The sequence below is a fragment of the Kocuria sp. MNB10 genome (assembly GCF_054073685.1).
On sequence record NZ_CM133411.1, the window covers coordinates 2,350,801 to 2,466,143 of the forward strand.

Here is a 115,343-nt window from a genome sequence, read left to right on the forward strand (position 1 = left end):
CGTGCTGCGCGGAACCGCGCTGCGAACCGCCGGTGATGTCCGCACCCGAATCGGCGACCACGTTGATGAGCTCCACCGTGGGACCCACGTGCACGTCGTCGAGCAGCACGGAGTTGCGCACCACGGCCCCGGCCTCGATCACGCAGTTCTGGCCGATGATCGAGTGTTCCACGGTGCCGGCCACCCGCGCCCCGGGGGCCACGTACGAGCGGGAGACCGCGGCGTCGTCGGTGATGAACGCGGGCGGGGGAGCAACCTGGCCGCTCCAGATGGGCCATGCGGGATCGTCGAGGGTCGCGCCGTCGCCGTCGATCAGCTGCATCTGCGCGGTCCAGTAGGACTGGACGGTCCCGAGATCCATCCAGTACCCCAGGTGCCGGTGCTCGACCACCCGGTGGTGTTCCAGGACGTAGGGGATGAGGTCCTCGCCGTAGTCGCCCAGCCCGCCCAGTTCGGACTGCAGGGTGTCCAGCGCCGACAGCAGCACGTCCGTGGAGAAGAGGAACATCTCACCGGCCACAAGGTTGCCCTTGGGCTCCTCGGGCTTGTACGCGAACTCGGTAACCTGGCCGGCTTCATTGGTGCGTACCACGCTGTAGCGGGAGGGATCCTCGGGGACCTCGGTGGTGACCATGGTCAGATCAGCGCGCTTGGTCAGGTGGGTGTCCACCACGGACCGGAAATCGATCGTATAGAGGTGGTCCGCGGAGAGCACGAGGACCAGATCCGGGTCCGCCTCACGGATGATCGTGCTCTGGCGGTAGATGGAGTCCGAGTTTCCGCTCGCGAAACCCTCGCCGTGGGACCCCTCGTAAGGCGGCAGGATCTGCAGCCCGCCGTGGGAGCGGTCCAGGTCCCACGGGCGACCGCCGGCCATGTAGGCGTTGAGGTCGTGGGGCAGGTACTGCTGCACCATCCACACGTCCGGGATGTGCGAGTGCGCCAGGTTGGACAGGGACACGTCGATCAAGCGGTACGTGCCGCCCACGGGCAACGCGGGCTTGACCACGTAATCGGTCAGGGCGCCCAGTCGAGACCCCTTGCCTCCCGCCAGGATGAGTGCGAGTACGGTGGGGCGTTCCATCGGCGGGCTCCTCAGCAGCGGTGTCGCAGGGAATCCTACCGACTCACGGACCCGGGGGCCATGACGTAAAGTGATGTGTCATGGCCTCCATTGACTACGCTGCAGAAATCCGTGCCCTCCGAGCCACCTACGACTCCGTGGCGGCGGTCAGCGACGTCGAGTCCATGAAGAAGCAGATCGCCGTCCTGTCCGAGCAGGCCGCGGCCCCGGACCTGTGGGACAACCCGGACGAGGCCCAGAAGGTCACCTCGCAGCTCTCGCACCAGCAGAGCAAGCTGGACCGGCTCAGGAAGATCTCCGGGCGCATCGACGACCTCGAGGTCATGGTGGAACTCGCGGAGGAAGAGGACGATCAGGACACCCGGGACGCCGCCGCGGAGGAACTCGAGTCCATCCGCAAGGCGCTGTCCGAACTGGAGATCCAGACCCTGCTGGCCGGCGAGTACGACGAACGCGAGGCCGTGGTCACCATCCGCTCGGGCGCCGGTGGTGTGGACGCCGCGGACTTCGCGGAGATCCTCATGCGCATGTACCTGCGCTGGGCGGAGCGCCACGGGTACCCCACCAAGGTCCTGGACACCTCCTACGCGGAAGAGGCGGGTCTGAAGTCGGCCACGTTCGAGGTCAAGGCGCCCTACGCGTTCGGGACCCTGTCCGTGGAGGCGGGTACGCACCGGCTCGTGCGGATCTCTCCGTTCGACAACCAGGGGCGGCGCCAGACGTCCTTCGCCGCGGTGGAGGTCATCCCGCTCATCGAGTCCGACGACACGATCGAGATCCCGGAGTCCGAGCTGAAGGTGGACGTGTTCCGCTCCTCGGGTCCCGGTGGTCAGTCCGTGAACACGACCGACTCCGCGGTGCGCATGACCCACATCCCCACGGGCATCGTGGTGTCCATGCAGAACGAGAAGTCGCAGATCCAGAACCGCGCGGCCGCGCTGCGCGTGCTGCAGTCCCGCTTGCTGCTGTTGCGCCAGCAGGAAGCGGACGCCAAGAAGAAGGAGATGGCGGGGGACGTGAAGGCATCCTGGGGTGACCAGATGCGCTCGTACGTGCTCAACCCCTACCAAATGGTCAAGGATCTCCGCACCAACTACGAAGAGGGCAATCCCAGTTCCGTGTTCGACGGCGGGATCGACTCGTTCATCGACGAAGGCATTCGCTGGCGCGCGGACGCCCGCCAGCACGACGAGGACTAAGGGTTCCCCACCGCACGACGACGCCGCCCCGCCCGGCAGGTGCCCCGCGCACCCCGGGCCGGGACAGCGGCGTCGTCCCCGGCGGGACCCGGTGAAGGAAGAACAGGCCGATGGCCAAGAAGAACGCTGATGACGGCCGCCAGATCGTGGCCAACAACAAGAAGGCGCGCCACGACTACAACATCTACGACACCTACGAGGCCGGACTGGCGCTCATGGGGACCGAGGTGAAGTCGCTGCGCATGGGGCGGGCGTCCCTGGTGGACGCGTTCTGCCAGTTCGACAACCGCGGCGAGCTGTGGCTCGAACACGCCCACATCCCGGAGTATCTGCAGGGCTCGTGGACCAACCACTCCGCGCGGCGGCGGCGCAAGCTGCTGTTGCACCGCTCCGAGCTGGATAAGATCGCGGGCAAGACGCGCGAGGCCGGTTACACCATCATTCCGCTGTCCCTGTACTTCGTGCACGGCAAGCGCGTGAAGGTGGAGATCGCGGTGGCCCGCGGCAAGCGCGAGTACGACAAGCGTCAGACCCTGCGCGAGAAGCAGGACAACCGCGAGGCCCAGCGCGCCATGCGCTACCGCAACATGCGCGGTTGAGCCCTTCGACTCACGGCGTCCCGGCCGGTACCTCCAGTGCGAGGTGCCGGCCGGTCCAGTTCCTGCGCAACCAGCGATCGTGGGAGGCCACGAGCACGGTCCCCGGGTAGTCGGGCACCGCCGCCTCGAGCTGCGTGGCGAGCACGAGTGAGAAGTGGTTGGTGGGCTCGTCCAGCAACAACACGTGCGGCGGGTCCGCGAGCAGCACCGCCAGGGCGAGCCGACGCCGCTGCCCCACGCTGAGCTCACCGACCCGCCGGTTCTCGTCCCGCCCGGCCAGCAGGCCGAACGTCCCGAGGGGAACGGTCTCCGCGCGACTCTCTCCCACGAGCTCATGGTAGATGTGGGCCGCCGTGCGCTCCGGGTCGGCGCCGGGCAGTGTGGCGTCCTGGTCCAATAACCCCACGCGTACGCCGGGTGCGACGTGCACGGAACCGCGCGTGGGTTCCAGTCTCCGGGCGAACAGGCTCAGCAGGGTGGATTTGCCCACGCCATTGGAACCCGTGATGAGCCACGACTCACCCGCGCTCACGGCCAGGGATACGGGTGCCATCCGTCCCGCGACCTCGGCCGCGGAGGCGGTCAGTACCGGACCCGTGCGGTGCAGTGCGGCCTCCGATCCAGTCAAACCCGCGGTGAGTCCCTGGAAGTACAGCTCGCGGGGTGGCTTGCGGATCTGCTCGTTTTCGACGGTGGCCAGGCGGGTCCGCGCGTCGTTGACCCGTCGGGAGACCACCGTGGCGTTGCGGTCCGCGTAGAACTTCTTCGCCGCACGACCCTCCGTCTTGGGGGACCGGTCGCTGTGGCCCACGGTCTGCTGTTCCCGCACGGCCGCGCGGAGCTTCTTCAGTTGCGCCTGTTCGTCCCGATACGTGCGTTCCCAGCGCTCGCGGGTATCCATGCGGGCGAGCACGTACTGGGAATAGGTGCCGCCGAAGCGGGTCACGCCGATGCCCGTCCCGGTGCCGTCACCCACGAGATCGGAGGTGACGGCATGCGGTCGGGGTGCGGGGTCCAGGTCCACGAGCGAGGTCACGGCGGTGTCCAGGAATGCGCGGTCATGGCTCGCCAGCAGCACCGGTCCGTGCCACGACCGCAGGGTCGCGCGCAGGAAGTCCGTGGCGGCGTCGTCCAGGTGGTTCGTGGGTTCGTCGAGCAGCAACACGTCCGGGGTGGAGAGCAGCAGCCAGGCCAAGGACAGTCGTGAGCGCTGTCCGCCGGACAGGGCACCCGTGGGCCGGTCACGACCCACGCCTCCCAGGCCGAGCCCGCCCAGAGTGACGTCGATGCGGGTGTCCACGTCCCACGCGCCGATCCGTTCGGCAGTGTCCAGGGCGGCGGCGTACGCGGTGGCTGCGCCCTCGTCCTCCGGGGCGCGGGCGAGGGCGTCAGCTGCGCGGTCGACGACGGATGCTGCGTCCCGCACGGTCCGCACCGCCGCCTCCACCGCCTGGGCCACGGTGTCGTGCGGCGCGAAGGGGGGTTCTTGGTGCAGCAGGCCCACGCGCAGCGAATCGCCGGGGCCGACGGCGCGGACCTCACCGGTGTCGGGCGCGCGCAGGCCCGCCATGATGCGCAGCAGGGTGCTCTTGCCGGAACCGTTCTCTCCGATCAGACCCGTGGGATCACCCGCGGTCACGGAGAAGCTGATGTCCGTGAGCACCCGGTGGGAGCCGTAGGAGGCGGAGATGCCGGACACGCGGATGTGCGCGGCCGTATTAGGGGTGGCGGGAGAATGCGGGGGATGAGCCATGGGTGTCCTCGGATAGCCGGGGTCCCCGCCGGGCAGCGGCCACGGGCGCGGGGAGGTCGAATGGCTCATCGGAACATGCGTTACACCCTAGGGCATCCCGCGGGGGAGGGCCAGGGTAGGGCAGCACGGGTGGAGCCGGCCGCGGTCCGAGGAGCCCGGTCCGCGGCCCCTGCCGATTTGACGGTGTGGCTAGGGCGGGCGTAATCTGATGTGTCCATGAGCGGGCGAGTCACTGAGATCCGCTGGCACGTGGAAGCTCATTGAAAAATGAATACGGGGATGATCGGTTTCGACGATGTGAGTTGAGACAGGGGAAGCGGGTCGAGGACGCAGAGTTATCTCGTAAACGCTCTCTGTAAAACAATAAGTGCCAAATCCAAGCGCACTGACTTCGCTCTCGCTGCGTAAGTAGCGACAGCAGTCTGGCAGCCCAGGTTCACCTTCGACCTGGATCCTGCCATCAGCTAGAAGGTCACTGCTGCGGACGCAGGTTACGGGCGTTCGTGGGACTCTTACGTAACTGAGTTCGGCGGTCACTCGTGTGCGAGATGACCGGAACTGAGAAACCTGTAAGCACACTGCACCCGGAGAAGCCCTGACAATGCTGCATCGGACGGGGGTTCAATTCCCCCCATCTCCACTGTCGTCCTGTCCCAGGACGTGAGAAGACCCTGAACCAATGGTTCAGGGTCTTTTTGTTTGCCTGAGCCCGGGAACATCTGAGTCCCGAAAAAGCACGCGGCCGATGGCTCCGAGTGCGTTATCGGGACATATTTGTGTCCAGGGGTCCGCGTTCGGAGGGGCAAGCACGGGAGCCCGGCGGACCCGAGGCCCATGTCCGCATGCGTGCCCGACCGGCGGGAGTCCTCGGGCCTAGGGTGGAGGCAGGACGGACCCCACAGTCCCCAGTCCTTCGGCACGCGTTCACCGTGCGGGTGGAAATGGCCGCACCCCTGACCGTGGGCCGGACCGCCGCCGGGACACGCGGGGTCGCACCGATCACCGGCGGCGCAGTGACCGGTCCTCGCGGCTCCGGGCGTGTGCTGCCCGTGGGAGCCGATTACCAGGTGGTTGGTACCGAGATCCCCTGGCTCGAGGCCAAGTACGTCCTGGAACTCGCCCACGGTCACCTGGTCTACGTGGACAACCGCGCCGTGCGGGTGACCAGCGCGGAGGACTCCCGGGCCATCGCCCAGGGGATCCCGGTGGACCCGCAGCGGGTGTACTTCCGATGCGCCCCGTGCTCACCGCGGACGAGGACGGGCCGTGTACGTGGCTCAACCACACCGTGTTCGTGGGATCGGGGGAGCGGGACCCGGACTGTGTTCGCCTGGAGATCTTTGCGGTGCAGTGAGGTGTGGAGAAGTGCGGTGAGGTGGGCCGACCTTACCTGGGGGCGGAGGTCCCTGGCAGGGACCTTCCGCACCTTGCAGCGGTGGGCCCGGGCCTGGGCAGTCCGCACATGGAACGAGGACCAGGACCCACGCCCGCGCCCCGGGAACCTCTGTGCTGCGATAAAACCGTGTACCGGCCGGTACATGTGCGTGGTGCAGCACAGTGGTTCAAGGCGGCCGGAAGGGGCGTGCCCGAGCGGGGTGGGCTGGGGCGTCCCCCGGTGTTCCCCGCGCGATGTGGAAGACTTGAGCCGGAAACCCATCATCGAAACCGAGAGGTAGGCGCTTCCATGAGTGAGCGGTCCAACGATCAGTCGGGTTCGTCCTCGGCCTCCCACCGGGACCAGCCGCAGTACGGTCAGTACTCCGACGGCCGGGTTCAGAGTGCGGGCGGGACGCAGCAGCCCGAGTACGGCCAGTACAGCGATCCGTCCGCTCAACAGGGCGGCCAGGGCTACGGGAACAACGCCTCCCAGGCCGGCGGCTACGGCACCACCGGCCAGTACGGCACGTCCGATCAGTACGGCTCGTCCAACCAGTACGGCGGTGACGACCAGTACGGCGGTGACGACCAGTACGGCCAGTCCGGTCAGCAGTCCTATGGCGGCCAGGCTTACGGTAATCATGGCTACGGCAACCATGGCTACGGCGCCGGCGGCTACCCCCAGCAGGGTTACGGCGTCCAGGGCCAGGACACCCAGGGTGGCTACCCCACGCACTACCAGAACGAGTACAACCAGGGTGGTTACGACAACCAGGACGGCTACGGCAACCCCTACGCTCCGGTGCCGGGCCGCGGGCTGGGCATCGCCTCACTGGTGCTCGGTATCCTGGGCATCCTCACGTTCTGGCTCGCCGGTCTGGGCGGTGTACTGGGCCTCGTGGGCCTGATCCTCGGCATCATCGGCGTGGTCAAGATCCGTAAGTCGCGCCGTGGTTCCCCGGCACTCGCGGTCGTGGGCATCGTACTCTCCGCACTCGCGCTGCTGGGAGGCATCCTGATGGCCGTGCTGTTCGCCTGGGTCTTCGGTCAGGCCGCCGACTGCATGGACCTCGCGGTGGCCGGAAACGACGCCGCGTACCAGGAGTGCGTGGAGAACGCCCTCAACGATTCCTTGAACTCCTGAGGTCCCCGCGGGTGATCCCGCCCCTCGGATGAGACGAACGAGCCCGGTGTCACGCACGTGACACCGGGCTCGTTCAGTCCTGGGGGGCGCCGGTACCGAGGACGTCCAGAGCGGCGTCGTGCAGGAGACCGTTGCTGGCCAGGGCGTTGTCCCCGAAGGGACCGTCCTGCCCGGCCAGGGACGTGAAACGCCCGCCGGCCTCGGTGACGATGGGCACGAGCGCGGCCATGTCGTAGAGGTTGAGTTCGGGTTCGCACGCGAGGTCCACCGCGCCCTCGGCGACCATGCAGTAGGACCAGAAGTCCCCGTAGGCCCGCGTGCGCCACACGGAATCGGTGAGCTCGATGAACTGCTGGCGTACACCCAGATCCCGCCATCCGCTCAGGGACGAGTAGGACAGCGATGCGTCCGAGAGCTGGGTGACTGAGGAGACCGACAAGCGCGTGGCCTGCGAGAGTGAGCGCCCCGTGAAGGCCCCCGACCCGGCGGCGGCCCACCAACGGCGGTTGAGCGCCGGCGCGGACACCACGCCCAACACCACCTCACCGTCCTCGATCAAACCGATCAGCGTGGCCCACACGGGTACGCCGCGCACGTAGTTCTTGGTGCCGTCGATCGGGTCGATCACCCACTGGCGGCCGCCCGAACCCGTGGTCCCGAACTCCTCACCGATTACGGCGTCCCGATTGCGTACGCGCCCCAGTTGCGCGCGGATCACTTGTTCGGCCTCGCGGTCCGCGTCCGTCACGGGTGTGAGATCGGGTTTGGTCTCCACGGTGAGGTCCTGGGACTTGAACCGTTTCATGGTCAGTCCGTCCACGGAATCCGCGAGGATGTGGGCCAGGCGGAGGTCGTCCGTGTAACTGCTGGGTGCACGCATGCGTCTACGTTATCGCTTGTCCGAGCTGCTTCTCGCTGTCCCCCCGCTGTGTCTGCCCGCGCGACGCCGCGAGCAATCTGCGTAGCGATTCGAGCCGCTGCGGGGCCGCCGGGGAGGCCCCCGGGCGGTGCACCCACGCGTCCAGCGCGCACCCGGGGGAATCCTCCGTGTGCAGGCACCCGCGAGGACAGTCCGCGGTGGCGGGGACCAGGTCGGTGAACGCGTTGAGCAGTTCCTCCTCGGGCACGTGGGCCAGACCCAGGGAACGGATCCCGGGGGTGTCCACGACCCAGGTCCCGGGGCGGGTTCCGGGCACCGTGAGGGCACGCGCGGAGGACGACGTGTGCCGGCCACGGCCCGTGACGTCGTTGACGCCGCCGGTGGCCCGCTGCGCTCCCGTGAGGGCGTTGACCAGCGTGGACTTGCCCACGCCGGAGGGCCCCAGGAACACGCTCACATGACCGTCCAGCAACGACCGCAACCGCTCGAGGGAATCGGGGGACACGGCCAGGGACTCCTCGTGGATGCCGGCCTCGGGCCGTTCACCGCGGTCGGTCGCGCGCTGCGTGCTGAGGGTGATCACGTCCAGGTCGTGGAGGTAGTCCAGGAACTCCGTGGGATCGGCCAGATCAGACTTAGTCATGCACACCACGGGGGTGATTCCCGCGTCCCATGCCGCCACCAACCCGCGGTCCACGAATCCCGTGCGGGGGGTGGGAGAGGCCGCCGCGAGCACGAGCACGAGCCGGTCCGCGTTCGCCACGATCACGCGTTCCACGGGATCGGTGTCATCGGCACTGCGACGCAGCACGGTGGTGCGCGGTTCGATCCGCACGATGCGTGCCAGGGTGTCCGGGGCACCGGTGACGTCACCCACGACGCCCACGAGATCCCCGGGCACGATGGGCCGGCGCCGCAGCTCCTTGGCGCGCACGCACGTCACCGTGCGAGGTTGTTCCTCGTCCTCTCCCACCACGCACGTGTACCGGCCGCGGTCCACGGCCACCACACGTACGATCACGGCGTCCTCGTGCGTGGGTCGTTGCTTGGTGCGAGGGCGGGAGCCGCGCTTGTTCGCGCGGATCCGGACGTCGGACTCGTCCCAGGTCCTGCGGGCCACTGCGTCAGGAACCCCGCCGCACGAGGCGGTCCCACATGCCCGGGAAATCGGGAAGCGTCTTGGCGGTGGTGGCGACGTTCTCCACCCGGATCCCGGGCACGCGCAGGCCCAGGATGGCTCCCGCGGTGGCCATGCGGTGGTCGTGATAGCTGTGGAAGACTCCGGCGTGCAGCTCAGCGGGGGCGATCAGAAGTCCGTCCGCGGTCTCCTCCACGTTCCCACCCAGCGCGTTGAGCTCGGTGCGCAACGCGGCGAGCCGATCGGTCTCGTGCCCGCGCAGGTGGGCGATACCGCGCAGCACGGAGGGGCCGGTGGCTAGCGCGCAGATCGCGGCCACGGTGGGCGCGAGCTCGCCGGCTTCCGAGAGGTCCAGGTCCACCCCGGCGATCTCGTCCGGACCGGTCACGGTGAACGTGCCGCCCTGCACACGGACGTCCGCGCCGAACAGGGGCAGGATCCGCCGCCACTGGTCCCCGCCCTGCGTGGTGTGGGCGGGCCAGTCGGGGATGCTCACGGTCCCGCCCGTGACCACGGCCGCCGCCAGGAACGGTCCGGCGTTGGACAGGTCCGGTTCCACGGTCACGTCCAGGCCGGCGACGTCGCTCGGGCTGACCCGCCACGCGGCGTCACCGATGCGCTCGGCGGCCACACCGGCGTCGCGCAGCACGGACACGGTCATGTCCACGTGCGGTAGTGAGGGCACACCGGAGCCGCCCTTGTGGTGCAGTACGAGCGGGGAGTTGAAGCGCACCGCGGAGAGCAGTAGCGCGGAGACGAACTGGGACGAGCCGCTCGCGTCGATCGTCACGGTGCCCCCGGTCACCGATCCGGTGCCGACGACGCGCAACGGCAGCGTGCCACGGCCGTCGTCCTCGACGGACACGCCGAGCTCGCGCAACCCCGCGATCACGGGACCCATGGGTCGGACGCGCGCTCCGGCGTCGCCGTCGAAATCCACGACCCCGGAACATAGCGCCGCCAGGGGCGGGACGAAGCGCATCACGGTACCCGCAAGACCGCAGTCCACGACCACGGGCCCGGTGAGAGTGTGCGTGCGGGGCAGGGGGGTGATCCGCAGATCCGGACCGAACGGCCCCGGGTCCGGCAGCGCTTCGATCACCGCGCCCAACTGCTCGAGCGCGGTGATCATGAGCCTGCTGTCACGCGAGTGCAACGGCTTGCGCAGCACGGACGGTTCGTCGGCGAGGGCCGCGAGGACCAGATACCTGTTGGTCAGGGACTTGGAACCGGGGACGGCCACCGTGCCTCTCACGGCGGCCCCCTCCGAGAAGGGGGCCCGCCAGTGAGCGGCATCCAGGGCTTGCGGTTCGCCGTTGCTCGGCATCACGTGGCGCGGTGCTCCTAGTTGGAAACGGCGTCCTGGACGGCCTTCTCGGCCTGCTCCAGCTTCTTTTTGGTGTCCTTGCCGACCTTGACCGCGTTCTTGCGGACGTCGTCGGCGAGGTGGCTCGCGCGCCACACGAGGGACGGGTTGCCCGAAGTGTCCACGGCTGCGATCATCACGGCACCCAGCAGGGACACGTTCTTGAGCAGGTCCGACCGGCGGGCGGCCTTGCCCTCGGCGGTGCTCGCGTCCGCGGAGCGGTATTGGGTGTAGCCGTTGAGCGCGGTGGTGCCGAGCAGCACGGTGGACGACAGACGCGGGAGCTTGCTCGCGGCGAGCAGCGACGCCGCGACGACCTGGGCGGCGGCGATGCCCTGCGCGACCTGAGCGCGGTTGGCAGTCACGGGGCGCACCTGCGGGGCGGCGCTCTCGAGGGCCTTGAGGACCGGGTCCAACTGCTTCGCGGCAGCGGACGAGTTGCGGAACGCGTTGACGCCCCCGGCGATGTAACCGGTGGCGAGCAGCGGGCGGGCGAGACGACGAACAATGCTCATGGTTCTCCTCCTTACGGCCCCGGCATCTCCGGGTACGCATTGTAGCCATCCTATCGGCCCGAGTTCGCGCCGCCGCCGGGAATACTCGCACGGCGCGTGCGTGTTATCCACGGTGTACAGAAGCGCCACATATGTGACGTAACACTCGGCAACGACCAGGGAAGTGGGTGACGGCGGAGGATGACGGCCCCCACCTTAGACTGGGACGTGATGAACGATCAGCGAACTCACGATTCCCATCCGGTGGAACACCCCGAAGAGGTGCCCGTCGGAGCGGAAACCACTCAGCAGCGCCGTGAGCGTTTCGAACGCGACGCCATGCAGTACGTGGACCAGCTCTACGCCGCGGCATTGCGCATGACCCGCAACCCGTCCGATGCCGAGGACCTAGTGCAGGAGGCCTATACCAAGGCGTTCTCCGCGTTCCACCAGTACAAGCCGGGGACCAATCTCAAGGCCTGGTTGTACCGAATCCTGACCAACACGTACATCAACCTGTACCGCAAGCGGCAACGCGAACCGCGCCAGGCCAACACGGACACCGTGGAGGATTGGCAGCTGCACCGCGCGGAGTCGCACACCTCCACGGGACTGCGTTCTGCGGAGGCGGAGGCGTTGGACCACCTGCCGGACTCGGACGTCAAGCGAGCCCTGCAGGAGTTGCCCGAGGAGTTCCGCCTGGCGGTGTACTTCTCGGACGTGGAGGGATTCGCGTACAAGGAGATCTCCGAGATCATGGACACGCCCATCGGAACCGTGATGTCCAGGTTGCACCGTGGCCGCAAGCTTCTGCGCGAGAAACTGGGCGACTACGCCCAAGAACGAGGATTCGACACGTCCAAGGTCCAGAAGAAGACCAAGGACGGCGCACGAGCGAAGGATCGAGGCTAGAGCATGACCGCGAAACCGTGTCACAACGGCTGCACCGACGAACGCATCCAGCGGATCTACGAGTACCTGGACGGGGCACTGACCACCGAGGACCTCGCGGAGATCCACGAGCACCTCACGGACTGCGCCGACTGCGAGCGCGAGTACAACCTGGAGTGCGTGATCCGCTCCGTGGTGAAGCGTTCGTGCTGCGAGACCGCGCCGGACGAGCTCAAGCGCTCGATCCTCGCGCGCATCGACGCCCAGTGCAACGAGCACCCCGCTGCCTGAGGACCGGGCGGCGCCGGTACCGGGCGGGATGAGTCGCCGGCGGCGCCCAGCGGCGTGAGTGCTCAGCCGCGCAGGGACCCGGGGAACGAAGTACCCGATGACGCGGATCCCTCGGACAGAGCGAAGCCCCCGTGACCGATGACGGTCACGGGGGCTTCGTGATGCGTTCGCCGAACCTCAGGAATTGGGCCGCTTGCCGCGGTTTGCCGAGTTCTTGCGACGATCCTTGCGCTTACGTCCACGCTTGCTCATGATGTACCTCCTGCGATGATTGGCTGGGACATCGTCTGTCAGTATCTCACATTCCGGGCGGTGCTCATGCCACCGCTCCGGTGCCGCCCATGCCATAGGGGTGCCCCCGGACCCTGCGGCCAGCGCCACGGGTGGTGTCACCCGGAACCGCCGCCCCGCATTGCGGCGGTCGCCACGGCGAGAGGCGAGAGCCTCAGCGCGGCTCGGGCAGCTGCAGCCAGTCGTACCACCCGCGGTGCAGCACAAGCCACGCGATGAGCCCGTAGCCGGCCTGACCGGGGTTGCCGTGGTTGGCGGCGAGGTCCTTGCGCCACTGCTCGTGGTGCTGCAGGGGGTTGAACGTGTCCACGTACACGTGGTTGCGCCGCGTGGTCACGTCCCCGTAGGCCGCGGAGAGGTCCGCGATCTGGCGGTTGCGCTGCGGGTCCAGGGTGGGCGGGGGACCCACGACGAGCACCTTGGTGTTGTTCTGGGTGGCCTGGTCCACGATGTTGGCCATGTTCAGCCGGGACCGGGCGGAGGTGATCCCCAGGTCGATGTCCAGGGCGGACGGTGCGATCACCAGACGGTTGTCGCACGCGGAATCGAAGCGGCGGGAAGCCTCCGCGAACCAGTGGTCGTTGAGGGTCTCACTGCCCTGACCAGGCGCGGCGAGATTGTAGGCGTCTACGGGAACCACGTCTCGGGGGGTGCGCGCCATGACTCGTCCGAACCAGCCGAGCGCGCGGGGGTCGTCCACGCCGGCCAACAATTCGTCTCCCACGGCCACAATGCGGATCCTGCGTTGGTCCACTCTTCTTACATCCTTCGCTAGCTGGGACCCGGGGGGCCGTCTCGCGACGGCCCCCCGGGCGGATCATGCCCGGTGATCGGGCGGGGGCGTACGACGCCGCGCAGCTCGCGGTCCCGTGCGCCGGGCGGCACTCACTCGCCGCGGGCGAACGCCTGCTGCACCAGGGTCTCCAGCTCCGCCGTGTGGCGCTTGGCCGAGCCGTTGGCGGGGGAGGCCGAGGCGGGGCGGGACGCGAGCGTGACCGGGCGGTCCAGCTGCGGCACGAGGTTCACGGCCATGAACGGCCACGCACCCTGGTTGGCGGGTTCGTCCTGAGCCCACAGGATCCGGGCCTCCGGGTAGCGCGCCAGCTGTTCCTTGATCTCGTCCACGGGCAGCGGGTAGAGCTGCTCCACGCGCACGATCGCGGTGGAGTGGTCGTCCGACTTCTTCCGCTGGGTCACGAGGTCGTAGTACAACCGACCGGAGACCAGGATGACGTCGGTGACCTTGGCGTCGTCGAGCCCGGCGGTGTCCGCGATGACCGTCTGGAAGCCGCCCTGCGTGAACTCTTCCACCGGGGACGCCGCGGCCTTCAGGCGCAGCAGCTGTTTGGGCGTGGCCACCATCAGCGGCCGACGCGGGCGCGAGTACGCCTGGCGGCGCAGCAGGTGGAAGTGGTTGGCCGGGGTGGAGGGTTGGGCCACGATCATGTTCTTCTCCGCGCACAGCACCAGGAAGCGCTCGATGCGCGCGGAGGAGTGGTCGGGTCCCTGGCCCTCGAAGCCGTGCGGCAACAGCATCACCAGGTTGGAGCGCTGACCCCACTTCTGTTCCGCGGAGGAGATGAACTCGTCCACGATGGTCTGCGCACCGTTGGTGAAGTCACCGAACTGCGCCTCCCACACCGTGAGCGCCTCGGGGCGTTCCACGGAGTAGCCGTACTCGAAGCCCAGCACGCCGTACTCGGAGAGCAAGGAGTTGTAGATCGAGAACCGTGCCTGGTCCGCGGAGAGGTGGTTCAGCGGGGTCCATTCGGCACCGTTCTCGGCGTCGAAGAACACCGCGTGGCGCTGCGTGAACGTACCGCGGCGCACGTCCTGACCGGACATCCGCACCGGGACACCGTCCATGAGCAGCGAACCGAAGGCCATGAGCTCGCCCATGCCCCAGTCGATCCCGCCCTCGCGCGTCATCTCGCGGCGCTTCTCTGCGAGCTTGTGCAGCTTGCGGTGCATCGTGAAGCCCTCGGGCAGGTCCACGTAGGCGTCACCGATGCGGTGGGCCGCTTCTTCGGAGATGGCCGTGGTCTTGGGCACGGACACCCCGGAATCGGCCTGCTGCGCGGACGGCCGCTCGATGTTGGCGATCGCGGCGGCATCCCCGGTCACGAGCGGGACCGTGGAGGTCTGGGCCTCATGGGTCTCGGCGAAGACCCGCTCCAGGCGCTCCTGGTAGTCCTTCAGAGCGCGGTCCGCTTCTTCCTGCGTGATGTCCCCGCGGCCCACGAGGTTCTCGGTGTAGACCTTGCGCGTGGAGCGCTTGCCGTCGATCAGGGAGTACATCAACGGCTGGGTCATCGAGGGGTCGTCGCCCTCGTTGTGCCCGCGGCGGCGGTAGCACACCAGGTCAATCACGACGTCGCGCTGGAACCGCTGGCGGTACTCGAACGCGAGCTGCGCCACACGGGCCACGGCCTCGGGATCGTCCGCGTTGACGTGGAAGATCGGGGCCTGCACGGTGCGCGCGACGTCCGTGGAGTACGTGGACGTGCGGCCCGCAGAGGGTGCGGTGGTGAAGCCCACCTGGTTGTTGACCACCACGTGGATGGTGCCACCCACGTTGTAGGCCTCGAGTCCGGACATCTGCATGACCTCGTAGACGATGCCCTGTCCGGCCATCGCGGCGTCACCGTGGACCTGGATGGGCAGCACGGGGTACTCACCGTTACCCTCCGGCCCGGCGCCCAGCACGTCCGTCTTGGCGCGGGCGATGCCCTCGATCACCGGGTCCGCGGCCTCCAGGTGGGAGGGGTTCGCGGCCAGGTACACCTGGGTCTCGTTGCCGTTGTCGGAGGTGAACACGCCCTCGGTGCCCAGGTGGTACTTCACGTCACCCGAGCCCTCGGCGGCGCGCGGGTCCTGGCTGCCCTCGAACTCGCGGAACACCTGGGCGTAGGACTTCCCGGCAATGTTGGTCAGCACGTTGAGGCGGCCGCGGTGGGCCATCGCGATGCCCACACCCGCGAGGGAAGCATCCGCGGCCTCGGAGATGATCGCGTCCAGCAGCGGGATCAGCGACTCGCCGCCCTCCAGCGAGAAGCGCTTCTGACCCACGTACTTGGTCTGCAGGAAGGTCTCGAAGGCCTCGGCGGCGTTGAGCCGCTCGAGGATGTGGAACTGCTCCTCGCGCGCGGGCTTCTGGTAGTCACGCTCGAGCTTGGACTGGAACCATTCGCGCTGCTCGGGCTCCTGGATGTGCATGTACTCCACGCCCACGGTGCGGCAGTAGGCATCCCGCAGCCGACCCAGGATCACGCGCAGCGTGAGCAGGCTCTGGCCGCCGAAACCGCCGGTGGGCCACTCGCGCTCCAGGTCCCACAGGGTGAGCCCGTAGGTGCGGATGTCCAGGTCCGGGTGCTTGCGCATCACGTACTCGAGCGGGTTGGTGTCCGCCATGAGGTGACCGCGCACGCGGTAGGAGTGGATCAGCTGCTGGATCCGGGCGACCTTATTGATCTGGATCTCGGGGTTGACCTGGTTGTCCACGGCCCAGCGGACGGGCTCGTAGGGGATGCGCAGGGCCTCGAAGATGTGGTCGTAGAAGTCCTCGCCGCCCAGCAGGTAGTGCTCCACGAGCTTGAGGAACTCACCCGAACCGGCGCCCTGGATCACGCGGTGGTCGTACGTGGACGTCAGGGTGATGACCTTGGAGACCGCGTTGCGCGCGATCGTGCGGGGGGAGGCACCCTTGTACTCGGCGGGGTAGTCCAGCGCACCCACGCCGATGATGCACGCCTGGCCCTTGGACAGTCGCGGCACCGAGTGCACGGTGCCGATGCCACCGGGGTTCGTCAGGGACACCGTGGTGCCCGCGTAGTCCTCCATGGTCAGCGCGCCATTGCGCCCGCGCTTGACGATGTCCTCGTACGAGGTCCAGAACTGCTGGAAGGACATCTCTTCCGCACCCTTGATGTTGGGCACCACCAGGTTGCGGGAACCGTCCTTGTTGGGGATGTCGATCGCGATCCCGAAGTTCACGTGCGCGGGATGCACCGCGGCGGGCTTGCCGTCCACCTCATCGTAGATCACGTTCTGGGACGGGAAGTTGGCGAGCGCGCGAATCACGGCGTAGCCCACGAGGTGGGTGAAGGACACCTTGCCACCGCGGTTACGGGCCAAATGCGAGTTGATCACCAGGCGGTTGTCGATCAGCAGCTTGGCGGGCACCGCGCGCACCGTGGTGGCGGTGGGCACGGTCAGGGAGGCGTCCATGTTGGCGGCCACGGCCTTGGCGGGACCGCGCAGCTTGACCACGGTGTCCTCGGCGGGTTTGTCCTGGCTCTTGTCCTTCGCACGGTCCTCCGGCTGCGCCCGGATGGGGCGCTTGGTTCCGGAGCCCTCGCTGGTCTCGGTCTCGGTGTCCACGCCTTCGGGTCGTCCCTTCGCCTTGGATCCGGTGGTCGACGGCGCCGGGGACTTGGCCCGCTGCGCCTTCCTGGGCGCCTCCGCGCCGGCACCGGAGGTGTTCTGCTCGGTCTTGGACGAGGTTGACGCCGTCCCGGAGGCGGGCTTGTTCTCGCCGAACGTCCCGGAGGCGGCCTTGTCCGCGGACGTCCTGGCGGCGGCGTCGTCGCGCCGTACAGCGGGACGATCACCCCCGGACGTCCGCGCAGCCGCCCCCTGGGACGGGGCGGCTGCTGAGGTCTTGGTGTCGGACGTCTGGGTATCGGACTGGTCGTCACCGGCCATCTGTTCGAAGATGGGCCACCACTTCTTGTCCACTGAGTTCTTGTCCGCCTGGTACTTGTCGAACAACTCGTCCACGAGCCATTCGTTGCCGGCAAATTCTTCAGGGATAAGGTGACGCGGCTGGTCTGGCACTAGTGATACGCCTCTTCCATCTGTGCTGGGTGTCCCGGGCGGCGAGCTGGTCCTTGCGGCCCTCGTGTGGCTCCCACGGAGCTTACCGGCCGCGGGACTTGCGAACTGGCTTCGCGCACGCAAAGCCGTACCGGTTTTTCAGTCTAGTGAGGCATCTGGACGGTTGCCACCTACCCGCCGGCCCGCCCGCCGGCCCGCGGCGGAGCACGTAGACTCTCCTCTTGTGCGATTCCTGACGACACCCACCACGGACCTGACCTACAATGACGTCTTCCTGGTGCCCTCGATGTCCCGGGTGACCTCCCGGTTCGACGTCGATCTAGCCCCCGCGGACGGTACCGGTTCCACCATCCCGCTCGTGGCCGCGAACATGACCGCGGTGACCGGGCGGCGCATGGTCGAGACCATGGCCCGGCGCGGCGGTCTGGGCATCCTGCCCCAGGACATCCCGCTGGACGTGATCGCGGAGGTGACCTCGTGGGTCAAGCAGCGCTCGCCGCGCTACGAGACCCCCGTGGTGATGCACCGCAGCAACACCGTGCACGACGCCCTGGGGATCATGCACAAACGCCCCCACGGCGTGGTCATCGTCGTGGACGCGGACGAGCACTACGCCGGCATGGTCCTGGACTCCGACTGCCGGGACGTGGACCGCTTCACCCAACTGGGGGACCTGGCGCATTCGGAGGGCCCCGAGTTCCAGGACAGCGACTTCCCCGTGGACTCCGACCCGGAGGTGTTGCGCGCCGCCTACGAGACGATGTCCGCCGCGCGCGTCAACGTGGCCCCGGTGCTGCGCGGACGCGAGGTCGTGGGCATCCTGACCCACCAGGGCCTGGTGCGTTCCACGATCTACGCACCCGCCCTGGACGACGATGGCCGGTTGCGCGTGGGCGCCGCGGTCGGAATCAACGGGGACGTCTCCGGCAAGGCCGAGCAACTGCTCGAGGCCGGGGTGGACGTCCTCGTGGTGGACACCGCCCACGGTCACCAGGTCAAAGCGTTGGAGGCCGTGTCCGCCGTGCGGGCCCTGGACCCCCGGGTGCCGATCGTGGCCGGCAACGTGGTCACCGCGGACGGCGTGCGAGACCTCGCGGGCGCGGGTGCGGACATCATCAAGGTGGGCGTGGGCCCCGGGGCCATGTGCACAACGCGCATGATGACCGCCGTGGGTCGCCCCCAGTTCTCCGCCGTGGTCGAGTGCGCGGAGGCCGCGGCCGATCTCGGCAAGCACGTGTGGGCCGACGGCGGGGTCAAGCACCCGCGCGACGTTGCCCTCGCGCTCGCGGCCGGCGCGAGCCAGGTGATGGTCGGATCCTGGTTCGCGGGCACGCACGAGAGCCCCGGTGAGATCAACATTGACGCCAACGGGCGCGCCTACAAGGAGTCCTTCGGGATGGCCTCGGCGCGCGCCGTGCGCCACCGCACTGCCGGGGAGGACCGCTTCGCGCGGGCCCGCAAGGCCCTGTTCGAGGAGGGCATCTCCAACTCCACCATGTACCTGGACCCCCAGCGCCCCGGCGTGGAGGACCTGCTGGACCACATCACCTCCGGGGTTCGCAGCTCCATGACGTACGCCGGTGCGGCCACGCTCGAGCAGTTCGCGACGCGCGCCGTGGTGGGCATCCAGTCCAAGTCCGGGTACGACGAGGGCCGCCCCCGCTCCGAGTCCTGGGCCTGAGCGGCCCGTTCTCACCACGCCCCTTATTGAGAATGGTTCATGATATGCTCACGCACGGCTACATGACATTGATTCTCATTGGCGGGAGCCGGGGGCCGGACGAGGGAGATGGACGATGACCGCAGGGCGCAGCGTGCGCAAGGGTAGGACGAGCGTGTTGGGCGCGGGCGTGGTGGTGGGTCTCGCGCTCGCCGGGTGTTCGAGCGGGACCGCGTCGGACGCGCAGGGTTCGCCCGGTGCGGGGAAGATCGCCGTGGTCACCTCCACGAACGTCTACTCGGACCTCGCGTCCCAGGTGGGTGGCGACAAGGTCTCCGCGACCCCCGTGATCGACTCGAGCGCCCAGGACCCCCACTCCTACGAGGCCACCCCCCAGGACCGGCTGAAGGTGGAGAAGGCGGACGTCGTGGTGTGCAACGGGGGTGGGTACGACCAGTTCATGACCGATCTGGCCTCCGACGGCCAGCACGTGGTGGACGCCGTGGAGGCCTCCGGTCTGCAGCGAGAAGAGGACGCGCACGACGACCACGACCACGGCTCCGGACACCACCACGGCGACTTCAATGAGCACGTGTGGTACGACGTCGAGAGCATGCAGATGGTCGTGGACCGCATGGCCGAGCAGCTCGGCCAGGTGGACCAGCAGAACGCCGAGTACTACCGGGACAACGCCGCGCGCGTGAAGAACGAGCTCGGCACGGTCGAACAGAAGGTCGAGGGGATCAAGGCCTCGGGCGGATACATTGCGACCGAGCCTCTGCCCGGGTACCTCCTGCAAGACGCCGGCCTGCACGACGAGACCCCGCAGGCGTTCACCGAGGCCATCGACGCCGGCTCCGACGCCGCACCCGCGGTGCTCAACAACACCCTCGGGCTCCTCAAGGGCAGCGACGTGAAACTGCTCGCCCTCAACAAGCAGACCTCCACGGGGCAGACCGACCGGTTGCGCTCGGCCGCCGGGGCCGCCGCCAAGCCCGTGGTGGAGTTCACCGAGACCATCCCGGACGGGCTGAACTACCAGCAGTGGATGACGCAGAACGCGGACCGCGTGGCCCACGGGCTCCAGAAGTAGGGACATGAACGCACCCCAATCAGCACCCGAGGTGACCACCCGTTCCGGGGCCGACGACGCCGTCGTCCGGCTCAGGGATGCGCGCTTGGCCTTCGGGGAACGCACCCTGTGGTCCGGTCTGGACCTGGACGTCGCCCCGGGGGAGTACCTCGCGGTCCTGGGCTCTAACGGGACCGGCAAGACGAGCTTCCTGCGCGTGCTGCTGGGACTGCTCCCGCTCACGAGCGGGACCGTACGCGTCAACGGGACCCGTTCGCGGGCCGCCTCCGCCCGCGTGGGGTACGTGCCCCAACAGCGCGGCTTCCCGGCGCACACGCCGCTGCGGGCCCGGGACCTCGTGGCGCAGGGCGTGGACGGGCACCGCTGGGGGATCCGACTGCATCCGCGCCGCGTGCACCGCACCGTGGACGAGTTGCTCGAACGCGTGGGTGCCACCGACTACGCGGACGCCCCCGTGGGCGTCCTGTCCGGGGGCGAGCAACAGCGCCTGCGCGTGGCCCAGGCGCTCGCTGCGGACCCCACGCTCGTGCTGTGCGACGAGGCCCTGCTGTCCCTGGACCTGCATCACCAGCACGTGGTGAGCGAACTCGTGCACGAACAACGTGAACGCAGCGGGTGCGCCGTGGTCTTCGTGACCCATGACGTGAACCCGATCATCGAGCACGTGGACCGGATCCTCTACCTGGCCAACGGCTCGTTCCGGATCGGCACGCCGGACCAGGTGCTGCGTTCGGACGTGCTCTCCGAGCTGTACGGGACCCGCGTCGAGGTGCTGCGCAGCAACGGTCGCATCCTCGTGGCCGGGCGTCCGGACAGCTCCCACCACACCGATTCCCCGGAGGAGCTGATCCTGTGAGCCTAGCCGCGATCGACTGGAACTCATTGTTCGGTTCCGTGTTCGTCTTCGAAAACTACGGCGAACTGCTGTCCCTGCTGCGCAACTCCGTGTGGGCGGGCGCGGTGCTTGGCTTGGTGGGCGGGCTCGTGGGCACGTTCGTGATGATGCGCGATCTCGCGTTCTCGGTGCACGGGATCGCGGAGCTGTCCTTCGCCGGTGCCGCCGCGGCCCTGTTGGTCGGCTCCGATGTGGTCACCGGGTCCCTCGTGGGGTCCGTGCTCGCCGCGCTCATCATGGGGTTCATGGGCCTGCGCGCGCGGGAGGGCAACTCGTTCGTGGGCGTGCTCATGCCCTTCGGCCTGGGGCTCGGGATCCTCTTCCTGTCCCTCTACGAGGGCAGATCCTCCAACAAGTTCTCCCTGCTCACGGGCCAGATCGTCTCCGTGTCCTCCCTGCAGTTGACGTCGATGATCGTGCTGTCCGTGGTGGTGCTCGCCACGCTGCTTGTGATGTGGCGGCCGCTGACGTTCGCGAGCACGGACCCGCTCGTGGCCCGGGCCAAGGGGCTGCCGATGCGCTCGTTGGCGATCGTGTTCATGGTCGTGCTGGGGATCTCGGTCGCGATGTCCGTGCAGATCGTGGGCGCGCTGCTCGTGCTCGCGCTTCTGATCACCCCGGCCGCGGCGGCCATGAACCTCACCTCGAGTCCCGCGCGCACCGTGGTGCTCTCCGTGGTCTTCGCCGAGCTCGCCATGGTGGGCGGGATCCTCCTGGCGCTGGGCGGCAACGTCCCGATTAGCCCGTACGTCACGACCATCTCGTTCGTCGTGTGGCTCGTCTCGCGGTGCGTGCGCGCGGTGCGTGAGCGCTCGTCGTCGTATCGCCGTTCGACACCGCGGTCGACGACGCCGCTCGGCGCCGGTCGCGCGGTTCAGAGCAGGACGCGCACCGCGGCGGGGAGCACCTTGAGCGAGGCGGGCAGCGGACCCAACCGTTCGCCGTCGCCGTAGGCCGCGTCCCGCGGCTCGGAAGGGATACCGTGGGCCGCGACGGTCGCGGCCGTGGCGGGCACCACGGTGACCTCCCGCAGGGATTCGTGCGTGCCCAGGAACAAGCGGGGGAATAGCCACGCGAGCCGCAGCGCGCCCACGTCGGAGACCATGAACAGCTCACCCGAGCCGTCCGTGGGATCCGCGCGGGGAACGATGGTCAGCCCGCCCCCGATCGACGAGGTGTTCGTCAGTGCCAGGAAGGTCAGCGTGCGGTCACTCACGTGGCATGCGCCGTCCGGGCCGGTCCAGCTCAGGTCGTAACGCCGCGCGCGCATCGAGAAGGCCTCCACGGCGAGCGCGGCGACGTACTTGACCGAGTGCGTGACGCTGGACCAGCGGTTGGCGCGCGCGTTCACGCGGGCGTCGAGGCCGAGGTACACCGCGGTCGCGCACACGTGGTGGCTGCCGTCCGCGCACGTGACGTGCACGAGGTCCATGCTGCGTTCGGGGGACTCGAGTCCGCGCAGCACCCGGCCCGCCGCGCGTTCGACGTCCCCCACGGGTACACCGTGGAACCGGGCCAGATCGTTGCCGGAACCGGCCGGGATCAGTCCGAACGGGAACTCGACGCCCTGCTCGCGCAACCGGTTCAGTGACTGCAGGACCAGGTGGACCATGCCGTCTCCGCCGACCGCGACGACCGCGGCGATCCGGGTGGACGCGTTGCGCAGGGTCGCGGTGAGATTGCGGGAGAGGGCCTGGGCGGTGGCCGCGCTGAGCGGTCGGGGGTCGTAGCCGCCGACCCGCAGGATGCCCACGGCGCGCTCGCACGCGTTCCGGCCCACGAGGGAGGCGCCGTTGTGGACGAGCAGGATCTCGCGGCGTGACATCCGGGTCACCGGGCGGGTTTCGCGGTTTCTCGGGCGTCGGAGGACTCGACGCGGCCCCGGGCCCCGCACTCGGCACAGATCCCGGAGATCTCCACGGTGTGGTCCACGTCCGCGTAGCCGTAGCGGCGCGCGGTCTCCTCCGCCCATGTCTCGACGTCCGGAGCCTCGAGTTCCACGGCCGCGCCGCACGAGCGGCACACGATGTGATGGTGGTGGTGCTCGGCCTCGCACCGGCGGTAGATGGCCTCGCCCTCGGCGTTGCGCAGCACATCCACCTGACCCAGCTCGGCCATGGACTGCAGGATCCGGTACGTGGTGGCCAGGGACACCGACTGTCCGCGATCGCGCAACAGCCGGTGCAGGTCCTGCGTGGAGATGAAGTCCTCCAACCCCTGCAGCGCGCCGGTCACGGCACGGCGCTGCTTGGTGTTGCGAACCTCCGCGGTTCCGGTGGTCTTGGTGCTCAACCCAGGTGTCCTTTCCGCGAGCGGTCGTCCGGGACATCTTAACGTGCGGCGCGGACATGCACAGGCGGCGTCGTCACGGGCGGACCGAGCCGCTAGGGTGAAGCCATGTTGCTGACCAAGTTCACCCACTCGTGCGTGCGCCTCGAGAAGGACGGCGCGGTGCTCGTGATCGACCCGGGCACGTTCTCCGAGGTCGAGGAGGCACTGCGCGGAGCGGACACGGTCCTCATCACCCACGAGCACCCGGACCACTACGACGCCGAGCGGCTGGGCGCCGCCCTTTCGGCGGATCCCGAGCTCACGGTGCATGCCCCGGGCCAGGTGATCGAGAAACTCGCGGAGCACATCACGGACACGGACCGGTTGCACGCCGTGTCGGCGGACACCACGTTCACCGCGGGGCCGTTCTCCGTGGCCACGTACGGGGGCCAGCACGCACTGATCCACCCCCTCATCCCCACCATCGCCAACGTGGGCTACGTGATCGACGACGCCGTGTTCCACCCCGGGGACTCCTTCACCGTCCCGCACGGGCTCACCGTTCCCACGGTCCTGGTCCCGTTGCACGCCCCGTGGTCCAAGATGTCCGAGGTCATCGACTTCATCATCGCGACCCGCGCGCAGCGGGTGTACCAGATCCACGACGCGCTGCTCTCCGAGACCGGCTTCGGTGTCGTGGAGAAGCAGGTCAAGCATTTCTCGCAGGTCTACGGGACCGAGTACCGGCACCTGGACACTCGCGAGAGCGTGGAGCTCCACACCGCATGACCCATCCGGCCACCAGCCGGTTCCACCCGACGGAAAGGACATCACCGTGAGTTCAGTGTTCACCAGGATCATCGAGGGCGAACTGCCCGGCCGGTTCGTCTGGGCGGACGAGCACTGCGTGGGCTTCCTGTCCATCCAGCCCCTGTCCCAGGGCCACGTCCTGGTGGTCCCGCGCCAGGAGATCGACGCGTGGGTGGACCTACCCGTGGAGCTGGCCATGCACCTCATGAAGGTCAGCCAGTTCATCGGCAAGGCTATCGACGCCGCGTTCACGCCCAAACGGGTGGGGCTCATGATCCAGGGCTTCGAGGTGCCCCACACCCACCTGCACGTGTGGCCCACCAATTCGATCGAGGAGTTCGACTTCGCCCAGGTGGATCAGGACCCGGACCCCGCGGTCCTGGACGAGTCTGCCCGCCGGATCCGCGAGGCCCTCGAGGCCCAGGGCCACCAGGACGAGGTCCCGCAGCAGTAGCGACCGACGGCCTCGCTCACGGGTACCGGCGGCGGGTGCAATGCACCCGTCGCTGGCGGGCTTTAACCGCCGGTGTCGCTCAGCCGAGCTCGCGCAACCGCTTGCGGATCCGCTTCTCCGACACCGTGTGCGCGGTGCCCAGTTCCTGCGCGAAGAACGAGATGCGCAGTTCCTCGAGGTCCCAGCGCACGGCCCGCAGCGCAGCGGGCGTGGGTACGGTCGAGGGGACGGCGTCCACCGCGGCGCGGTACTCGGCCTCGAGATCGTGCACGGTCTGCATGGCCACGGCGTCCCGCTGCAGGTGGCCGGAGAGTTTGTCCAGGCGCACGTTGATCCCCGCAAGGTAGCGCGGCACGTGCTGCAGGGCCCGCCACCCGGTGCGGGCCACGAAGCCGGGATGGATCAAGCGGGAGAGCTGCTCGGACATGTCCTTGAACGCGGCGACCGCCCCGAGTGACCCGGGTTTCTTCAACCGTTTGCGCACGGTGTTGGACTCGGTGAGCGCGGTGGTCACGAGCGCGGTGACGGCGAAGACCGTGTCGATCAGCTCGGCGCGTACGTGCTCCGCGACCGCCCGGAACTGGTCCCGCGTGAACGGCGGCTCCTCGGGTACCAGCCGGTCGATCGCGGCGATCGTGCAATCGGTGATGAGCGCCTCGACCGAACCGTGGGGGTTCTGGGTGAAGATCAACCGTTCCTTCTGGCTCAGGTGGTCCACCACGTAGCGGTGCACGGACGGCAGGGTCCGGTGCAGCAGGGCGATCACGCCGTCGCGTTGCGCGGCGCGCTGTTCCTCCGCGTCGCTCAGGATCCGCAGGTCCACGCGGGGTGGCTGCGAAGCATCGGTGTCCCGCACCGCCACGAGTGTGGGGTATCCCGTGACCGTCTGACCCGCCACGGTCGTCTCCACGCGGCGCGGCGGATCGGGTTCGGGCCACGCCGTGAGGTCGGTGCGTTCCAGCGAGGCGGCCTGGGGTGCGCCGGATCCGGGGGAAGTCCCTGGGGCCGGTCGCGCCGAGCCCCGCTTGCCGCGACCGCGACGGGCCGCGGCGGCGTCGTCACCGGACGAGGCCGAACCCTCGGCGCTGCCCCGAGCGGCGTCGTACAGCTGGGCCGCAGCGCCCCCGAGGGACTCGGCCAGCGCCGCGCGGACCTTGGGCCGCAACCGCTGTTTGAGCTCCGTGAGGTCGTCGCCCCGGCCCAGTACCGAGTTGCGGGCGTCGCGCACCTCGAAGCGCATGCGCAGGTGGGCGGGCAGGGCCTCCGGGTGGAAGTCCGAGGCCTGGACGGGGTGGCCCCGCAACCGCCGCAGAACGGTGGCCAGGGACTCCAGGAGGGAGTCGCGGGCCGGATCGAACTCGGCGTCCAGGTGCTTCACGGCGGTGACGGCGGTGTCCGGGGCGGGCACGAAGTTGCGCCGCACGGCCTTGGGCAGCGATTTGATCAGCGCGGTCACGAGCTCCACACGCAGCCCGGGGATGTGCCATTCGAACTGCTCGGGGGCCAGTCGGTCCAGGAACAGCACGGGGACCCGCACCGTGACGCCGTCCGCGGTCTCCGCCCCGGGCGCGAATTCGTAGTCCAGGTCCAGACTCAGCTCGCCGTCCGGGGATGCCACGGTCCAGGACCGCGGGAAGGAGGCCGTGTCCAGCTCCGCGACCTCGGGCGCGATCAGGTCCTCGGGAGTGAGGTCCAGCAGGTGCTCGTCCCGCTGGCGGGCCTTCTTCCACCACGCATCGAAATGCCGCTGGGAGACCACGTCCGCGGGCACGCGCGCGTCGTAGAAGTCGAACAGCACCTGGTCGTCCACGCGCAGGTCCTTGCGGCGCATGCGGTTCTCGAGCTCCTCGACCTGGGCCAGGGCCTTGCGATTGCGCTTGACGAACGTGTGGCGGGTCTGCCAGTCGCCCTCCACGAGCGCGTGGCGGATGAACAGTTCCCGGGAGAGTTCGGGATCGATCCGGGAGAACAACACGGGCCGCTCGGACACCACGGGCAGCCCGTAGAGCGTGACCTTCTCGTACGCCATCACGGCCCCGCGGGAACGGGACCAGTGGGGTTCGGAGTAGCTGCGCTTGACGAGCTGCGGCGCGATCTCCTCGGCCCACTCGGGCTTGATCGCCGCGTTGGTGCGCGCCCACAATCGGGAGGTCTCCACGAGCTCCGCGGACACGAGCCAGTCCGGGGACGTCTTGAACAGGGCCGAGCCCGGGAAGATCGCGAACTTGGTCCCGCGCGCACCGCGGTACTCGCGCGTGCGTTCGTCCCGCACGCCGATGTTGCTCAGCAACCCGGACAGCAGGCTCTTGTGCACGGCCTCCTGGTGCGAGGCGACGTCGATCTCCCGGGACGCCCCGGCATCGATCCCCACCTGGCGTGCGATCTGTCGCAACTGCGCGTAGAGGTCCTGCCACTCGCGGATCCGCAGGAAGTTCAGGTACTCACGTCGGCACAGCTTGCGGAACTGGGACGAGGACAGCTCGCTCTGCTGCTCCTGCAGGTACTGCCACAGCAGACCGTAGGACAGGAAGTCGGAGGTCTTGTCGCGGAAGCGCGCGTGGAACTCGTCCGCCGCCTGGCGCTTCTCGAGCGGGCGTTCCCGCGGGTCCTGCACCGTGAGCGCGGCCGTGAGCACGAGCACCTCGCGCACGCACCCCCGGCGCTGCGACTCCACGATCATCCGGCCCAGTCGTGGGTCCACCGGCAGCGCGGCGAGCACCTCGCCCGTGCGGGTCAGCGGACCCCGCGGTCCGCTCTGCCGACCGCGGTGGCGCCCGGACCGCGAGCGCCGCCCCCGGTGCCCGTCACGCGCGGACGACGACGCCGCGTCGTCGCCCGCGTCCGCCGCACCCGAGCGCAGGGCACCGAGTTCGCGCAGCAGCACCACGCCGTCCTTGACCGCGCGCGCATCGGGTTTCTGCACGAACGGGAACTGGGTGATGTCGTGGGGTTGCTCCACCACGCCCACCGAGATCATCTGCAGGATGACCGCGGCGAGGTTCGTGCGCAGGATCTCCGGGTCCGTGTACTCCGGCCGGGACTCGAAGTCCTCCTCGGAGTACAACCGGATGCACACGCCGTCGGACGTACGCCCCGAGCGCCCCGCGCGCTGCCGCGCCGACGCCTGGGAGATGCGCTCGATGGGCAGGCGCTGGACCTTGGTGCGCGCCGAGTACCGGGAGATCCGGGCGGTGCCCGGGTCGATCACGTACTTGATGCCCGGGACCGTGAGCGAGGTCTCGGCCACGTTGGTCGCGAGCACGATCCGGCGGTGCGAGGACGGCGCGAACACGCGGTTCTGTTCGGCCATGGACAGCCGCCCGAACAGCGGCAGGATCTGGGTCCCGGCCAGGGAGCGGTGCGAGTCGATGACCTTGTGCAGCGCGTCCTGGGCGTCCCGGATCTCACGCTCGCCCGCGAAGAACACGAGGATGTCCCCGCGGGGTTCGCGCGAGAGTTCCACGACGGCGTCGCACACGGCGTCGATCGGGTCGCGGTCCTCGTCCACGAGCCCGTCGCCGGTGTTGTCCTCGTCCTCGCCGCCGTCCCCGCTGCGCTCCTGCGCCAGTGGCCGGTAGCGGATCTCCACGGGGTAGGTGCGCCCGGAGACCTCGATGATCGGGGCGGGCTCTGGGTCGGCGTCCGGGTGCTGCGGGTCCGGCAGCACGAAGTGCTCGGCGAAGCGTTGCGGGTCGATCGTCGCGGACGTGATGACGACCTTCAGGTCCGGGCGCTGGGGGAGCAGTCGCTTGAGGTAGCCCAGCAGGAAGTCGATGTTGAGGGAGCGCTCGTGGGCCTCGTCGATGATGATCGCGTTGTAGCGCGACAGCTGCGGGTCGTGGCCGATCTCGGCCAGCAGGATGCCGTCCGTCATGAGCTTGATCCGCGAGTCCTTGCCCACCTCGGACGTGAAGCGCACCTGGTAGCCCACGGTGTCGCCCACGCGCTGCCCGAGTTCATGGGCGATGCGCTCGGCCACCGAACGCGCCGCAATCCTGCGCGGCTGGGTGTGACCGATCAGACCGCCGTCCCCCAGACCCAGCTCCAGACACATCTTGGGCAGCTGGGTGGTCTTGCCGGAACCGGTCTCACCCGCGATGACCACGACCTGGTGATCGCGGATCGCGGCCATAATGTCCTCCCGGCGCGCGCTGACGGGGAGGTCGTTCGGGTACACGATGCGGGGCTGGATGCGGGGCTCAGTCATGTCAACGGAAGAGTCTACGGGCCCCGGCCGACACGCGCCCACGGGCCGCTGCGGGAGCTCGACGACGCGCCCGATTGTCCGCACATGTGAGCTGCGTCTCTTTTTCGACCGATTGTTAGATAATATCCACTCATCATTGATCCTCGGGGAAAGGAACTACCCGTCATGAAGCGTTTACTCCCGGTCGCCGCCGTGGCCACCACCGCGGCGTTGCTGCTCACAGGTTGCGGATCCGACAACGGTGGGCAGTCCGGTGAGACCAAGAAGGTCACCGTGGGCATCTCGCAGTTCGTGGAGCACCCCTCGCTCGACGCCGCCCGCGAAGGTTTCGTGCAGGCCCTCAAGGACGGCGGCTACACGGAGGGTGAGAACCTGACCCTGGACGTGCAGAACGCCTCCGGCGACCAGGCCACCGCGACCAACATCGCCTCCAACTTCGCGTCCTCCAACGACGATCTGATCCTGGGCATCGCCACGCCGTCCGCCCAGTCCCTGGCCCAGGCCGTCACGGACAAGCCCGTCCTGTTCACCGCCGTGACCGATCCCGTGGACGCGGGGCTCGTGAACTCCATGGATGCGCCCGGCGCCAACGTCACCGGCACCACGGACATGAACCCCGTGGCCGAGCAGATCCAGCTCATCAAGAAGCTCAAGTCTGGCGCCAAGTCCGTGGGCATCATCTACAGCTCCGGTGAGACCAACTCCCAGGTGCAGGTGGACGAGGCCAAGAAGGCCGCGCAGGCCGAGGGTCTGAAGGTTGAGGAGAAGACCGTGACCACCACGGCGGAGGTGGCCCAGGCCGCCGAGTCCTTCGACACCGACTCCATCTACGTGCCCACCGACAACAAGGTCGTAGCCGGGCTCGAGGCCGTGATCTCCGCCGCGGAGGCCAAGAAGATCCCGTTGATCGCGGGTGAGGGCGACTCCGTGGAGCGCGGTGCCCTGGCAACCCAGGGGATCAACTACACGGACCTGGGCAAGCAGACCGGTGAGATGGCGGTGCGCATCCTCAAGGACGGCGCCAAGCCCGGCGAGATGGCCGTGGAGTCCCAGAAAGAGACCAAGCTCATCATTAACGCCAAGGCCGCCAAGGCCATGGGCGTGGAGATCCCGCAGAGCCTGCGGGACCAGGCCGACCAGGTCATCGAGTAACGCCGGTGATCGCCGGAATCGAACTGGGGCTGATCTACGCGATCATGGCCCTGGGCGTGTACCTCACGTTCCGCGTGCTGGACTTCCCGGACCTGACCGTGGACCAGTCCTTCACGAGCGGGGCGGCCACCGCGGCCATGGTGATCCTGCACGGCGGCAGCCCGTGGTTCGCGACCGTCGTGGGCTTCGTGGTCGGCGCCTTCGCCGGTCTGATCACCGCGCTGCTGCACACCAAGGCGCGAATCAACGGGTTGCTCGCGGGCATCCTGACCATGACCGCCCTGTACTCCGTGAACCTGCGGCTTATGGGTGGCAAGGCGAACCTCGCGCTGTTGCGCGAGGAGACCGTCTTCACGCCCCTGCGCGAGGCCGGGCTGCAGGGGACGGTCGTAGGAGTGCTGTTGTTGTTGGTCGGTGTGCTGCTCGTGAAGCTCGCACTGGACTGGTTCCTGTACACGGACGCCGGCCTGGCCATGCAGGCCACGGGTGACAACCCGGAGATGATCCGTTCCTTCGGGGTGAATACGGACCGGCAGAAGATCCTCGGTCTGTGCCTGTCCAACGCCCTCGTGGGCTTGTCCGGTGCCCTGATCGCGCAGTACCAGGGCTTCGCGGACATCGGCATGGGCATCGGCATGATCGTCGTGGGCCTCGCCTCCGTGATCCTCGGCCAGGGCATCTTCGGCACGCGCACCGTGGTGATCGCCACGCTCGCGGTGATCCTCGGCTCGGTGCTGTACCGCCTGGTGATCACCGTGGCGCTGCAGGCGGGACTGAACCCCTCGGACATGAAGCTGATCTCCGCGGTGCTCGTGGTGATCGCGCTCGTGCTGCCGCAGCTCGGCGTGTACAAGCGGTGGAAGCGCCACCGCACCCTCAGGGCCGCGCAAGCGGTGCAGGCGGACGTGCGATCCCGCGCCCGGCGCACCGTGGACGCCGGTGTGTCCGGACGAACGGGAGCGTGATCGGATGTTGAACGTACAGGACGTGCACAAGACGTTCTTCGCCGGGACGGTCAACGAACGCGTGGCGTTGAACGGGGTGAGCCTCACGGTCAACCCCGGGGACTTCGTCACGGTCATCGGGTCCAACGGTGCGGGCAAGTCCACCCTGCTCAACACGGTGTCCGGGACGATCATCCCGGACAGCGGCCGGATCATGGTGGGGGACCGGGACGTCACGCGGCTTCCCGAACACCGCAAGGCCACGTGGATCTCCCGGGTGTTCCAGGACCCCATGAAGGGATCCTCGCCCACCCTGAGCATCGAGCAGAACATGGCCATCGCGCAGCGCCGCGGTCGCTCCCGTGGTCTCGCGCGCGGCGTCACCCGCGCCCGACGCCACGAGTTCGAGCAGGAGCTCAAGACCCTCGAACTGGGTCTGGAGCACCGGCTGGGGGCCAAGGTGGGGTTGCTGTCCGGCGGGCAACGCCAGGCGCTGTCCCTGCTCATGGCCACGTTCTCCGCACCCGAGATCTTGTTACTGGACGAGCACACGGCCGCCCTGGATCCCCAGCGTGCGCAGCACGTCACGGAGATCACCGAGCGGATCGTGAACGAGCGTCACCTGACCACGCTCATGGTCACGCACAACATGGACCAGGCCCTGCGGCTGGGCAACCGGCTCATCATGATGCACGAGGGTCGCATCCTTTTCGAGCTGGACGCGCAGCAGAAGGCCGAGGCCACCGTGGCGGATCTGCTCGCCGAGTTCCGCAAGCTGCAAGCGGCCACGGGCGAACCCACCCTGGATGACGCTACGCTTCTGGAGACAGCTCGCAGCGCCGAACCGGCCGGTGCCCCGTCCCGGGGTGCCCCCGCCCACGGCGCCCCAACGGGTGGTTCCTCCGCTCCGGGGGTGTCACCGGAAGGCCATTGATCGTATGAAGCAGCCCCACCGCAGACAACGTTTCACGTCCGTCATCACCGCGGTGGGGCTGCTTTTGTTGTTCGTGTGTTGTTTCACCCTCCCGGAGGCACTCGTGGCCATGAGCCGGGCCGCGGCGGACCACGGGGGAGAGCCCTTGAACACTCGCGGGTGGACCATGATCGCGGTGGGTTTCGGAACCCTCGCGGTGGGTGGCCTGCTCACGATCGTGGGGGTCGTGCTGCGGCGCACGGCTCCACCCCGCCCGGTGGAGGAGGACCAACTGCTCGAAGAGCACTACGGCAGCGACTCCGTGGTCAATGAGTACGACCCACTCGAGCTGAACCCCCACCTGAGGACCCGCGAGCAGCGCCGCGGTCACCGCTGACCCGCTAGCTCGAACCACCCGCGATCCGGGTGCCGGCCCCGTAGGGCGTGGGGGTCCCCAAAATGCGAAAATGCCCTCCCCGAGGGGAGGGCATTCGTGGTGCCCGCGACAGGATTCGAACCTACGACCTTCTGCTCCGGAGGCAGACGCTCTATCCACTGAGCTACGCGGGCGTGCCGTGTCACAGGACCCGAGAACGAGGCCCGCGACGACAACTCGACGATACTACCAGGTCGCGCGGGCGCACCAATCGACGCGGATCGAGCGGGGTGCTCCCGCGCCGTTACACTGGCACAGTGACTCCTGAAGAACTTTCCTCCGCCGTGTCCGCATGCCTGCAAGACGCCGTGGCCGCCGGTGAACTGACCCCGGTGGACGGCGCCGAACTCCCGCACGCGAAGGTGGAGCGACCCAAGAACCGTGAGCACGGGGACTGGGCTACCACCGTGGCCATGCAGGTGGCCAAGAAGGTGGGCCGTTCCCCCCGGGACGTCGCGCAGATCCTCTCCGAGCGCCTGTCGGCCGTCCCCGGTGTGAAGACGGTGGACATCGCCGGTCCGGGCTTCCTCAACGTCACGCTCGACGCCGCCGCGGCCGGTGAGCTCGCGCAGTCGATCGTGGAACAGGGGCGCGCCTTTGGGACCGCGGATACCCTGTCCGGCACGACCATCAACCTCGAGTTCGTCTCCGCGAACCCCACCGGTCCGATCCACCTGGGTGGCACGCGGTGGGCCGCCGTGGGTGACTCCCTGGCCCGGATCCTGGATTCGCAGGGTGCCTCGGTCGTGCGGGAGTACTACTTCAACGACCACGGCAACCAGATCGACCGCTTCGCCCGTTCGCTGCTGGCCCGCGCCCGCGGGGAGGCCGCCCCGGAGGACGGCTACGGCGGGCAGTACATCTCCGAGATCGCGGACGAGGTCCTGGCCCAGCACCCGGACGCCCTGGAATCCGAGGACCCGCAGGAGGTCTTCCGCGCCGCGGGCGTGGAACTGATGTTCGCCCAGATCAAATCCTCGCTGCACGATTTCGGCGTGGACTTCGACGTCTTCTTCCACGAGAACTCGCTGTTCGAGGACGGCCAGGTCGAGAAGCTGCTCGACCAGCTGCGTTCCTCGGACGCGCTGTACTTCGAGGACGGAGCGTGGTGGCTGCGCTCCACCGACCACGGGGACGACAAGGACCGCGTGGTCATCAAGTCGGACGGTCACGCCGCGTACATCGCGGGGGACATCGCCTACTTCAAGAACAAGCGGGACCGCGGTGCGGACCTGTGCATCTACATGCTCGGCGCGGACCACCACGGCTACGTGGCCCGGCTCAAGGCCGCCGCGGCCGCGCTCGGGGACTCCCCGGACGCCGTCGAGGTGCTGATCGGTCAGATGGTCAACCTGGTCAAGGACGGCACCGCGGTGCGGATGTCCAAGCGCGCGGGCACCGTGGTGACCATGGAGGACCTCGTGGAGGCCGTGGGCGTGGACGCCGCGCGGTACTCGCTGACCCGCTATTCCGTGGACTCCAACATCGACATCGATTTGGACGTGCTGACCAAGCGCTCCAACGAGAACCCGGTCTTCTACGTCCAGTACGCCCACGCACGCACGTGCGCTGTGGAACGCAACGCCCACGCCGCCGGTGTCGCGCACACGGACGAGGCCGGTGCCACCCGGTTCGACGCGTCCCTGCTCGAGCACCCGCGTGAAGCGGACCTATTGGCCGCGCTCGGACAGTACCCGTCCGTCGTCGCCCAGGCCGCGGCCCTGCGCGAACCGCACCGCGTGGCGCGCCACCTCGAGGCCCTGGCCGGGGCGTACCACCGCTGGTACGACGCCTGCCGGGTCACCCCGCAGGGCGACGACCCCGTGGCGCCCGTCCACCACACCCGCCTGTGGCTCAACGACGCCGTGCGCCAGGTCCTCGCCAACGGGCTGGACCTGCTGGGCGTCTCCGCTCCCGAAAGGATGTGATCCCATGACCGAACTCGCTCCCGCCCACCCGCTCGCCCCGGCCTGGCTACAGGTCCCCGCGGACCCCGCGACACTGGACCCCGTGGTCTTCACGTCCCAGTACGCCCGGGATGACACGGGGTGCGTCACCGTGGATTCCGTGCCCGTGACCGAGATCGCCGCGCGCCACGGTTCCCCGAGCTACGTGGTCTCTGAACGGACCTTCCGGGACCGCGCCCGCGGTTTCCGCGAGGCGTTCGAGGCCGCCCTGAATCCTCTCGGCGTGGAACTCGAGGTCTACTACGCCTCCAAGGCCCTGCTGAACACCGCCGTGGCGCGGTGGGCCACGGAGGAGGGCCTCAATATCGACACCGCCTCCGGCGGGGAACTCGCCGTGGCGCTCGCCGCGGGTGTGGCCCCGGGCCGGATCGCGTTGCACGGCAACAACAAGTCCGCGGAGGAACTCGACCGGGCCCTCGAGGTGGGCGTGGGACGCATCGTCGTGGACTCGCTCGCCGAGATCGAGCTCGTGGCACGGCTGGCCCGCGACCGCGGCACCCGCGCGCCCGTGATGATCCGCGTGACCCCGGGGGTGCACGCGTCCACGCACGAGTTCATCGCGACCGCCCACGAGGACCAGAAGTTCGGACTCTCGCTGAACCCCGTGCAGGAGGGGGAGGACTCTCCCGCACTCGTGGCCGTGGCTGCATGCGTTGACGCCTCCGATGCACTGGACCTGCGCGGGCTGCACTGCCACATCGGATCCCAGATTTTCGCGGCGGAGGGCTTCGGTCAGGCCGCCGAGCGCGTCTTCGCGCTGCGCGAGACCGTGGCCGAGCGCTGGGACGTGACGCTGCCCGAGATCGACCTGGGTGGCGGCCACGGTGTGGCGTACACCGCCGCGGACAGCCCGCGCGAGGTCGCCGCGATCGCCGCGGACCTCGCCCCGCTACTCACCTCCGTGCTCGAGTCCTCGGACCTGCCCACCCCGCACCTGTCCTTCGAACCGGGCCGGTTCATCGCCGGACCCTCCGGGTGCACGGTCTATACGGTGGGCACCGTCAAGACCGTCACGGTCAGCCCGGGCGTGCAGCGCCGGTACGTGTCCGTGGACGGCGGCATGAGCGACAACGCCCGTCCCGTGCTCTACGACGCCGACTACACCGCCGTGCTCGCCAACCGCGTGTCCGAGGAGGCCCCCGTGCTCTCGCGCGTGGTCGGCAAGCACTGCGAGTCCGGTGACATCGTGGTCAAGGACGTCTACCTCCCCGGGGACGTCACCGCGGGTGACCTGCTCGTGGTGCCCGTGACCGGTGCGTATTGCTGGTCCCTGTCCAGCAATTACAACTGGCTGCCCCGCCCGGGGATCGTGGCGGTCGCACCGGACGGTGCCACCCGCGAGATCGTGCGCCGCGAGTCCCTCACGGATCTGCTCGCCCGCGACACCGGGGTGTGAGCCGCCCGGCGCGGTCGAGGTACGCGAGCGACGTCGCACCCCGCCACCGCGCCGGACGCCGCCCCGCCGCGCCCGCCTCGCCGCGCCCACCGGGCCGCGACCGCCCGCGGGGCGCGGCCCCACCCATTGACACGCCCCGACAGCAAGCCCCCGACAGAACACCAGGAGCCATGAACACTTCACCCGCAACCGACCGCGAGACGCCCGTGCTGAAAGTGGGCCTGCTGGGTGCCGGCACCGTGGGTTCCCAGGTGGCCCGCGTGCTGCTCAACCACGCCCACGAGCTGGCCCTGCGCAGCGGCGTGTGCCTGGAGCTGAGCGGCGTGGCCGTGCGCAATCCGCAAGCCCCGCGGGACACGGAGCTGCCCGCGGAGCTGCTGACCACGAACGTGGACGCGGTGATCGACGCCGCGGACGTGGTGGTGGAGCTGACCGGCGGGATCGAACCCACGCGCACGCGTGTGCTGCGTGCCCTGAACGCCGGGAAGTCCGTGATCACGGGCAACAAGGCGCTGCTCGCCGAGCACGGGCGCGAACTGCACGACGCCGCGGCGGCGTCGGGCGCCCAGTTGTCCTACGAGGCCGCAGTGGCCGGCGCGATCCCCATCGTGCGCCCCATGCGCGACTCGCTCGCGGGGGACCGGGTCAACCGTTTCCTGGGCATCATGAACGGGACCACCAACTTCATCCTGGACCAGATGGACACCACGGGGGCCGCGTTCGACGACGCCCTCGCGCAAGCTCAGGAGCTCGGCTACGCCGAGGCGGACCCCACCGCGGACGTCGAGGGGCACGACGCCGCCGCCAAGGCCGCCGTGCTCGCGTCCCTCGCGTTCCACTCGACCTACACGATCGCGGACGTGCACTGCATGGGGATCACGGGCATCACGGCGCAGGACGTCGCGGCCGCCCGCGAGGCGGGGTACGTGATCAAGCTGCTGTCCGTGGGCGAGCGCTGCGGTGACGGCGTGAATCTGCGCGTGAACCCCGTGATGATCCCGCGCGACCACGTGCTCGCGGGTGTGCACGGCGCGTACAACGCGGTGTTCGTGGAGGCCGCGAACGCGGGTTCCCTCATGTTCTACGGACAGGGCGCGGGTGGTCACCCCACGGCGTCGGCGGTGCTGGGCGACCTCGTCTCCGCGGCGCGCGCGATCGCGCTGGGAGCTCAGGGCATCCCGCTCGACGCCTACGCGGCGCTGCCCGCCGTGAGCATGGACGACGCCACCACGCGGCTGTCCATCACGGTGGCCGTCACGGACCGACTGGGTGCGCTCGCGCAACTGGCCCAGGTGTTCGCGGACCACGGGGTCTCGATCTCCACGATGCTGCAGATCGAGGACCCGGACGCCCCCGGGATGTCCCAGCTGCGGCTCGTGACGCACAGCGGCCGACATGCGTCCCTCATGGCCACGGTCGCGGCCCTGCGCGAGCTGGACGTGGTGCGGGACATCGTGTCCGTCACACCGGTGGAAGCCGGAGAATAATTCTTGAGCGCCCCGCGCACCACGCGGCGCGGGGCCACGATTCGAACCGAGGAGCACGCGGCATGGCACACGTCTGGCAGGGCGTCATCAACGAGTACAAGGACCGGTTGCCGGTCACCAAGCAGACCGAGGTCATCACCATGGGAGAGGGTGGCACCCCTCTGATCCAGGCGCGGGCGCTGTCCGAGCTCACGGGCTCCACGGTGTGGCTCAAGTTCGAGGGCATGAACCCCACCGGTTCGTTCAAGGACCGCGGGATGACCATGGCCATCACCAAGGCCAAGGAGTCCGGGGCCAAGGCCGTGGTGTGCGCGTCCACCGGCAACACGTCCGCATCCGCGGCGGCGTACGCCAAGCAGGCCGGGATGCGCAGCGCGGTGCTCGTGCCGGAGGGCAAGATCTCCATGGGCAAAATGTCCCAGGCCGTGGCCCACGGCGCGGACATCATCCAGATCGACGGCAACTTCGACAACTGCCTGGAGGTCGCGCGCAAGCTCTCCGAGTCCTACCCGGTCTTCCTGGTCAACTCCGTGAACCCGTACCGGATCGAGGGTCAGAAGACCGCGGCCTTCGAGGTCGTGGACACACTGGGCGACGCCCCGGACATCCACGTGCTGCCCGTGGGCAACGCCGGGAACATCACGGCGTACTGGAAGGGCTACCGAGAGTACGCGCAGGAGACCCCGGCCACCTCGGGTGAGACCCTGCCCGCGGTGTCCACCCGCACGCCCGCCATGTGGGGCTTCCAGGCGGAGGGTGCCGCACCTCTCGTGCTGGGCCATCCCGTGACGGAACCGGAGACCATCGCGACCGCGATCCGGATCGGCAACCCCGCGTCCTGGGACACGGCCATCGCCGCGCGTGACGAGTCCGGCGGGCTCATCGACTCCGTGAGCGACGTCGAGATCCTCGAGGCCCACCGCTGGCTCTCGTCCCGCGAGGGCGTGTTCGTGGAACCGGGCTCCGCATCCGGAGTGGCGGGTCTGCTCAAGAAGGCCCGGGCCGGGGAGGTACCCACGGACGCGACGATCGTGGTGACCGTCACGGGCCACGGCCTGAAGGACCCCCAGTGGGCGATCAAGGGCGCCGAGGCCGAGGACCCCACGGCCGCCGAGCCCAAGCGCGTGGCCTTCGACGTGGTCTCCGTGGCCTCGGCCCTCGGCCTGGAATGACCGGCTCCGCCGTGAATAACGCACCGTTGCACGCCACCCGCACCGACGTGTCCGACAGCGCACCCCGCATCGGGAGCGTGCCGGGCGCCATCACGCCCGTGGGTACCACCGTGAGCGTGCGGGTCCCCGGCTCCACGGGCAACGTGGGCCCGGGCTTCGACTCGCTCGGTCTCGCGCTGGGTCACTACGACACCGTGACGCTCACGCGCATCGAGCGCGGACTCGAGTTCGACCTCTCGGGGGAGGGCGCGGCGGGCGTGCCGCGCGGTCCCGAGCACCTGGTGATCCGTGCCATGCAGGCCGCGTTCGACGCCGCCGGGGCCGGTGAGCTGCCCCCGCTGCGCTTGCGCGCCCACAACGCGATCCCGCACGGCCGGGGCATGGGCTCGTCGGCCTCCGCGGTGGTCGCCGGTGTCCTCGCGGCCAACGCGCTGCTCCCCGCGTCCCACCGACTCTCACCGGATGCGGTGCTGCAGGTGTGCTCCCACATGGAGGGACACCCGGACAACGTGGCCCCCACCCTGCTGGGTGGTCTGACGATCTCGTACGAGGACGAAGGCCGTTTCCACAGCGTGCCCGTGCGCGTGCACCCGGACGTGGTCCCCGTGGTCGCGGTGCCCGACTTCGAAGTCGCCACGTCGGTGGCCCGCGGGCTGCTGCCGGAGATGGTCGCGCATCGCACGGCGGCCGTGAACGCCGGCCGCGCGGCGCTTCTGGTTGCGGCCCTGGGCGAACGGCCCGAGTTGCTCGTGCCCGCGACGTTCGACCTGCTGCACCAGCCCTACCGCGCACAGGCCATGGCACCGAGCTGCGAGCTCATGACCCGATTGCGCGACCTCGGTCACGCCGCCCTGATCTCGGGTGCGGGCCCCACCGTGCTCACGCTCGCGAACGGCGCGGAGCACGCTGGGCGCGTGGCTGCGGCAATCGAGGAGATCGCGGCGGACGCGGCGTCGTCGGCGCACGAGTACCAGGGGCGAACGGTGACGTGGCGTGTTCATGTCCTGCGGGTGCCCGAAGAGGGTGCTAAAGTGAGCGTATCCACGCAATAGGCCCCGGGTTCGCGTCCGTGTCGGACAGTGCAGCCCCGCAGCCGAGCCTCGTGCGCAGTTCCTCAACGCAGGTGTTCGACCGCGTCGCCTCTCTGCGATCCTCTTCCGCGTAGACCAGCCACCTCTGTAATGTGGCGTCCCGGCTCCGCGGGAGATTCGGGGGACTTCATTGCTGATGACGCGCGCCTCCGGCGCGCACTTTCGTGGCCCGCCGCGGGTGGCCCACACCATCATCGTCGGGTTGCTGGCGATCTGAGTGCCGCAACCCCCATCGAGTCAGAAGGAAGCTTCGTGACAGAAACCACCGCCCCCGAACAGGGAACGGACACCTCGAACGCCCAGAGCACCGGTCTGTCCGGGCTCAAACTCGCGCAGCTGCAGGCCCTCGCGGCCCAGTTGGGCATTACCGGCGCGCGCCGCATGCGCAAGTCCCTGCTGGTCGAGGCCATCGAGGCCCACCAGCGCGGGGGCGCCGTCGCCGAGCGCGACAAAGCCGTGGAGGCCAAGATCGAGCAGACCGCTCGCAAGGCCTCCCAGCGTCACTCCTCCGACGCTCCGCAGTCGTCCTCCGCCGACGACGCTCCGCAGTCGTCCTCCGCGGACGCCGCGTCCGCGGACGCGGCGTCGTCGGACTCCTCCTCGAAGCCCCAGGAAGGCTCGGAGGGCGAGAACGGCGAACAGAACGTCCCGCGGCAGGGCGGTTCGCGCCGTTCCCGGCGCGCCACGGCCAGCGGCACCGGTGAGCACGGGCGCTCCGGCCAGGACCGTTCCGCCCAGAACCAGCAGGACAAGGACCAGGCGGAGAAGGGCCGGGACGAGTCCGGGCAGGACTCCGCCCAGGGCTCTGACGACTCCGGCAACGAGTCCGGGCGCGGCCAGCGCAACCAGCGCGGTCGCCGCAACGAGAAGTCCGAGCAGAACGGCTCGTCCCAGGACGAGAACCGGCGCGAGAACAAGCAGGGTCAGGTGGACGGTTCCCGCCACGCCAACCACCAGAAGGATTCCAAGGACAACGGTCAGGACCGGGACAACCGCCGTGACTCCAAGGGCCAAGGCGGTTCCAACGATTCCGGTGACCCCAAGGACGGCGGTCAGGACAACCAGAACCGCAACGACCGGCGCAACCGCAACAACAACGATCGCAACAACGACGGTGAGGGCAACTCCCGCCGCAACCGGCGCAACCGCAATCGCAACGATCGCAACGACCGTAACGATCGCAACGACCGCAACGAGCGGCGCAACCGTCGCAACCGGCACAACGGTCCGGACGTGGACGACGTCGAGATCACCGAGGACGACGTCCTGCTGCCCGTGGCGGGCATCCTGGACGTGCTCGACAACTACGCGTTCGTGCGCACCTCGGGCTACCTGCCCGGCCCGTCGGACGTGTACGTGAGCCTGTCCCAGGTCAAGAAGAACAACCTGCGCAAGGGCGACGCGATCGTGGGTGCCATCCGTGCTCCCCGCGAGGGCGAACAACACAACAACTCGCGCCAGAAGTTCTCCGCGCTCGTGCAGCTGACCACGGTCAACGGCCGCAAGCCCGAGGAGAACAAGGACCGGGTCGAGTTCAACAAGCTCGTCCCGCTGTACCCCCAGGAGCGGCTGCGCCTGGAGACCGAGCCCAAGAAGATCGGTCCCCGCGTGGTGGATCTCGTGGCCCCGATCGGCAAGGGCCAGCGCGGTCTGATCGTTTCCCCGCCCAAGGCCGGTAAGACGCTCATGCTGCAGTCGATCGCCAACGCGATCACGACCAACAACCCCGAGGTCCACCTCATGATGGTGCTCGTGGACGAGCGCCCCGAAGAGGTCACGGACATGCAGCGCACGGTCAAGGGTGAGGTTATCGCCTCGACCTTCGACCGGCCTGCGGACGACCACACCACGGTCGCGGAGCTCGCGATTGAGCGGGCCAAGCGCCTGGTGGAGATGGGCATGGACGTGGTGGTCCTGCTGGACTCCATGACCCGCCTGGGCCGCGCGTACAACCTCTCGGCACCGGCGTCCGGCCGCATCCTCTCCGGTGGTGTGGACTCCGCCGCGCTGTACCCGCCCAAGAAGTTCTTCGGCGCCGCGCGCAACATCGAGAACGGTGGCTCGCTGACCATCCTCGCGACCGCGCTCGTGGAGACCGGGTCCAAGATGGACGAGGTCATCTTCGAGGAGTTCAAGGGCACGGGCAACATGGAACTGCGCCTGTCCCGCCAGCTCGCGGACCGGCGGATCTTCCCGGCCGTGGACGTCAATTCCTCCGGTACCCGCCGCGAGGAGAACCTGCTGTCCGCGGACGAGATCAAGATCATGTGGCGGCTGCGCCGCGTGCTCTCCGGTCTGGAACAGCAGCAGGCCCTGGAACTGCTCACGAGCAAGCTGCGGGATACCCAGTCCAACACCGAGTTCCTGCTGCAGGTCCAGAAGACCACGCTGGCCGGTCACTAGGAACCCGCGAGCACCGCGTTCCACCCGTCGATCCCAGGAGAGCACCGTATGTCCGACCCCGTTCAGCCGCTGCTGGATGAGCACGCCGAGCTCCAGCGCGCCCTGGCGGATCCCGCCGTCCACGCGGACGCGAGCAAGGCCAGGAAACTGGGTCGGCGCTACTCCGAACTCAACGGCATCGTTGAGGCGCATCGCCGGGTGGAACGCATCTCCGAGGACCTGGGCGCCGCGCGCGAGCTCGGGAGCGTGGATCCCGAACTCGCCGCGGAGGTCAAGCCCCTTGAGGACGAGCTCGTCGTGGCGCGCGAGGAACTGCGCCGCAAGCTCATTCCGCGGGACCCGGACGACGGCCGCAACGTGATCCTCGAGGTCAAGGCGGGTGAGGGCGGGGACGAATCCGCCCTGTTCGCCGGGGACCTACTGCGCATGTACATGCGTTTCGCGGAACAGTCCGGGCTCAAGACCGAGATCCTCTCGTCAACCCCCACCGAACTGGGCGGCTACAAGGACGTCCAGCTCGCGGTCAAGGGGTCCTCCTCCGATCCGGCCGAGGGCGCGTGGGCCCGGTTCAAGTACGAGGGCGGGGTGCATCGCGTGCAGCGGGTGCCCGTGACCGAGTCCCAGGGGCGCGTGCACACGTCCGCTGCGGGGGTGCTGGTCTTCCCCGAGGTGGACGAGCCGGACGAGATCGACATCAACCAGAACGACCTCAAGATCGACGTCTACCGGTCCTCGGGTCCGGGTGGGCAGTCGGTGAACACCACGGATTCCGCGGTGCGGATCACGCACGTCCCTACGGGCATCGTGGTGTCCATGCAAAACGAGAAGTCCCAGCTGCAGAACCGTGAGGCGGCCATGCGCGTATTGCGCGCCCGGTTGCTCGCGCACCAGCAGGAACAGATCGACGCCGAGAACGCCGCAGCCCGCAAGTCGCAGGTGCGCACCGTGGACCGTTCGGAACGCATCCGCACCTACAACTTCCCCGAGAACCGCATCGCGGACCACCGCACCGGGTACAAGGCCTACAACCTGGACCACGTCCTGGACGGCGCATTGGAACCCGTGATCGCCTCCGCCGTGGAACTGGACGAGAAGCACCGGTTGGAACAACTGGGTCAGGACTCCGCACAGCACGGGTCCGTGGGCGGGAAGTAACTTCCCGTGGCCACGACTCTCGCCCAGGCGATCGCGTGGGGCCGGTCCCGGTTGCTTCGCGCGGGTGTGGCCTCCCCGGACGTCGACGCCGTGTTGCTCGCCGCCCACACGCTGGGCCTGGGCCGCGGGGACACCGAAGCGCGGGCCATCCTGGGCGCGCCGGAACCGCACGGGTACCGCGACCTCGTGGAACGCCGCGCACGGCGTGAGCCCCTGCAACACATCACGGGCACGGCCCCGTTCCGTAAGCTCGAGCTCGCGGTGGGTCCCGGGGTCTTCGTCCCCCGCCCGGAGACCGAACTGCTCGTCCAATTGACCCTGGATCTGGTGCGCGTATGGCGCGGGGCCGGCGAGACCCACCCGGGGGTCATCGACCTCGGGACGGGCAGTGGCGCGATAGCCCTGGCCGTGGCGAGCGAGGATCCCGCGAGTCGGGTCACCGCCGTGGAACGCGAACCGGCCGCACTGGAGTGGACCCGGCGCAATCTGGCGGGCTCCCGCGTGCGCTTGCTCGAATCCGACTACCGCGATGTCACGGTCGAGTCGGCGGGGCGGTTCTGCGTGGTCGTGACCAACCCACCCTACGTCCCGGACGGTGAGATCCCGGAGGATCCCGAGGTACGCGATTACGATCCACCCACGGCGCTGTACGGCGGGGACGAGACCGGGATGACGTTCCCGTGCGCCGCGATGGACACCGCCGTGCGGATCCTGCGTCCGGGCGGTTCGTTCGTCATGGAACACGCCGAGTCCCAGGTCGCGGCCGTCGCCCGCGCCCTCGAGGACCGGGGGTTCCGGGACATCCACACGCACCACGACCTGACCGACCGCCCGCGGGCCACGACCGCCACGCTGCCGGGGCCGGGGCCGGGGGGCTGAGAGACCGGGCGCCGCAGCGCCGTCGTGCCGGGAGACGTACCGTGAACGGGACGGCCGGGTGCGCGGAGCACGGGAAGAACACGAAACACGTCAGCAGAGGAGTTGCTCGTGAGTGAGATCCGATCCTGCGGGACCCCGCAGGAACTCGAAGCGGCCGTGACCGAGGCCGCGGGCGTCGTCGCGGACGGCGAATGCCTCGTGCTGCCCACGGACACCGTCTACGGCATCGGCTGCGATGCGTTCTCGGCGCCCGGTGTCCAGGGACTGCTGGGCGCCAAGGGCCGCACGCGGGAAATGCCCCCGCCCGTGCTGATCGCCCGCCCCGAGGTGATCGACGGCCTCGCGGACCAGATCTCCGACGACGCCCGCGCGCTCGCGCAGGCGTTCTGGCCCGGCGCCCTCACGATCATCTGCTGGGCCCAGCCCACCCTGGGTTGGGACCTGGGGGAGACCCATGGGACAGTGGCGCTACGCGTTCCCGACGACGCCGTGACCCGCGCCGTCCTCGAACGCGTGGGTCCCATGGCCGTGTCCTCCGCCAACCGGACGGGGATGCCCGCCGCGCGCACCGCCGAGCAGGCCCGCGAGATGCTGCAGGACCGCGTGGCGCTCTACCTCGACGACGGTCCGCGGCCCGCGGGTGAGGTACCCGCCGGTGCGCAGGACGTGGCCTCGACCATCGTGGACTGCACGGGGGAGACGCCCGTGGTGCTGCGCCACGGCGCGATCACGCTGGCGCGGCTGCGCGAGGTCGTCCCGAACGTGGACGGCGGCACCGAACCGGCAGCTGCGGCGACCGGTGAGAGCCCGGAGGCGGCCGCTGCAGCCGGCGGTGCCGGCGCGGCGGTCTCGGACGACGACGCCGCGGCGTCGACACAGTCCGCGCGTCAGAACCCCGAAGCGAATGCACCGGAATCGTTCGGCGAGGGCGCGGCCCTCTCGGCCGGCTCGACTCCCGCGGACGAGGACCTCGTGACCGACCTGGTCCGCAGTTCCCCCGCGGAGGCCCGTCCGTTCGTGGACCAGGGACGGGAACGCACACCGGACACCGAGCCGCGCTGGGACGGGACCGGGGCACTGAGCATGGAGGAGGCGCAGCGGCTCGTCGCCGGGGAACCCGAGAACCACGGGGCCTGAACAACAGGCGACTTGACGAGACGATCCCCGCACCATCCCATGACGGGTACGGTGCGGGGATCGTTCTGTCAGCGCGGGAGTGCTCCGGACCGGGCGCGGCCGCGCTGCGAAGAACCCAACGCGCGGCTCAGCGACCCAGCGCGAGGTGCGCCTGGCGCAGCACCTCCTGCACGTGGGGCTCGGGGAGCACACCGTTCTCGTGGGCCCACCCGGGGACCTGGCGCTGACCGAACCACGTAACCTCCAGGCGGCGGATGAGCCCGCCGTAGCGGTAACCGGCAGCGGCCGAGGCCGTGCGCGCGGTCGCGATCACCGCCCGGCACACCCAGGACGGCAGCTGCAGGGGGTGGCGGCGTCCGGCGTCGCGCAGCACGGAACCGGTCGTGGCGCCCTCCCACGGTTGCAGGATCACGGGGGGCAGGACCTCAGGGAACTCGCCCACGGCCACCGTGAACTGCGCGAGGGCGGTCACGGAGGTCACGGGGGTGGGGGCGGAACCGTCCCCGGCGACCGAGCTCAGGGGCGAGGACGCGAACCGTGCGAGCATGCGCGTGGTGCGCCGCCCGCTGCCCATCACGGACGTCGCGCGGATGACGCTCAACTGCGGAGCGCCGGATTCCTCGCGCCATTGGGAGCGCAACCGGTAGAGCGCGGACTCGCCCAGGGCCTTGGAGAAGGAGTAGGGGGAGAACGGTGCGGTGCGGATGGACTCGTCCAGCACGGGTGCGTCGGCCTGCACGGACGCGGAACTCATGTGGATCACCCGGCGCACGCCCGTGCGGTGGGCGGCGAGCGCCACGAGGACGGGAAGCAGCGCGTTAGCCCCGGTGAGGGACTGCTGGTGCGTCTGATCGGGGGCGGCCAGACCGGCGGCGTTGACCACCACGTCCGCGCCGGCGAAGGAATCGGCCAGGTAGTCGATCACGGACTCGAGGCGGTGCGCGTGCTCAATGAGGTGGTGCACCGTGGTCGCGGGCGAGGCCAGTCGGGGGGTGGCCACCGGGGTGACCGGGATGTTCCGGGTCTGCAGGGCAGTGGTGATGGCGGAACCGATGAACCCCGTGGCCCCGAGAACGCGCCAGCTGTGAGCCGTCACTGTTGTGTCTCCTCCTGTGATGGTGTCTTCATCGTACGGTAGCGCCCCGGACCCGTTCTTGGTGGTCAGCCCGTGGTCGTCAGCACGGCACATCACCCGTACGGGTGACGTCGAGGTGGCGTCAAGGTACGCGTTGATAGACTCCCGGAGTTCACCGGCGTGCCGGGCGCCCGCGCGAGCGGCTGCGCGTGCGGCCGCGGTCGAGCACACCTTCCTTGCACATCACGAGTCGTCCCGGGGGCGCCATGACCGAATCCACCGCGCGGGCGAGCGACCGTCCGGACGCGAACGTGAGCGTCGCGTGCGTCACGCAGGACCGCCCCGAGGACGTCGCGGCGCTGATCGACGCGCTGCGCGTCCAGACCGGCCCGATCGCGAGTCTGTGTCTCGTGGACGCCGGGCGCACTGCCCTGGACGAGGCCGCGCTGGGGGAGCGGATCGGGGGAGCCTTCACGCTGCACTACCGCCGCTCCGTGGCCAATCTGGGCGGGGCGGGCGGATTCGCGCTCGCCATTCTCACGGCGCTCGCGAGCGGCGCGGACCAGGTGTGGCTCATGGACGACGACGCCCATCCCGAGGACCCCGAGTGCCTACACACCCTGCGCGAAACAGCGCGCGAGCGGGGGCTCGCCGTGGTGTCACCGCTCATCGTGGCGCCCCAGGACCACGACGCCCTCGCGTTCCCGTTCCGCTTGGACGGTGGGATCACCCACCGTCGCGCGGACCTGGAACCGCTGGGCTTCATCGATTCCTACGCCAATTTCTTCAACGGTGCGCTCATGGACGAGTCCGTGTTCTTCCGGGTGGGGTTGCCGGACCTGAAACTGTTCCTGCGCGGGGATGAGGTCGACTTCCTCGTGCGCCTGCGCAAGAGTGGGCTGCCGTTCGGCACGGTCACGACCACGGCCGTGTCCCACCCGCCGGGCTGGGCCGAGGAACACGTGGTGATCCCCGGCAAGCTGCAGGTGTTGATCCCGCCGGGGGAGTTCAAGCAGCGCCACTTCTTCCGTAACCGCGGGTACGTCTCGTGGCGTTACAAGCGCGTGGTGCAACTGGTCGCGGACGCGATCGGCTACCCCGCCCACTACGCGCGCCACCGTGATCTGCCCGGACTGGTGCGGTGGGCGCGGCTCTACGGCAACGGCATGCGCGGACGTGGTTTCGGTGGCCCTCGCTGACCCGCTGACCCCCGCGCAACTGCCGGCTCGGTTCTCGGTGCTGATCCCCGTGTACGCCGCGGACACCGCCGAGCGGATCCGGCGTGCGGTGGAGTCTAATTCGGTGGAGCAGACCCGCCCGCCCGCGGAGGTGCTGCTCGTCCAGGACGGTCCGGTGCCGACGTCGGTCACGGCGGAGCTCGAGCGGCTCGCGAAAGAATCCCCGATCCCCGTCCGTGTGTTGCGGATCCCGGAGAACGGTGGCCTCGCCCAGGCGCTGACCGTTGCGTTGCCGCGGTGCGCGTACGACGTCGTCGCGCGCGCGGACGCGGACGACGTCTCCTACCCCCGCCGGTTCGAGAGGCAACTGCCCCTGATCGAGGACGGCGCGGACCTCGTGGGTGCGTCCATGCACGAGATCGGCGACGACGAGACTCGGCCCGTCGCGCTGCGCACAGCCCCCGTGGGGGCCGCGCGGATCGCCGCGGTGAGCCGATATCGCAACCCGATCTCCCACCCCACGGTCGTGCTGCGCCGCAGTGCCGCGCTCGTCGTGGGTGGTTACGAGGACGTCCCCATGGCCGAGGACTACTGGTTGTGGACGCGCATGCTCCATGCCGGGGCGGACGTGCGCAACGTGGCGGAACCGCTCGTGGGTTATCGCGTCTCCGCGGGCTCCTACGAACGCCGCGGCGGGTACCGCGTGCTGCGGGCCGAACTGACGTTGCAGCACCGGTTGCGCACCCTGGGCCACGTGGGGTTCCTACAATGGGCCGTGAACGTCATGGTGCGCGGCGGCTACCGATTCGTCCCCCTGAGGGTACGGGAAACGGCGTACCGGCTCATGGTGGGTCACCGCCACTGACCCGCACCCGAAAGGACTACGACTGCATGGTCACCCCCGCAAGCCCCACCCCCCGAGCGGACAAACCGGTCGCGTGGCTGTGGATCCAGATGATCTTGGATTCCGTCGCGTGGATCGTGGCGCTGTGGGTCGCGGCGTTCCTCCGGTTCGAGATGAACGTGGAGCTCATCTCCGTGGGGGGCGTGATCATCACGTGCGTGGTGGCGGTCGTGCTACAACTGCTCGTGGGCTTCTCGTTCGCCCTCTACAAGGGCCGGTACTCGTTCGGCAGTTTCGAGGAGGCCAAGCTGCTCGTGGTCGTGACCGTGATCGTCACGGCACTGCTCGAGGCCGTCCTGCTGGTCTTCGGTGTGGCCCTGTGGATCCCGCGCTCGCTGGGGTTCATCGCGTTCCCGTTCGCGTGCCTGCTGATGGCCGCGTTCCGCTACCTCAAACGCATGTACCAGGAATCCACGGCCAAGCCGGGTGAGCAGGCGCAGAACGTGGTGATCTTCGGTGCGGGCGCGCTGGGCACGTTCCTGGTACACCGCATGATGCAGGACCCCGCCTCGGGTTTCCTGCCCGTGGCCCTGCTCGACGACGACCCCGCCAAGAAGCACCTGCGCATCTCCTCTGTCCCAGTCATGGGCACGCTGCACGACGCCGCGTCCGTCCTGGAGCACACGCGCGCCGGCGTGCTGATCGTGGCCGTCGCGGACGTGGACCCCCGCACCATGCAACGCGTCTCGGAAGCCGTGGAGGGCACCGGGACCCGCGTCATGACCGTCCCGCCCCTGACCGAGATGCTCACCGGCGCAAACCAGAGCGTGGACCTTCGTGACATCTCCATGGAGGACCTCATCGGACGGCGGCCCGTGGACATCCACGTGGAGGCCATTGCGGGGTACGTGACCGGCAAGCGCGTGCTCGTCACGGGCGCGGGTGGGTCGATCGGTTCGGAACTGTGCCGCCAACTCGTGGGTTTCGAACCCGCCGAGCTGATCATGCTGGACCGTGACGAATCCGGATTGCAGGCGACCCAGATCTCCATCACCGGGCGTGGCCTGCTGGACGGCAACGACACCGTGCTCTGTGACATCCGCGATCCGGACGCGCTCACCCGGGTGTTCCAGGACCGCCGGCCCCAGGTGGTCTTCCACGCTGCGGCGCTGAAGCACGTGTCCCTGCTCGAGCAGTACCCGGACGAGGCGTGGAAGACCAACGTCATGGGCTCGCTGCACGTGTTGAGCGCCGCGGCCGCCGTGGACGTGGACGTGTTCGTGAACATCTCCACGGACAAGGCCGCCAACCCCACCACGGCGCTCGGTCACTCCAAGCGCGTGGCGGAGAAACTCACCGCGTGGATGGGGGACCGCACGGGCAAGCGCTACGCGTCCGTGCGCTTCGGCAACGTCTTCGGTTCGCGCGGGTCCATGCTGCCGCTGTTCGCGGAACAGATCCGCCAGGGCGGGCCGATCACCGTGACCCACCCGGATGCCACCCGGTACTTCATGACCATCCCCGAGGCGTGTCAGCTCGTGATCCAGGCCGGTGCGATCGCGCACGGGGGAGAGGTGCTCATCCTGGACATGGGGGAGCCCGTGCGGATCCTGGACATCGCCCGCCGGTTGCGGTCGATGTCCGGGCGCGAGGACATCAACATCGAGATCACCGGGCTGCGCCACGGTGAGAAGCTGCACGAGGACCTCATCGGCACGGGTGAGACCGACGAGCGGCCCTTCCACCCCAAGATCTCCCACGCCAAGGCCGAGCGCCTGGATCCCGCGAACCTGGACCGTCACGTGTGGAAGGTGCGCGGCGGGATGATGTTCACGGGGTCCATCCCGCAGGTCGTGGTGAGCACCCAGCCCAAGGTCACGGACTTCTCCGTGCCGCGCGCCGCCGAGTGCGCCCCGGCCACCGGACCCCGCGCCGAGGACGCGGACGCTGACGGTGCGGACGGCGACGCCGCCGAGGGACACACGGGCTGGAGGCGCCACGCATGAGCACCGTCCTCGCGTCCACCGCGTTCCTGCCCGCCCACGGCGTACCCACGGCCCCCGCGGTCGACACCGGCCCCGCCGCTCTCACGGACGGCCAGGCGCTGAACCTGTTGCTGGCCCTCGCCCCGTGGACACTCGCCGCTGCCTTCATGCTCTCAGTGCTCCTGCCGTTCGCGGTCAAGCCGTTGCTGCGCCGGTGGGGCGTGATCGACATCCCGTCCGACCGGTCCTCGCACTCGCGGCCCGTACTGCGCGGGATGGGACTCGCGGTGGCCATCGCCCTGATCCTCACGTACGGGTTGTCCCTGGGGTTGGGTCTGATCCCCGTGGACCGCTCGCTCGCCCTGTCCGTGCTCGCCATGACCGCGGCCAGCGCGGCCCTGGGCTGGGCCGAGGACTACCGCGGCGTGTCCATCGGAGTCCGGTTGGGCATGCAGGCCCTCGTGGGCGCGCTCGGGACCGCCGCCATGATCGTGGCCCTAGGCATCCCCGCGTGGTGGTGGCCCGTGGGTGTGCTCGCGACCGTGGCCTACGTCAACATCGCCAACTTCATGGACGGTATCAACGGGATCTCCGGGCTGCACGGCGGCGTGGTGGGGCTGTTCTACGCGTGGGCCGGTGCGGCAAACGGGATGCCGTGGATGGTGTGCGCGGGCCTCGCGCTCGCCGGTGCGTTCCTGGGCTTCCTACCGTGGAACCTGGGGCGCGGTACGGTCTTCCTGGGCGACGTCGGCTCCTACGTCCTGGGCGGTGCCATCGCCGCGATCGCGATCGGCGCGTTCCTCTCGGGCGTCTACGTGGAGTACCTGCTGTCCCCGCTGCTGGTCTACCTCGCGGACACCGCCGTGACGCTCGTGCTGCGGATCCGCCGCGGAGAGGTCTGGTACACACCGCACCGGCAGCACGTCTACCAGCGCCTCACGGACGTGGGCCTGTCCCACGTGCAGTCCGCCGCGGTGGTCACGACCGCCACGGCGTGCGTCAGTCTGATCTCCCTCTACGGTCTGCGGGCCGCGGGCACGGGTTCCGTGCTCGCCGGTGTGGCTGTGGTGCTCGTGATCGTGCTGTACCTCGTGTCCCCGGTGCTGCTCGACCGCGCTCGGAGCACCGCACGGAGTTTGCGCCCGTGACCCCTGACCGCGCTCCGCGTTCGTCGGCGGAATCCGCCGCGCACGACGCCGCCCGCTCCCGCCCCCCTTCCTACGCCCGGGGTGTGCGGGCCGGGGCCGTCATGTTCCTGATCCTGGGTGTGATTCTGCTTACACTTTCAGCCGTCGTGGACATGCTCTCGGCACCGCGCTCGGTGCTGCTCGGGGCGGGGATCATCGCGGTCAGCTCCGCAGCCACCGCCCTCGTGGCGGCTCAGATGTACCGCGTGGCACCAGCGGCCACGGCTCCCGCGCTCGCCGCGCTGTACCTCCTCAAGGTGCTCGTGCTGGGCTGGTTCCTGCTGTTCCTGGGGGCCCCGCCGTGGCTCGTCCCGCGCGTGTTCGCCGTGACCGTCCTGGTGTGTCTCGTACTCGCCCTGGCCGGTTTCACCGTGCTGACCCGCGGTGTCACCCGGCAGGACGCGCCCGAGCCCGCACCCCACGCGGCGTCGTCGGCCGTCGAACACGCCCACGACGACGCCGCTGCCGCCCCGTCCGTCCCTCCCGCCCGTGACTCGAGTGGCGGCCGGGCGGGGCACGACCGACCCACTCACGAAAGGCGAACGCCATGAGTTCCGCACCGAACGAGCCGGGAGACCGGCGCCCCAGGGACCTGCGGGGGATGTCAACGCGCATGCGGGACAACGCGCGCAAGGAAACCCTCCACACCGCGGGGGAGCTCGTGGAGCGTGGCGGTCTGGGTGGTGGGATCGCGGTCCTGCTGTACATCGTGGTCGGTGCGGTGTTTTGGAGTTTGGTAGGCTGGTTCCTGGATCACCTACTGGGAACTCGGTGGATTGTGATCGCGGGAGCTGTCTTTGGGGCGGCCGCCGGGGTGTACCTCGGTTATCTTCATATGAGGGACGCCTTGAACCGCAGTACCGCCCCGCAAAAGACCCCGTCGGAGACGAAGAAGTCATCCGGCATGGGCCCCGAGCCCAGAGTGTGACCGGTCTGGATACCGCAGAAAGGACCCGTATTGAACCCCGCCCTGAGGATTCCGGCCGAATTCGTGGCCCCGACCACGGAAGATGCGCATCTGCCCCCGTTCTTCGAAGTGGGTTCCTTCGCCCTCGGTAAGCACTCGTTGCTGATCCTGTTGTCGGTCGTTCTGATCGCCGCGTTCTTCATGTACGTGGTGCGGCGGCGAGCGCTGGTCCCCACCAAGGGCCAGTACCTGGGTGAGATGGGCTACGGGCTCGTGCGTAACCACCTGGGTCGCGACATCATCGGCGAGAAGGACTTCCGCCCGTTCGTGCCCCTGCTGTTCACCTTCTTCTTCTTTATCCTGGTGAACAACCTCTTCGGGTCCATCCCCGTCCTTCAGCTGCCCACGTTCTCGCACCCCGGCACCGCGTACGTCTTCGCGGCAATCGCCTACGTCGTGTGGGTCGGGGTCGGCATCAAGCGCCACGGTCTGGGCCACTTCATGGCCAAGATGACCATGCCGCCGAACGTCCCCAAGGTCCTGTACCTCATCCTGATCCCGCTCGAGTTCCTCTCGAACATGATCATCCGCCCCGTGACCCACGCACTGCGTGTGTTCGCCACCATGTTCGCCGGCCACATGGCCATCATGGTCGCGGCGGCCTTCATGGCGTACCTCGCCACCGAGGTGGGCGGCGCCCTGGGCATCGGCGGTTCGATCTTCGGTCTGGTCCTCGGACTGTTCATCTACTTCCTGGAGGTTCTGATCCAGATCCTTCAGGCCTACATCTTCACCCTGCTGTTCGCCGTGTACGTACAGGGCGCACTGCAGGAGGGGCACTAGCCCCACGAAGGAGCGCGACCTCCGGGCCGCTCACGTGACCATCGACCATTCACGGTTTCCCGTAATGGCACCACGGCCCGCTCCAGCGGGCACCCAGAAAGGAAATATCCATAATGGAAGGTTCGCTCAGCGTTATTGGCTACGGTCTCGCTGCCATCGGCGGTGGCATCGGTGTGGGTCTCATCTTCGCGGCTTACATGCAGTCCGTGGCCCGTCAGCCCGAGTCCCAGCGCGTGATCCAGCCCATGCTGTTCATGGGCTTCGCCGTGGTCGAGGCGCTCGCCATTCTGGGCTTCGTCCTGGCGCTGCTCTAAGGGCTCTCCCTTTCGCACTCGCCCTAACTAGAGAACAGGAATCGCGCTCATGAACGCAATGGTGTTGGCAGCTGAAGAGGGGCAGAGCCCTCTGTTCCCCAACGGCTGGGAAATGCTGATTACCTTTGTGGGGTTCGCAATTCTGCTCTTCATCGCGTACAAGTTCATCGTCCCGGCGTTCGAGAAGGTCTTCAGGGACCGCGCTGACGCCATCGAGGGTGGACTGGCCAAGGCCAAGGCTGCTCAGGCCGAGGCGAAGGCCGCTCGCGACGAGTACAACCAGCAGCTCGAAAGTGCCCGGCTCGAGGCCCAGAAGATTCGTGAGGAAGCTCGCTCCGAGGGCGAGAAGATCCTGGCGGACTTCAAGGATCGCGCCAACCTCGAATCCGCGCGGATCACCGAGAACGCCCACAAGGCCATCGAGGCCGAGCGTGCGGCCGCTGTGGTCTCACTGCGTGACGAGGTCGGCACTTTGGCAACACAGCTCGCGTCCAAGATCGTCGGGGAGTCCTTGAACGACGACGATCGCGCCAACCGCGTGGTCGATCGTTTCCTGGCTGATCTCGAGGCCGAGCAAGGTCGCACGGGAGCTGCACGGTAATGGCAGAAGCATCGAACGAACCCTATCGTCCGCTCTCCGTGGACGTTGACCGCTGGGCATCTGCCGCGAGTCCCGAGATCGCACACCAGTTGTTCGAGATCCTGGACATCGTGGACGAGAACGGCGCACTGCGCCGCGCTCTCACGGATCCCTCCCGGCCCGCAGAGAACCGCGCCCGGTTCGTGCACACGCTGCTCGACGGCCGCGCGCACGAGGTGGCCGTGGACGTCGTCGCCGAACTCGCGTCCCAGCGCAGCGCCACCGAGCGCCAGCTGGGTGACGGGATCGAACGCACGGCCGTGTTGTTCGCGGCCGCGTCCGCCGAGAACCGCGGCGGCGTGAACGCGCTCGAGACCCTCGTGGACGAACTGATCCGGTTCAAGTCCGTACTGGAACACTCCACCGAGGTGCAGAACGCGTTCTCGGACTCGCGCGCGAGCGCGCAGGCCAAGGTCACCCTGGCCCGTCGTCTCATGACGACGAGCTCGGAGGAGGTCTCCTTGCTGATCGAACGCGCGGTGAGCGAACCCCGGGGCGCACTACCCGGTCGCCTGCTCGGGCACTTTGCCGAGTGGGTCGCGGACCGTCAGCAGCGCTGGATCGCGCGGATCACCACGGCTCGTCCCCTCCGGGAGGACCAGACGGAGAAACTGCGCCAGGGTCTGAACCGGCTGTACGGACGGGACCTGAAGCTCACCACGGAGGTGGACCCGTCGTTGGTGGGTGGCCTGCGGGTGCAGGTGGGCGAGGAGGTCATCGACGGATCGGTGACCCACCGGCTGGAACAGTTGCAGCAGCGGATCGCAGCCTGATCCCCGCGCGCAGCGGGGATCGCGGGGAGTCGGTCGATGCCGGCATCTCGTCACGTTGCCCCCCGACCGCTGAGGCGGCCGCACGGCGATGGGGCAACGCATCGCGACAAGTACAACCGTGGTCATGGCTCGAGCGATGATCACAAGACGTAGAGAGCAGGGACAGTAGATGGCCGATGTGACCATCAATGCCGATGAGGTCCGTAGTGCGCTGAATGAGTTCGCGGCGTCCTACGATCCCGGCAATATGGAACGAGTAGAAGTCGGACGCGTGTCGTCCGCCGCGGACGGTATCGCGCATGTGGAGGGCCTGCCCTCCGTCATGGCGAACGAGTTGCTCAAGTTCGAGAACGGGGTGCTGGGCCTGGCCCTGAACCTCGACACCCGCGACATCGGCGTCGTGGTGCTCGGTGACTTCCAGGGCATCGAGGAAGGCCAGGAGGTGCACCGCACCGGCGAGGTGTTGTCGGTGCCCGTGGGCGAGGGCTACCTCGGCCGCGTCGTGGACCCCCTGGGCGAGCCCCTGGACGATCTCGGACCCATCGCCACCGAGGGTCGCCGCGAACTGGAGCTGCAGGCTCCGGGCGTGACCATGCGTAAGTCGGTGCACGAGCCGCTGCAGACCGGCATGAAGGCCATCGACGCCATGATCCCGATCGGGCGTGGCCAGCGTCAGCTGATCATCGGTGACCGTCAGACCGGTAAGACCGCAATCGCCGTGGACGCCATCCTGAACCAGCGCTCCAACTGGGAGTCCGGTGACGTGGACAAGCAGGTGCGCTGCATCTACGTGGCCATCGGTCAGAAGGCCTCCACGATCGCCGCGGTGCGCCAGACCCTCGAGGACAACGGCGCCCTGGAGTACACCACGATCGTGGCCGCTCCCGCGTCCGAGTCCGCCGGTCTGAAGTACCTGGCCCCCTACTCGGGTTCCGCGATCGGTCAGCACTGGATGTACGGCGGCAAGCACGTGCTCATCGTCTTCGACGACCTCTCCAAGCAGGCCGAGGCCTACCGTGCGGTGTCGCTGCTGCTGCGCCGCCCGCCGGGACGTGAAGCGTACCCGGGTGATGTCTTCTACCTGCACTCCCGTCTGCTCGAGCGTTGCGCCAAGCTCTCCGACGAGCTGGGCGCGGGCTCCATGACCGGTCTGCCGATCATCGAGACCAAGGCGAACGACGTCTCGGCGTTCATCCCGACCAACGTCATCTCCATCACCGACGGCCAGATCTTCCTGCAGTCGGACCTGTTCAACGCCAACCAGCGTCCCGCTGTGGACGTGGGCATCTCGGTGTCCCGCGTGGGCGGTGCCGCGCAGGTCAAGGCCATGAAGAAGGTCTCCGGCACGCTGAAGCTGGACCTCGCGTCCTATCGTTCCATGCAGGCGTTCGCCATGTTCGCCTCGGACCTGGACGCCGCGTCCCGTCAGCAGCTGACCCGCGGTGAGCGGCTCATGGAGCTGCTCAAGCAGCCCCAGTACACGCCGTACCCCGTCGCGGACCAGGTCGTGTCCATCTGGGCCGGTACCACGGGCCAGCTCGACGACGTCGACGTCGCCAACGTCGCGGACTTCGAGCGCGCGCTGCTGGACCAGGTACGGCGCACGACCAACGTGATGGACTCGATCAACTCCACGGGCAAGCTCGAGGACGACGCGGTCGAGGCGCTCAAGACGGCCGTGGCCGAGGTCAAGCGGGACTTCCACGGTTCCAAGCACGGGATCGAGGCCGGGGTCGAGGAGCACGAGTCCCTGGGCGCGACCGCTGTGAACCAGGAAACGATCGTCAAGAAGTAACCGTTCTCGTGGTGCGCCGGGATCCGGCGCACCACGGCGGTGCCGAAAGGAAATTTCATGGGAGCGCAGATTCGGGTCTACCGACAGAAGATCGCGTCCACGTCGTCGATGAAGAAGATCTTCAAGGCGATGGAGATGATCGCGACCTCGCGCATCAACAAGTCCCGTCAGAGTCTCGAAGCCGCGTACCCGTACGCCAATGCGCTGACCCGCGCGGTCTCCCAGATCGCCACGCAGCACAACATCTCCCACCCCCTGACCACCGTCCCCGACGATGTGCGGCGTTCGGCCGTCCTGGTGTTCACGTCGGACCGCGGGCTCGCGGGGTCCTACTCCTCCAACGTGCTCAAGCGCACGGAGGAGTTGCTCGAGCTGTTGGGTTCGCAGGGCAAGGAAGCACGCGTGTACCTCGTGGGCCGCAAGGCCAAGGCGTACTTCGACTTCCGGCACCGTGACTACGACGAATTCTGGACGGGCAACACGGACAACGCCACGACCGAGCGCGCCGAGGAACTCACGGACCAATTGATGCGCGACATCAACGCCCCGTACGAGGACGGTGGCGTGGACGAGGTGCTGCTCGTGTACACGCAGTTCAACTCCATGGTGAACCAGGAGCCGCGGGTGTTGCGCCTGCTGCCCCTGGAGGTCGTGGACGCGAACGACCTCGGGGACGAGATCTCCGAGCGTTACGAGGCCCTCGAGGAGACGCAGAACAACTTCGAGTTCGAGCCGAACGCGGAGGAGCTCTTCAACCAGATCCTGCCCCGGTACGTGAAGGCGCGGATCTACTCCGCCCTGTGCCACGCGGCGTCGAGCGAGCTCGCATCCCGCCAGCGCGCCATGAAGGCCGCCGGGGACAACGCGACCGAGCTCATCAAGAAGTACACGCGCTTGATGAACAACGCCCGCCAGGCCGAGATCACCACCGAGTTGACCGAAATCGTCAGTGGCGCCGAGGCACTGTAGCCCGCGCTGCCCGCCCTTGCCAGCCGAAACGAAGTGAGAGAAATGACTGCCACAATCAACGACCAGGCCACCCAGCCGGTCTCGGAAGGTGCCACCGGCCGCATCGCCCGGGTGATCGGGCCCGTGGTCGACGTCGAGTTCCCCGAGAACCAGGTCCCCGACCTCTACAACGCGCTGACCGCGGACTACGAGTTCAACGGTCAGCCCCGCCGGATCACCTTCGAGACGGCACAGCACCTGGGCACCAACGTGGTGCGCGCGATCTCCCTGCAGCAGACCGACGGTCTGGTGCGCGGGACCCCCGTGCAGGACACGGGCGCCCCCATCTCCGTGCCCGTGGGTGACGTGGTCAAGGGCCACATCTTCAACGTACTCGGTGACGCGCTGGACCTGCCCACCTCCGAGCTGGACATCAAGGAGCGCTGGCCCATCCACCGCAAGGCCCCGTCCTTCGCGGAGCTCGAGGGCAGCACCGAGATGATGGAAACGGGCATCAAGTCCATCGACCTGCTGACCCCCTACATCAAGGGCGGTAAGATCGGCCTCTTCGGCGGTGCGGGGGTGGGCAAGACCGTGCTGATCCAGGAGATGATCACGCGTGTGGCCCGCAACTTCGGCGGTACCTCCGTGTTCGCCGGCGTTGGTGAGCGTACCCGTGAGGGCAACGACCTGTGGGTCGAGATGGAGGAGGCGGGCGTTCTCAAGGACACCGCCCTCGTGTTCGGCCAGATGGACGAGCCGCCCGGAACGCGTCTGCGCGTGGCCCTGACCGGTCTGACCATGGCGGAGTACTTCCGCGACGTGCAGAACCAGGACGTGCTGTTGTTCATCGACAACATCTTCCGGTTCACGCAGGCCGGTTCCGAGGTCTCTACGCTGCTGGGCCGCATCCCCTCCGCCGTGGGCTACCAGCCCACCCTCGCGGACGAGATGGGTGTGCTCCAGGAGCGCATCACCTCGACCCGTGGTCACTCCATCACGTCCATGCAGGCCATCTACGTGCCCGCTGACGACTACACCGACCCGGCTCCCGCGACCACGTTCGCGCACCTGGACGCGACCACCGAGCTCTCGCGTGAGATCGCCTCGCGTGGTCTGTACCCCGCGATCGACCCGCTGTCCTCGACCTCCCGCATCCTGGACCCGCAGTACGTGGGCCAGACCCACTACGACGTGGCCACCCGTGTCAAGGGGATCCTGCAGGAGAACAAAGAACTGCAGGACATCATCGCGATCCTCGGTGTCGAAGAACTCTCCGAGGAGCAGAAGGTCGTGGTCTCCCGCGCCCGCCGCATCGAGCAGTTCCTGTCCCAGAACACCTACACCGCCAAGCAGTTCACCGGCGTGGAGGGCTCCACGGTTCCCCTCGAGGAGACCGTCGAGGCCTTCGGCAAGATTTGCGACGGCGAGCTGGACAACGTCCCCGAGCAGGCGTTCTACAACGTCGGCGGCCTGGATGACGTCATGCGGCGCTGGGACGAGATCAAGGCCGAGACGGGCGAGAAGTAATCATGGCCGAACTCATCGTGGAAATCGTCGCCCTGGATCGCAAGATCTGGACGGGTACCGCGCGCCTCGTGCGGGTACGCACCACCGAGGGCGACATCGGCATCATGCCGGGACACGAGTCCATGGCGGGGCTGCTCAAGCCGGGGGAGTTCGCCATCGACCGTGTGGACGGCGACCGTCTCGTGGGCAGCATCGACTCCGGGTTCGTCTCCGTGGACAACAACCGTGTCACGGTGGTTGCGGACGAGGTCTCCCTGGATTCGGAGGCGCGTTCCGCCTGAGCGGTATCGCGTGACCCGTCGACGTCGACCCTCGTGCCTTCGGGTGCGGGGGTCGACGTCGTTCGCGTACCGTGGTGCGCCGGCCCAGGTGTCGCGGCGGACTGTCCCGTACTCGTGATCGAGGAGAATGCATGGAAGAGAAGATCGAAGTACACGGGCCCACGAAGGTCAACGGTGAGCTGCCCGTGTACGGCGCCAAGAACAGTGTGCTCAAGCTCATGGCTGCGGCGCTGCTCGCCACGGGCCATTCCACGATCACCAACGTCCCCGAGATCCAGGACGTCACGATCATGGCGGAGCTGTTGCGCCGGCTCGGGTGCGAGGTCTCGTACGAGCCCTCGGCGCACACCGTGACCATCGACGTCCCGGAGGAGCTCGGTCACCAGGCCGACTACGACCTCGTGCGGGCCATGCGGGCGTCCATCTCCGTGCTGGGCCCGCTCATGGCGCGCTGTCTCCAGGCCGAGGTCGCCCTGCCGGGCGGGGACGCGATCGGAACCCGGGGCCTGGATATGCATCGCGCGGGACTCGAGGCCATGGGGGCCCGGTTGACCATCGAACGCGGGTTCCTGCGAGCTAGTGCACCGGACGGTCTGACGGGTGCGGCCTATCGACTGGACTACCCCTCCGTGGGGGCCACCGAGAACCTGATGACCGCGGCCACGACCGCCCGGGGCGTCACGGTGCTGGACAACGTGGCCCGCGAACCGGAGATCGTGGACATCGGCCGGATGCTGCAGGCCATGGGTGCACGGATCGAGGGGCTCGGTTCCACCACGATCATGGTCGAGGGGGTCCCGCGGCTGCACCCGGTCACACACCGCACGGTCCCGGACCGTATCGTGGCCGGGACGTGGGCCTTTGCCGCCGCGGTCACGGGCGGTCGCGTGGAGATCGTGGGCGCGGAACCGGAACACCTGGACGTGGTGCTGGCCAAGCTGCGCTGCGCGGGTTGCGAGATCAACACCGCCGATGGGCGGTTCGTGGTGCGCGGTCCCGAGCGGCCCAAGGCCATCAACGTCTCGACCCTGCCCTATCCGGGGTTCCCCACGGATCTGCAACCGTTCGTGGTGGCGCTCAACGCGGTGGCCGAGGGTAGTGGGATCATCACGGAGAACGTGTTCGAGGCCCGGTGGGGATTCACCGCGGAGCTTGAGCGGCTCGGTGCGCGTGTGCGCCTGGACGGGCATCACGCCCGGGTGGACGGCGTCCCGTCGAACAAGCTGTCGGGTGCTCCCGTGGAAGCCATGGACATCCGGGCCGGCGCGGCTCTCGTGATCGCGGGGATGGCGGCCCACGGGGTCACCGAGGTCTCCGGGGTGGGGCACATCGACCGCGGCTACGAGCACTTCGTGGACCATCTGGCCGGAGCGGGAGCCAAGGTGCAGCGCCGCATGGCGCGCAGTTGGAACTGACCGCCCCCGCGGCGCTCCTCGGATAACCCACCGCGCCCACCCCCACCCCTGCTCCTACTTAGCAAAAGCAGATTTTGGCGCGCTGAGCTGCTTCTGCTCCACTTGACATTCTGTGGAGTGGGATTGCCGCGGCGTACGAACGTCCCGTGCGTTCCGGCATCTGCCCCTCAGCTCACCCGGCCCCGCGACTCGCTCGCGTCACAGCGGGCACGAGAAAACCCCCGCCACCTCGAAAGGCGACGGGGGTTTCGTCCGGGGAATGTCAGATGACGTTCACGCCGGTGGCCTGCGGGCCCTTCTGGCCCTGACCGATCTCGAACTCGACGCGCTGGTTCTCTTCGAGGGTGCGGAAGCCGCCCGACTGGATTTCGCTGTAGTGCACGAAGACGTCGCCATCAGCGTCGTCCGGCGTGATGAAGCCGAAGCCCTTCTCTGCGTTGAACCACTTAACGGTGCCCTGAGCCATAATGGGGCATCTCCTTCTGGAGTATGTAGTGCGTGCACACGATTGTGCACCTGAACCGGTACCGCGAGAAGGCTGTGGATGCGGCTCACAAGATGTTGTGCCACAGCGCCAGTCAGAACTTCACGCTCGCTACCATTCCTGCGAGCATGTCAAACATGATGCGAGAACACCTCAAGCATCACACACTGCCGCCCCAGGGTCAATCGGCATCAGGTGATTTACTACGAGGTCCGAGAATATGACCGGTTTCCTCCCACGCGATCCGTAGACGGGTTCCGACATAGGGGGCTGATCAGAAGAGGCGGGACTGGGTGTCCACGTTGCCGCGCATCTCGTCGTAGTCCAGGGTCAGGCACTCGATGCCGCGGTCGTGCGCGAGGACACGGGCCTGCGGTTTGATCTGCTGGGCCGCGTAGACACCTCGCACGGGGCTCAACAGGGGATCGCGGTTGAGCAGTTCGAGGTAGCGGGTCAGCTGCTCCACGCCGTCGATGTCACCGCGGCGCTTGAGCTCCACGGCCACCGTGGCCCCGCCGGCGTCCCGCGCGAGGATGTCCACGGGGCCGATGCTCGTGGGGTACTCGCGACGCACCAGGGAGAACCCGTCCCCGAGCAGGGTGATCTGCTCCGCGAGCAACCGCTGCAGATCGGCCTCCACACCGTCCTTGACCAATCCGGGGTCCGTGCCGAGGTCGTGGGTGAGCTGGGAGTGGACGGTCATGATGTGGATGATCAGCCGGTCGTCGGACTTGCCCGCCTGGACCTCCCACACCTCGCTCACACCGTCCGCGGCAAGCTCGTCGGAGGGTTCGCGCACGTGCATCGTGGCGGGCGGGCTCATCCAATTCAGCGGTTTGTAGGATCCGCCGTCGGAGTGGATCAGCACCGAGCCGTCCGCCTTGAGCATAATGAGCCGACGAGCCAGGGGCAGGTGCGCGTTCAAGCGCCCTTCGTACCGGACCGAGCAGTCTGCAATCACTAAACGCACCAGGACAGCCTAGCGGTCCGGCTGCCCCCGGCTCACGCGCTCTTGTGCACCGGCGACGACGCCGCGCGTCGGCATGGGCGGCAACGGCACGGAGCTGCCGCCGCGGACGACGGCCCGCACCTGCCTGCTCGGACGACGACGCGCCCCCACCTGCACGGGCGACAACGCGGCGCGGCGGGGTACAGCGGCGTCGCCGCCGTCAGCGCGCGTCCTGGCGCGGGACGAAGACCTCGCGCACCAGCAGCAGTCCCGCGGCCGCGGTGGGGATGGCGATGAGTGCACCGAGGATGCCCCACAGCGCACCGCCGGCGGCCACCGCGATCACCGCGACCGCGCCGGGAACGGCCACCGCGCGGGCCATGATCCTGGGCGAGACCACGTAGGCCTCGAGCTGGAGGTACGCGAAGTAGCACAAGGCAAACGGGATCGCGGTGTCCCACCCGCCGAGCGTGGCCATGAGCGTCACGAGGATGCCGGCGAGCACGCCACCCACCAGGGGGATGAACGCGAGCAGCGCGACGAACAGGACCAGCAGTGTGGCGTAGGGGACCCCCGTGACGTTCATGAGGATGAACGCGACGAGCGCGTTGAGCAGTGCCACGCACGCCTGACCCATGACGTAGTTGCCCACGCCCTTGGTCATCTGGTCGCCCAGGTGCTTGACCCGGGCGCGCTTGCTCGCGGGGGCCAGGCGATAGCACCAGGCCTTGATCGTGGGCAGCGAGAAGAGGAAGTACAGGCTCAGCGCCATGACGATGAGCGTCCCGGTCACTGCATTGATCACCACGCCGCTCACGCTCACGACCGAACCGAACATCCCGCCCAGCAGGTTCTCGTCCGTGGCAAGGCGATCCTGGAAGGCCCCGGTGGTGTGTTGCACGGACGCGGCGATGTCGAAGCGGTCGTCCAGGCCCTGGAACAACTCGGAGTTCATGAACTCGGTCACGAGCTCGGGGGCGCGGGCCACGAGTTGCTGGGCCTGCTCGATCATGCGGGGGACCACGACCATGATGAACGCGGTGATCACCAGGGCCAGGGCCAGGATCACCACCCCGGCGGCCACCGCGCGGGGCAACCCCTTGGTCTCGAGCCGGCGGACCAGGGGATCCATCCCCAGACAGATGAACGCGGCCATGACGATCCACCCCACGAGTCCGCCCACGTTGGTCAGCACGTAGTAGCCCAGCAGCGCGATCCCCACGCCCACGGTGAGCAGGAAGCCCGTCTGGATGGGATGCGTCCGCGTGTTCACGGGGTGGTCCCACGGCGCACGCCGCACGGGCTCTCCACCCGCAGCGGGTTCGGGCGGCACCTCGAAGCGGTGGCGGGTCGGACGGAAACGCGCGGGGGGCCGACCCTGCGCTCCTGGGGATGTGCTCACGCCGGAAGCGTACAACGCCGGGCCGCCGGGACTTCCAGCGTTCCCGGTGCACATAATGGGAGCAAAAGACACCCGTCCGTGCGCCCGGGAACAGGGCGCACGATCGAGTCCGCGTCGCATGTCGCGGACTCGCCGTCGAAGGAGGTTCCCATGAGCGAATTCCCCCGTTCCACCCCGGACCAGCAGCCCCCACGGGAAGAGCAAGCGGTTCCTGCGTCCGTGCGCGGTGCCGTGGATCTCGGCGCGTCGGGCGGTGCCCGGACGGGTGCCCCGAACGACGACGCCGCGGCGGCGTCCGCGGGCGCCGGTAGCTACCGCGTGGAGCTGACCACCGCGAACTTCCAGCGCTACGCCGAGGCTTCCGCGACGTACCCTGTGGTCGTGGTGCTGCACGCGCCCCAGAGCCCGGAGTCGGAGACGTTCGTGGACGTGGTCGGGCGGGTCGTGGACGAGTTCCGGGGTCGGCTCATGCTGGGGACCGTGGACGCCGCCGCGGAACCGCAGATCGCGCAGGCGTTCCAGGCGCAGACCGTTCCCACCGTGCTCGCATTGCTCGGTGGGCGCGTGGTGCCGCTCGTGAACTCCACGGTCTCGGAACAGCAGTTGCGTGAGCTGCTGACCGAGCTCGTAAGCCTCGCGCAGCAAAACGGCGTCACGGGGACGGCCGAACCGGTCGCGGCGAACGAGCCCAAACCCCTGCCCCCGCTGCACCAGGAGGCCCTGGACAAACTCGAGGCCGGGGACCTGGCCGGCGCGGAGGCCAGTTACAACAAGGCGCTCGCGGAGAACCCGGGTGACCACGACGCCAAGCTCGCACTCGCCCAGGTGCACCTCTTGCAGCGCGTGAGCGCGATGGACGCGGCCGCCGTGCGGGAAGCCGCGGCCGCTGATCCCACGAACGTGCAGGCCGCTCTGGACGTCGCGGACCTGGACCTCTCCGGTGGGCACGTGGAGGACGCGTTCCGGCGCCTGCTCAACCTCGTGCGCACCACGGCCGGGGACGACAAGGATGCCGCGCGGGCGCGCCTCGTGGACCTCTTCGACGTTGTCGGCGCGGAGGATACCCGCGTGGTGGCCGCGCGCGCCCAGTTGATGCGGGCGCTCTTTTAGGCTGTCGCTGATGTCCGGGCTGCGGCTGAAGTCGACCGGTACGGGCGGTGGGCCTTGCGGCGACGCGCGGCCCCGGACGGGCGTCGTTCAGCGGCCCCGGTGAGGGGTTGGCGGGATCCTCGGGTCGACAGCGATGAGGTCCGGTGAATCCGCCATGCCACGCGGGTCACTCAGTACATTGGTGACATGAGTAGCCCAGTGAACGGACCCACGACCCCGCGCCGCGAGCCCGCCCCCGGTGCCGGGGGACCCGTGGCGAACGACCCCTCGACCGAGCAGCAGGGAGCACCCCGGCACGCGGCGCCCTCTGAGCATGCGGCACCCCCTGAGGCCGCCCAGCGGTATGCGGCGCCCCATGCCACCACGCAGTACGCGCCCCGAGACCCCGCGCTGCACTCCGGCACGGGGACGCCCGCGCTCGCCGTGCGGGACCTCACCAAGTTCTACGGCCAGTCCGGCCGACCCGCCGCGGATCATGTGAACCTCACGGTGCCGCGGGGCTCCTTCTACGGCCTCGTAGGGCGCAACGGCGCCGGCAAGACGACCACGCTGTCCATGGCCACGGGCTTGCTGCGTCCCTCCGCGGGCTCGGTGCTCGTGGGCGGGGGAAGCCGCGACGAGCTCGTGGACGTGTGGCGTGATCCCGTGACCGCCAAGCGACGCATGGGTGTGCTGCCCGACGGCGCCCACCTGTTCGACCGGCTCACGGGACGCCAGCTCGTGACCTACTCGGGTCTGCTGCGCGGGATGGACCGCGAGCTCGTCGCGCAACGGACCGAGGACCTCATCGTGGCCATGGACCTGCAGGACGCAGCGGGGCGCCAGGTGCAGGACTACTCCGCGGGTATGACGAAGAAGATCGCCCTGGCCGCGGCCATGATCCACGCACCGAGCCTGCTCGTGCTGGACGAGCCGTTCGAGTCGGTGGACCCGGTCTCCGCCGCGAACATCCGATCGCTGCTGCACCAGTACACGAATTCGGGCGGCACCGTAGTGGTCTCGAGCCACGTGATGGACCTTGTGCAGCGCATGTGCGATCACGTGGCCGTGATGGACCAAGGCCGTGTCCTCGCGCAGGGGACCATGAACGAGGTGTGCGCCGGCATGTCCCTCGAGGACCGGTTCGTGTCCTTGGTGGGCGGACGCACCGAAGCGGGGAAGGGGTTGCAGTGGCTGCGTCCCGAGTGAACGACCCGCGCGACGCCGCGGCTCCCGACCACCTCGACACCGCATTCGCAGAAGGCCCCGCACAGGACGTCGCGCCGGACGCCGCCGTTCCCGCCTCCGTGCGCCCCTCGCACGGCGGGGGTGAACCCGTCACGCGCAGCATCGGGGCGTTCGAGGAGGCCCGGCGGTTGACCGGGCTGAAATGGCGCGTGCTCATCAACACCCTGACCCGCAGCACGTGGATCCTGGTGGGCACGATTCTGGGTGGCCTCTACGCACTGTTCCTCCTGGGGATGGCGCTGACCGCGTTGATCGCGCTCGGGGGTGAAGCCCTCGAGACCGTGGTGGTCGCGTCGGTCCTGCTGGGTTCCCTGCTGCTCGTGGGCTGGTGGCTCGTACCGCTGGTCTCGTCCAAGGCCGACTCCACGCTGGACCCTTCCCGGCTCGCCCTGTTCCCCCTGAGCACCACGGGTCTGGTGGCCGGCCAGGTGGCAGGCGCGGTCGTCGGGATCCCGGGGGTGCTGACCGTGATCGCCCTGCTCGGCTGGCTGTTCTCGTGGCGCGGTTCCACGGTGACGCTCATTGCGGCAATTCCGTGCGCGATCATCGGCGCCCTGCTCGCGTTCGTCGGTTCGCGCTGCGTTACGGCCCTGGGCGCGAACTTCGCGAAGGGGCGGCGCGCGAACGAGATCATCTCCATGGTCGTGCTGGTTCTCGTTGTGCTGCTGGGGCCCCTCATCTCCTTGTTTGCGACCGGCCTGGGCCAGGTGTGGCAGCTGCTGCCCACATGGGCGGGAGTTCTCGCGTGGACCCCCCTCGGTGCGATCTGGGCGGTCCCCGGCGACGTCGCGTCGGGTGACTGGCTCGCGGCCCTCTCCCGTGTCGTGATTTCCGTGGTCACGCTGCTCCTGCTCGTGGTCGCCACGCGTGCGGGTCTGCGCCGCGCCCTCGGCGACGCCGCCGGCGGAGCCGCCCGGGGGACGTCCCGCCCGCAGGAGGGCGTCGGTCTGTTCGACCGGTTCCCGGCGAACCAATGGGGTGCGGTGGCCGCACGGTGTCTCACGTACTGGCTCAAGGACCCGCGCTACTCGGCGTCGCTGCTCATGATCCCCGCGATCGGGGCGGTCTTCTGGTTCATCGCGGGTGAGTCGGGGTTCAGTCTGTGGGCGCTGCCCCTGTTCGTGTCGCTGCTCATGGCGTACGCGATCTCCGCGGACGTCTCCTACGACAACACCGCGTTCAGCCTTCACGTGCTGGCGCCGGTCTCCGGGCGTGCGGATCGGCTGGGGCGCGTGGTGGCCCTGCTGATCGTGGCCGTGCCGCTGGTGCTGCTCTCGATCGTGCTCTGGCTCGCGGGCGTGCAGCGCTGGGACGCCCTGCCCGCCGTGGTGGGCGTGTGCGTGGGGATCCTGCTCGGTGGCGCCGGCGTGGTCTCGATCGTCTCGGCCCGGTACACGTATCCCACGCCGCCCCCGGGCGCGTCCCCCATGAAGACACCCCAGGGGTTCACGATCCTCAACCTGGTGGTGCAGTTCGTGATCATGGGTCTGATGGCCCTGCTCGCGTTCCCGGCCGGGATCCTGCTGATCGTGTACCTCGTCACGGGAGCCGCCGTGTGGTGCTGGCTCGCGCTCGCGGTGGGCCTCGTGGAAGGCTTCGTGGTGTTGTGGATCGGCGTGCGTTCGGGCGGTAAGTGGCTGGACGCGCGCGGGCCCGAACTGCTCCAGGAGGTGGCCGCCTACCGGTGAGCCGGGCCCGGTGCGCGGGGTAGAGTGGGGGACATGGAAATCACCGAAGCCCAGGAATTCACGGATCCTTCCGTGCGCTCCTCCCGGGTGATCAGCAACGGTCTGTTCGGCACGAAGCCCGAGACCGTGGGTGGCACCTCCACGATCGAGCGCGAGGACACCCGGCAGCTGCAGGAACCCGGTGATCACGAGCGGTTCGCGCACTACGTCCGGAAGGAGAAGATCATGGAGTCGGCACTGTCCGGCGAACCCGTGATCGCCCTGTGCGGCAAGGTGTGGACCCCGGGTCGGGATCCCCAGAAGTTCCCCGTGTGCCCGGAGTGCAAGGAGATCTACCAGGGCCTGCGTCCCGGCAAGGACGAGCCCGAGAACTGACCACCCTTCCCTTCTCGTGAGGTCCCGCGCCGGGCGGGACCACCGGCGGCGCCCGCGCTCAGCGGGCGCCTTTGCCGTGCAGGGTCGCGCGGGCGTCGTCGTCCGTGCCTCGTACGACGGCGATCCGAGCGTCGTCGTCCGCGCGAGCGAGACCCCCGATCCGTGTGACGGGACCGGAGTGGATGCGCGCCAACGAGCGTGCGGAGAGGACGAGCACCACGTGTCTGACAGCGATCAAATGTCCCTTTTCGGAGCCGCGGCGGATCTCCCGCCGGCCTATCCGGACCGGGCGGCGTGGGGGACCGCGCCCAAGTTGCGCGCGTGGCAGGCGGAGGCGATCCACCGCTACGAACAAGCCCAACCGCGTGATTTCATGGCCGTGGCGACCCCTGGTGCGGGTAAGACGACCTTCGCGTTGACCGTGGCCAAGAAGCTGCATGACGCGGGGACCGTTCAGCGCGTGACCGTGGTGACCCCCACGGAACACCTCAAGCGCCAGTGGGCCGACGCCGCGGCGCGCGTGGGACTCGCGATCGACCCCAACTTCAAGAACGCGGACGGCCAGCACGGCCGCGGCTACATGGGCGCGGCCGTGACCTACGCACAGGTGGCCAACAAGCCGCTGCTGCATCGCGCGCGCACCGAGGCCGGGCGCACGCTCGTGATCATGGACGAGATCCACCACGCCGGTGACTCCCTGTCCTGGGGCGACGGGCTGCGCGAGGCCTTCGAACCCGCGACCCGCCGGCTCGCCCTTACGGGTACACCGTTCCGCTCGGACACCTCGCCCATCCCGTTCGTGAGCTACGAGGAGGACGGGGACGGGATCCGCCGGTCCACGGCCGATTACACGTACGGGTACGCGGACGCCCTGCACGATCACGTGGTGCGTCCCGTGATCTTCATGGCCTACTCGGGTCAGATGCGCTGGCGGACCTCGGCCGGTGAGGAGATGGCCGCCCAGCTCGGGGAGGGGTTCACCAAGGACATCACGTCCCACGCGTGGCGTACCGCCCTGGACCCGCACGGGCAGTGGATCCCGTCCGTGCTGCGCGCCGCCGATCAGCGGCTCACGCAGGTGCGGCGCACCGTCCCGGACGCCGGGGCGCTCGTGATCGCCACGGACCACCAGGACGCCAAGGCCTACGCCGAACAGTTGCACGCCATCACGGGGGAGCGGCCCACCGTGGTGCTCTCGGACGACAAGACCGCGTCCAACAAGATCGACGAGTTCTCCGAATCCGACAAGCGCTGGATGATCGCGGTGCGCATGGTCTCCGAGGGCGTGGACGTGCCCCGGTTGGCCGTGGGCGTGTACGCCACGTCCACCTCCACGCCGCTGTTCTTCGCCCAGGCGGTGGGTCGCTTCGTGCGCGCCCGCAAGCGCGGGGAGACCGCGTCCGTGTTCCTGCCCTCGGTGCCCACGCTCATGGCGCTCGCCAACTCCATGGAGGAGGAGCGGGACCACGCGTTGGACAAGCCCAAGAACATTCCGGGGGTCGTGGACTTCGACCAGCCCATGGAAACGGGCTGGGACGACGACCTGCTGGATGAGGCCAACCGCGAGGACAAGGCGTCGTCGTCCCTGGCCCAGGGCAACTTCCAGGCCCTGGACTCGGACGCGTCCTTCCACGGTGTGCTCTTCGATGGCGGCGCCTTCGGCGGTGGCGCGGCGGTTGGTTCCGAGGAGGAAGCCGAATACCTGGGGATCCCCGGGTTGCTCGACGCGGACCAGGTCTCGGCCCTGCTGCGGGAGCGGCAATCGCGCTCGGCCCAGCGCAACGGTCGGAGCGGCCATGACGCACACCAGACCCCCGCGGTGCCGGATCACCGCCGCCTGAAGGACCTGCGCTCGCAGCTGTCCAAGAACGTCTCCGCGTGGTCCGCGCGCACCGGAACACCGCACGGGGTGATCCACAACGAATTGCGCACCAAGTGCGGAGGCCCGGCCGTGGCCCAGGCCTCCGAGGACCAGCTGACCGCACGGATCGCGCTGTTGCAGCGCTGGTTCATCGGCCGGAAGTAGCCGACGCGGCGACGCGGCCAAGCGGCGCGGCCCGCACGGCGGCGCGGCGGGCGTTCAGTCCAGGCCGGTCACGACCTCCGCGCCCGCGGCCTCGAGTTCCTCGACCGCCCGCTCACCGGACTCGGCTGCCACGGGCGCGGTGAGCGTCAGCAGCACCCGGGTCTCGTAGCCGGCCTCCACGGCGTCCTTGGCGGTGGCCAGCACGCAGTGGTCCAGCGCGAGACCGACGACGTCCACGGCCTCGACGCCGCGTTCCTGCAGCCAGTCGTCCAGGCTCACGCGTTCTTCGTCGGAGTCCTCCTCCGATTCCCCCATGGGGACGTCCACGTCCGGGGCGGACAGGCCCTCGAAACCGGAGTAGGCGGCGTCGTATGCGCCCTTACGGAAGTACTCCGTGACGTACTCGGTGTCGAGATCGGGGTGCGTGTCAGCGCCGGTGGTCTCCGCGACGCAGTGCACGGGCCAGCTCGTGACGAAGTCGGGGGTGTCGCTGAAGTGCTCCCCGGGGTCAACATGCCAGTCCTGGGTCGCGGCCACGGCAACGTAGTCGCCGTGGTGGTCCTCGAGGTACTCGGAGACCTGCGCGGCGACCGCCGCCCCGCCTTCGACGGCCAGGCTGCCGCCCTCGCAGAAGTCGTTCTGGATGTCCACGATCAGCAATGCAGTGCGCATGGCTACCTCCCTGGTCAGTGTGCGGTTCCGGGTTCGATCACGGTGGGGATCACGGGCTCGCCCTCGGAGAGTCGGCGCGCCGCGCGGGGCAGTTCGGCCACGGAATCGACGTGGCGCTGCCGGGCACGGGTTACGGCCTCGGGGCCCGTGTAGCCGTCGTGCAGCTCGCCGCCGGTGACGTAGTCCACGAGCAGGGGGCGGTCATCGCCGTCGTCCTCGGGCATGTGTGACACGCCCACGATCTCGTGTGTGGCCACGCCCTTGGGATCACGACGGCGCAGCGCGTACTTCTCGCCGCCCACCGACTTCTTGCCGGAGGACGCCTTGGCCACGGGTTCCATGGCACCCGAGGCGCCCTCGCGCGAGACGAGCTTGTAGACCATCGACGACGTGGGGGCACCCGAGCCCGTGACGAGGCGCGTGCCCACGCCGTATGCGTCCACGGGAGCGGCGCGCAGGGCGGCGATCGCGTACTCGTCCAGGTCGCTGGTGACCGTGATCCGGGTGTTGGAGTTGCCGAGCTTGTCGAGCAGCGCGCGCACGGACGTGGCCTGCGTCACGAGGTCGCCGGAGTCCAGGCGTACGCCCCCGAGGTCCTTGCCCGCGATCTCGACGGCGAGCGTGACGGCCCGTTCGACGTCGTACGTGTCGACCAGAAGGGTCGTGGACACACCCAGCGCGTCCAGTTGGGCGCGGAACGCCTGCTCCTCGGAGTCGTGCAGCAGGGTGAATGAGTGGGCCGCGGTGCCCACGGTCTTGACCCCGTAGCGGAAACCGGCCTCGAGGTTGGAGGTCGAGTCGAAGCCCGCGACCACGGCGGCGCGGGCCGCGGCCACGGCCGCCTGCTCGTGGGCGCGGCGCGATCCCATCTCGATGCACGGGCGCTCTCCCGCGGCACCCACCATGCGGGAGGCCGCCGAGGCCACGGCGGAATCGAAGTTCAGGACGGAGAGGATGTAGGTCTCCAGGACGCACGCCTCGGCGAACGAGGACTCCACGCTCAGCAGCGGCGAGTGGGGGAAGTACGTCTCGCCCTCGGCGTAGCCGCGGATCTGGCCGGTGAAACGGAAGTTCTCCAGGTACGCCACGGTCTGGGCGTCCACCACGGCGGTGTCCCGCAGGAACCGCAGCTGCTCGTCGGTGAATCGGAACTGCTCGAGCCCCTCGAGCACCCGGCCCATCCCGGCGAACACCCCGTAGCGGCGGCCGTTGGGGAGTCTGCGGGCGAAGACCTCGAACACGCTGCGGCGGGACGCGGTGCCTGCCCGGAGCGCGGCCTGCAACATGGTGAGCTCGTAGTGGTCCGTCAGCAAGGACGTGGGCTGCGGGTGCCAGGAATAGGTGTGCTCGTTCACGTGGCCAGCCTAGTGGGCCGTCCGTCGTGCGCACATCCGTGTCCCCGTGACTACCATGGAGGCGATGTTCACTACGCACCGCGCCGTCCCCGCCCGGATCCCGGCCGTCCTGATGAGCTCCGCGCCGGCGGAGTCCCCCGTGCTCGAACGGGAGGAGCAGGCGGTCACGGCCATGAACGTGCCGTGGAACGTGGTGGTGTGGGACGATCCAGTGAACCTCATGAGCTACGTGGTCTACGTGTTCCGCACCCACTTCGGCTACTCCGACGCCAAGGCCCGCACACTCATGCTCGAGGTGCACAACCGGGGCCGCTCGATCGTGTTCACGGGAACCCTCGAGGAGGCGGAGACGCACGTGAGCTCGCTGCACGGCTACGGCCTGTGGGCCACGTACGAGAAGGCGGGGGAGCACTGATGGCGCACGGGTTCAAGCGCACGCGCAAGGGCATCGTCGGTCGGTTCGAGGCCCCCGAGGTGCGGTTGTTGCAGAAACTGTTCTCGGACGTGGGGGAGACCCTGGCGCCCGCAGCGCGCGAGGACGGACCGGCTCGCAACGACGACCCGCTCGAGGCGCTGCTCGGCTGGGACGAGGAGGTGGCCGAACCGACGGACCCGGCGGTGCGCAGGCTGCTGCCCGCGGCGTCGTCGGACCCGGAACAGGCCGCGGAGTTCCGGCGACTCACGGACCGCTCGCTGCGCGAACGCAAGACCGCGGCATTGCGTGCGTCCTCCCTGGCCCTGGAATCCCAGCCCGTGGTGCTGAGCGTGGCGCAGGCACAGGACTTCGCGCGCTCGCTCAACGACGTCCGCCTGGTGCTGGCCTCCCGGCTGAACATCGACTCGACCGAGGCCGCCGAGCGCGTGGCCGAGCTGACCGACTTCGGCCGGGCCGAGGACGTGGAGCAGTACATGGGTGTGGTCTACAACTTCGTCTCCTGGCTTCAGGAGACCCTCATGAACGCGCTACTGAAGACCCTGCCGCCCCGGTGACCGGGGATCGCCAAGGTCACACGTCTCATGCACGAGGGCGCGCGCGAAAAGCACTACAGTTTTCCGGTATGCAGGTGCACGAACGTCCCACCGGTCCCAATCCCAACTCGCCCATCGGCGTGTTCGATTCGGGTGTGGGCGGGCTCACGGTGGCGCGGGCGATCATCGACCAGCTGCCCAACGAGGAGATCCTCTACGTCGGCGACACCGCGCACGGCCCCTACGGGCCCCTGCCGATCGCCGAAGTGCGTTCCAACGCCCTGCGCATCATGGACGACCTCGTGGACTCCGGGGTCAAGCTGCTCGTGATCGCGTGCAACACCGCGTCCGCCGCAGTGCTGCGGGATGCGCGCGAGCGTTACACGCGCGGTTACAACATCCCCGTGACCGAGGTCATCCAGCCCGCGGTGCGCCGGGCGGTGGCCACCACGCGCTCCGGTCGGGTGGGGGTGATCGGCACCGAGGCGACGATCGGCTCGCGCGCGTACGACGACACGTTCGCGGCCGCACCCCAGCTCGAAATCACGTCCGTGGCGTGCCCCGAATTCGTGGAGTACGTGGAGCGCGGCGTCACCACGGGGCCCGATCTGTTGCGCACCGCCCAGCACTACCTCCAGCCCCTCAAGGACGCGAGCGTAGACACCCTGGTGCTCGGGTGCACGCACTACCCGCTGCTCACGGCGGTGATCTCTTACGTCATGGGCGAGAGCGTGAACCTGGTCTCGTCCTCGGAAGAGGCCTCGCGGGACGTCTACCGCTGCCTGCTGGACAACCACCTCGAGCGGGATCCCGAGCTCGCTCCCCACCACGAATTCCTGGCCACGGGGGATCCCGTGAGCTTCGAGGTCCTCGCCCAACGGTTCCTGGGCCCCGAAGTGGTCCGCGTCCGGCACACGGCGTCCGTCGCGGAGCAGTACCCCACCGGTTCCCTCGCCACGATCCACGCGGCTCAGCGCTGAGTCGGCACCAGAAAGGCGATCACCCATGATCCTCACAGTGATCGGTAACACCGGAAGTTTTCCCGGGCCCGATGCCCCCGCCTCGTGCTACCTGCTCTCCGGCGAGGACGCGCACGGGCGCACGTGGCGCATCGTGCTGGACATGGGCAACGGTGCCCTGGGTGTCCTGCAGCGCCACATCGACCTGCACGAGATCGACGCGATCATGCTCTCCCACCTGCACCCGGACCACTGCGTGGACGTGGGCGGTCTGCACGTGGCCGTGAAGTGGGATCCCCGCGGATGGCAGGGCGGTCGCATCCCGATCTACGGTCCGTCCATGCTGCACGGCTACCTCAACCAGCTGCACCTGTTGCCGCCCGAGCACTCGATGGACACTGAGTTCGACTTCCACGTGTGGCAGGCCCACCAGCCCGTGACCGTGGGTCCGTTCACGGTCACACCCCACCCAGTGAACCACCCGTGCCCCGAGCCCTATGCGCTGCGCGTCGAGTACCGCGGGGCCCAGGGCACGGAGGTCCTCACGTATTCGGGGGACACCGACGTGTGCGACGAGCTCGTGGCAGCGGCCCGCGACGCGGACGTGTTCCTGTGCGAGGCCGCCTACCAGGAGGGCCGCGAGGACCATCTGCGCGGGATCCACCTCACGGGCAAGCGCGCGGGAGAGACAGCGACCGCCGCGGGTGTGCGTCGGTTGCTGCTGACCCACCTGCCCGTGTGGAACTCGGTGGACACGGCCACGGCGGAGGCCGTCGGAGCATTCTCCGGACCGGTCACCGTGGCCCGCGTGGCCACGAGTTACGACGTCGCCGGGCCGACCGACCATTCGTTCACTGCATTGGCAAGCGCGGTGACCGGGGACTAGGCTGAAACCCATGACTTCGCCTACCGAGCCGGCACGATCCACCGAGAATTCCACGGGCGAGGGTGGCTCCGCCGCATCGGGGCTGGTACGAGCGGACGGGCGCGCCGTCGACGAACTGCGGCCCATCACCATCACCCGCGGTTGGTCCGAACAGGCCGAGGGTTCCGCCCTGATCGAATTCGGCGGCACCCGTGTGCTGTGCACCGCGTCCCTCACGGAGGGCGTGCCTCGCTGGCTCAAGGGTGAGGGCCGGGGTTGGGTCACCGCGGAGTACGCCATGCTCCCGCGCGCCACCTCCACGCGTTCGGCCCGCGAATCGGTCAAGGGCAAGGTCGGTGGCCGCACCCATGAGATCTCGCGTCTGATCGGCCGCTCCCTGCGTTCGATCATCGACCTCAAGGCCCTCGGGGAGAACACCGTGGTCCTCGACTGCGACGTCCTGCAGGCCGACGGCGGTACGCGCACCGCGTCCATCACCGGCGCGTACGTCGCGCTCGCCGAGGCCATCCGCTGGGCCCACGACAACGGCATCCTCAAGCCGCGGGTCAACCCCCTCATCGACACGGTCTCGGCCGTGTCCGTGGGGATCATCGACGGTGTTCCCATGCTGGACCTGCCGTACGTGGAGGACGTGCGCGCGGAAACCGACATGAACGTCGTCGTGACCGGCTCGGGGGACTTCGTGGAGGTCCAGGGCACGGCCGAGGGCGCGCCGTTCAAGCGCGCCGAACTGGACGTGCTGCTCGACCTCGCCGTGGCCGGGTGCGCCCAGCTGGCCGAGATCCAGCGGGAGACCCTGGAGGCCACCCGTGGCCGATGACGTATGCGGTGCCCGCGTGGTGCTCGCGACACAGAACGCGGGCAAGGTGCGCGAGCTGCAGGCCATGCTCCGCGACGCGGGGCTGACGGATCCCGGGATCGTGGTGGACGCGCGCACGGCCGGGCTGAGCGACGTCGTCGAGACGGGCGTCACGTTCCAGGAAAACGCGCTGCTCAAGGCGCGCACTGCCGCCGCGGAGACGGGACTCATCGCGCTCGCGGACGACTCGGGACTCAGCGTGGACGTCATGGGCGGCGCCCCGGGCATCTTCTCCGCGCGGTGGAGCGGGGTCCACGGCGACGACGCCGCCAACCTCCAGCTGCTGCTCGCCCAGCTCGGGGACATCGCCCCCGAAAACCGCCGCGGCTCCTTCCTGTGCGCCGCCGCGGTCGTCGCACCAGGCGGCGCCGAGCACGTGGTCACGGGTGAGCTGCCCGGGAACATTCTGCGCGAACCCGCGGGGGAGAACGGGTTCGGCTACGACCCGATCTTCGCCCCGGACGGCCAGGACGGCCTCAGCTGCGCGCAGTTGAGCCCAGAGCACAAAAACAGGATCAGCCATCGTGCGCAGGCCATGGCCGCCGTGTTGCCGCACTTGTTGCAGCTGCTCACGGGTTCGAGTGGGACCGCGCGGCAGGACGGGCCGGAAGCCACAGTGGCGTCCCCCCTGGAACCGGAGCCAGAGGACTGACCCATGACTTTCGCGTGCGGACACCTACCTTTTGCTCCGGCTGTCGAGGCTGTGTTGGCGGAGGCCAGGGTGCGCGTGGATCGCTCCGAGTGGGAGCTGCACGCCGGCGGGTCCGCGCACATCGTGGTCAACGCGGGGCACGTGATGAGCGTGCGGATCGCCAAGAACCCGACCTCGGGGGAGAACGTGCGCAGGCGTACCCGTGCGCTGTCGCGGCTACCGGAGTTCGACTTCGCCGTGCCGCGCCCCCTGACCCCCGTGCTGCAGGACGGGCGGTACACCGCGGTGGGGATGACCTGGATCCCGGGCAGCCCCCGCCCGCCGGGGCACGCGGACCCGCGGGAGCTGCGCAGGGTCCTCGAGCAGGTACATAATGCGGACGCGCGCGCGGCGGAACCGTGGCTGGACCGGCCCGGTCAGCACTGGGGCGGTCACCGCCGTCGCCACGTCCTGCTGGACCAGGTGCTGCCGCTGCTGCTCCCGCGGAACCGGGACCGCGCCATGAATGCGATCGAGGACCTCGTGGCCCTGGACAACGTCCCGCCGCGGCTCGTGCACGGGGACCTCATGGGCTCCAACATGCTGTGGCAGGACGATCACCTGGTGGGCGTGATCGACTGGGACCACGCGAGCATGAGCGATCCCGCGTACGACGTCGCGTCCCTGGGACTCTGGTTCGGCTGGTCCAGCGTGCGCCAGGCCACGGACGAGGAGAACTATCTGCGCGCGCGGTTGCACTCCCGGATCTTCCCGCTGCAGGCCGTGGCATACGCGCTGCACCATGAGCTCGACACCGCCCAGATCCGCCAGGCCGTTGAGAAGGCGGACGCGTGGTACGAGACCCGCGCCATGGCCTCCGTGTGAGCGACATGCCATGTCGGAGGCGTTGCCTACCCTGATCGGGTGCCCGTCAGTTTCACCGCCATAGATTTCGAGACCGCCAATCGCAGCCCTGCGTCCGCGTGCGCCCTGGGGGTGGTACGGGTCCGGGACGGCCAGGTGGTGGACACCCGGTACTCACTCATCCGTCCGCCGCTCGGCCACGACGGGTTCGAGCCCGGCAACGTCCGGATCCACGGCATCCGGCCCGCGGACGTCGCCCACGCGCCCACGTTCGACCTGCTGTGGGACTGGATGTGCGAGAACATCAGCCCGGAGGATCCGGATTCGGTTCTGGTGGCACACAATGCCGTCTTCGACACCGGTGTGATCAAGGCGGCGAACCGGGCGTGCGGCGGAACCGCTCGGAACTGGGACTACGCGTGCACTCTCCGCTTGGCCCGTGCGGCCTACACGCTGCGTTCCTACGCTTTGCCGTCGGCGTCCCGCGCGGCGGGGGCGGAGGTCGCGGAGCACCACAATGCGCTCAGTGACTCCCTCGCGTGCGCCGGGATCGTGCTCGATCTCGCGCGCCGCAGTGGGGCGCGCAGCATGGCCGAACTCACGGCGCACTACGGGGTCAGGCTGCAGCGCGCGACCCTGTGACGCGACGCGCCTCCGATCGGGGTGATTCTCAGGCGTGCGGCCGCCACAGGGTGAGCCAGCGATCGGCCAGGGCGAGCAGTTCACGGCGGGCCGCCGCGCGGGTTCCGGAGGGATCGGTGCCGGATGTGTCCGTGCCGCTGTCCGTTTTTGTGGTGCGGCTGTTGTCGTCGGCCACGGCGTCCTGCCGGGCCATGCGGTCGTCGCCGGCGACGCCGTTGCCGCCGATCGAGCCGTTGACGCCGGGCGCACCGTTGTCGCTCTCCCCGATGTCCTCGCCGTGTGCGGCGTCGCCGAGCCCCCAGCGCGCGGCAGCAACACTGACCGCGACGGTGCGTGCCGCGTCGTTCGCCGCCGGGTGACCGGACAGCAGCGAGAGAGCCCGCTGAGCGACGTCGTCCCCCGAGTTATCCGCGTGCGGCGCATCCTCGGCGCACAGCACCGCCGCGAGCCCCAGTGCCAGGGCCGACGACGCCGCGGTTCCGTCCCCCACGGCCCGCGTGAACGCTCCCGCGGGTTCCGTCATCCCATCGAACAGGGAGTCCCGGGCGGATCGGTCCGCGCACAGGCCGAGCAGCTCCCGGGTGAGGGGCGCGGGCCGGGTCATGAGTGCGACCACTCGGCCGGTTTCCTCGACCACATCCTGCAGTGAGGCCCCACTGCCCCGCGCACGGCCCGCCGCGTGAACGGTCAGGGCCGCACCAACAGCCGCGGTCTGTGCCTCGGCGCTGCCGTGGGTGATCGCGGCCGAGTCCACGGCGAGGGCCACGAGCGACTTCCACCCGATGTGGGGCACCAGTCCATAGGGCAGCGTGCGGGCCAGGATCTCGGCGCTGTCCGCGAGTGGCAGGACCGGACGAGTGACCTCGCCCAGGCGGCCCATGGACAAGGCGGTGAAACCGTCCCCGGCGTGCTCACCCGGTGCGGTGAGGAGGGGGTAGTGGTGGTCCAGGTCGTCGTCGGGCGGGTGCGGTGCGTCGCCGGGGAGCTTCGCGCCGTTGCGCACGGCCCAGCGCAAGTACGCGAGCCACGCACACGCCGTGGGATCCGCGGCCTGACCGTCATTCGCCCAGTGGGCCACCTCGTTCAGCGCCCCCGCGGTGCGCGCGAGGAGCTGGGTTCCCTCGCCGGGTCGTTCGGCCGCGGTCGCGCGCCACGGCGAGAGGAACACGCTCCTCACGAGCGACGGATACCACGACGACGCCGCGTCCAGACCGCGGTCTTGTTCCAACAGTTCGGGCGTGCGCGGTGAGGTCATGGGATCAGTCTATGAGGGTGGCAATGGATCGTGCGGGGTGATGCAGCTCGGGCATGGGGCCGTTCAAGAGGTCCGGGCGGCATAGGAGCCTGCCCGGGCTGGGGGCGCCTCGGGTACGGGATGGATCAAGTCGGCCGGGTGTCTCAGGAGCGTGTGCGGGCGTACGGGCATGTCCGGCCTCGAGAGCGTGGGGGCGCGGCCCTCCCTGGGCTCGGCTATTTGTCGGCGCCGGGGCAGCCGATGCCGGTGGGGTTGGTGTGGCAGTCATCGGCGACGTTGTGCACGGTGGCCCGCCACACACTCAGCGCCACCGGGGGTGAGGTGACGTGGTTGTAGCCGGCGACCGGTTGCCAGCCGGTGTCGGCGATGTTGTATTCCCCGTAGAACGAGGTTGTCAGGGTCACGGTGAAGTCCCCGGTGGTCGTGTAGACGTGGGAGGTGTCGGTGGGCTCATCCCACGCACCGTCGGGTAGGGGTGCCCCGGTCAGGGGTGTGGGGCCCAGGGTGGTGCCGTCCCCGTAATACCAGGTGTATTGGACGGGGTAGGCCCTCACCTGGACAGGGTAGCCACCCAGGGTCGTGGTGAAGGTCTGGGGTTGGGCCTGCGCATAAACATTGGTGTGCATGTTCTTCAAGGTGTCCGGGGCGGGTTGGACGTGACTGGCGGCGGGGGCGACGGCCAGTTGTTGGAAGTCCTGGAGGGTGAACACCGGCAGCGGCACGTACCCGTCGTCGCTGGCTTGATCGGCTTGGGTGTTGCTGACGCACAGTTGGGTACCGCGCGCGGCGCGGGTCCTGTCATTGGCCCCGCCAATGACGATGTCCATGTTCACACCGGCGGCCCCGGTGTCGTCGGTGCATTCCTGGGTGGTACGGCACCGTGTGAGTGCTGCCCCACGTTGGTCGGTGCAGGGGTCTTGGAGGCCGTAGACGGTTTTGTTCTTGGCGGTGTCCATCAGGCGGGCGTTGAAGAAGATTGAATCCTCGTTGGACATGAGCCGATCACGCAGCGCCTTCTGGAACGTGGGATCGGTATCCGGATCCCACGCCGCAGCTTGGCGGGTCGCGTTCGAGGTAGTGCCTCCGTTGCGCTCATTGACCTGAGCCCTCGACATGGCAGATGAATTGCTTCGACTTTTCAGAATGACATCGATTGTTGCCCCGTGCGCATGGGCATTCGTTGACATCTGACTTTCCTTGGAAGAGATTCCGAAATCCGGAACGCCACCGTCATCGGCGGAAGCGGACTGAGGTAGTAAACCTGCGAATCCAAGAATTACAAGGGGCATGACAAACACCCTCAGGGACGATGACCATTTCACAGGGAGCCTCGTGGTGATCCGGTGAGGTATATCCAGCGATTCCCGTCGCGGTAGATGTAGCAATCGAACGCATCTTTTTCTGCGAACGGTAGTTGTCGTCTCGGGATGGCTTGGTCGACGAAGGCCACGGATCCCGAGCTCTTGACGTCGACGGGAAGGTTGTAGCCTCCGTCAGGCCGCTGACTGAAGGAGCCGGGTACGATCGTGGGCACTTCGAATCCACCCGCTGCCCAATTCCCCTTGGCGTACATGGCCTCATACGCGTCGTATTGCTCGGTGCACTTCTCGCAATCCGTCGAGGTGACTTCCCGAATCAGCGAGGTGTCCCCGGTCTGGATCGAGTACCACTGGGCATCGGCGCGGTAGTTCAGGAACGCCTGCGCGCCGGCCTCGGTTTCGTCCCTGGCCTCCGCGGGCATCACGGGCTTGGGAACATTGCGGGCCGGATGCTCCAGCGTGGCGGGTTCGTAGTCCTCCGGGACCTGTTGGCCCGTGGCCAGCACCGTGGGTTCCTCCGGACGCCAGTCATCGGGCAATGCGCTGTCGGACCCGCTCGGGGACCCGCTCTGCGGCGTCGTCGGGGATGCGGGGGAGGCGTCCGGCGCGGGGGACGTGGGCTGCGCCGTCGTCCCCGCGGAAGTGACTCCCGTGGGCGCGGCGCTGTCACCCCCACCCGCTCCGGGCGAGCCGTTACCGCACCCGGTGAGTAGCAGCGCTGCGAGCAGGGCGAGGGTCGTTCCCCGGCCGGCCGTGGCGATCAGTCGTGGTGAATGCATCCCGGTGAACCCCCTCGTGCCACACCGTTGTGTGACGTACCCGACATCCCCCAGAGCATAGAGGCGCAAGACGGCGCGGGCCATGGTCGGGCCGTAGCTTGTGGACGACGAAGAACATGCGCATGCATGACCCCTGGTCACGGCGTGGAAGAGGGAACTAGCGAGTAGAAACAATCCGCCACGTGGCGCGCCGCCGGCCTAGCGAAGCGGTGGTGGCCGCGGTGGATCACACCGTCAGGGGGTCTGCGCCGTGTGACCTGCACATGTGCGGGAGGTCGCTGTGGGTGTCCGAGACCGCGGTTACATTGACCCCATGCTGATCTTGCACACCTCCGACTGGCACCTGGGGCGTACCTTCCACGGCGTCGACATCCTGGACATCCAGGCGCAGGCCATGGCCGAGATCGTCGAGTGGGTACGGCACCACGGTGTCTCCGCGGTCCTGGTCTCGGGGGACGTGTACGACCGCGCCCAGCCCCGCACGGAGGTGGTGGAGCTGCTCAGCGCCACCCTGGCGCAGATCCGCGAGGCGGGCGCGTACGTGATACTCACGAGCGGCAACCACGACTCCCCGGCGCGGTTGGGTTTCGGCTCCGGCATCATGTCCCACGGCGGCGTCCACCTGTTGACCCGCGTGCCGGACGCCCACGTCCCGGTCCTGCTCTCGCAGTCGACGGACTCCACGATCACGGTCGCCCGGGCGACGACGCCGCCCGCCCCCGACCCGCGCGGTGCCACCCTGCCGGGGGCGTTCACGGTGGCCGTGTACGGCATCCCGTACATCGAACCGCGCGCGGCCGCGCCGTCGCTCGACTTTGCACCCACGCACCAGGCCGTGCTGGGCACCGTGATGGAGCGCATCGATGCGGACAGGAAAGAACGAGGCGACATCCCGTCCGTCGTCATGGCGCACGCGTTCGTGACGGGGGCGCAACCCACGGATTCGGAGCGCGTCGTCGATTCCGGGGGCCTCGGCACCGTCCCGGCGGAGGTCTTCGCCCGTCATGACTACACGGCGCTCGGCCACATCCACCGTCGGCAGCGAGTCGCGGACGCCGTGCGCTACAGCGGCTCGCCCGTGGCCTATTCCTTCTCCGAGGCCGGACACCCCAAGGGAGCGTGGCTCGTGGACGTCCAGGAGACCGGGGTCCGTGAGGTCACCGGCTTGGACCACGCCGCGCGCATGGATCTGGCGTGCCTGCGGGGGACACTCGACGAGTTGCTACGGGATCCGGCGCACACCTCGGCGGAGGGTGTCTGGTGTCAGGTGGTCCTCACGGATCGTGACCGCCCGGCATCCGCGATGGATCGGATCAGGACGCGGTTCCCCCGCACGGTGGAACTGCGCTGGGAACCCGAGGGCGGCCGGACTCTGACCCAGCAGGCGTACAGCGCGCGGGTCGCGGAAGCCGCCGGTGCCGAGGAGCTGTGCGCGCAGTTCTACGACCACGTGCGGCACCGGGGGCTGTCCGGGCCGGAACAGGACGAGATCGCGGACGCGGTGGCCGCCGCGCGCAGCAGGGGAGTGGAGCAGTGAAGCTGCATCGGATGGAGATCACCGCCTTCGGGCCGTTCGCCAAGCGGGAGACGGTGGATTTCGACGTCCTGAACGAGGCAGGGGTCTTCCTGCTCAACGGCGAAACCGGGTCGGGTAAGACCAGCGTGTTGGATGCCATTTGCTTCGCGCTCTACGGATCCGGGCCCACGACTGCCGCCAAGGGCGGGCGCAAGGCCCAGCACAGTGATCATGCGGATCCCCGCACCGGGCCGCGCGTCGAGTTGGAGTTCACGGCGGGTGGCCGGCGGTGGCACGTGAGCAGGACGCCCGCGTGGCGCGAACCGTCCTCCCGGGCTGCGTCCGGGTGGAGCGACCGTCACGCCACGGTGTCATTGCGGGAACACGTGGCGGGGGAATGGGTGGACCGCGGTTACCGCCCGGACGACGTGGGGCAGACCATCCACCACGTCGTGGGCCTGGACCGTGAGCAGTTCACCCAGGTGATGATGCTTCCCCAGGGCCAGTTCGCCAGGTTCCTGCAAGCAGGTTCCAAGGAGCGGGAAGACCTCCTGGAAACGCTATTCGGCACGGACGTCTACGCGGACATCCAGGATGAGCTGAAAACGCGCTCGGATCGAGCCAAGAGCGTCCTGTACGAGGCGGAACGCGAGGCGGAACGAGCGGACGAGGTCCTCGCCCGGCTCAGGGAACGCGTGGCCCACACGGTCGCCCGGTTACCGGAGGACGTCCTATCGGACCTCCCCGGGGCGCTCCGGACCCGATTGGATCTCCCGTCGGACGAGGGGTCGATCGGCGACGTCGCCGTGGGCACCGCGGCGGACGCCAACGGTGGAGAAACCGACGCGGATTCGTCTGACCAGGGCCGAGCCTCGACCAGCGCTGCGTCGGCCGCTTCGGAGGAGGGGCCCGCGGACGGGAAATCGGGGGACGCCGACAACGAAGGGGGCCCGGATCGATGGCGTGAGCTGGTCGACGACTGCGTCACCCTCGTAAACACGGTGGGCCGGGCACGGGACGGCGCGGCGTCGTCGTACACAGGGGCCCAGCAGCGCTACGCACAATTGGAGACCCTGCATTCGCTGGTCAGGAGGCGCGGCGAACTCACGCGGCGCCGGGATGAACTCGCGGAGCACGCGGAGCAGTCGGAGGGTGCGGCCCGACAACTGCGCGAGCACGAGGCGGCACAGGAATTGCAAGCGCCGCTCGTGGAACTGCGTGACGCCCGACGGCGCGTCGCGACCCTTGACGCCGCCGTCACCGACCTGCGTGCCACTGTCACGGGGGACGCGCCGTCGGCCCGCGTGGCTCAGCACATTCTGGGCCCGAACGCGAGCCTCATGGACGCCGTGGACGAGTCCGGGCAGGTGCCCGCGGGTCTGCGCGATGCAGTCGTGACCGCGCGCGAATCCGCCAGGGGCGCCGTGGCCCAGGAGGAGTCACTCACGAGGGACGAGGAGGAGGCGGCTCGCGAACGCAAGGCCCTTTCGGCGCTCGAGGAGCGGGCGACGCACCTCACCCGGGATCTCGCCTCCGCGCGGGACGCCTTGACCCGCAGCGAGGAATCGCATCGCGAACTCCTGGGGGAGGTCAAGGACGAGGCCCTCGTGCGCGAACGGGCCCGCACCGCGCGGGAGGCAGTGGCCGCGAGTCGGGAATACGCACGGGCCCGGGCGGAGGAGCAGGAACGGGCGCGCCGGTACCGGGAGGATGAAACCGCACGGCGGGCCGCCGCCCAGCACGTGGAAGCGCTCGAAGCGCAGCGCTACGCGAGTGCGGCCGCGACCCTCGCCACCGGGCTGGAGCCGGGGGATCCGTGCCCCGTGTGCGGAGCCACGGAGCACCCGCACCTCGCCGGCGCCGGAACCGAGGACGAGGTCACCGATGACGCACTCGATCGCGCACGCGCCGCCCGGGACACCGCACAGGACACCGTGGATGCATCCCACGCAGCGTGGCAGCGGGCGCAGACCGGTGCGGCCGAGGCGCTCGCGCGCGGCGCGGACACGGACGTCGACGCCGCCGTGGACCGGTGTCGCCACGCCGATGAGGAACTGGCCCGACTCGAGCAGAGCCTGACCCGGGTGCGCCGGGGTGAGGCCGAGATCGCGGCTGCTCGGCGGGAGGTCCAAGATCTCGAGGGGGAGGGGACGCGGATCAACGGTGACATCGCGGGGACCCGTGCGCGCCTCAAGGGACTCCTGACACGGTGCGACCGGGCGCGTGAGGAGTTGGCCCGGCGCATCAGGGGCTTCGATTCGGCCACCGAGTTCCTCGAACGGTCCGAGCGCCTCGTGCGCACGGTGAGCGAGTGGGAATCGCAACAGCGGACGCTGGAGGCCGCGCAACACGAGGTCCGCACCGCGCAGGGTGCCGTGGAACGTGCCCTTGACGCGTCCCCGTTCGAGACCGAGAGCGCCGCGGACGAGGCTCTCATGGACCCGGCGGACGCGGCCGGACTCGCCGAGCGGCTCACCGCCCTGCAGGAGGAGCGGGACTCAGTCTCGGCGGAACTCGCGACCCAGGACATGCAACGTGCCGAGGGGCTCAGCGCCGAGGAACGCGCGGGCTTGTCCGAGGAAGCACTGGCTCGCACCGCCGCCGAACGGGACGGGTACGAACAGTTGCGGGATGCATTGAACCAGAAGCTGGGCGGACTGCAGACCCTCGCGGCCGACGCCGCATCCCACGCCGAGCACATGCCCGCCCGACACGCCGAACTCGAGCGCGCTCGAGAGAACGCCCAGCGCCTGAGCGGACTCGCGGATGTGGCCACGGCGAACTCCCCCGAGAACGCCCTGCGGATGACCCTGACCTCGTTCGTACTCGCCGCGAAGCTCGAGCACGTGGCCGCGGTGGCGTCCGAACACCTGGCACGGATGTCCTCCGGTCGCTTCACACTGGTGCATACGGATCGCACCCGAGGGGGTGGCAAGTCCGGGCTCGGACTCGAGATCGACGACTCGTGGACCGGTGTCCGCCGCGGCACGGAAACACTGTCGGGCGGGGAATCCTTCTTCACCTCGCTCGCGCTCGCCCTGGCTCTTGCGGATGTCGTCCGGTCCGAGGCCGGGGGACAGGAGATCGACACGCTCTTCGTGGACGAGGGTTTCGGCTCCCTTGACGGACAAACCCTCGAGCAGGTCCTCGAGACCCTGGACGGGTTGCGCCGCACGGGGCGGGTCATCGGTGTGGTGTCCCACGTGAGCGAGATGAAACAACGCATCGACACCCAGCTCGTGGTCACCAAAACCCCCGGTGGCTCGCATCTGTCGGTCGTCGCGGGGCCGTGGGATGCCGCGTAGGCTGAGGTCGTGAGTACCGCGATCCGCCGCCCCGCGCCCGAGAAGCCCGGCAAGATGCTCACCCCGCGTGAACGCACCGTGCGCAGTGATCGCAGGCTGGGCGCGATCACCATGTTGCTCCGCCTGCCCCAGGTCATGGCCCCGTTGGGCCTGCTCACGCTCGTGGCGGTCTCGTCCTCCTCGGCGTGGACGGCCGCGTTGAGCTCGGCGTCCCTGTGTCTCGGCATAGCCGTGAGCGGCGTGGGTGTGGCCGCGCTGGCCAACGCCCGCTGGCGATTGTGGGCCTTGGTCGCGTTCTCCCTGATCCAGGGGATCATCCTCTGGGTGCTGTCACGAGCCCAGGTCACCGAGATCCCGGTCTCGTGGGATGCCGTGTCCGCGCTCGCGCCGTTCTTCGTGGCCGGCGTGGTCATGACACCCATGGGACTGGCCGCGCGGCTCCGCTGGGCCTCCGTGTTGCGAGCACAGGACCGGTCACAAGCGTTCCCGGCGGCCATGCGCCGCGAATCCGTGAACGAGGGACTGGCCACGGTGCTGGGTGCCGCGCTCACGGGACTGCTCGCTGTGACCATGGGCCCGGCGGTGGTGCTGCGTTTCGCCGCCGTGTGGACCGTGCTGATCACGGCGGCATTCGTCCTGCATTCCTCCGCCCGCTGTCCCCGCGCGGACATGCCCCTCTGGTCCTGGCGACGCCCCCGCGGCGCGCCCGGGCGCAGCCGTGCCGTGTTCCGGCTGAGCCATGGATTGATCTACGGTGTGGCGGCGCTGAACGCCCTCATGGGCGCGGTGCTCGGGTGCCTCGTGGTGTACTCAGTGTCCCTGGACAGCGTGGAGACCATGGGGGTCATCTATGCGTTGCTGGGGTTCGGGGCCGCCGTGGGGTCGAGCCTGGCCGTGCGTTTCCGCCGCCGGTTGAGCGCTGAGAACATGTGGATTCTCGCCGCCACGGGTGCACTGCTGGCATCCATGCTCATGTCCGGGCCGTCCGGTTTCGTGGGGTATTCCCTCGTGCTCCTCGCGCTCGGGTTGTTCTCAGGCCCGTGCCTGCTGTGCCTCCACAGCAGTGCCGGTTACGTCACTGCGGGCAGCGACTTCCTGGGACTCGTGGCACGCATGACTGTGACGTCGAGCATCGCCACGGCGCTGGGACTCACGCTCAGCGCGTACCTGGGCGTACACTTCGACGACATGACCGCGGCCATGGTCCCCATGGCGGCCGCCATGGTGCTGTTGGCTACCGCCCTCATCTTCAATTACACGCAACGCCGCAGCCCGGGGCCCAGGCCCCGCATCTGACGCTGCTCACACGACGACGCCGCCCGGGCCGGTTCGCAGGGGACCGGGCCGAGCGGCGTCGTACCGCAAGCGCGATCACTCAGTGGCCGCGGGCGATCCATTCGCTCAGGTGTGGCTTCTCCTGGCCGATGGTCGTGGAGTCGCCGTGACCCGTGAGCACGAGGGTGTCCTCGGGCAGCGTGAGCAGCCGTTTCTCGATGGAGTCGATGATCGTGGGGAAGTCCGAATAGGACCGCCCCGTGGCACCCGGGCCGCCCTGGAATAACGTGTCCCCGGTGAAGACCACCCCGTTCTCACCCAGGCGTGGGGCGTGGAACACCACGGACCCGGGAGAGTGGCCGGGCGTGGCCAACACGGTGAACACCTCGGTGCCCGCGAGGATCTCCTGTCCGTCTCGCAACGGCTCGGGCTCCGGCCCCTCCGGGTAGACGGCGCGCCACAGCATGAGGTCCTCGTGGTTCATCATGATCGGGGCGTCCGTGCCCGCGCGGTCGGTGAACTCGCGCACCGCCGCGATGTGGTCGTCGTGACCGTGGGTCAGCAGCACGTGCGTGATGGTGCGGTCCGCGACTGCGGCGAGCACGGCGTCGGGGTTGTGCGCGGGATCGATCACGACGCACTCGGCCTGGTTACCCACGACCCACACGTTGTTCTCCACGTCGAAGGTCTCGCCGTCCAGGCTGAACGTACCCTCCGTGACGCAGTTCGTGACGGTGACGCCGCCGCGCGGGTCGGTCAGGACGGTCTGCGGTGTGCGCGTCATCGGGCCAGTTCCACGACGGAACGCAGGACCTTGCCGGACTTCATGGTCCCGAACGCGGCGTCCACGTCCTCGAGGGCGATGCGCTCGGAGACGAAGGCATCCAGGTCCAACCGGCCCAGGAGGTACTGGTCCACGAGCATCGGGAAGTCGCGCGAGGGCAGGGTGTCCCCGTACCACGCGGACTTGATGGACCCGCCGTGGGAGAACACCTGGTCCAGCGGGATCTCCGCCACGGTCCCGGGATTGGGAACGCCCACCAGGACCATGCGACCCGCGAGGTCACGCGCCTGGAAGGCCTGCATGAAGGTGTCGGCCACGCCCACGGCGTCGATCACGAGATCCGCGCCGTGACCGCCCGTGAGCTCGCGGATGGTCTCCACGGGATCCACGGACCGAGAATTGACGGTGTGGGTCGCGCCGAGCCGCTGCGCGGTGCTCAGCTTGTCGTCGTCCACGTCCACCGCGATGATCGTCGTCGCACCCGCGAGCGCCGCACCCGCGACCGCGGCGGTGCCCACGCCGCCGCAGCCGATGACCGCTACGGACTCTCCGCGCTTGACCGCACCGGTGTTGATTGCCGCGCCGATCCCGGCGGTGAGGCCGCAGCCCAGCAGACCCACCGCGGCGTACTGTTCGCCCTCGAGCGGGGATTCGATGAGGGTGCACTGCCCGGCCGCGACCAACGTCTTCTCCGCGAACGCACCGATCCCCAGGGCGGGTTCGAGTTCTGTGCCGTCCTCGAGGGTCATCTTCTGCTCGGCATTGTGGGTGTTGAAGCAGTACCACGGTTCACCGCGGCGGCACGCCCGGCATTCGCCGCACACCGCGCGCCAGTTGAGGATCACGTGATCGCCCACGGCCACCTCCGTGACACCCTCGCCCACGGCGCTGACCACGCCTGCGGCCTCGTGCCCCAGGAGATAGGGGAAGGCGTCCCCCACGCCGCCCACCTTGTAGTGCAGGTCCGTCTGACACACCCCGCACGTGAGCACGTCCACGAGTGCCTCTCCCGGCCCCGGATCGGGGACCAGGATGGTTTCAACGGTGGCGGGCTCGTTCTTGGCCCGCACCACCACGCCTTTGACCTTGTGCATACGGTTGCCTCCGTCGTCTCGTAGCTTCCTAGCGTCCTTCCCAGTATGCATGGTGGCCGCCACACATGGCCCGACGACGCCGCGTCGTTCGCCCCGCGACGAAAACCGGGCGCGGATGACGAGCCGGGAGATGATCTGGGTCGACGCAACCAAGTCGGGGAAACCGGTCGGCGACACCGGATGGCAGGCCCTGAACATGAGAACGCGGGCCCGCACGATGGTGCGGGCCCGCGTTGTGAAGGATCGTCGTGGTGACTCAGGAGTCCTGCGAGTAGTCGACGTGCTCGGTGCGCAACCGGATCTTGCGCCCCTCGGCCTCGAGCTTCTCCTCCTTCTCCTTCTGCTTCTTCACCTGGGTGGTGTCCCGGGGAGGCAGCTGGACGGCGTGCTCGGCACGGATCCCGCCCTGCAACTGGCGGCCACGCTCGAGTTCGGCGTCCACCTCGGCGCCGAAGAGGAGCACGTTGTTCATGATCCACAGGCCCAGGAGCAGGATGATCACGGAGCCGATGATGCCGTAGGTCGCGTTGTAGCTCGAGAAGTTCGCCACGTAGAAACCGAACCCGAGCCCGGCGATGATCATGAACACGAGCGCGATCGCTGCGCCCGGGCTCAACCACTTGAACTTGGGCTGCTTCACGTTGGGCGTCGCGTAGTACAGGATCGCGATGAGCAGCACGAGCAGGAACAGGATGACGGGCAGCTTGGCCCAGTTCCACACGGTCACGGTGGTGGAACCCAGACCCACCAGGTCACCCACGGTCTGCGCGAAGTCACCGGAGAGCAACACCATGAACATCACGGCGGCCACGATCAGCACGATGATCAGGGTGATCAGCAGCATGATGGGCTTGAGCTTCCAGAAGGGGCGACCCTCGGCGATCTCGTAGATGCGGTTCATCGCCCGGGAGAACGCACCGGTATAACCCGATGCGGTCCATAGCGCACCCAGGACACCGACGACCAGGGCCAGTCCGGCCCCGGACTGAGTGGTCAGCTGGGAGATGGGTCCGGAGAGCAGATCCACGACGGACGAGGGAGCATAACGGTTCAGGAAGTCTAGGATGGCGCTCGTGGTGGCCTCACCCTGGCCGAACACACCCAGCAGGGACACCAACGCCAGAAGCGCCGGGAAGATGGAGAGCACCGCGAAGTACGTCAGTGTCGCGGCGAGGTCAGTGCATCCGTCCTTACTGAATTCGGACAGGGCGCGCTTGAAGACGTAACCCCATGACTGCCCCTTGAGCTTGGTGGGGGAGTCGGGTTTGGCATCATGGTCCGGGTCCGGGGCCGCGTCCCCCCGACGCGCCGTGGACTCCAAATGCTGAGTTGTCATGGGGGTCCTCTCCAGGAGCGAATGTGGTGGCTGCGCAAAGCAGGTACTCCCAGAAGTTTAGCGACCTTTCGACCCCCGCCCACGCACCGTGCGCCTATACGGCGCCGGCCCCGGTACTGCCGACGACGCCGCCGCACGGCGCAGCGCCATCGGGCGCGGCACTGCATCATATGGTATCGGGGCATGCGGCACCGCCGGGGCGCGACTCCGCTGTACGCGACGTCGCCGGACACGACACCGCGCCCACGACGAATCGTGGGCGCGGTGTGGGCCGCCGTACGGGCGGGTCAGTGCGTGCAGCGGTGCGGATCGGTCACCGTGACAAGGACAACGCGTACTGATGGATGCGTTCACTCAGTCGCGTGAGCACCCTGATCTCCTGGGCGTCCAGAGCGGTGCTCATGACGTCCGCGACCATCTGGTCGTTGTCCTGCGAGATCTGCTCGTAGAGCTGGGTCCCGGCATCGGTCAGGGCGACCCGCACACCGCGCAGGTCCTGGGAATCCTGGCGCCGGGTCACGAGCCCCTTGTTCTCGAGACGCTCGAGCATGCGTGAGAGGCTCGATTGCGTCAACAGCACGTGGCTGTTGAGATCGCGTAACCGCAGGCCACCCCGGCCGGTGGTGCACAGCGCGGCCAGGACCTCGAACTCACGACGAGACAAGCCGCGTAAATCCACTCCGCGTTGGAGCTGACGTGTCACCGACACATGGCAGCGGCTTAGTGCATCCCACGCTTCGACACTCCCCCTTGATGTCATTCTTCCCCCTTTGGCAACGTCCACCCCCTATGGACGTTATCTACATGTTACGAGAGGGGATGAGCGCGCCCCCAGCGAGCGGTGTCCACACTTGTGGCCGGGAGGACAGAGCCTGTCCACGCATTGGGGCACAGCTGATCAGGGGTGGAGACGACGGAGGGTCTTTGTGCGCAGTGCACAAAGACCCTCCGTAACGTCCGCCGGAACGGGACTACTTGATGCCGAGCACCTGGGCGGTGTGACCCATGATCTCGTCCGCGAGCTGCGGGTTCTCATCGAGCTTCTTGCCGTAGGAGGGGATCAGCTCCTTGATTTTGGGCTCCCACTCGGACATCTTGGCCGGGAAGCAGCGGGAGAGCAGGTTGAGCATGATCGGCACGGCCGTGGACGCACCGGGGGAGGCGCCCAGCAGAGCACCAATCGAGCCGTCCGCGCTGGTCACGAGTTCGGTGCCGAACTGCAGCACGCCACCCTTCTGCCGATCCGACTTCATGACCTGCACGCGCTGACCGGCCTCGATGAGCTCCCACTGGGACTCCTCGGCGGTGGGGTAGTACTCCCGTAGGGCGTCCATGCGTTGGGACCGGGTCTTGGTCAGTTCGCCCACGAGGTACTTGACTAGGTCCAGGTTGGCCAGACCCGCACGGGTCATGGGGTAGAGGTTGTGCGCGCGCACGCTCTTGGGCAGGTCCAGCAGGGAACCGTGCTTGAGGAAGTTGGGCTTGAACCCGCCGTAGGGCCCGAACATCAGGGTGCGCTCGCCGTGGACGTAGCGCGTGTCCAGGTGGGGCACGGACATGGGCGGGGCGCCCACGGAGGCCTGGCCGTAGACCTTGGCGTTGTGCTGGGACGTGACGGTGGGATCGGTGTTGCGCAGGAAGAGACCGGAGACGGGGAACCCGCCGAAGCCCTTGGCCTCCCGGATCCCCGACTTCTGCAGCAGGGACAGCGCGCCGCCGCCGGCACCCAGAAAAACGAAGCGCGCGTGGATGACGCGGTTGTTGTCGCTGTTGAGCCTGTCCTCGACCGAGACGTTCCAGGAACCGTCGCTCTGTCGTTTCAGGGTGGTGACCTCCTGGCCGTAGCGCACGGTCACGTTGCGCCCGGTCAGGTGGGTGAGCAGCTGGTTGGTGAGGGCACCGAAGTCCACGTCCGTGCCCTCGGGGGCGAAGGTCGCCGCCACGCGACCGGCGCCGCGGCCGTGCATCGTGAGGGGCGCCCACTCGGCGATCTGGTCGCGGTTCTCGGTGAACTCCATGCGCTCGAACAGCTTGTGAGGCTTGAACGCGTCGTAGCGGGCGCGCAGGTAGTCCGCGTGGTCCTCACCGAACACCATGGAGATGTGGGGCACGGGGTTGATGAACGTGTCGGGGGACTCGAGCGTGCCGTTCTCTACGAGCGAGCTCCACAGCTGGCGCGTCACCTGGAACTGCTCGTTGATGTTCAGGGCCTTCGTGGCGCTCACAGTGCCGTCCGCGGCCTGGGGTGCGTAGTTCAGTTCGCACAGCGCAGAGTGTCCGGTGCCCGCGTTGTTCCAGGCATTGGAGCTCTCGAGACCCGCGGCGTTGAGGCGCTCCAGGACGGTCATGGACCAGTCCGGCTGCAGGTCGCTGAGCAGGGTCGCGAGCGTGGCGCTCATGATGCCGGCGCCCACCAGGACGACGTCGACGGATTCGGTGGGTTGAGATGAAGTCACATTGTCTCCCGTGCGTGCATGATCGACGCGGCACTGCGCCGAGGCTTTCCGGTGTCCAGGGTATCCCCAGCTCCAGCCAACTCCCAACGGGGCCGCCGGGCACACATGGTGCGGTTCAGGCCAGGCGCAGCTCGTTGAAGCGTTCGAACCCCGTGGAGGTCACCGGGAAGGACGCCACGCGCGAGTTCACAGCCACCGCCGAGACGGGGTGCGCGAGCGGCACGGCCGGGATCACCGCCGAGACGCGGTCATTGAGCGTGCGGTACGCGGCATTGCGGGCGTCGCCCTGGGGCATGGTGGCGGCGCGGTTGACCGCGGTGAGCAACCCGGCGTCGTCGTCCCCCAACTGCGCGTCGGGGGTGCCCAGCAACGGGCCCATGAAGCCGTCGGGGTCGCGGAAGCTCCCGCTCCAGCCCAGGAGGCTGAACGCGTGGCCCGCGGTGGGATCGGTCACGGCGTCCACGTACCCGTCGTCCCAGTCCATGGGGACGGGGTCCAGACGGAAGCCCGCGCGGGTGAGCTGCGCCGAGATCTGCGCGTACACGCGCTCCGGTTCCTGCAGGTACATCCGGGACGTATTGCGCGGGTAGTAGAAGCGCAGGGCCTGCCCCCGGTAGGAACTGGCCCGCAACTGGTCCCGGGCGCGCTGGGGGTCGTAGCCGGGGATCTGCAGGTTCTCGCCGTCCACGTTGAACCGGGCGGGGACGAACTGGTCCGCCACGTTGGTCCCGCTGGGGTACAGCTGGGACGCCAGGGCACCGCGGTCGATCGCGGAGGCGACGGCGCGGCGTACCGCGACGTCCCGCAGCACGGGGACGGAACGGTTGAACCCGAGGTAGGACACAGAGTAGGGGTCGCGGTAGAGCACCTGCACGCCGCGGCGCGCGAGGGGCGCGAAGGCGTCGAGCCCCACGAGGTCGTACGCGTCCACCTCACCCGTGAGCAGGGCCGCACAGCGCACATGTGCGTCACGGATGACCCGCATCTCGAGGGTGCCCACGTCCCCGAGCTCGCCCCAGTAGCCCTCGTGGGCGGAGAGCTTCACGGTGTCGGCGGTCGCCGAGTCGAAGCGGAAGGGGCCCGTGCCCACGGGGTGCTCGTTCTCCGTTCCCGCCTCGATGCTCACGGGGGAGGCGATCCCGAACGCCGGTTGGGTCAGGGCGGCCAGCAGCGGCGTGTAGGGGCGGGTGAGCTTCACCACCACGGTGCGCTCGTCCGTGACCTCCGTGCCGGCGTAGGCCGAGGCCACGAGCGGGCTCGACGTGCCGTGGCGGAAGGCCGTCGCGAACGCACAGCGCGAGGCCCACGGTTCGGAGGACTCGGCCTGGGCCTGCCACTTGTCGAAGTTCGCCTTGACCGCGGCGGCGTCCAGCGCGGCACCGTCATGGAAGCGGACCCCCCGGCGCAGGGTGAACGTCACGGACCGACGATCATCCGCGAGCTCCCACGACTCCGCGAGGCCCGGCGCGGGCTCACCGGTCGAGCGGTCCGCCGTCACGAGCCCCTCCAGGATCTGCGTGGCGATCCGGGCCGTCTCCTGCGAGTTCCTCCGGGAGGGGTCCAGCCCCGCCGGTGCCGCGGCGTGCGCCAGAACAAACGTGTTGCGGGGTGCGGTGGCGCTCGCCGAGGGGCGGGCGGTCGTGGACCCGCAACCGGTGAGCATGAGCCCCGCGCCCGCGAGGGAGAGGAAGGAACGCCGTCCGAGGCGGTTCTCAGCAACCACGGCGCATCCTTTCTCTGGCCGCCGCGTTGTCGCACGGCAGTACGCGGCATCATGGTGCGCAAGACGGGAATCGAACCCGCACGCCGTGAGGCACAGGAACCTAAATCCTGCGTGTCTACCAGTTCCACCACTCGCGCTGACATCGGGACCCGGACCCGGCCTGAACGCGGAGGGGGTGCCCGGAATCGTCCACCATACTAACCAGTGACTAACCAGTGCTTCCTCCGCGCTCGCCGAGAATCGCGCGCGGTGCGGCCCCGGTTCCGGGTCCCAGGCCGGGCGGCGGCCGCCCGCTCAGGTGTCGAGGCCGAGGTCCCGGCGCAGCTTGGCCACGTGCCCCATGGCGCGCACGTTGTACTGGACGAGGCTCACCGTCCCCTGTTCGTCGAGTACCACGGTCGAGCGGATGAGACCCTCATAGACCTTCCCGTAGTTCTTCTTCTCGCCCCACGCGCCGTACGCCTCCGCCACGGCGTGGTCCTCGTCCGAGAGCAGCGGGAAGCCCAGACCCTCGTTCTGTGCGAAGCGCTCGAGGGCAGCGGGAGCGTCCGGCGAGATCCCGAGCACACGGTAACCCTCGGCATCGAACGAGGCCATGTTGTCCCGGAAGTCGCACGCCTGCGTGGTGCAGCCGGGGGTCGCGGCGCGGGGGTAGAAGTACAGGATGACCTTGCTCCCGCGCAGGCCCGCCAGGGCGACGGGCTCCCCGTGGGCGTCGGGCAGGGTGAAATCGGGAGCGGCGTCCCCGGGGGACAGACGAACGGTCACGGCGTGATCCTTCCTGGTGAGTGACAGGTGTTCCCTAAGGACGCGTTCTCACGTACAGTTCAGGGATGCACCCGAGCATGCCATGCTTCGGGTTCGCGCACCGGCTCCGGTCTCGGTCCCGCCGTACGACGTCGCTGCGTCCGCCCCGCGCCCAGTGCGCACGATCCCGGGCGGTTCCCGCAGTCGCACGAGAGGGGTTCGCAAGACGATGTTCGGCGCGGGGATTTGACTGGCGGGGTGCCCCGTAGTATTGTTCAGCGATTTCGTCGAGCGGATACGATAGTCCTATGTCCTACAAGAACCAGTGGCCCACGAACCGTCTGCTGTCCACGGCGGCTCGCCTCGTGGAACACGCGTGGAACGAGAACCTCGCGTCTCTCGGTATCACCCACGCGGGCGTGATGGCCCTGGACGTCCTCCGCTCGGAGGGCAGCATGACGCAGGCGCAACTGGCCCACCAAGTGCGCGTCCAGGCCCAGACCATGGGCAAGACCCTGCACCGGTTGGAGGTGCATGGTCACATCACGCGTTCCCGCAACGCGCTCGACCGCCGTTCCCACATGGTGAGCATCTCCCCGGCGGGGGAGCGGGTCCTTGTGGACGCCGCGCGGTTGGAGAAGGGGTTGCTGGGTAGCGACCGTGACACGGATGAGCAGTTCCGCCGCAAGCTCATCGACCTGATCTCCACCCTGGGTGGTGCACGCTGGCGCATGGAGGTCGAGGACGGCGCCGAGACCCCGGCCGGTCCCACGGAGGGTGCCGACTCACCGACGGAGTCGGAACACGGCGCCACGTCGCGCTGACCCGGGCGGCGCAGCGGCGTCGTCGTGACCCGGAACGCAACGAGCGGCGGGGCCACCGCGCACGCTCGTTGAGTTCAGACAGCGAAAGGACCGGATCACATGTGATCCGGTCCTTTCGGTCGTTCCGTGCGCCCCCAGGGACTTGAACCCTGAACCCATTGATTAAGAGTCAATTGCTCTGCCAATTGAGCTAGAGGCGCGGGCGTTGGACGGGTCAGCTGGCGGTGTTCGCCGTTGCTTTCTCCCTCGCAACGAGAGATTACTTTAGCACCACGGCGGGGGGAGTCAAATCGGGCTGCGGGGTGCCGAGGGCCACGTCCGTTGTACAGGTCCTACGGCGTATACCGGACCGTAGAATCGGGGGCATGAGCCACTCCCAGGATGTTCCGCTGTCCGACCTGCGTGTGATCTCCTTGCCCGAGCAGCAGCTCTTCGACGAGATCAGCGCCGAAACCACCGATTTCACGTGCGTGCTGTGGGATCTGGAAAACGAGCCGGAGGGCTGCGCCCGGGAGGACGTGGACATCGCCGTGGCTCCCTACTACAGCGGGCGTTGGCTCAAGGACCCCTCCGTCGTGCGGGACGTGAGTCTGGTGCAGTTGCAGTCCACGGGCTTCGACGGCGTGCCCGAGAAGATCGGTGAGGACGTGGCCCTGGCCGCCGGCGGCTGGGTGCACGCGGCCGGGACCGCGGAGATCGCCCTGGGACTGATCATCGCCGCGCAGCGCAACCTGGACCGGGCCGTGTTGCAACAGCACGAGGGTGTCTACAAGCGGTACTTCTCGCGCGCGGTGGCTGACTCCCGCGTCACCGTGGTGGGCGTCGGGGAGATCGGAGGCGCGGTCATCTCCCGACTCGCACCGTTCGAGGTGGAGCTCACCCGAGTGGCTTCCCACGCCCGCGAGGACGAGGCTGGCCGTATCCACGGCATTGACGAACTCGACGAGATCCTGCTGCGCACCGACATCCTGGTGCTCGCGCTACCCCTCGGCGATGCGACCCGCGACCTGGTGGGCGAGCGGACCCTGGCACTGCTGCCGGACGACGCCCTCGTGGTCAACGTGGGCCGGGGTCCCGTGGTGAACACGGACGCCCTAACCGCGGAGGTCGTCTCGGGCCGTCTGCGCTGCGCGCTGGACGTGGTGGACCCCGAACCGCTTCCCGGTGACCACTCCCTGATGAGCGCGGCGGGCTCGATCGTGCTGCCCCACGTGGGCGGCTCCAACGTCTCCTTCCGGCCCCGGGTGCGCAAGCTGATCCTGGAGCAGCTGGAACTGATCCGGCAGGGTCGCTCACCGCAGTTCCTCGTGCAGCCGGGCCGACTGGCCCTGCAGGACGAGTGAGCACGGACACCCACGGTCCCGCACGGTCGACCACGGACGGGCTCGCGCACGCGGACGGGGGTGCCACGGTGGGGGACACAATGTTTCACATTGTGAGAAGGGGTGTCCGTAGTTTGACACCCGCGTTCTGTGGGTCACACCATGGGCGGTATGACAACGGCACTGCGCATCGTGGTAGACCTCGTACCGGTCGTCCTCATCGGACACCGGGCCTGAGGAGTACTCGACGCGCGTACCCGCCAGGCCCTCAGCCCACGGAACCCGTGGCAAGGGCCTTTTTCCATGTATGACGACCTGTCACCGGCTCGCCCCGCGCCACCCCGCTCGGCATCTCGCACAACACAGCAGGTAAGGACACAGCACTATGAGTAAGGATCAGCCGATCTCACCGGCGGTGATGGCCCAGCGGCGGCCGCCCGCGGCTTCGGCGCCCCGGCCCGCGGAGACGGACCAGGCACGGCTGACGGGTACCGCGGCGGAGGTCGTGGCCCCGGAGGAGATGACCGGTTCCCAGGCGATCATCCGCTCCCTCGAGCAGCTCGGTGTCACGGACGTCTTCGGTCTGCCGGGTGGTGCCATCCTGCCCACCTACGACCCGTTGCTGGACGCCGAGAAGATCAACCATATCCTCGTACGCCACGAGCAGGGTGCGGGGCACGCCGCGGAGGGCTACGCCCTGGCCTCGGGTCGCGTGGGCGTGTGCATCGCCACGTCCGGTCCCGGTGCCACGAACCTCGTGACGGCGCTCGCGGACGCCAACATGGACTCGATCCCCATGCTCGCGATCACCGGTCAGGTGGCCAGCTCCGCGATCGGTTCGGACGCCTTCCAGGAGGCGGACATCGTGGGCATGACCATGCCGGTGACCAAGCACTCCTACCTGGTCACGGACGCCCAGGAGATCCCCCGGGTCATCGCCGAGGCTTTCCACCTCTCCTCGACCGGGCGTCCGGGACCCGTCCTGGTGGACGTGGCCAAGGACGCCCAGCAGGCGATGATGACCTTCAGCTGGCCCCCGCAGATGGAACTGCCGGGCTACCGTCCCGTGACGCGCGGGCACTCCAAGCAGATCAAGGAGGCCGCCCGCATGATCGCGGCGGCACAGCGTCCGGTGCTCTACACGGGTGGCGGCGCCATGCGGGCGGACGTGCCCGCGGAACTGCTCGAGCTCGCCGAACTCACCGGCGCGCCGGTGGTCACCACGCTCACGGCGCGCGGGATTTTCCCCGACTCGCACGACCAGAACCTGGGCATGCCCGGGATGCACGGGACCGTGCCGGCGGTGTACGCGCTGCAGCAGTCGGACCTGCTGATCACCCTGGGAGCGCGCTTCGACGACCGCGTGACCGGTCAGCTGAGCTCGTTCGCCCCGAACGCCAAGGTGATCCACGCGGACATCGACCCCGCGGAGATCTCCAAGAACCGCGTGGCGGACGTGCCCATCGTGGGGGATCTCAAGTACGTGATCCCGGACCTCACCCAGGCCGTGCGCCAGGAGTTCGAGGAAACCGGCACGCCGGATCTGGGTCTGTGGTGGGATACCCTGAACTCCCTGGGCGAGACCTATCCGCTGGGCTACACCAAGACCGATGACGGTCTGGGCAGTCCCCAGTACGTGATCGAGCGGATCTCCGAGCTGACCGGGCCGGATGCGGTCTACGTCTCCGGTGTGGGACAGCACCAAATGTGGTCCGCGCAGTTCGTGGACTACGAGCGGCCCCGGCAGTGGCTGAACTCCGCGGGCCTGGGCACCATGGGCTTCGCGGTCCCCGCGGCCATGGGTGCACAGGTGTCCCAGCCGGACCGCGTGGTGTGGGCGATCGACGGTGACGGGTGCTTCCAGATGACCAATCAGGAGCTTGCCACGTGCGTGATCAACAATATCCCCATCAAGGTCGCGGTGATCAACAACTCGTCCCTGGGCATGGTGCGCCAGTGGCAGACCCTGTTCTACGACGGTCGCTACTCCAACACGGAGCTGAACACGGGTCACAACTCCCGCCGCATCCCCGACTTCGTCAAGCTCGCGGAGGCCTACGGCTGTGCCGCCCTGCGCTGTGAGAAGGACGAGGACGTGGACGAGACCATCAAGAAGGCGCTCGAGATCAACGACCGCCCCGTGGTGATCGACTTCGTGGTCTCCGCGAACGCGATGGTGTGGCCCATGGTCCCCGCCGGGGTCTCCAACGACCAGATCCAGATCGCCCGCAACATGACGCCCGAGTGGAACACGGAGGACTGATCGATGAGCCGACACACTCTTTCCGTCCTGGTGGAGGACAAGCCGGGCGTGCTGACCCGCGTGGCGGGGTTGTTCGCGCGGCGCGCGTTCAACATCCACTCGCTCGCGGTGGGCCCCACGGAGCTGAACGGGATCTCCCGGATCACCGTGGTGGTCGACGCTGAGGGTGAGCTGCTCGAGCAGGTCACCAAGCAGCTGAACAAGCTGATCAACGTGATCAAGATCGTGGAGCTGTCGCCGGAGTCCTCCGTGCAGCGGGACCACATCCTGGTCAAGGTCCGTGCGGACGCGGCCACCCGGTTGCAGGTCACGCAGGCCGCGGACCTGTTCCGCGCCACGATCGTGGACGTCTCCACGGAATCCGTGGTCATCGAGTCCACCGGATCGCGCGACAAGATCCACGCCCTCATGGACGTCCTGGAACCCTTCGGGATCCGGGAGATCGTGCGAGCCGGCACCGTGGCCCTGGGCCGCGGCCCCAAATCCATGTCCGATCGCGCCCTGCGTCACTGACCGCTCGGCCGCAGGACACCGCATCTCGCGCAACGCCCGTGTCGTTGCGCCCCGACGTGCAATGCCCATCCGCTATTCGAAGGAGATAGAGCAAGCCCATGGCAAAGATCTACTACAACGACGACGCCGACCTGTCGATCATCCAGAACCGCTCCGTGGCCATCATCGGCTACGGTTCGCAGGGCCACGCCCATGCGCTGAACCTGCGTGACTCGGGCGTGGACGTCCGCATCGGCCTGTCCGAGAACTCCAAGTCCCGCGCCAAGGCGGAGGCCCAGGGCCTGCGCGTGCTGACCGTGGCCGAGGCCGCCAAGGAAGCGGACGTCATCATGATCCTGACCCCGGACCAGGTCCAGGCGCAGGTGTTCGAGGAGTCCATCAAGGACAACCTGGACGAGGGTGACGCGATCTTCTTCGCGCACGGCTTCAACATCCGTTTCGGTTACATCACGGCCCCCGAGGGGGTGGACGTGGCCATGGTCGCCCCCAAGGGCCCGGGCCACACCGTGCGCCGCGAGTTCGAGGCCGGGCGCGGTGTCCCGGACCTCGTGGCCGTCGAGGTGGATGCGTCCGGTCAGGCGCTGCAGCTCGCGCTGTCCTACGCCAAGGGCATCGGTGGCACGCGCGCTGGCGTCATCAAGACCACCTTCACCGAGGAGACCGAGTCGGACCTGTTCGGTGAGCAGGCCGTGCTGTGCGGCGGCATGTCCCACCTGGTCCAGTACGGCTTCGAGACGCTGACCGAGGCCGGCTACCAGCCGGAGATCGCGTACTTCGAGGTGCTGCACGAGCTCAAGCTCATCGTGGACCTCATGGTCGAGGGCGGCATCGCCAAGCAGCGCTGGTCCATCTCCGACACCGCCGAGTACGGCGACTACGTCTCCGGCCCGCGCGTGATCGACCCCTCCGTCAAGGAGCGCATGCAGGACGTTCTCAAGGACATCCAGGAGGGCGTCTTCGCGGACCGCTTCATGAAGGACCAGGCCGCCGGCGGCAGCGAGTTCAAGGAGTTGCGCGCCAAGGAGGAGAAGCACCCCATCGAGACAACGGGCCGCCAGCTGCGCTCGCTGTTCGCGTGGGAGCAGACGGACGAGGACTACACCGAGGGCACCGCCGCTCGCTGATCCCTCCTCCCGTTGCCTCCGCGCCGACAGAGCGAGACATAACTGACGACGACGCCGCGGTGCCCCTCCCACGGGAGGGGCACCGCGGCGTCGTACCCACTTCAAGGGCGACGGGCACCGTGCGCGGGTCGATAGAGTGGTGGGGTGACTGAGCAGACTCCCTTCTACGTGACCACGGCCATTTCCTACCCCAACGGCGCGCCGCACATCGGCCATGCCTACGAGGCGATCGCCGCGGACACCCTGGCCCGGTTCAAGCGGCTGGACGGCTTCGACGTCCGCTTCCAGACGGGGACGGACGAGCACGGCCAGAAGATGCAGCAGACCGCCGAGAAGCTGGGCGTGAGCCCTCGTGACCTCGCGGACGCCAATTCCGCGCGCTTCCTGGCCATGGACGACAAACTGCAGATCGGTTACGACCGCTTCATCCGCACCACGGACGAGGACCACTACGCGGCGTCGCAGGAGCTGTGGCGGCGCATGGAGGCCAACGGGGATATCTACCTGGGCAAGTACGCCGGGTGGTACTCCGTGCGGGACGAGGCCTACTACGCCGAGGACGAGACCGAGGTGCGCGCGGATGGTCAGCGCTACTCGATCGGTACGGGCACGGAGCTCACGTGGACAGAGGAGGAGAGCTACTTCTTCCGGCTCTCCGCGTACCAGGACCGCTTGCTCGAGCTCTACCGCACCGGGTTCGTTCAGCCCCAGACGCGCTCGCACGAGATCGCGTCCTTCGTGAGCGGCGGACTGCAGGACCTGTCCATCTCCCGCGCCACGTTCGACTGGGGCGTGCCCGTGCCGGGCAACCCCCAGCACGTGATGTACGTGTGGGTGGACGCCCTGACCAACTACCTCACGGGTCTGGGCTACCCGGACACGGACGCCGAGCTGTTCCGGGCGTTCTGGCCCGCGGACGTGCACCTGATCGGCAAGGACATCGCGCGCTTCCACGCCGTGTACTGGCCGGCGTTCCTGATGTCCGCGGGGCTCGAGCTGCCCCGGAAGGTCTTCGCGCACGGGTTCCTGTTCAACCAGGGCGAGAAGATGTCCAAGTCCGTGGGCAACGTGATCGATCCCCACGCCCTGATCGGCGAGTACGGGCTGGACCAGTTGCGCTTCTTCCTCTTGCGAGAGGTCCCGTTCGGCCAGGACGGCAACTACTCGCACGACGCGATCGCCGGACGCATCAACTCGGATCTTGCCAACGACCTCGGGAACCTGGCCCAGCGCAGCCTCTCGATGATCGCCAAGAACCTCGGGGGCGCGGTGCCGGAACCGCGGGACTTCACTGCCGAGGACCTCGAAATGCTCGAACAGGCGGAGTCGGCGGTGGGGGACTACCGCGCGGCGTTCGACGAGCTCGCGTTCCACCGCGGTCTGGAGACCGTGTGGCGGGTCATCGCATCGGCCAACCGCTACTTCACGGCGCAGCAGCCGTGGGTGCTGCGCAAGACCGATCCGGAACGGATGGCCACCGTGCTGTACGTGACGGCGGAGGTGCTGCGCATCGTCGCGATCCTCGTGCAGCCGGTCATGCCGGATTCCATGGCCAGGCTGCTGGACCAGCTCGGTCAGCCCGAGGGGGAGGCGCGGCAGTTCTCGGCCCTGGGGACGCGGCTCGCCGCGGGGACCGAACTGCCCAAGCCCTCCGGCGTGTTCCCACGCTACGAGGCCCCGGAGGCGCTCCAGGACTGAGGTACTGCGGTATCGAGGTGCGGTGGCCGGGTCGTCGTCGGGCGGCCCGGCCGTTGCCTGTCCGCACGACGCCGCAGCGACCGTTGCGGGCCGGCCGAGCGTCGTCGGGCCGGTCGGCTGTCAGCGGATCTCGCGCCCACTGTTCGTCTCGCTATATGAAACCCGGGTTCACCATGTGGAAGGCCGCGGCGGGCGCACCTAAGCTGGCCTCCATGAGTCCGACGTCACCTAACGCACCCGCCCGCAGCCACTCGATCGCCGTCCTGCCCGGTGACGGTATCGGCCCGGAGGTCGTGGCCGAGGCCGTCAAGGTCCTCGACGCCGTGACCCGCCCCGCGGGGGTGACCCTCGAGAAGACGAGCTACCCGCTCGGCGCCGAGCACTGGCTCGAGACCGGTGAGGTGCTCAACGGGGACACCATGGAACGGTTGCGTTCCCACGACGCGATCCTGTTCGGTGCCGTGGGTGCCGCCCCCAACGACAAGCGCATCCCCTCCGGGATCCTCGAACGCGATCTGCTGCTCAAGCTGCGCTTCGGGTTCGACCACTACATCAACTTGCGCCCCGCGGTGCTGTACCCCGGTGCCACGAGCCCTCTGTCGGACCCGGGGGAGATCGACTTCGTGGTCGTGCGCGAGGGCACCGAGGGGCTCTATGCGGGTAACGGTGGCACGCTGCGAACGGGCACCGAGCACGAGATCGCGACCGAGGTGTCCGTGAACACCGCCCACGGTGTCCGCCGCCTGGTGCGCTACGCGTTCGACCTCGCGAACAGCCGCACGCGCAAGCGGCTGACCCTGGTCCACAAGCACAACGTCCTGGTCAACGCCGGGCGGCTCTACCAGCGAACCGTGGACGAGATCGGGGAGCAGTACCCGGACGTCACCGTGAACTACATGCACATCGACGCCGCCACGATCTTCATGACCACCGACCCCGCGCGCTTCGACGTGATCGTGACCGACAACCTGTTCGGGGACATCCTCACCGACCAGGCCGGCGCGGTCACCGGGGGTATCGGTCTGGCGCCCAGCGGCAATATCAACGCGGACCGCACCGCGCCGTCCATGTTCGAGCCCGTCCACGGCTCCGCCCCGGACATCGCCGGTACCGGCACCGCCCAGCCCACGGCCGCGATCCTCGCGGGCGCCATGATGCTCGAGCACCTGGGCCACCCCGATCTCGCGGAACAGGTCAACGCCGCCGTGCGCGCAGACCTGGAGGCGAACGGTTCCGCGCAGCGCAGCACGTCGCAGGTGGGCGACGACGTCGTGGCGCAGTTGGGTGGGCGCAGCGCCTAAGGTCCGCGTCCCGGCCACCGCGGGCGGGATACTGGGAGCACATCATCACGTGCCAGAGCACCGCCTCAGCAGGGATGCCCGGCAGCACGCCGTCGAAGGAGAACACCCGTGAGCACTGAATTCGTCAAGCAGCTCAACCCTCACCCCGCAACCGATGAGGTGCGCGAAGCCGTGTTGCAGAACCCCGGTTTCGGCAAACACTTCACGGACCACATGGTGTGCATCGACTGGCAGGGGGACGTGGAAGCGAACACCGGCCGCTGGGACAACGCACGGCTGCAGCCGTACGGCCCGCTGAGCCTGGACCCGTCCACCGCCGTGCTGCACTACGGCCAGGAGATCTTCGAGGGACTCAAGGCCTACCGGCACGCGGACGGATCCGTGTGGAGTTTTCGCCCCGAGGTCAACGCCGCGCGGCTGAATCGCTCGGCGCAGCGGCTGGCCCTGCCCACGCTGCCCGAGGAGACGTTTGTAGATGCCATCCGCGAGCTCGTGGCCCAGGACGAGAAGTGGGTTCCTTCCGGGGAGGGCGAGTCCCTCTACATCCGTCCGTTCATGATCGGTACGGAGCCGTTCCTGGGGGTGCGTCCGTCCAGGGAGGCGCTGTTCTCCGTGATCGCGTCCCCGGCGGGCAATTACTTCGGCACGGTCGAACCCGTGGACATCTGGCTCTCGCGCACGTACGCCCGCGCGGGCAAGGGCGGCACGGGCTCCGCGAAGTGCGGTGGCAACTACGCGGCGTCGTTGATCGCCCAGATGGAGGGGGACGCGCACGGGTGCAGCCAGGTGCTCTTCCTGGACCACGAGCGCGGGGACGCGGTCGAGGAACTCGGTGGCATGAACGTGTTCTTCGTCTTCGACGATGGCCGGCTCGTGACCCCCGAACTGACCGGGACCATCCTCGAGGGGATCACGCGCGACTCCGTGATCCAGTTGGCCAAGGAGCGCGGGCTGCAGGTCGAGGAACGCGCCTTCACCCTGGACGAGTGGCGCGAGGGCGTGAACTCGGGTCACCTCACGGAGGTCTTCGCGTGCGGCACGGCCGCGGTGATCGCACCCGTGCGGCGGCTCGTGAGCCACGACGAGACCATCGGCCCGGAGGACGCGGCTCCCGGCGAGGTGACCATGTCCATCCGCAAGCAGTTGCTGGACATCCAGACCGGTAAGGCGGAGGACACGCACGGTTGGTTGACCCGCTTGGCGTGATCCACGTGGCGTGAATCCCTCGGCACGCTTCGCGTGGCGGGGTCCGTGCCACCCGTTCGACCAGCCGCCCCCGGTCCGACCTCGGTTGCACCGGGGGCGGCTGTGTAGCCTGTGTGCATGCGCATTGCACGGTTCACACACGACAACGAAATCCACTTCGGCACGGTGCATGGGGAACCCGGCGCCGAGACGCTGCGGTACCTCACCGGCGACCCTCTGTACGTGGGGATCCAGGAGCTCGAACGCACCGTGGCCGTGTCCGAGGCCCGGTTGCTCGCCCCGGTGATCCCGCGCTCCAAGATCGTGTGCGTGGGGCGCAATTACGCAGCGCACGCGAAGGAGCTCGGCAACGAGCTGCCGCCCGCTCCCATGCTGTTCTTCAAACCGAACACCGCGGTGTCCGGTCCCGGCGATCCCGTGACCCTGCCCAGCTGGACCGAGGAGGTCTCGTACGAGGCCGAGCTCGCCGTGGTGATCGGGCGCATGTGCAAGGACGTACCCGTGGAACGCGTTCCCGAGGTCGTGTTCGGCTACACCGCCGCGAACGACCTGACGGCCCGCGACGCCCAGCGCACCGACGGCCAGTGGGCCCGGGCCAAGGGGTTCGACGGCGCGTGCCCGATCGGCCCGTGGATCGAGACCGAGCTGGACACCTCCGCCCTGTCCGTGCGCTCCACCGTGAACGGGCAGCTCAAGCAGGACGGCAACACGCGGGACATGATCTTCGACGTGGCCACGCTCATCTCCTACGCGTCCGAGGCCTTCACACTGTTGCCCGGTGACGTCATCCTTACGGGGACCCCCGCGGGGGTCGGGATCGTGGACGAGGGCGATCAGCTCTCCGTGCAGGTCGAGGGGATCGGCGAGCTCACCACGGTACTGCGGCGCTGACCCGGCGCGCCGCCAGCCGACCCCCCCCCGGGGTGCGCCGTCGCCTGACGACCCGGGGCGCACGCGTTGCCGAGCCGTCCCTCGGCGCGCCGTCGTCGGAGCCGGCCGGGGCGGTGCGGCAGCGCTCGCCGACGCCCGCGCGGGCAGTCCCCGCGGGCAGTCCCCGTACCCGCCGCGGGGATGACTCCTACCCGTAGAATAAACGCATCATGACTGACGACGCAGCGACTTTGCACCCCACCGTTCCCGCCGACGCACCCGTGCGCGTGCGCTTCTGCCCGTCCCCCACGGGCACCCCGCACGTGGGTCTGATCCGCACGGCCCTGTTCAACTGGGCGTGGGCCCGCCACACGGGCGGCACGCTGGTGTTCCGGATCGAGGACACGGACGCCGCCCGCGATTCCGAGGAGAGCTTCCAGCAGATCCTGGACGCCCTGGACTGGCTGGGCATCACGTGGGACGAGGGCGTCAACGTGGGCGGACCCCACGAGCCCTACCGGCAGTCCCAGCGCGGCGAGATCTACCAGGACGTCTTGACCCGGCTCGTGGCCGGCGGCTACGTCTACGAGGACTTCTCCACGCCCGAGGAGGTCGAGCAGCGTCACCGTGCCAAGGGTGAGGACCCCAAGCGCGGGTACGACAACTTCGATCGCGACCTCACAGAGGAGCAGAAGGATGCGTTCCGGGCCGAGGGCCGCAAGCCCGTGCTGCGCCTGCGCATGCCGGACGAGGACATCACGTTCACGGACCTCGTGCGCGGTGAGATCACCTTCAAGGCGGGCTCGGTCCCGGACTTCGTGGTGGCCCGCGCGAACGGCCAGCCGCTCTACACACTCGTGAACCCCGTGGACGACGCCCTCATGGGGATCACCCACGTACTGCGCGGCGAGGACCTGCTGTCCTCCACGCCCCGGCAGATCGCGCTGTACCGCGCCCTCATGGGCATCGGGGTCGCCGAGTTCATCCCCGAGTTCGGGCACCTGCCCTACGTCATGGGGGAGGGCAACAAGAAGCTCTCCAAGCGGGACCCGGAGTCCAACCTCTTCCACCACCGCGACAACGGGTTCATCCCCGAGGGTTTGCTGAACTACCTGGCCCTGCTCGGGTGGTCGCTGTCCGCGGACGAGGACATCTTCACCGTGGACCAACTCGTGGCGAACTTCGACATCCACGACGTCCTGGCCAACCCTGCGCGCTTCGACCTCAAGAAGGCCACGGCGATCAACGGCACGCACGTGCGCATGCTGGACCCCCGGGACTTTCGGGACCGGCTGATCCCGTACCTGCGCTCTGCCGGCCTCGTGGGAGAGACCCTGACCGAGAAGGAGAACGACGTCCTGGATCGGGCCGCCCCGCTCGTGCAGGAGCGCATGAACCTGCTCGGTGAGACCCCCGGCCTGTTGGGCTTCCTCTTCCTGCCGGACGAGCAGATCGAGATCGCCCCGGACGCTGCCAAGCAGCTCAAGGACAGCGCACCCCAGGTGCTCGACGCCGCGCTCACGGCTCTCGAGTCGCTGGAGGAGTTCTCGGCCGAGAAGATTGAGATCGCCCTGCGCGAGGCAATCGTGGATGGCCTGGGGATCAAGCCGCGCCTGGCGTTCGGCCCGGTCCGCACGGCAGTGTCCGGCCAGCGGATCTCCCCGCCCCTGTTCGAATCCCTCGAAATCCTGGGGAAAGAATCGTCGCTCAAGCGCATTCGCGCGCTGCGCGAGCACGTCGCCGCGTCCTGACCCGATCCGTCCGCGACGGGTGGGTGTCACCCGGGAGGCGACCCCCACCCCGCGGACCGGTTTGGCAGCGGCGGGTTCCCCGGGTATAGTTATTGCTCGTTGCGCGGCCGATCCGGTGCGGACCGGGCGGGCAGCGAGACCATTGGGATATGGTGTAATTGGCAACACAACGGTTTCTGGTACCGTCATTCTAGGTTCGAGTCCTGGTATCCCAGCGCTTTCTGGCATCGGACGGACTACGGTTCGAACGGACCGAGCATCGCTGTTCCACGGTGGGTTTTCCCGAATTGGAGCATGACCGCGAAGATGTTACTGTTTGGTGCGTCAACGCGGGACCGCACAGGAACGAGTTTCCGACAGCGGTCCACGGAAAGTACACGGCCCCATCGTATAGCGGCCTAGTACGCCGCCCTCTCACGGCGGTAACGCGGGTTCGAATCCCGCTGGGGTCACTACAGAAGAGCCTCGGTTTCCACGGAAACCGGGGCTCTTCGCATGTCTGCCACCCACTGCTCCCGTCCGTTCCCGGCGCGCTGCCGCGACGCCCGCGTGACGGCTGGCACAATGATCGTGTGAACACCGAGAACGCACCGGCCGTGCTGCTCATCGAGTCCCTCGAGACCACGCGTGAGCTCTTGCGCTCCACGACCCTGCCGCTCGCCACGGCGAGCGCGGCGCAACAGCGCGAGAACGCGGCGCGTGCCGTGGCCCAGTTGGACGACTACGTCCTGCCGCGTGTCCGTTCGTTGGACGCCCCGCTGCTGGCCGTGGTGGGCGGTTCCACGGGCGCGGGGAAATCGACCCTGGTCAACACCCTCGTGGGCCACCCGGTCACACGCTCCGGGGCCATTCGCCCCACCACGCGCAGACCCCTGCTGATCCATCACCCGAGCGACGCGGGGGCGTTCACCACTCAGCGTGTGCTGCCGCACCTGGCCCGGGTCCAGGGGACCCTCGTGGATCCCTCTCGCCCCGCGCCGGCGCCCGACGACGGTGGGACGGCCGTGGAGGACACCGGGTCCCTCGTGTTGCTCGCGGACCAGAACATCCCCAAGGGCCTCGCGATCCTGGACGCCCCGGACGTAGATTCCGTCTCGGACAATAACCGGGCCCTGGCCGCCCAGTTGCTCTCCGCCGCGGACCTGTGGCTGTTTGTCACGACCGCCAACCGCTACGCGGACGCCGTGCCGTGGCAGCTGCTGCGCAACGCTGCGGGGCGCGACATCACGGTGGCCGTGGTGCTGGACCGGGTGCAGGCGTCGTCGGCCGCGGAGATCGAGGAGGACCTGCGGCGGATGCTCAACGAGGAGGGACTGGGTGGCGCCCCCATCTTCGTGGTCGAGGAGTCCCCGCTCAACGAGCTGCGCATGCTGCCCCCGTCCGCCGTGGAACCGCTGCGTGAGTGGCTCGAGACGCTCGGCGCGGACGCGCAGGCCCGCTCGGAGATCGCCGCGCGCACCCTCGGGGGAGCGGTGCGGGAACTCGCGGACACGACCGACCGCACCGCGGAGGCCGTGGCGGGCCAGCAGCACACGGAGGAGCACCTGCGCCGCGAGGTGACCACGTCCTTCGACGAGGCGCTGCGCGCGATCATCGACTCCACTCGGGACGGGACCCTGTTGCGCGGTGAGGTGCTCGCGCGCTGGCAGGACTTCGTGGGAACCGGCGAGTTCTTCCGCAGCCTCGAGGCGGGAATCGGGCGGGTCCGGGACCGGATGACCGCGTTCTTCAAGGGCCAACCCGCACCCGAGGTGCGCGTGGAGGAAGCCATCGAATCGGGTCTGCAGGCCGTGATCGTGGAGAACACGGCCCGTGCCGCGGAATCCGCCGAGCGGCGCTGGCGTGACGAGCCCGCCGGACAGGTGTTGCTCGCGGGCCGGGATGCGGCCGCCCTGCCACCGGACTTCCCCGACCAGGTCGCGGAGAGCATCCGGTCGTGGCAGTCGGACGTCATGCTCATGATCCAGCAGGAAGGCGCGGGCAAGCGCACGCGGGCCCGCGCAATGTCGCTGGGCGTGAACGCGCTCGCCGTGATCCTCATGATCGCCGTGTTCTCGACCACGGGCGGGCTGACCGGCCTGGAGGTCGGGATCGCGGGTGGTTCGGGTGTCGTGGGGACCAAACTGCTCGAGGCGGTCTTCGGTGAGGACGCCGTGCGCCGGATGAGCGACCAGGCGCGCAAGAACCTGGAGACCCGGATTCGGACGATGCTGGCCGGTCGGGCCAAGCAGTTCCTGGACACGATCGACGAACTCGGGGAGCACCCCTCGGCCGAGCAACTGCACGCAGCGGCCGCCCGCGTGCGCGCAGAGAGTGAGGCCCTGTGAGCCCGCGTTCCCGGGACCAGGACGTGTCCCTGCCCGATCGGATCTCCGGACTCGCGCAGGCCGTGGAGATCGCGGAGGGTCGCCTGGACGCCGAGGTGATCCGGGGTGCGCGGGAGACCCTCGAGCGCGCCGCGCAGCGCCGGGCGCTGTCCGCGGACCACACCGTGGTGGGCTTCTTCGGCGCCACGGGCTCCGGCAAGTCCTCCCTGTTCAACGCCGTGGTCGGTCAGGACCTCGCCCGTAGTGCGGCGCGCCGACCCACGACCTCCGCACCGCTCGCCGCGATCTGGGGGGATGAGGGCAGCCAGCCGCTGCTCGACTGGCTCGACGTCGCTGACCGCAGGGTCGTGGGTCCCGCGCTGAGCACGTCCACCGGGCGCGGGCGCAAGGCGAGCACCACGAGCGGTGGGCTCGTGCTGCTGGACCTGCCGGACTTCGACTCCGTGACGCGGGAACACCGGCAGATCGTCCAGCGCATGGTCGGTCTCGTGGACGTGGTCGTGTGGGTCGTGGACCCCCAGAAGTACGCGGACGCGGTGTTGCACCAGGACTTCGTGCAGCCGCTCGCCCGCCACGGCGCCGTGACCATGGTCGTGCTCAACCAGGCGGACCGGCTCGATGAGCGAGACGTCCCCTCGGTGCTCGCATCGCTCACGGAACTCGTGGCGCAGGACGGCCTCCCCGCGACCGGGCCGAGCGCGCCCGTGGCCGTCTCCGCTCTCACGGGTCAGGGTGTCCCGCAACTGCGGGACCGGATCCACGCCGTGGCCGCCCAACGCGCCGCCGCCGGGCAGCGACTCGAGGCGGACGTCATCCACAGTGCCGGGGAACTCGCGCGCGCCGCAGGGGAGGGCGATCCGCGCGGGATCACCAAGGACGCGAGTGAGCGGCTCACCGCCGGGCTCGCGCGTGCCGCCGGCATCGACCTGGTCGCGGACGCCGCGGCCCGTTCGTACCGGTTGCGCGCGGGGCGGCACACCGGGTGGATCGCCACGCGCTGGCTCACCCGCCTGCGCAAGGACCCGCTCAAGCGCCTGCACATCGAGAGCCATGACAAGCACTCGGACCCCGGGGTGCACCGCACGTCCCTGCCGCCCATGAACGCGTCCCAGAAGGCCGCCGCGGACTCCGCCGTGCGCGGTTTCGCGGACGATGTCTCCCAGGGCGCCGGGGAGCCGTGGCGGCGCAGCATCCGTGGCGCCGCCCGCAGCAACGAACAGCGGTTGCCGGACGCGCTGGACCAAGCCGTCGCACGCACCAAGTTCTCCGCGCGCGGGGCGTCCTGGTGGTGGATCGTCTTCGACGTCCTGCAGTGGCTCGCCATGCTCGTCACGGTGCTCGGTCTGTTGTGGTTGCTGGGTCTGTTCCTGGCCGAGTACTTCCAGATCCCCCTGCCCCCGCCACCCACGGTCGAGGGCTTCCCACTACCCATGCCCACGCTCATGGTGCTCGCGGGGGTCGTGCTCGCGCTCTTCCTCGCGCTCACGGGCGCGGTGATCGCGTCGCTCGCGTCCCGTGTCCGGGCCTCGCGGGTACGACGTCGCTTGCAGCGTTCCGTCCGCACGACCGCCGAGGAGACGGTCCAGGCCCCGGTGGAACACGAACTCGAGGCGCACCGCGAGTTCACCGGGGCCGTGGCACGGGCGGCGCTCACGCGGCGCTGACCTGCACGGCGTGCTCGGGGCTCACCCTTGCCGATGCGCCCGGCCCGGGTTGCGCCCACGGGCTCACGCGGCGCTGACGCGCACGGCCTCCGTGAGGTGCCGGGCCGCCTGGACCACGATGTCCGCGTGCTTCCGACCGGGCTGCTTGGACAGGCGTTCGATGGGTCCCGAGATGGACACCGCGGCGATCACCCTGCCCGAGGGTCCACGCACGGGCGCGGAGACCGAGGCGATCCCCGGTTCGCGTTCGCCGATCGACTGGGCCCAGCCGCGGCGTCGTACCCCGGCGAGGGTCGTGGCGGAGAACCGCGCGTGATGCAGCCCCTCGATCAGGCGCGCGTGGTCCTCCCACGCCACGAGCACCTGCGCGGCGGAGCCCGCCTTCATGGACAACTGGGTGCCCACGGGGATCGTGTCGCGCAAGCCGATGGGCCGTTCGGCCGAGGCCACGCACACGCGCCACTCGCCCTGGCGGCGGAACACCTGGGAGGACTCACCGGTACTGTCCCGCAACTGCAGGAGCACGGGGGCCGCGGCAGAGATCAGTCGGTCCTCACCAGCGGCCGAGGCGAGCTCCACGAGGCGGGACCCGAGGACGAAGCGCCCGTGCACGTCCCGGCCCACGAACCGGTGATGGGCGAGCGCCACCGCGAGCCGGTGGGCGGTAGGTCGCGCGAGCCCCGTGGTCTCCACGAGATCCGCGAGGGAGGCCGCGCCGGCCTCGAGGGCGTCCAGGATGAGGGAGGCCTTGTCGATGACCCCCACGCCGGAGGGGGAGAACGAGGACTCCTCGGGCATGCCCGAGCCCGTCCCTCGGCCGCCCAGGGGAGAGCCCAGGGGGGCTCCGGAAGGATCCATCGCGTGCGTCGTGTCCATGCCTTGATATTGCCGTCTCACAATGCGAGAAGCAAGTCCGAGGAGTGGAACTGCTCGCCGCGAGCGATGACCATGATGGCAACGGTCACGTGCGGGACGCGCGAACGCCGCCCACGCGGCGTCGTCCACCGCACGCCAGGACACGAGCAGGAGTGACGAGATGACGAGCACACAGACCACCGCGCCGCGGACGCTGGCGGAGAAGGTGTGGAACGACCACCTGGTGCGCCAGGGTGAGGCCGGACGCCCCGACCTGATCTACATCGACCTCCACCTGCTCCACGAGGTCACGAGCCCCCAGGCCTTCGAAGGCCTGCGGCTGGCCGGACGCGGACTGCGGCGCACCGATCTGACGATCGCGACCGAGGATCACAACACGCCCACCGAAAACATCTTCTCGACCATCGCGGACGAGACCTCCCGCAAGCAGATCGAGACGCTGCGCCGCAACTGCGAGGAATTCGGTGTGCGGCTGCACTCCCTGGGGGACGCCGAACAGGGGATCGTGCACGTGGTGGGTCCGCAGCTGGGGCTGACCCAGCCGGGGATGACCGTGGTGTGCGGTGACTCCCACACATCCACGCACGGAGCCTTCGGGGCGCTCGCGTTCGGGATCGGCACGTCCGAGGTGGAGCACGTCATGGCCACCCAGACCCTCTCGCTCGCACCGTTCAAGACCATGGCCATCAATGTGGAGGGCACGCTCAAGCCGGGGGTCAGTTCCAAGGACATCATCCTGGCCGTGATCGCCAAGATCGGCACGGGCGGCGGGCAGGGTCACGTGCTCGAGTACCGCGGGTCCGCGATCCGCTCCCTGTCCATGGAAGCGCGCATGACGATCTGCAACATGTCGATCGAGGCGGGTGCGCGGGCGGGGATGATCGCGCCGGACCGAACCACGTTCGACTACGTCGAGGGCCGCCCGCACGCGCCGCAGGGTGAGGACTGGGACGCCGCCGTGGAGTACTGGAAGACCCTGCACACGGACGAGGGCGCCACGTTCGACCGCGAAGTGTTCATCAACGCGGATGAACTGGAGCCGTTCGTCACGTGGGGCACCAACCCGGGTCAGGGCGTGCCGCTGTCCCAGGCGGTCCCGGATCCGGAGGACGCCGGGGATGACAACGCCAAGGACGCCGCGCGGCGCGCCCTTGAGTACATGGGCCTGGAAGCCGGAACACCCATGAAGCAGATCCCCGTGGACACCGTGTTCCTGGGCTCGTGCACCAACTCCCGCATCGAGGACCTGCGGGCCGCCGCGGCGATCGTCAAGGGCCGCAGCAAGGCCGAAAACGTGCGGGTCATGGTTGTCCCCGGTTCCGCCAAGGTGCGCTTGCAGGCCGAGGCCGAGGGGCTGGACAAGGTGTTCACGGACTTCGGCGCGGACTGGCGCTTCGCGGGATGCTCCATGTGCCTCGGGATGAATCCGGACCAGTTGGCGCCGGGGGAGCGCTGCGCCTCCACGTCCAACCGCAACTTCGAGGGGCGCCAGGGCAAGGGCGGGCGCACCCACCTGGTGTCGCCGGTGGTCGCGGCGGCCACGGCCGTGCGGGGGACCCTCAGCGCGCCGTCGGACCTCGAGCCGGTGGCCTGAGCCCCGCAACCCGCCGCGACGTACACCACCAGAAAAGGACACAGCCATGGAGAAGTTCACCACCCACCGGGGCGTGGGTGCCCCGCTCAAGCAGTCGAACGTGGATACCGACCAGATCATCCCCGCCGTCTACCTCAAGCGCATCACCAAGACCGGTTTCGACGACGCCCTGTTCGCCGGGTGGCGCAAGAACCCCGAGTTCGTGCTCAACCAGCCCGAGTACCGCAACGCTTCCGTGCTCGTGGCCGGCGCGGACTTCGGTACGGGGTCGTCGCGCGAGCACGCCGTGTGGGCGCTGCGCGACTACGGGTTCAAGGCCGTGATCTCCTCCCGTTTCGCGGACATCTTCCGCGGCAACTCGGGCAAGCAGGGATTGCTTGCGGCGCAGGTGGACCAGTCGGACGTGGAGCTGCTGTGGAAGCTCATGGAGGAGCAGCCCGGCGTGGAGATCCAGGTGGACCTGGAGTCGCGCACCGTCACGTGCGGGCCCGTGACGGTGCCCTTCCAGATCGACGACTACACCCGCTGGCGGCTCATGGAGGGTCTCGACGACATCGGGTTGACCCTGCAGCATGAGGCGGACATCGATGCGTACGAGCGCACCCGCCCCGCGTTCAAGCCCACCACGCTGCCCGCCCGAACCTGAGTGGCGGCTGGACCGATCAGCGGTTCGAGCCGGTAGAATGTCGAGGTCCCGTGCGTGTTCCGCGCCCGGGAGATCCCTTCCCGCAGATCGGTAGGTC

At 68.8% G+C, this 115,343-nt stretch carries 99 protein-coding genes, 5 tRNA genes, 1 other RNA gene and 1 pseudogene (1 of these 106 running past the window's edge); 73 read left to right on the plus strand and 33 right to left on the minus strand.

Features of this window, described 5'->3' with window-relative positions:
- Positions 1–1,084, minus strand: partial view of a glucose-1-phosphate adenylyltransferase family protein gene (locus ACW9PK_RS10700; RefSeq protein WP_457015827.1) — the 5' portion only. Its footprint begins 89 nt before the window's first position; 1,084 of the gene's 1,173 nt are visible here — the first part of the coding sequence; the start codon lies at positions 1,082–1,084; the stop codon falls past the left edge of the window.
- Positions 1,085–1,164: 80 nt separating this feature from the next.
- On the opposite strand from ACW9PK_RS10700, the gene prfB reads away from it, so the two are divergent.
- Positions 1,165–2,283 carry a peptide chain release factor 2 gene (gene prfB, locus ACW9PK_RS10705; protein WP_064845828.1) on the plus strand — a complete coding sequence of 373 codons (1,119 nt, stop codon included), beginning with the start codon at positions 1,165–1,167 and terminating at the stop codon, positions 2,281–2,283.
- A gap of 110 nt (positions 2,284–2,393) precedes the next feature.
- A complete protein-coding gene (gene smpB, locus ACW9PK_RS10710; protein WP_055085472.1) occupies positions 2,394–2,882 on the plus strand; it encodes an SsrA-binding protein SmpB in 489 nt (162 codons plus the stop codon).
- Between the two features lie 10 nt (positions 2,883–2,892).
- On the opposite strand, the gene ACW9PK_RS10715 is transcribed toward smpB, so the two are convergent.
- A complete protein-coding gene (locus ACW9PK_RS10715) occupies positions 2,893–4,635 on the minus strand; it encodes an ABC-F family ATP-binding cassette domain-containing protein (RefSeq protein ID WP_457015829.1) in 1,743 nt (580 codons plus the stop codon).
- Positions 4,636–4,910: 275 nt separating this feature from the next.
- Between ACW9PK_RS10715 and ssrA the strand changes: the two genes are divergently transcribed.
- From ssrA to ACW9PK_RS10730, 3 genes and pseudogenes are all read left to right on the plus strand, one after another.
- Positions 4,911–5,278, plus strand: a transfer-messenger RNA (tmRNA) gene (ssrA, locus tag ACW9PK_RS10720).
- A gap of 298 nt (positions 5,279–5,576) precedes the next feature.
- A pseudogene (locus ACW9PK_RS10725) lies at positions 5,577–5,816 on the plus strand (DUF3237 family protein); the annotation flags it as partial.
- 503 nt (positions 5,817–6,319) lie between these two features.
- The gene (locus ACW9PK_RS10730) at positions 6,320–7,156 is read left to right on the plus strand and encodes a DUF4190 domain-containing protein (RefSeq protein ID WP_457015830.1); all 837 of its coding nucleotides are present in this window, start codon (positions 6,320–6,322) and stop codon (positions 7,154–7,156) included.
- Between the two features lie 73 nt (positions 7,157–7,229).
- On the opposite strand, the gene hisN is transcribed toward ACW9PK_RS10730, so the two are convergent.
- The 4 genes from hisN to ACW9PK_RS10750 are packed head-to-tail and all read right to left on the minus strand — an operon-like array spanning position 7,230 to position 11,055.
- Complete coding sequence (hisN, locus tag ACW9PK_RS10735) at positions 7,230–8,036, minus strand: histidinol-phosphatase (protein WP_144930673.1); 807 nt, start codon at positions 8,034–8,036, stop codon at positions 7,230–7,232.
- Positions 8,037–8,040: 4 nt separating this feature from the next.
- Positions 8,041–9,156 (minus strand): ribosome small subunit-dependent GTPase A, encoded by a 1,116-nt coding sequence (rsgA, locus tag ACW9PK_RS10740; protein WP_085106370.1) that lies wholly within the window; start codon positions 9,154–9,156, stop codon positions 8,041–8,043.
- Between the two features lie 4 nt (positions 9,157–9,160).
- Positions 9,161–10,501 carry a 3-phosphoshikimate 1-carboxyvinyltransferase gene (aroA, locus tag ACW9PK_RS10745; RefSeq protein ID WP_457015831.1) on the minus strand — a complete coding sequence of 447 codons (1,341 nt, stop codon included), beginning with the start codon at positions 10,499–10,501 and terminating at the stop codon, positions 9,161–9,163.
- 17 nt (positions 10,502–10,518) lie between these two features.
- Complete coding sequence (locus ACW9PK_RS10750) at positions 10,519–11,055, minus strand: DoxX family protein (RefSeq protein ID WP_035964701.1); 537 nt, start codon at positions 11,053–11,055, stop codon at positions 10,519–10,521.
- A 210-nt stretch (positions 11,056–11,265) separates the two neighbouring features.
- Between ACW9PK_RS10750 and ACW9PK_RS10755 the strand changes: the two genes are divergently transcribed.
- Together ACW9PK_RS10755 and rsrA are read left to right on the plus strand one after the other, a co-directional pair.
- Positions 11,266–11,946: a sigma-70 family RNA polymerase sigma factor gene (locus ACW9PK_RS10755; RefSeq protein ID WP_457015832.1), complete on the plus strand. Its 681-nt coding sequence runs from the start codon at positions 11,266–11,268 to the stop codon at positions 11,944–11,946.
- Positions 11,947–11,949: 3 nt separating this feature from the next.
- Complete coding sequence (gene rsrA / locus ACW9PK_RS10760) at positions 11,950–12,216, plus strand: mycothiol system anti-sigma-R factor (RefSeq protein WP_064845835.1); 267 nt, start codon at positions 11,950–11,952, stop codon at positions 12,214–12,216.
- A gap of 177 nt (positions 12,217–12,393) precedes the next feature.
- Here the strand turns inward: rsrA and ACW9PK_RS10765 are convergent, their stop codons facing one another.
- From ACW9PK_RS10765 to ACW9PK_RS10775, 3 genes are all read right to left on the minus strand, one after another.
- Entirely contained in the window at positions 12,394–12,468 is a 75-nt protein-coding gene (locus tag ACW9PK_RS10765) for a 50S ribosomal protein bL37 (RefSeq protein WP_098054049.1), read from the minus strand.
- Between the two features lie 193 nt (positions 12,469–12,661).
- Positions 12,662–13,261, minus strand: a complete 600-nt coding sequence (locus tag ACW9PK_RS10770; RefSeq protein ID WP_457015834.1) for a GDSL-type esterase/lipase family protein — start codon at positions 13,259–13,261, stop codon at positions 12,662–12,664.
- A 131-nt stretch (positions 13,262–13,392) separates the two neighbouring features.
- On the minus strand, positions 13,393–17,286 hold the full coding sequence (locus ACW9PK_RS10775) for a multifunctional oxoglutarate decarboxylase/oxoglutarate dehydrogenase thiamine pyrophosphate-binding subunit/dihydrolipoyllysine-residue succinyltransferase subunit (RefSeq protein WP_457015836.1): 3,894 nt from the start codon (positions 17,284–17,286) through the stop codon (positions 13,393–13,395).
- Positions 17,287–17,566: 280 nt separating this feature from the next.
- Here ACW9PK_RS10775 and ACW9PK_RS10780 point away from each other — a divergent pair, with 280 nt between their 5' ends.
- The 4 genes from ACW9PK_RS10780 to ACW9PK_RS10795 all read left to right on the plus strand — a co-directional run bounded on the left by ACW9PK_RS10780 (position 17,567) and on the right by ACW9PK_RS10795 (position 21,944).
- Positions 17,567–19,024 carry a GuaB1 family IMP dehydrogenase-related protein gene (locus ACW9PK_RS10780; protein ID WP_457015837.1) on the plus strand — a complete coding sequence of 486 codons (1,458 nt, stop codon included), beginning with the start codon at positions 17,567–17,569 and terminating at the stop codon, positions 19,022–19,024.
- Positions 19,025–19,139: 115 nt separating this feature from the next.
- On the plus strand, positions 19,140–20,096 hold the full coding sequence (locus tag ACW9PK_RS10785) for a metal ABC transporter solute-binding protein, Zn/Mn family (protein WP_457015839.1): 957 nt from the start codon (positions 19,140–19,142) through the stop codon (positions 20,094–20,096).
- A gap of 4 nt (positions 20,097–20,100) precedes the next feature.
- Entirely contained in the window at positions 20,101–20,952 is an 852-nt protein-coding gene (locus ACW9PK_RS10790; protein WP_457015841.1) for a metal ABC transporter ATP-binding protein, read from the plus strand.
- Positions 20,949–21,944: a metal ABC transporter permease gene (locus ACW9PK_RS10795; protein ID WP_457015842.1), complete on the plus strand. Its 996-nt coding sequence runs from the start codon at positions 20,949–20,951 to the stop codon at positions 21,942–21,944. The genes ACW9PK_RS10790 and ACW9PK_RS10795 overlap by 4 nt, the downstream gene beginning before the upstream one ends.
- Here ACW9PK_RS10795 and ACW9PK_RS10800 read toward each other — a convergent pair.
- Together ACW9PK_RS10800 and ACW9PK_RS10805 are read right to left on the minus strand one after the other, a co-directional pair.
- On the minus strand, positions 21,866–22,816 hold the full coding sequence (locus tag ACW9PK_RS10800; protein WP_457017206.1) for a diacylglycerol/lipid kinase family protein: 951 nt from the start codon (positions 22,814–22,816) through the stop codon (positions 21,866–21,868). The two genes, ACW9PK_RS10795 and ACW9PK_RS10800, sit on opposite strands and share 79 nt — an antisense overlap.
- A gap of 5 nt (positions 22,817–22,821) precedes the next feature.
- Positions 22,822–23,283 (minus strand): Fur family transcriptional regulator, encoded by a 462-nt coding sequence (locus ACW9PK_RS10805; RefSeq protein ID WP_064845348.1) that lies wholly within the window; start codon positions 23,281–23,283, stop codon positions 22,822–22,824.
- Positions 23,284–23,388: 105 nt separating this feature from the next.
- Here ACW9PK_RS10805 and ACW9PK_RS10810 point away from each other — a divergent pair, with 105 nt between their 5' ends.
- Positions 23,389–24,051, plus strand: coding sequence for an MBL fold metallo-hydrolase (locus tag ACW9PK_RS10810; protein WP_144930691.1), 663 nt, complete (start codon positions 23,389–23,391; stop codon positions 24,049–24,051).
- A 46-nt stretch (positions 24,052–24,097) separates the two neighbouring features.
- Positions 24,098–24,526, plus strand: a complete 429-nt coding sequence (locus ACW9PK_RS10815; protein ID WP_035964690.1) for an HIT family protein — start codon at positions 24,098–24,100, stop codon at positions 24,524–24,526.
- Between the two features lie 79 nt (positions 24,527–24,605).
- Here ACW9PK_RS10815 and hrpA read toward each other — a convergent pair whose 3' ends face one another.
- Positions 24,606–28,733: an ATP-dependent RNA helicase HrpA gene (gene hrpA / locus ACW9PK_RS10820; protein ID WP_457015844.1), complete on the minus strand. Its 4,128-nt coding sequence runs from the start codon at positions 28,731–28,733 to the stop codon at positions 24,606–24,608.
- A 165-nt stretch (positions 28,734–28,898) separates the two neighbouring features.
- On the opposite strand from hrpA, the gene ACW9PK_RS10825 reads away from it, so the two are divergent.
- From ACW9PK_RS10825 to ACW9PK_RS10840, 4 genes are read left to right on the plus strand one after another with little or no spacing between them, the layout of a single operon-like run.
- Positions 28,899–29,885, plus strand: a complete 987-nt coding sequence (locus ACW9PK_RS10825) for an ABC transporter substrate-binding protein (RefSeq protein ID WP_064845344.1) — start codon at positions 28,899–28,901, stop codon at positions 29,883–29,885.
- A 5-nt stretch (positions 29,886–29,890) separates the two neighbouring features.
- Positions 29,891–30,850 (plus strand): ABC transporter permease, encoded by a 960-nt coding sequence (locus ACW9PK_RS10830; protein ID WP_085106359.1) that lies wholly within the window; start codon positions 29,891–29,893, stop codon positions 30,848–30,850.
- Between the two features lie 4 nt (positions 30,851–30,854).
- Positions 30,855–31,763, plus strand: coding sequence for an ABC transporter ATP-binding protein (locus ACW9PK_RS10835; RefSeq protein WP_144998089.1), 909 nt, complete (start codon positions 30,855–30,857; stop codon positions 31,761–31,763).
- A gap of 4 nt (positions 31,764–31,767) precedes the next feature.
- Positions 31,768–32,139: a hypothetical protein gene (locus tag ACW9PK_RS10840; protein WP_064845341.1), complete on the plus strand. Its 372-nt coding sequence runs from the start codon at positions 31,768–31,770 to the stop codon at positions 32,137–32,139.
- Between the two features lie 97 nt (positions 32,140–32,236).
- Here the strand turns inward: ACW9PK_RS10840 and ACW9PK_RS10845 are convergent.
- Positions 32,237–32,312 (minus strand) — tRNA-Arg (locus ACW9PK_RS10845).
- Between the two features lie 123 nt (positions 32,313–32,435).
- On the opposite strand from ACW9PK_RS10845, the gene argS reads away from it, so the two are divergent.
- From argS to ACW9PK_RS10890, 9 genes are all read left to right on the plus strand, one after another.
- Positions 32,436–34,106, plus strand: a complete 1,671-nt coding sequence (argS, locus tag ACW9PK_RS10850) for an arginine--tRNA ligase (protein ID WP_167318347.1) — start codon at positions 32,436–32,438, stop codon at positions 34,104–34,106.
- A gap of 4 nt (positions 34,107–34,110) precedes the next feature.
- Complete coding sequence (gene lysA / locus ACW9PK_RS10855) at positions 34,111–35,541, plus strand: diaminopimelate decarboxylase (protein WP_457015847.1); 1,431 nt, start codon at positions 34,111–34,113, stop codon at positions 35,539–35,541.
- A 170-nt stretch (positions 35,542–35,711) separates the two neighbouring features.
- Positions 35,712–37,028: a homoserine dehydrogenase gene (locus tag ACW9PK_RS10860; protein WP_457015848.1), complete on the plus strand. Its 1,317-nt coding sequence runs from the start codon at positions 35,712–35,714 to the stop codon at positions 37,026–37,028.
- Between the two features lie 62 nt (positions 37,029–37,090).
- On the plus strand, positions 37,091–38,200 hold the full coding sequence (gene thrC, locus ACW9PK_RS10865) for a threonine synthase (RefSeq protein ID WP_064845337.1): 1,110 nt from the start codon (positions 37,091–37,093) through the stop codon (positions 38,198–38,200).
- Positions 38,201–38,289: 89 nt separating this feature from the next.
- Entirely contained in the window at positions 38,290–39,252 is a 963-nt protein-coding gene (gene thrB, locus ACW9PK_RS10870) for a homoserine kinase (RefSeq protein WP_231885434.1), read from the plus strand.
- A 291-nt stretch (positions 39,253–39,543) separates the two neighbouring features.
- A complete protein-coding gene (gene rho, locus ACW9PK_RS10875) occupies positions 39,544–41,694 on the plus strand; it encodes a transcription termination factor Rho (RefSeq protein WP_457015850.1) in 2,151 nt (716 codons plus the stop codon).
- A 48-nt stretch (positions 41,695–41,742) separates the two neighbouring features.
- Positions 41,743–42,849: a peptide chain release factor 1 gene (gene prfA / locus ACW9PK_RS10880; protein WP_144998098.1), complete on the plus strand. Its 1,107-nt coding sequence runs from the start codon at positions 41,743–41,745 to the stop codon at positions 42,847–42,849.
- 6 nt (positions 42,850–42,855) lie between these two features.
- Positions 42,856–43,728 (plus strand): peptide chain release factor N(5)-glutamine methyltransferase, encoded by an 873-nt coding sequence (gene prmC, locus ACW9PK_RS10885; protein WP_085106351.1) that lies wholly within the window; start codon positions 42,856–42,858, stop codon positions 43,726–43,728.
- Between the two features lie 108 nt (positions 43,729–43,836).
- On the plus strand, positions 43,837–44,865 hold the full coding sequence (locus tag ACW9PK_RS10890) for an L-threonylcarbamoyladenylate synthase (protein WP_085106350.1): 1,029 nt from the start codon (positions 43,837–43,839) through the stop codon (positions 44,863–44,865).
- A gap of 127 nt (positions 44,866–44,992) precedes the next feature.
- Here the strand turns inward: ACW9PK_RS10890 and ACW9PK_RS10895 are convergent, their stop codons facing one another.
- Positions 44,993–45,961, minus strand: coding sequence for an NAD-dependent epimerase/dehydratase family protein (locus ACW9PK_RS10895; RefSeq protein WP_085106384.1), 969 nt, complete (start codon positions 45,959–45,961; stop codon positions 44,993–44,995).
- 245 nt (positions 45,962–46,206) lie between these two features.
- Between ACW9PK_RS10895 and ACW9PK_RS10900 the strand changes: the two genes are divergently transcribed.
- The 15 genes from ACW9PK_RS10900 (at position 46,207) to murA (ending at position 60,580) form a co-directional block, all read left to right on the plus strand.
- Positions 46,207–47,139 (plus strand): glycosyl transferase, encoded by a 933-nt coding sequence (locus ACW9PK_RS10900; RefSeq protein WP_457015851.1) that lies wholly within the window; start codon positions 46,207–46,209, stop codon positions 47,137–47,139.
- A complete protein-coding gene (locus ACW9PK_RS10905; protein WP_457015852.1) occupies positions 47,126–47,983 on the plus strand; it encodes a glycosyltransferase in 858 nt (285 codons plus the stop codon). The genes ACW9PK_RS10900 and ACW9PK_RS10905 overlap by 14 nt, the downstream gene beginning before the upstream one ends.
- A gap of 26 nt (positions 47,984–48,009) precedes the next feature.
- Positions 48,010–49,968, plus strand: coding sequence for a polysaccharide biosynthesis protein (locus ACW9PK_RS10910; protein WP_312797344.1), 1,959 nt, complete (start codon positions 48,010–48,012; stop codon positions 49,966–49,968).
- Entirely contained in the window at positions 49,965–51,095 is a 1,131-nt protein-coding gene (locus tag ACW9PK_RS10915) for an MraY family glycosyltransferase (protein ID WP_457015854.1), read from the plus strand. Before ACW9PK_RS10910 ends, ACW9PK_RS10915 begins: the two co-directional genes overlap by 4 nt.
- Positions 51,092–51,685 (plus strand): hypothetical protein, encoded by a 594-nt coding sequence (locus tag ACW9PK_RS10920; protein ID WP_085106347.1) that lies wholly within the window; start codon positions 51,092–51,094, stop codon positions 51,683–51,685. The genes ACW9PK_RS10915 and ACW9PK_RS10920 overlap by 4 nt, the downstream gene beginning before the upstream one ends.
- A complete protein-coding gene (locus ACW9PK_RS10925) occupies positions 51,682–52,062 on the plus strand; it encodes a hypothetical protein (RefSeq protein WP_064845328.1) in 381 nt (126 codons plus the stop codon). The genes ACW9PK_RS10920 and ACW9PK_RS10925 overlap by 4 nt, the downstream gene beginning before the upstream one ends.
- 30 nt (positions 52,063–52,092) lie before the next feature.
- Complete coding sequence (gene atpB / locus ACW9PK_RS10930) at positions 52,093–52,884, plus strand: F0F1 ATP synthase subunit A (RefSeq protein WP_144930710.1); 792 nt, start codon at positions 52,093–52,095, stop codon at positions 52,882–52,884.
- A 113-nt stretch (positions 52,885–52,997) separates the two neighbouring features.
- Positions 52,998–53,198, plus strand: coding sequence for an ATP synthase F0 subunit C (gene atpE, locus ACW9PK_RS10935; RefSeq protein ID WP_035964663.1), 201 nt, complete (start codon positions 52,998–53,000; stop codon positions 53,196–53,198).
- A 49-nt stretch (positions 53,199–53,247) separates the two neighbouring features.
- Positions 53,248–53,799, plus strand: a complete 552-nt coding sequence (locus ACW9PK_RS10940) for a F0F1 ATP synthase subunit B (RefSeq protein ID WP_035964661.1) — start codon at positions 53,248–53,250, stop codon at positions 53,797–53,799.
- 38 nt (positions 53,800–53,837) lie between these two features.
- The gene (locus ACW9PK_RS10945) at positions 53,838–54,611 is read left to right on the plus strand and encodes a F0F1 ATP synthase subunit delta (RefSeq protein ID WP_240505585.1); all 774 of its coding nucleotides are present in this window, start codon (positions 53,838–53,840) and stop codon (positions 54,609–54,611) included.
- A 169-nt stretch (positions 54,612–54,780) separates the two neighbouring features.
- A complete protein-coding gene (gene atpA / locus ACW9PK_RS10950) occupies positions 54,781–56,406 on the plus strand; it encodes a F0F1 ATP synthase subunit alpha (RefSeq protein WP_144998104.1) in 1,626 nt (541 codons plus the stop codon).
- 57 nt (positions 56,407–56,463) lie between these two features.
- The gene (locus ACW9PK_RS10955; protein ID WP_457015856.1) at positions 56,464–57,375 is read left to right on the plus strand and encodes a F0F1 ATP synthase subunit gamma; all 912 of its coding nucleotides are present in this window, start codon (positions 56,464–56,466) and stop codon (positions 57,373–57,375) included.
- Positions 57,376–57,417: 42 nt separating this feature from the next.
- On the plus strand, positions 57,418–58,884 hold the full coding sequence (gene atpD, locus ACW9PK_RS10960; protein WP_085106342.1) for a F0F1 ATP synthase subunit beta: 1,467 nt from the start codon (positions 57,418–57,420) through the stop codon (positions 58,882–58,884).
- 2 nt (positions 58,885–58,886) lie between these two features.
- Entirely contained in the window at positions 58,887–59,165 is a 279-nt protein-coding gene (locus ACW9PK_RS10965; RefSeq protein WP_064845716.1) for a F0F1 ATP synthase subunit epsilon, read from the plus strand.
- A 131-nt stretch (positions 59,166–59,296) separates the two neighbouring features.
- Entirely contained in the window at positions 59,297–60,580 is a 1,284-nt protein-coding gene (gene murA / locus ACW9PK_RS10970) for a UDP-N-acetylglucosamine 1-carboxyvinyltransferase (protein ID WP_368835572.1), read from the plus strand.
- Between the two features lie 262 nt (positions 60,581–60,842).
- Here the strand turns inward: murA and ACW9PK_RS10975 are convergent, their stop codons facing one another.
- The 3 genes from ACW9PK_RS10975 to ACW9PK_RS10985 all read right to left on the minus strand — a co-directional run bounded on the left by ACW9PK_RS10975 (position 60,843) and on the right by ACW9PK_RS10985 (position 63,415).
- Positions 60,843–61,046 (minus strand): cold-shock protein, encoded by a 204-nt coding sequence (locus ACW9PK_RS10975; RefSeq protein ID WP_064845714.1) that lies wholly within the window; start codon positions 61,044–61,046, stop codon positions 60,843–60,845.
- 292 nt (positions 61,047–61,338) lie between these two features.
- Complete coding sequence (nucS, locus tag ACW9PK_RS10980; protein WP_368835571.1) at positions 61,339–62,034, minus strand: endonuclease NucS; 696 nt, start codon at positions 62,032–62,034, stop codon at positions 61,339–61,341.
- A 199-nt stretch (positions 62,035–62,233) separates the two neighbouring features.
- A complete protein-coding gene (locus ACW9PK_RS10985) occupies positions 62,234–63,415 on the minus strand; it encodes an AI-2E family transporter (RefSeq protein WP_240919106.1) in 1,182 nt (393 codons plus the stop codon).
- Positions 63,416–63,565: 150 nt separating this feature from the next.
- Here ACW9PK_RS10985 and ACW9PK_RS10990 point away from each other — a divergent pair, with 150 nt between their 5' ends.
- The 4 genes from ACW9PK_RS10990 (at position 63,566) to ACW9PK_RS11005 (ending at position 67,815) form a co-directional block, all read left to right on the plus strand.
- A complete protein-coding gene (locus tag ACW9PK_RS10990) occupies positions 63,566–64,525 on the plus strand; it encodes a co-chaperone YbbN (protein ID WP_457015857.1) in 960 nt (319 codons plus the stop codon).
- A gap of 186 nt (positions 64,526–64,711) precedes the next feature.
- Positions 64,712–65,713, plus strand: coding sequence for an ABC transporter ATP-binding protein (locus tag ACW9PK_RS10995; protein ID WP_457015858.1), 1,002 nt, complete (start codon positions 64,712–64,714; stop codon positions 65,711–65,713).
- Positions 65,695–67,440: a hypothetical protein gene (locus ACW9PK_RS11000; protein WP_457015859.1), complete on the plus strand. Its 1,746-nt coding sequence runs from the start codon at positions 65,695–65,697 to the stop codon at positions 67,438–67,440. Before ACW9PK_RS10995 ends, ACW9PK_RS11000 begins: the two co-directional genes overlap by 19 nt.
- A 33-nt stretch (positions 67,441–67,473) precedes the next feature.
- A complete protein-coding gene (locus ACW9PK_RS11005) occupies positions 67,474–67,815 on the plus strand; it encodes a DUF3039 domain-containing protein (protein ID WP_082943205.1) in 342 nt (113 codons plus the stop codon).
- Between the two features lie 58 nt (positions 67,816–67,873).
- Here ACW9PK_RS11005 and ACW9PK_RS11010 read toward each other — a convergent pair whose 3' ends face one another.
- On the minus strand, positions 67,874–68,053 hold the full coding sequence (locus ACW9PK_RS11010) for a hypothetical protein (protein WP_121544245.1): 180 nt from the start codon (positions 68,051–68,053) through the stop codon (positions 67,874–67,876).
- Between ACW9PK_RS11010 and ACW9PK_RS11015 the strand changes: the two genes are divergently transcribed.
- Positions 68,054–69,841 (plus strand): DEAD/DEAH box helicase, encoded by a 1,788-nt coding sequence (locus ACW9PK_RS11015; protein WP_457015861.1) that lies wholly within the window; start codon positions 68,054–68,056, stop codon positions 69,839–69,841.
- 54 nt (positions 69,842–69,895) lie between these two features.
- Here the strand turns inward: ACW9PK_RS11015 and ACW9PK_RS11020 are convergent, their stop codons facing one another.
- Both ACW9PK_RS11020 and ACW9PK_RS11025 read right to left on the minus strand, forming a co-directional pair.
- Complete coding sequence (locus tag ACW9PK_RS11020; protein ID WP_457015862.1) at positions 69,896–70,513, minus strand: isochorismatase family protein; 618 nt, start codon at positions 70,511–70,513, stop codon at positions 69,896–69,898.
- A gap of 14 nt (positions 70,514–70,527) precedes the next feature.
- Entirely contained in the window at positions 70,528–71,868 is a 1,341-nt protein-coding gene (locus ACW9PK_RS11025; RefSeq protein WP_144998125.1) for a nicotinate phosphoribosyltransferase, read from the minus strand.
- 64 nt (positions 71,869–71,932) lie between these two features.
- On the opposite strand from ACW9PK_RS11025, the gene clpS reads away from it, so the two are divergent.
- The 8 genes from clpS to ACW9PK_RS11065 all read left to right on the plus strand — a co-directional run bounded on the left by clpS (position 71,933) and on the right by ACW9PK_RS11065 (position 77,678).
- A complete protein-coding gene (gene clpS, locus ACW9PK_RS11030; protein WP_064845707.1) occupies positions 71,933–72,283 on the plus strand; it encodes an ATP-dependent Clp protease adapter ClpS in 351 nt (116 codons plus the stop codon).
- Complete coding sequence (locus ACW9PK_RS11035; protein WP_064845706.1) at positions 72,283–72,858, plus strand: DUF2017 domain-containing protein; 576 nt, start codon at positions 72,283–72,285, stop codon at positions 72,856–72,858. The genes clpS and ACW9PK_RS11035 overlap by 1 nt, the downstream gene beginning before the upstream one ends.
- 68 nt (positions 72,859–72,926) lie before the next feature.
- The gene (gene murI, locus ACW9PK_RS11040) at positions 72,927–73,817 is read left to right on the plus strand and encodes a glutamate racemase (protein ID WP_098054744.1); all 891 of its coding nucleotides are present in this window, start codon (positions 72,927–72,929) and stop codon (positions 73,815–73,817) included.
- Positions 73,818–73,842: 25 nt separating this feature from the next.
- Positions 73,843–74,682: an MBL fold metallo-hydrolase gene (locus ACW9PK_RS11045; RefSeq protein ID WP_457015864.1), complete on the plus strand. Its 840-nt coding sequence runs from the start codon at positions 73,843–73,845 to the stop codon at positions 74,680–74,682.
- Between the two features lie 10 nt (positions 74,683–74,692).
- Positions 74,693–75,502, plus strand: a complete 810-nt coding sequence (rph, locus tag ACW9PK_RS11050) for a ribonuclease PH (RefSeq protein ID WP_085106331.1) — start codon at positions 74,693–74,695, stop codon at positions 75,500–75,502.
- Positions 75,492–76,193: an RdgB/HAM1 family non-canonical purine NTP pyrophosphatase gene (gene rdgB / locus ACW9PK_RS11055; protein ID WP_457015865.1), complete on the plus strand. Its 702-nt coding sequence runs from the start codon at positions 75,492–75,494 to the stop codon at positions 76,191–76,193. The genes rph and rdgB overlap by 11 nt, the downstream gene beginning before the upstream one ends.
- A 3-nt stretch (positions 76,194–76,196) precedes the next feature.
- Positions 76,197–77,057 carry a phosphotransferase family protein gene (locus ACW9PK_RS11060; protein ID WP_064845701.1) on the plus strand — a complete coding sequence of 287 codons (861 nt, stop codon included), beginning with the start codon at positions 76,197–76,199 and terminating at the stop codon, positions 77,055–77,057.
- Between the two features lie 39 nt (positions 77,058–77,096).
- A complete protein-coding gene (locus tag ACW9PK_RS11065; protein WP_457015866.1) occupies positions 77,097–77,678 on the plus strand; it encodes a 3'-5' exonuclease in 582 nt (193 codons plus the stop codon).
- A gap of 28 nt (positions 77,679–77,706) precedes the next feature.
- Here ACW9PK_RS11065 and ACW9PK_RS11070 read toward each other — a convergent pair whose 3' ends face one another.
- From ACW9PK_RS11070 to ACW9PK_RS11080, 3 genes are all read right to left on the minus strand, one after another.
- Positions 77,707–78,933 (minus strand): ADP-ribosylglycohydrolase family protein, encoded by a 1,227-nt coding sequence (locus tag ACW9PK_RS11070; protein ID WP_457015867.1) that lies wholly within the window; start codon positions 78,931–78,933, stop codon positions 77,707–77,709.
- A 215-nt stretch (positions 78,934–79,148) separates the two neighbouring features.
- Complete coding sequence (locus tag ACW9PK_RS11075; protein ID WP_457015869.1) at positions 79,149–80,120, minus strand: PKD domain-containing protein; 972 nt, start codon at positions 80,118–80,120, stop codon at positions 79,149–79,151.
- A gap of 131 nt (positions 80,121–80,251) precedes the next feature.
- Positions 80,252–81,031 (minus strand): DUF6318 family protein, encoded by a 780-nt coding sequence (locus ACW9PK_RS11080; protein ID WP_457015871.1) that lies wholly within the window; start codon positions 81,029–81,031, stop codon positions 80,252–80,254.
- 313 nt (positions 81,032–81,344) lie between these two features.
- Between ACW9PK_RS11080 and ACW9PK_RS11085 the strand changes: the two genes are divergently transcribed.
- Genes ACW9PK_RS11085 through ACW9PK_RS11095 form a run of 3 tightly spaced genes read left to right on the plus strand, consistent with a single transcriptional unit; the run spans position 81,345 to position 87,148 of the window.
- Complete coding sequence (locus ACW9PK_RS11085) at positions 81,345–82,568, plus strand: exonuclease SbcCD subunit D (RefSeq protein ID WP_457015873.1); 1,224 nt, start codon at positions 81,345–81,347, stop codon at positions 82,566–82,568.
- 11 nt (positions 82,569–82,579) lie between these two features.
- Positions 82,580–85,852, plus strand: coding sequence for an AAA family ATPase (locus ACW9PK_RS11090; protein ID WP_457015874.1), 3,273 nt, complete (start codon positions 82,580–82,582; stop codon positions 85,850–85,852).
- 9 nt (positions 85,853–85,861) lie between these two features.
- Positions 85,862–87,148, plus strand: coding sequence for a hypothetical protein (locus ACW9PK_RS11095; protein ID WP_457015875.1), 1,287 nt, complete (start codon positions 85,862–85,864; stop codon positions 87,146–87,148).
- Between the two features lie 79 nt (positions 87,149–87,227).
- Here the strand turns inward: ACW9PK_RS11095 and ACW9PK_RS11100 are convergent, their stop codons facing one another.
- The 8 genes from ACW9PK_RS11100 to bcp form a co-directional block, all read right to left on the minus strand.
- Positions 87,228–87,911, minus strand: a complete 684-nt coding sequence (locus ACW9PK_RS11100; protein WP_457015876.1) for an MBL fold metallo-hydrolase — start codon at positions 87,909–87,911, stop codon at positions 87,228–87,230.
- The gene (locus ACW9PK_RS11105; RefSeq protein ID WP_144998141.1) at positions 87,908–89,005 is read right to left on the minus strand and encodes an S-(hydroxymethyl)mycothiol dehydrogenase; all 1,098 of its coding nucleotides are present in this window, start codon (positions 89,003–89,005) and stop codon (positions 87,908–87,910) included. The genes ACW9PK_RS11100 and ACW9PK_RS11105 overlap by 4 nt, the downstream gene beginning before the upstream one ends.
- Before the next feature lie 256 nt (positions 89,006–89,261).
- Entirely contained in the window at positions 89,262–90,341 is a 1,080-nt protein-coding gene (locus ACW9PK_RS11110) for a YihY/virulence factor BrkB family protein (protein WP_167318365.1), read from the minus strand.
- Positions 90,342–90,654: 313 nt separating this feature from the next.
- Complete coding sequence (locus tag ACW9PK_RS11115) at positions 90,655–91,005, minus strand: MarR family winged helix-turn-helix transcriptional regulator (RefSeq protein ID WP_231885488.1); 351 nt, start codon at positions 91,003–91,005, stop codon at positions 90,655–90,657.
- A 307-nt stretch (positions 91,006–91,312) separates the two neighbouring features.
- On the minus strand, positions 91,313–92,797 hold the full coding sequence (locus tag ACW9PK_RS11120) for a malate:quinone oxidoreductase (protein ID WP_457015877.1): 1,485 nt from the start codon (positions 92,795–92,797) through the stop codon (positions 91,313–91,315).
- 115 nt (positions 92,798–92,912) lie between these two features.
- Entirely contained in the window at positions 92,913–94,520 is a 1,608-nt protein-coding gene (locus ACW9PK_RS11125; protein WP_457015878.1) for an ABC transporter substrate-binding protein, read from the minus strand.
- 52 nt (positions 94,521–94,572) lie between these two features.
- Positions 94,573–94,657: transfer RNA gene (locus ACW9PK_RS11130), tRNA-Leu, on the minus strand.
- A gap of 157 nt (positions 94,658–94,814) precedes the next feature.
- On the minus strand, positions 94,815–95,288 hold the full coding sequence (gene bcp / locus ACW9PK_RS11135) for a thioredoxin-dependent thiol peroxidase (RefSeq protein WP_457015880.1): 474 nt from the start codon (positions 95,286–95,288) through the stop codon (positions 94,815–94,817).
- A gap of 287 nt (positions 95,289–95,575) precedes the next feature.
- On the opposite strand from bcp, the gene ACW9PK_RS11140 reads away from it, so the two are divergent.
- On the plus strand, positions 95,576–96,091 hold the full coding sequence (locus ACW9PK_RS11140; RefSeq protein ID WP_167318368.1) for a MarR family winged helix-turn-helix transcriptional regulator: 516 nt from the start codon (positions 95,576–95,578) through the stop codon (positions 96,089–96,091).
- Between the two features lie 127 nt (positions 96,092–96,218).
- Here ACW9PK_RS11140 and ACW9PK_RS11145 read toward each other — a convergent pair.
- Positions 96,219–96,291: transfer RNA gene (locus ACW9PK_RS11145), tRNA-Lys, on the minus strand.
- Between the two features lie 165 nt (positions 96,292–96,456).
- Between ACW9PK_RS11145 and ACW9PK_RS11150 the strand changes: the two genes are divergently transcribed.
- The 13 genes from ACW9PK_RS11150 (at position 96,457) to ACW9PK_RS11210 (ending at position 112,130) form a co-directional block, all read left to right on the plus strand.
- Positions 96,457–97,434, plus strand: a complete 978-nt coding sequence (locus tag ACW9PK_RS11150; protein WP_457015881.1) for an NAD(P)-dependent oxidoreductase — start codon at positions 96,457–96,459, stop codon at positions 97,432–97,434.
- Between the two features lie 364 nt (positions 97,435–97,798).
- Positions 97,799–99,676, plus strand: a complete 1,878-nt coding sequence (locus ACW9PK_RS11155; RefSeq protein WP_457015883.1) for an acetolactate synthase large subunit — start codon at positions 97,799–97,801, stop codon at positions 99,674–99,676.
- Positions 99,677–99,679: 3 nt separating this feature from the next.
- Positions 99,680–100,189: an acetolactate synthase small subunit gene (gene ilvN, locus ACW9PK_RS11160; protein ID WP_064845687.1), complete on the plus strand. Its 510-nt coding sequence runs from the start codon at positions 99,680–99,682 to the stop codon at positions 100,187–100,189.
- Positions 100,190–100,287: 98 nt separating this feature from the next.
- The gene (gene ilvC, locus ACW9PK_RS11165; protein WP_085106315.1) at positions 100,288–101,313 is read left to right on the plus strand and encodes a ketol-acid reductoisomerase; all 1,026 of its coding nucleotides are present in this window, start codon (positions 100,288–100,290) and stop codon (positions 101,311–101,313) included.
- Positions 101,314–101,457: 144 nt separating this feature from the next.
- Positions 101,458–103,011 carry a methionine--tRNA ligase gene (gene metG / locus ACW9PK_RS11170; protein WP_457015886.1) on the plus strand — a complete coding sequence of 518 codons (1,554 nt, stop codon included), beginning with the start codon at positions 101,458–101,460 and terminating at the stop codon, positions 103,009–103,011.
- Positions 103,012–103,223: 212 nt separating this feature from the next.
- The gene (locus ACW9PK_RS11175) at positions 103,224–104,312 is read left to right on the plus strand and encodes a 3-isopropylmalate dehydrogenase (RefSeq protein WP_457015889.1); all 1,089 of its coding nucleotides are present in this window, start codon (positions 103,224–103,226) and stop codon (positions 104,310–104,312) included.
- Positions 104,313–104,420: 108 nt separating this feature from the next.
- Positions 104,421–105,518: a branched-chain amino acid aminotransferase gene (locus tag ACW9PK_RS11180; protein WP_064845686.1), complete on the plus strand. Its 1,098-nt coding sequence runs from the start codon at positions 104,421–104,423 to the stop codon at positions 105,516–105,518.
- A 117-nt stretch (positions 105,519–105,635) separates the two neighbouring features.
- Positions 105,636–106,409: a fumarylacetoacetate hydrolase family protein gene (locus ACW9PK_RS11185; RefSeq protein ID WP_457015891.1), complete on the plus strand. Its 774-nt coding sequence runs from the start codon at positions 105,636–105,638 to the stop codon at positions 106,407–106,409.
- A 209-nt stretch (positions 106,410–106,618) separates the two neighbouring features.
- Entirely contained in the window at positions 106,619–108,139 is a 1,521-nt protein-coding gene (gene gltX, locus ACW9PK_RS11190) for a glutamate--tRNA ligase (RefSeq protein WP_457015893.1), read from the plus strand.
- A 143-nt stretch (positions 108,140–108,282) separates the two neighbouring features.
- Positions 108,283–108,354, plus strand: a tRNA-Gln gene (locus ACW9PK_RS11195).
- Between the two features lie 164 nt (positions 108,355–108,518).
- A tRNA-Glu gene (locus ACW9PK_RS11200) sits at positions 108,519–108,591 on the plus strand.
- Positions 108,592–108,711: 120 nt separating this feature from the next.
- On the plus strand, positions 108,712–110,466 hold the full coding sequence (locus ACW9PK_RS11205) for a dynamin family protein (protein WP_457015895.1): 1,755 nt from the start codon (positions 108,712–108,714) through the stop codon (positions 110,464–110,466).
- On the plus strand, positions 110,463–112,130 hold the full coding sequence (locus tag ACW9PK_RS11210) for a GTPase (RefSeq protein ID WP_457015897.1): 1,668 nt from the start codon (positions 110,463–110,465) through the stop codon (positions 112,128–112,130). Before ACW9PK_RS11205 ends, ACW9PK_RS11210 begins: the two co-directional genes overlap by 4 nt.
- 63 nt (positions 112,131–112,193) lie before the next feature.
- Here ACW9PK_RS11210 and ACW9PK_RS11215 read toward each other — a convergent pair whose 3' ends face one another.
- Entirely contained in the window at positions 112,194–113,006 is an 813-nt protein-coding gene (locus ACW9PK_RS11215; protein ID WP_085106309.1) for an IclR family transcriptional regulator, read from the minus strand.
- 160 nt (positions 113,007–113,166) lie between these two features.
- Between ACW9PK_RS11215 and leuC the strand changes: the two genes are divergently transcribed.
- Positions 113,167–114,600, plus strand: coding sequence for a 3-isopropylmalate dehydratase large subunit (gene leuC, locus ACW9PK_RS11220; protein WP_085106308.1), 1,434 nt, complete (start codon positions 113,167–113,169; stop codon positions 114,598–114,600).
- 46 nt (positions 114,601–114,646) lie between these two features.
- Positions 114,647–115,246 carry a 3-isopropylmalate dehydratase small subunit gene (gene leuD, locus ACW9PK_RS11225; protein ID WP_035964598.1) on the plus strand — a complete coding sequence of 200 codons (600 nt, stop codon included), beginning with the start codon at positions 114,647–114,649 and terminating at the stop codon, positions 115,244–115,246.
- Positions 115,247–115,343 lie beyond the last annotated feature (97 nt).

Excerpts from the sequence above, each read along its gene's own strand:
- ACW9PK_RS11080 (WP_457015871.1), bottom strand. The coding sequence starts at position 81,031 with ATGCATTCACCACGACTGATCGCCACGGCCGGCCGGGGAACGACCCTC.
- hisN (WP_144930673.1), bottom strand. The coding sequence starts at position 8,036 with ATGCGTGCACCCAGCAGTTACACGGACGACCTCCGCCTGGCCCACATC.
- ACW9PK_RS10925 (WP_064845328.1), top strand. The coding sequence starts at position 51,682 with ATGAGTTCCGCACCGAACGAGCCGGGAGACCGGCGCCCCAGGGACCTG.
- atpA (WP_144998104.1), top strand. The coding sequence starts at position 54,781 with ATGGCCGATGTGACCATCAATGCCGATGAGGTCCGTAGTGCGCTGAAT.
- ACW9PK_RS10955 (WP_457015856.1), top strand. The coding sequence starts at position 56,464 with ATGGGAGCGCAGATTCGGGTCTACCGACAGAAGATCGCGTCCACGTCG.
- leuD (WP_035964598.1), top strand. The coding sequence starts at position 114,647 with ATGGAGAAGTTCACCACCCACCGGGGCGTGGGTGCCCCGCTCAAGCAG.
- ACW9PK_RS10715 (WP_457015829.1), bottom strand. The coding sequence starts at position 4,635 with ATGGCTCATCCCCCGCATTCTCCCGCCACCCCTAATACGGCCGCGCAC.
- prfB (WP_064845828.1), top strand. The coding sequence starts at position 1,165 with ATGGCCTCCATTGACTACGCTGCAGAAATCCGTGCCCTCCGAGCCACC.
- ACW9PK_RS11150 (WP_457015881.1), top strand. The coding sequence starts at position 96,457 with ATGAGCCACTCCCAGGATGTTCCGCTGTCCGACCTGCGTGTGATCTCC.
- ACW9PK_RS10835 (WP_144998089.1), top strand. The coding sequence starts at position 30,855 with ATGTTGAACGTACAGGACGTGCACAAGACGTTCTTCGCCGGGACGGTC.
- ACW9PK_RS11175 (WP_457015889.1), top strand. The coding sequence starts at position 103,224 with ATGAGTCCGACGTCACCTAACGCACCCGCCCGCAGCCACTCGATCGCC.
- ACW9PK_RS11105 (WP_144998141.1), bottom strand. The coding sequence starts at position 89,005 with ATGCACAAGGTCAAAGGCGTGGTGGTGCGGGCCAAGAACGAGCCCGCC.
- lysA (WP_457015847.1), top strand. The coding sequence starts at position 34,111 with ATGACCGAACTCGCTCCCGCCCACCCGCTCGCCCCGGCCTGGCTACAG.
- ACW9PK_RS11090 (WP_457015874.1), top strand. The coding sequence starts at position 82,580 with ATGGAGATCACCGCCTTCGGGCCGTTCGCCAAGCGGGAGACGGTGGAT.
- thrC (WP_064845337.1), top strand. The coding sequence starts at position 37,091 with ATGGCACACGTCTGGCAGGGCGTCATCAACGAGTACAAGGACCGGTTG.
- ACW9PK_RS11215 (WP_085106309.1), bottom strand. The coding sequence starts at position 113,006 with ATGGACACGACGCACGCGATGGATCCTTCCGGAGCCCCCCTGGGCTCT.
- prfA (WP_144998098.1), top strand. The coding sequence starts at position 41,743 with ATGTCCGACCCCGTTCAGCCGCTGCTGGATGAGCACGCCGAGCTCCAG.
- clpS (WP_064845707.1), top strand. The coding sequence starts at position 71,933 with ATGTTCACTACGCACCGCGCCGTCCCCGCCCGGATCCCGGCCGTCCTG.
- ACW9PK_RS10995 (WP_457015858.1), top strand. The coding sequence starts at position 64,712 with ATGAGTAGCCCAGTGAACGGACCCACGACCCCGCGCCGCGAGCCCGCC.
- ACW9PK_RS11015 (WP_457015861.1), top strand. The coding sequence starts at position 68,054 with ATGTCCCTTTTCGGAGCCGCGGCGGATCTCCCGCCGGCCTATCCGGAC.
- ACW9PK_RS10975 (WP_064845714.1), bottom strand. The coding sequence starts at position 61,046 with ATGGCTCAGGGCACCGTTAAGTGGTTCAACGCAGAGAAGGGCTTCGGC.
- atpD (WP_085106342.1), top strand. The coding sequence starts at position 57,418 with ATGACTGCCACAATCAACGACCAGGCCACCCAGCCGGTCTCGGAAGGT.
- murA (WP_368835572.1), top strand. The coding sequence starts at position 59,297 with ATGGAAGAGAAGATCGAAGTACACGGGCCCACGAAGGTCAACGGTGAG.
- ACW9PK_RS10810 (WP_144930691.1), top strand. The coding sequence starts at position 23,389 with ATGTTGCTGACCAAGTTCACCCACTCGTGCGTGCGCCTCGAGAAGGAC.
- ACW9PK_RS11005 (WP_082943205.1), top strand. The coding sequence starts at position 67,474 with ATGGAAATCACCGAAGCCCAGGAATTCACGGATCCTTCCGTGCGCTCC.
- ilvN (WP_064845687.1), top strand. The coding sequence starts at position 99,680 with ATGAGCCGACACACTCTTTCCGTCCTGGTGGAGGACAAGCCGGGCGTG.
- ACW9PK_RS11075 (WP_457015869.1), bottom strand. The coding sequence starts at position 80,120 with ATGTCAACGAATGCCCATGCGCACGGGGCAACAATCGATGTCATTCTG.
- gltX (WP_457015893.1), top strand. The coding sequence starts at position 106,619 with ATGACTGACGACGCAGCGACTTTGCACCCCACCGTTCCCGCCGACGCA.
- ilvC (WP_085106315.1), top strand. The coding sequence starts at position 100,288 with ATGGCAAAGATCTACTACAACGACGACGCCGACCTGTCGATCATCCAG.
- ACW9PK_RS11020 (WP_457015862.1), bottom strand. The coding sequence starts at position 70,513 with ATGCGCACTGCATTGCTGATCGTGGACATCCAGAACGACTTCTGCGAG.
- rph (WP_085106331.1), top strand. The coding sequence starts at position 74,693 with ATGACTTCGCCTACCGAGCCGGCACGATCCACCGAGAATTCCACGGGC.
- ACW9PK_RS10800 (WP_457017206.1), bottom strand. The coding sequence starts at position 22,816 with ATGTCACGCCGCGAGATCCTGCTCGTCCACAACGGCGCCTCCCTCGTG.
- hrpA (WP_457015844.1), bottom strand. The coding sequence starts at position 28,733 with ATGACTGAGCCCCGCATCCAGCCCCGCATCGTGTACCCGAACGACCTC.
- ACW9PK_RS10790 (WP_457015841.1), top strand. The coding sequence starts at position 20,101 with ATGAACGCACCCCAATCAGCACCCGAGGTGACCACCCGTTCCGGGGCC.
- ACW9PK_RS11155 (WP_457015883.1), top strand. The coding sequence starts at position 97,799 with ATGAGTAAGGATCAGCCGATCTCACCGGCGGTGATGGCCCAGCGGCGG.
- ACW9PK_RS10730 (WP_457015830.1), top strand. The coding sequence starts at position 6,320 with ATGAGTGAGCGGTCCAACGATCAGTCGGGTTCGTCCTCGGCCTCCCAC.
- rsrA (WP_064845835.1), top strand. The coding sequence starts at position 11,950 with ATGACCGCGAAACCGTGTCACAACGGCTGCACCGACGAACGCATCCAG.
- ACW9PK_RS10910 (WP_312797344.1), top strand. The coding sequence starts at position 48,010 with ATGGTCACCCCCGCAAGCCCCACCCCCCGAGCGGACAAACCGGTCGCG.
- ACW9PK_RS11085 (WP_457015873.1), top strand. The coding sequence starts at position 81,345 with ATGCTGATCTTGCACACCTCCGACTGGCACCTGGGGCGTACCTTCCAC.
- ACW9PK_RS10750 (WP_035964701.1), bottom strand. The coding sequence starts at position 11,055 with ATGAGCATTGTTCGTCGTCTCGCCCGCCCGCTGCTCGCCACCGGTTAC.
- ACW9PK_RS11140 (WP_167318368.1), top strand. The coding sequence starts at position 95,576 with ATGTCCTACAAGAACCAGTGGCCCACGAACCGTCTGCTGTCCACGGCG.
- ACW9PK_RS10825 (WP_064845344.1), top strand. The coding sequence starts at position 28,899 with ATGAAGCGTTTACTCCCGGTCGCCGCCGTGGCCACCACCGCGGCGTTG.
- ACW9PK_RS10965 (WP_064845716.1), top strand. The coding sequence starts at position 58,887 with ATGGCCGAACTCATCGTGGAAATCGTCGCCCTGGATCGCAAGATCTGG.
- ACW9PK_RS11100 (WP_457015876.1), bottom strand. The coding sequence starts at position 87,911 with ATGACGCGCACACCGCAGACCGTCCTGACCGACCCGCGCGGCGGCGTC.
- ACW9PK_RS10915 (WP_457015854.1), top strand. The coding sequence starts at position 49,965 with ATGAGCACCGTCCTCGCGTCCACCGCGTTCCTGCCCGCCCACGGCGTA.
- ACW9PK_RS10755 (WP_457015832.1), top strand. The coding sequence starts at position 11,266 with ATGAACGATCAGCGAACTCACGATTCCCATCCGGTGGAACACCCCGAA.
- leuC (WP_085106308.1), top strand. The coding sequence starts at position 113,167 with ATGACGAGCACACAGACCACCGCGCCGCGGACGCTGGCGGAGAAGGTG.
- ACW9PK_RS10900 (WP_457015851.1), top strand. The coding sequence starts at position 46,207 with ATGACCGAATCCACCGCGCGGGCGAGCGACCGTCCGGACGCGAACGTG.
- aroA (WP_457015831.1), bottom strand. The coding sequence starts at position 10,501 with ATGCCGAGCAACGGCGAACCGCAAGCCCTGGATGCCGCTCACTGGCGG.
- ACW9PK_RS11185 (WP_457015891.1), top strand. The coding sequence starts at position 105,636 with ATGCGCATTGCACGGTTCACACACGACAACGAAATCCACTTCGGCACG.
- atpE (WP_035964663.1), top strand. The coding sequence starts at position 52,998 with ATGGAAGGTTCGCTCAGCGTTATTGGCTACGGTCTCGCTGCCATCGGC.
- ACW9PK_RS11045 (WP_457015864.1), top strand. The coding sequence starts at position 73,843 with ATGATCCTCACAGTGATCGGTAACACCGGAAGTTTTCCCGGGCCCGAT.
- ACW9PK_RS11110 (WP_167318365.1), bottom strand. The coding sequence starts at position 90,341 with ATGACAACTCAGCATTTGGAGTCCACGGCGCGTCGGGGGGACGCGGCC.
- ACW9PK_RS11070 (WP_457015867.1), bottom strand. The coding sequence starts at position 78,933 with ATGACCTCACCGCGCACGCCCGAACTGTTGGAACAAGACCGCGGTCTG.
- ACW9PK_RS10840 (WP_064845341.1), top strand. The coding sequence starts at position 31,768 with ATGAAGCAGCCCCACCGCAGACAACGTTTCACGTCCGTCATCACCGCG.
- ACW9PK_RS10940 (WP_035964661.1), top strand. The coding sequence starts at position 53,248 with ATGAACGCAATGGTGTTGGCAGCTGAAGAGGGGCAGAGCCCTCTGTTC.
- ACW9PK_RS10860 (WP_457015848.1), top strand. The coding sequence starts at position 35,712 with ATGAACACTTCACCCGCAACCGACCGCGAGACGCCCGTGCTGAAAGTG.
- ACW9PK_RS11035 (WP_064845706.1), top strand. The coding sequence starts at position 72,283 with ATGGCGCACGGGTTCAAGCGCACGCGCAAGGGCATCGTCGGTCGGTTC.
- ACW9PK_RS10785 (WP_457015839.1), top strand. The coding sequence starts at position 19,140 with ATGACCGCAGGGCGCAGCGTGCGCAAGGGTAGGACGAGCGTGTTGGGC.
- ACW9PK_RS11060 (WP_064845701.1), top strand. The coding sequence starts at position 76,197 with ATGACTTTCGCGTGCGGACACCTACCTTTTGCTCCGGCTGTCGAGGCT.
- murI (WP_098054744.1), top strand. The coding sequence starts at position 72,927 with ATGCAGGTGCACGAACGTCCCACCGGTCCCAATCCCAACTCGCCCATC.
- ACW9PK_RS10990 (WP_457015857.1), top strand. The coding sequence starts at position 63,566 with ATGAGCGAATTCCCCCGTTCCACCCCGGACCAGCAGCCCCCACGGGAA.
- smpB (WP_055085472.1), top strand. The coding sequence starts at position 2,394 with ATGGCCAAGAAGAACGCTGATGACGGCCGCCAGATCGTGGCCAACAAC.